Below are 112,020 nucleotides of genomic sequence, written 5' to 3' on the forward strand. Positions count from 1 at the left end.
GCCTCGGTCAGGTCGAAGCCCTGGGCCTCGCCCAGGTGGACGCGCAGCGCGATCGGGCCCTTGCCGGGTTTCAGTGGGGTCGGTGCCAGCTTGTCCGACCAGCGCAGCCAACCGGCCCGGGACAGATGCGTGATCAGGTAGAGCTCGCCGACCTGCAGACCGAGGTACTTACCCCACCGGGCCGCGCCGGTGACCTCGTTGCCGTGCAGCGCGCTGACCGGCGGATCGAAGGTCTTGAGCACCGACAGCGCAGAGATGTCGACCCTGCTGACGACCTTGCCGAGGGCGTGCCGACGCAGATGATCGGCGAGCGCCTCCACTTCGGGCAGTTCGGGCATGTCACCAGTGTGACTCGAGTGGCTCCGGCGCGAGCACCTATATCGTCTCCCGTGTGTTCACCGCGATCCGCCGCTTCCTGGTGATCAACCCCGCACCGGGACGGTGGAAGTTCGCGCTGCGGGCCGGGCTCTGTATGGCGGTGCCGGTCCTGGTGGGCTGGATGCTCGGGGACACCACCGCCGGGCTGATCGCCATCATCGGCGGTTTCACCTCGCTCTACGGCAGCGGCCGGCCGTACCGGAATCGGGCCGGCTATCTGGCGGGGATCGCGCTGTCCTTCAGCGCGGCTGTGGCCCTTGGCGATTGGGCGGCCGCGATTCCGTGGCTGGGCCTGCTGACCATCACCTTCATCGCCATGGCGGCGGTGCTGGTCTGCCACGCCCTCACCATCGGCCCGCCCGGGGCGTTCATGTTCGTGCTCGGCTGCGCGGCGGGGACGGCGACGGTCGCCACCCATCTGCCGCCGTGGCATATCGGTCTGCTGGTGCTGGCCGGTGGCGCGTTCTCCTGGTTGGTGCACATGGTCGGGGTGCTGTGGGAGCCGCGCGGACCGGAGACCCGGGCCGTCGCTGCCGCCCGCACTGCGGTCAGTCGCTACCTGGAATCCCACGACGACACCGACCGCCACCAGGCCGCCAGAGCCCTGCACCAGGCGTGGAACACGCTGGTCAACTTTCAGCCCGCCCGGTTGCGGCCCGATGCCACCCTGGACCGGTTGCGGGCGGAGACCCTGCACCTGCACCGGGTATTCGGCGCCGCGGTCGCGGACAGCGAGATTCCTGATCTCGATGCCGGCCGGCACGCCGAGTTGGCGCAGGGGGTTCGGCTGCCGCTGGGCCGGCCGAGCAACACCGCCCTGCTGCGCCGGGCCCTGACGCCGGGTTCGGATTCGATGCGGCTGGCGGTGCGGGTGGGTGTCGCGGTGGCACTGTCCGGACTGGCCGCACTGGCGTTCGTCGCCGATCATTCCTACTGGGCGATGGCCGCCGCGGTGCTGGTGCTCTACCAGGGTTTCGACTGGACCCGGACGGTGCAGCGTGGCTTCGAGCGCATGGTCGGCACCTTGATCGGGCTGGGTCTGGCGGCGGCGATCCTCACCTGGCAACCACACGGCTGGTGGCTGGTCGGCGTGATTGCCGCGCTGCAGTTCGTCATCGAGATGTTCGTGGTGCGCAACTACACGATCGCGGTCATCTTCATCACGCCACTGGCACTGACCATCGCCGCCGGCGGGCGTCCGGTCCCCGATCTGCAGCATTTCCTGCTGACCCGCGGCCTGGACACCGTGATCGGTTGCCTCGTCGCGCTTTTGGTCTACCGGGTGGCGCTACACCGGCACGGTCCGGCACCGCTGACCGCGGCGGTCCGGGCGACGGACGCGGCGATCGCGCTCACCGACGTGCATCTGCGCGCGGGTGCGGTGACCAGTGCGCCGGCCCGTGCCGCGCGCCGCGATCTGCAGCTGAGCGCGATGAACCTGCTCGAGGTCTACCAGGGTGCGATCGGGGGTTCGGCCGAGCAGCGCGCGGAGGCCGAGAGGTTGTGGCCGACGATCGCGGCCACCGAACAACTCGCCTACCGGACACTCGCGGCCTGCTGGGAGTTCGAGCACCGCTGAACCCTTAGTGCACAGCCCTTTTCGCGTCACCGGTGACAATCGACAGCAACCAGCTGACGATGGACAGCACGATCGCGGCCCAGATCGCGGTCCACCAGAAGTCCTCGATGAACAAGCCCCAGTGGGTGGTGTGTTCGGTGATCCACGAGGTGATCCAGAGCATCAGCGCATTGATGACGATGTGGATCAGGCCGAGGGTCAGAATGTAGAGCGGTATCGAAATGAACTGCACGATGGGCTTGATCACCGCGTTGACGAGTCCGAAGATCACCGCGACGACGAAGATGATGCCCGCCCGCTCGAGGGTGGAGTCGCCGCCGAGGATGCTGACGCCGGGCACCAGGAGCGTCACCACCCACAACGCGACTCCGGTCAGTGCGGCGCGCAGCAGAAAATTCATGACCTCAGTCTGCCGTGCGCAGCAGGTAGATGTCCATGATCCAGCCGTGCCGTTCCCTTGCCGCGGCGCGGATTTCGGCGATGTGTTCGCCCACCTCCCCGACGGTGCCGTGCACGAGCAACTCGTCGGGCGTGCCGAGGTAGGCGCCCCACCAGATCTGGGTGTCGGGCGGGGTTCGCAGGAACGAACATTCACCGTCGAGCATCACCACGGCCGCCCCGCGGACTCCCTCGTCCCGCAGCCGGCGGCCGGTGGTGATGAGGACGGCCTCGCCAATATCGTTGAGCGGGATGCGATGCCGCGCGGTGAGCGCCTGGATGGCGGTGATCCCGGGGATCACGTCGAACTCGAATTCCACGTGTTCGGCGACCCGGTCCAGGATGCGCAGCGTGCTGTCGTACAGCGACGGGTCTCCCCAGGCCAGAAATGCCCCGACCCCGTCGGGCCCGAGTTCGGTCTCGATGGCCCGCGCCCACAGTTCGGCGCGCGCGGCATGCCAGTCGGCGACGGCCTGCTCATAGGCCGGCCCGTCCGTCGCCGGGGCTCGCTTGGGGTCGGGCAGCGCGACGAACCGGTAGCCGGGTTCGGTGATGAATCGCTCGCAGATGAGCCGCCGCAACGCGACCAGATCGTCCTTGGCGTCGCCCTTGTCCATGGCGAAGAAGACCTGCGTGTCGTTGAGCGCCGAGATGGCCTGCGCCGTCACGTAGTCCGGATCGCCCGCGCCGATACCGATGACATGAATTGTGCGCACCCGCGAAGGCTAGCCGGGCCACCAGCCCGATCGATTACCCAGTACCGCGGGTATTGACTACCGCTGGTAACGAACGTAGCTTCAAAGCTCACGCAGCATTCGAGGGAGTCGACGATGACAGCTTCGGTGAAGGCACAGACCACTCGCGCGGAATTCGCCGAGCGCCTGCTCAAGGGGTCGGTGCGCAAGTCCTATGAACCCGTGGTGGATATCGACTGGGACGCGCCGCTGGACCCGGACAAGTTCTACCTGCCGCCCAAGGTGGTGTCGCTGTACGGCACCCCCATCTGGGAGGCGATGAGCCGGGCCGAGCAGATCGAACTGTCCCGCCAGGAACTGGTGAACACCCTGTCGGCCGGTATCTGGTTCGAGAACATCCTGAACCAGGCGTTGCTGCGCAAGATGATGCACCAGGACCCGACCGCGGCCACCACCCATTACGAACTCACCGAACTCGGCGACGAGACCCGGCACATGGTGATGTTCGGGAAGGCCATCGCCAGGGTCGGCGCCGATCCGGTGCGCCCGAAGCTCTACCAGCGCATCGCCATCAACGCCCTGCCGTTCGCGTTCCGCGGCTCGGTGCTGTGGGTGGCCGCGCTGATCGGCGAGGAGATCTTCGACTCGCTGCAACGCCAGATGATGGACGATGACGAACTGCAGCCGGTGGTGCAGCGGCTGATGCGCATCCATGTCACCGAAGAGGCCCGGCACATCCAGTTCGCCCGCGACGGCCTGCGCAAGCGGATGCCGACGATGTCGCGCGCCAAGCGGATGTGGGTCGGCAATCTCAACGGGCTCGGCGGTCCGTTCTTCCGATTCCTGTTCACCAACAAGGTGCAGTACTACCGGGTCGGACTGGACGGCCGCGTGGCGCGGCGGATGGCGCGCCGGTCCCCGCACCGTCACGAGGTGCAGATCGCCGGCTTCGCCCCGCTGGCCTCCTTCCTGGAAGAGGTGGGGCTGATGGGGCCGATCGCGCGGCGGATGTGGCGACGCAGCGGCTTCCTGCCCGGCGGCGCGGTACAGCCGGCGGGACGCGCCGAGATCGAGGACAACGAAGACCTCTACGACGGGCCCGCGACCATCGAGGGCCGGGTGTCCCGGGTCCGGCTGACCGGGCACCTGGATCCGATCGACGGTCAGTACCACTGGCAGGGCACGGTTTTCGCGGCGCTGCCCGATGACGCACGCAATCCACTGTCGATCACGATCGACAAGCAGTCCGCGTCGGCCCGGTTCACCGAACGCAGCCAGCAGGGCGGCTACTCGATCGCCGGGGTCGGCGTCCCGCCCTTCCCCCGGTAGCTCGGGCGATTCCGTTCCGCATAACTAGAACGTGTTCTAGTATCGGCGTCATGCGGTTCACCTATGCGGAAGCCATGACCGATCCCAAGTACTACATCCCGTTGGCGAAAGCCGCTGACGAGGCCGGATACCACGGGATGACCATCGCGGACAGCGTCGCCTACCCCGAGGTCTCGGACTCGACGTATCCCTACACCGAGGACGGTAACCGCGAGTTCCTCGACGGGAAGTCGTTCATCGAGACCTTCGCGCTCATCGGGGCACTGTCCGCGGTGACGACCAGGTTGCAGTTCAACGTCTTCGTGCTGAAGCTGCCGATCCGGCCGCCCGCGCTGGTCGCCAAGCAGGCCGGTTCGCTGGCGGCGATGTTCGACAATCGCCTCAATCTCGGCGTCGGCACCAGCCCGTGGCCGGAGGACTACGAGATCATGGGCGTGCCGTACGCGCGGCGCGGCAAGCGGATGGACGAATGCATCGACGTCATCCGCGGGCTCACCTCCGGTGACTACTTCGAGTACCACGGTGAGTTCTACGACTTCCCGACCTTCAAGATGACCCCGGCGCCGACCAAGCCCATCCCGATCCTGATCGGTGGGCACGCGGACGCCGCGCTCAAGCGTGCCGCCCGCAACGACGGCTGGATGCACGGCGGCGGGGATCCCGCCGAGCTCGATCCGCTGCTCGCGAAGCTGAAGAAGTACCGGGAGGAAGAGGAGCGCATCGGCCTCGCCGACGAATTCCAGATCCACGTCATCTCGATCGACGGTTTCACCCTGGACGGCGTCAAGCGTCTCGAGGACAAGGGCGTCACCGATGTCATCGTCGGCTTCCGGATTCCCTACATCACGGGCCAGGACACCGAACCGCTCGATGACAAGATCCGCAACCTGGAGTGGTTCGCGGAGAACGTGATCGCCAAAACGAACGGTTAGCTCATGTGTGGGTACCCGGTACCCATGATGGACAATGTGGTCGACACCCTGCTGGAACTGGAACGCGCGGGCTGGGACTCCCTGTGCGACTCCACCGGATCGGAGTTCTACGGCGCAACCATGCTCGCGGAGGCGGTCATGGTGCTGGCCAACGGCATGGTGATGGACCGCCAGACCGTGGTGAACGCGCTGTCCGAATCACCGCCGTGGCGCACCTACGAGATCAGCGACGTCCGGTGCATCCGGATAGACGAGGACAACGCGGCGCTGGTCTACACCGGCACCGGGTACCGCGACGGCACGGAACCCGCGTTCCGGGGCGCCATGTCGAGCGTGTATCACCGCACCGGTGACAGTTGGCGGCTCGCGCTCTATCAACAGACGTCGATGGCGGCCACGCTGAGCACCTGATCGAGCACCATCCTGGCGGTGCCGACGGTGGCCGACCGGTCACCGTGGGTCGCCGGACGCACCCGCAGCGCCCCGGTGGCCTGCGCAGTCGCGTTGCCGTACAACGTCTCCCGTAGTCCGGCGACGAAGATCTCGTGCACGCCGGCCATATCGCCGGCCACCACGATCAGCGCCGGATTGAGCAGGTTCACCGCTGGGGCGATGCCCTCCCCCACGTAGCGGCCGCTGTCGCGGACCATCCGGCGGGCCTCCGGGTCACCGTCGTTGGCGAGCTCGGCGACGTCGCGCAGATGCCGCACCGGGCGCCCCTGCTGCTGCAGTGCGCGCACGATGGCCCAGCCGCCGGCGATCGCCTCCAGACAGCCGGTGTCCCCGCAGCGACACGGAACATCCTGTGCGGCAGGTATTTTGTTATGTCCGAACTCACCGGCGGCCTGACTGGCGCCACGCAGCAGCACGCCGCCGGCGATGATGCCCGCGCCCATACCGCTGGAGGCCTTGAGCACCAGCACATCGTCCTCATCGCCGCGTTCGGCGAGCGCGATGGCGTTGGCATCGTTGTCGAGAACCACCGGGACGCCCACCAATGAGGGCAGCGCCTCGAAATACGGTCGCAGTGCCACGCCGTCCCAGCCCCGCAGGATCGCCGATCCGCAGCTGCAGCCGCGCGCGGGGTCCACCGTGCCGGGCAGGCTCAGGCCCACCCCGTACACCGGGTCCCCCGGGAACTGTTCGAGCAGCACGTCGAGACCCTTGACCACATCGGGCATCAGGTCGTCGGGGCCGAGCGCGACCTCCTGGTCGATATCGGCCAGCGCCAGCACGGTGCCGGCGAGGTTGCACACCGCGAGCCGGGTGCGGCTGATGCCGACCGCCACCGACAGCACCACACCGGCGTCGGCGTTGAAACTCAGTTGGGTCGCCGGGCGGCCGCCGGTCGAGGCCGCCGGTTGGCATTCGACCACCAGCCCGGTGTCGAGCAGCACCGCCAACCGGGCGCCGACGGCGGTGCGGGACAGTCCGGTGCGGGCGGCGATTTCCGCGCGGGTGATCTCCCCCTGCCCCCTGATCAGGGCAAATGTCTCACCGACGCTGGCCATGCCTTCGATTTCACCATGAAGACGTAAGTTTCGCCACTTTCGCCTGAAAAAAACAAAACTAAGTTGATGTCACGACGTAAGTCGCCTTAGTCTTGACCCGTGACACCCAGCCTCGAACGTCCCACCCGCCCGCAGTCCGTCATCGCCACCGATCCCACGGTCCGATGGCTGGCCGTGTTCGCGCTGGCGTTGGGCGGTTTCGGTATCGGCACCACCGAGTTCGTCGCGATGGGCCTGTTGCCCGACATCGCGGCCGGTTTCGGCATCACCGAACCGACCGCGGGCCACGTCATCTCCGCCTACGCGCTGGGCGTGGTGGTGGGTGCACCGACGATCGCCGCGCTGACGGCCCGGGTCCCGCGCCGCGCCCTGCTGCTCGGACTGATGGTGGTGTTCACCCTCGGCAACCTGGCCAGCATGGTCGCCCCGACCTACGCCACGCTGGTGATCGCGCGGTTCGTCGCCGGCCTGCCGCACGGCGCGTTCTTCGGGATCGCCGCACTGGCGGCGGCGCATCTGATGGGGCCGCAGAACCGGGCCAAGGCCGTCGCGCACGTGCTGTCCGGTCTGACGATCGCCACCGTGCTCGGGGTGCCGATCGCCTCCTGGCTGGGCCAGGCCCTCGGCTGGCGCAGCGCCTTCGGGCTCGTCGTGCTCATCGGCGTGCTCACCATCGTTGCCCTCTGGTTCTGGCTGCCCGAGCAGCTGCGCACCATGCACGTCACCAGCCCGCTGACCGAACTCGGTGCGCTACGCCGGCCGCAGGTGCTGCTGGCCGTGCTGGTCGGCATGATCGGCTTCGGCGGCATGTTCGCGGTGTACACCTACATCAGCACCACCATGACCGATGTGTCCGGGCTGTCCCGGACACTGGTTCCGGTGGCGCTCATGGTCTTCGGCCTCGGCATGGTCGTCGGCAACCTGGTCGGCGGACGGCTGGCGGACGTCTCGGTGATCCGCGCCCTCTACCTGTCGCTGGGCCTGCTCGGCGTGCTGCTCGCGGTCTTCGTGGCCGCGGCGCACAACCCGTGGACCGCACTGCTGGTGCTGTTCGGCATCGGCGCCGCCGGTTCGGCCGTCGGCCCTGCCCTGCAGACCCGGCTGATGGATGTCGCCCAGGACGCGCAGACGCTGGCCGCCGCACTGAATCATTCCGCGCTCAACATCGGCAACGCGACCGGTGCGTGGGTCGGCGGTCTGGTGATCGCCGCCGGATTCGGCTACACCGCCCCGGCCGCTGCCGGCGCCGTGCTGGCCGTGGCGGGCCTGCTGGTGCTCACCGTCTCGGTGCTGCTGGGCAAGCGGGGAGCCGCTACTCCTCGATGACGTGGACGGCGGCCTCCTCTGCCGAGGCCGCGCCACCATCGATACCGACCTCGCTGCCCAACAGCTCGGACTCGCGGTCCTCGCCGAAACCGGCGTCCGGCGCGACCAGCCGGCCCGAACGGCGAGCGCCGACCTCGTCATCGCCGGACTGCTCGTCGGGATTGTCGTCACTGTCCAGCAGCGCCGGGTCCGGTTGCTCGTCTGCCAGACGCTCGTCGAGCGATTCGTGCTCGCGCGGCTCCTGCCAGCGGTCGGGCGGTGAGTAGCCCTCGTCCAGCAGATCGTCGACACCGCGGTCGACGAGCGTGTCTTCCTGGGTCAGCTGGTCCTCGTCGTCATTGCTGTAGCCCTCGGACTCTTCCGGCGTCTCTGCACTCATGCCACCACGATGTCACTGCATCGCGCTGACGGCCACCCGTTACGGTGAGCAGATGAGCGACTGGGCCGACGAACATCTGGCGATGTACCTCGAATCCGGTGGGGCCAAGGGCCACATCCTGGACCTGAGCGAAGGGGGCGGGCGCGCCTTCACCACCAACTGCCTGATCCGGTACCGGGGCCGCACCTCGGGCAAGACCTACGTGAAACCACTCATCTATGGGAACTTCGGCGGTGAACTCGTCGTGGTGGCCTCCAAGGGTGGCGCCGATGTTCATCCACAGTGGTACAACAACATTCGCGCGAGTTCGACGCTGGACGTGCAGGTCGGCACCCAGGCTTTCGAAGCGAGCTGGCGGGAGCTCGAAGACGAGGAACGCCACGAAGCCTGGGCGTACATGACCCATCTGTACCCGCCGTACATCACCTACCAGCAGTCGACGAGCCGCCGAATCCCCCTACTGGCGCTGGCCGTCGGCCGCCCGATCGAGGTCTTCACGCAGCACAGCGCTTGAGCGCGTTGGCGATGGCATCGACAGGGGTCGTCGCCTCGATCGCCCGCTGGATCCGCAGTCCCGCCGCCCGGTACCGGTCATCGCGCAGCACGCGGTCCACGGCCTCGCCGATCGCGGCGGCCGTCGGCGTTGAGGTGCCCAGATCCACACCGACGCCGGTGTGGTCGACGCGGGCGGCCACTTCCGCCTTGTCGGACGTCTCCCCGGCGACCACCAACGGCACACCGTGACTCAGTGCGTAGTGCACACCGCCGTAACCGCCGTTGGTGACCATCACGTCGACGTGGGGCATGAGTGCCGAGTAGGGTAACCAGTCCGTCACCCGCGTGTTCGCCGGTATCGGGCCGGCCAGGGGTGCGTCGGCGCGCGCGGTGGTGACCACCACCAGCAGATCGTCCCGGTCGCCCAGTGCCGCCAGGGTAGGTGAGATCAGCTGGTCCAGGTCGGTGTTGTCGAAGGTGCCCTGAGTGACGTGCACGACCGCGGGGGCCTGCTGCACATCCGGCCACCAGCCCGGCAATCCCCTGTCTCCCTTGTCCTTCGACGCCAGCACCGGGCCGACGAACTCCACCGTCGGTGGCAGATCTGAGCGCCGGTACTCGAACTCCTCGACCGACAACTGCACCACCGCGTCGGCCAGACGCGGCCAGTCGCTGATGAACACCGGGGACCGACGGGAACCGGCTGCGCGCAGAGCGCGGTCGAACCGGCGCTGACTACCACGCATGATGACGCGATGCGCGACGGCGGTCATCGGCCGGTAATCGACTCCGTCCTCGGGTTGCCACGCCATGCCGAAGGGCGGGATATCGGCGCTGGACAGCGTCAGCGGTCCCACATTGCACACCACCACCGGAGGTCGCGGGCCGTCCTGCAGTAGCAGCGGCGCCGCTCCGGTGAAGGTGACGTCGACCAGGACGGCATCGAACGGGGTGCCCTGCAACGCGGCACGCAGGGAACGATCCTCGGCGACAAGCGGTCTGGCGAACACGGTGTCCAGTTCGGCGCGGCCCAGCCAGAACCGCCGCAGTTGAACCGGAAGTCGGCGCAGCACGGCGGGCGCCTTCGACGGCGGATCGATCTGGACGTCCTCGGGCAGGACGATGACCGGGAGCCCGGCTTTGCGCGCCAGGTCGGCGAAACCCGAGCCGGTCAGCAGGGTGACATCGTGCCCGAGCTCTCCCAGCCCCACCCCGATCTCGATCATCGGCAACACATGACCCCGAATCGGGCTGACGGCAAGCAGGTATCGGGCCAATCCTCTTCCTTCGCTCGGTGTACCCCCTGTGCCCGGGTTAACCCTCGCTCAAACCGCCGATGACCATGGCGACCGCCACCGCCGCCTGAACCGCGGCATGCACCGCCAGCACACCGGTCAGAGTCAGCACCAGGTACAGCAGCCCACCCCACACCAGATAACCGCGGGCCCCGCCGACGCTGCGCGACATCCACCAGCCGGCGGCACCGAGCAGCACATGCACCGCGCCACCCAGCCACAGCGCCGCCACCGCCGACGCGATCCCGACCACCGCGAACACCACGCTCAGGGCGACGACCACCCACTGAATAGCGTTGTCCCGGAGTCCCACTGCACGCCCCTCACCGTCCGGCCATGGCGCGTTGTGCGGATGGTGGGTGGGCATGCGCAGCCGACTACCCGGCCACTGTCCCAACAAACGCCCTCCCGCGTGCTTAGAAACGCAAAAAGCGGGTACCTACTGCCTCGATGGCAGCACGCACCGAGGCCGCGACCCAGCCACCCATCGTCGCCGGCTCGACGGACTCTCCGTGGCTCACTCCGTTGCGCGAACGCGTGCTCGCCGCCGTCACCGGGTTTCTGGACACCTGCTGCAGCGAGTCGCTGCACGGTGCCCACGTCGACATCGCCGAGGACGTGCTGCGCGGGATGCTCGCCGAGGGCAAGTGCGTGCGCTCCAGCTATCTCTACCTCGGCTGGCAGTGCGGCGCGCAGCCTTCGGAGGCGACCGTCCGGGCCGCCGCCAGCCTGGAACTGCTGCACGCCTTTGCGCTCGTCCAGGACGATGTGATGGACGAGTCCGATATGCGGCGCGGCCGCCCGAGTGCCCACCGCGCATTCGAACGCTGGCACCGCGAGCGTGGCCTGCCCGGATCGTCGACCAGATTCGGCGAGTCCGCCGCCGTCCTGCTCGGCGATCTGTGCCTGGTGTGGGCCGAGCAGATGCTGCGCGAGAGCGGCGCGGGTGCGACCGCGCTGTCGCGCGCCTGGCCGCGCTACGACGCGATGCGCACCGAGCTCGCCGTCGGGCAGTTCGCCGACCTGGTCAACGACAGCGCCGGATTCCCCAGCCTGCATGATGTGCTCGACGTCGCGCGCCGGAAGTCCGGCAACTACACGGTGCGCCGCCCGCTGGAGATCGGCGCGGCTCTCGCCGGCTGCGATGACACGGTGCTCGGCGTGCTCGGCCGCTACGGCGAGGCGATCGGCGAGGCCTTCCAGCTCCGCGACGACCTGCTGGGTGTCTTCGGCGCCCCGGCGACGACCGGTAAGCCGACGGGCACCGACCTCATCGCGCGGAAGGCCACCACCGTGGTGGTCGCCGGGTACGAACTGGCCTCTGGCGCCCAGCAGCGTCAGTTCAAGGAATTCATGACGGCGGACCAACTCGGCTCCGTGGACGTGACCCGTTGGCAGGCCCTGATCTCAGAAGTGGGAACCGTGGAGTGGATAGAGGACATGATCAGTAAGAGGTTCACCACGGCGGTCGAGGCGTTGAGCAGCCTCGGCACGACTCAACTCGATGCGGACGCGCGGTCGGCTCTCATCGCCATGGCCTCGGCCTGCACCGAGCGGGCCGCCTGATGCGTACCGTTCCCGGGCGCACCGAGAATGTGGTCGTGGTCGGTGCCGGTCTGTCCGGCTTGTCGGCTGCCCTGCATCTGGCCGGGCGGGGACGACGGGTCACCGTCGTCGAGCGCGGATCCCACCCCGGTGGGCGGGTCGGGCGCGCCGACGTGTCCGGCTACCGCATCGACACCGGGCCGACCGTCCTGACGATGCCCGACATCATCGACGAAACCTTCGCCGCTGTGGGGGAATCCACCGCTGACCGGCTCGAGCTGCTGACCGTCGATCCCGCCTACCGCGCGTCCTTCGCCGACGGCAGCCATCTGGACGTGCACAGCGATGCCACCGCGATGGCCGCCGAGATCGAGCGGTTCGCCGGTCGCGCCGAGGCCGAGGGCTACCTGCGGTTGCGGGAATGGCTGACCCGGCTCTATCAGCTCGAGTTCGACGGGTTCATCGGTTCGAACTTCGATTCGCCGCTGTCCCTGCTGACCCCGCAGTTGGCGAAGCTGGCGGCCATCGGCGGGTTCCGGCGCTGGGAGCCGATGGTGCGCCGCTTCATCACCGACGAACGACTGCTGCGGGTGTTCACCTTCCAGGCCCTCTACGTCGGTGTGCCGCCCAAGCGTGCGCTGGCCGCCTACGCCGTCATCGCCTACATGGACACCGTCTCGGGGGTGTACTTCCCGCGGGGCGGCATGCGGGCCCTGCCCGACGCGCTGGCTGCCGCCGCAAGCGACGCCGGCGTCGAGTTCCGTTACGATGCCAAGGTTTCCGAGCTGGAGCGGTCCGGATCGCGGGTGACCGCGGTGCGCACCGACACCGGCGAGCGCTTCCCCGCCGATGCGGTCATCCTGACCACCGAACTGCCCGACACCTACCGGCTGCTCGGGCGTACCCCGCGCAGGCCGGCCCGGCTGCGCCCGGCGCCGTCCGCGGTGGTGGCCCATATCGGTTGCCGCGCTGCGTCTGCCGCGGATGCCGCGTCGCATCACACCATCCTGTTCGGCAACGAATGGGACCGGACGTTCGACGAGATCATCGATCAGGGCCGCCCGATGGTGGACCCGTCGCTGCTCGTCACGCGCCCGACAGCCGGTGACCCGAGCCTGGCCCCGGATGGCCGGGATCTGCTCTATGTCCTCGCCCCGGCCCCCAATATCGATGTGGGCGGCAAGGATTGGGACAGCGACCGCAACGACTACACCGCGCAGATGCTCGACACGGTCACCTCGCGGTTACCTCAGCTCGGCGAGGACGCCGAGATTCTGCACGTCGTCACCCCGCAGGACTGGGCGCGGCAGGGAATGATCGCGGGCACTCCGTTCTCGTTGTCGCACACCTTCGGCCAGACCGGACCGTTCCGGCCGGGCAACACCGTGCGCGGTATCGACAACGCGGTGCTGGCGGGCTCATCCACCGTGCCCGGCGTCGGCATCCCGACCGCCATCGTGTCCGGCCGCCTGGCCGCCGACAGAATCACCGGAGTCGTATCACCGACCCGTGTTCAGACCGTGACTCGATGATGGGGGCCGTCACATGATCCACTCCGAACTGGACGCGGCAGGTGTGCAGGGCGCGCAGCTGCGGGCCGCCTACCAACGCTGCCGGGCGCTGAACGCGGCGCACGGCAAGACCTTCTTCCTGGCGACCCGGCTGCTGTCGCCGCGGCAACGCCCGGCGGTGCACGCACTGTACGGTTTCGCCCGGCGGGCCGACGATGTCCTGGACGGGTTCGACAACCGATCGACCACCGAGCGCGCCGACGAGCTGCAGGGGCTGGCCGACGCGCTGCACAGCCGGTTGGTGCTCAACCGGGTGGAGGGCGACGATCCCGTGCTGGACGCGGTGGTCGACACCGCACGCAACTACGGTCTGGAGTGGCAGCTGTTCGACGACTTCCTGGCCTCCATGCGGATGGATCTCACGGTCACCGACTATCCCGACCGGGCCGCGCTGGACAGGTACATGTACGGGTCCGCCGAAGTCATCGGGTTGCAATTGCTGCCCGTGCTGGGCACCGTGGTCCCCCGTGAAGAGGCGGCCCCGCACGCGGCGGCACTGGGAAAGGCATTCCAGCTCACCAACTTCCTGCGCGACATCGACGAGGATCTGACTCGCGGACGGGTGTACCTGCCCGCCGATGAGCTCGCCCACCACGGTGTGGACCGCGAGGTGCTGACCTGGTGCCAGCAGAACCGCCGCACCGATCCGCGACTGCGGGCCGCGCTGATCGAGCAGCACGCGCTGACCCGGGGCATCTACGATCACGCCGAACGTGGGATCGCGTTGCTGGCTCCGCAATCCCGGCCGTGTATCCGAGCTGCGCTGACGCTGTACTCGGAGATCCTGGACTGCATCGAGGAGATGAACTTCGAGGTGTTCAGCCGGCGCGCGACGGTGTCGAACGGCCGCCGCCTGCAGGTGGCGGGTCGCGGACTGTTCGACGCGTGGCGCGCCCGCGCACGCCACCGGGGGGTGGGCTCGGAAGGGACGGCCGAAGCCGCATGAGCACCGCGTCCTACAACGTTCCCGAGGCCTTCGACGCCGGCGCCGGCGCCTATGACGCGCTGGTCGGCGCCAACCCCGGCTACCACCAGCACCTGCGGCTGTCTGCCGAGCGCATGCAGCTGCCCGACGGCGGTCGGGGGTTGCGGCTGCTCGATATCGGTTGCGGCACCGGAGCTTCCACCGCGGCACTGCTGCGTGCGGCACCGCACGCCACCATCGTCGGTGTCGACGGTTCGGCCGGGATGCTCGCCCGCGCCCGCACCAAGACCTGGCCCGCCACGGTGTCCTTCGTGCAGAGCCGGGCCGAAGACCTGGCGCAAGCCGGGGTGAGCGGGCCGTTCGACGGCATCCTGTCGGCGTACCTCGTCCGCAACCTGCCCGACCCCGACCCGGTGCTCCGCTCACTGCTGGCCCTGCTGAAGCCCGGAGGCGTGTTCGCCGCGCACGAATACTCGGTACGGGACTCCCGCCGCGCCACCGCGATGTGGAATCTGGTGTCCTGCGCGGTCATCATCCCGGCCGGCAAGATCCGTACCGGGGACGCGGAGCTCTACACGTACCTGCGCCGCAGTGTCAACCAGTTCGACGGCGCGGCACAGTTCCGGAAGCGGCTGCAAGACAACGGTTTCGTCGATGTACGCAGTGAGACCGTGCCCGGATGGCAGAACGGTATCGTGCACACCTTCCTCGGCAGGGCGCCGTCATGACCGACAACCGCCGGGTCCTGCACCCCGCGGCGACGGGCCTGCCGCACGCCGCATATCTACCCGACCGGCCCACCGTGGCCGTGGTGGGCGGTGGCATCGCCGGCCTCAGTGCTGCGACGGCGCTGGCCGAACGTGGTGTCGCGGTGCACCTTTTCGAGCGCGAGTCCTATCTCGGCGGACGGGTGGGCGGCTGGAGCGAGAGCCTGCCGGACGGCTCGGCGGTGTCGATGAACCGTGGCTTCCACGCCTTCTTCCGCCAGTACTACAACCTGCGTAACCTCTTGCGGCGCATCGACGCCGACCTGTCCATGTTCAGCCCGCTGGACGACTACCCGTTGGTCGACGCCGACGGGCGACGCGACACCTTCCGGGGGCTTCCCCGGACTCCGCCGTTCAACGCCATGGCCTTCGCGCTGCGCAGCCCGACGTTCCGGCTGCGCGATCTGGTGCGCATCGACGCCAAGGCGGCGGCTCCGCTGGCCGCAGTGTCGGTGCCCGAAACCTATTGGCAACTCGATGACACCGACGCCGAGTCCTTCCTGCGCGACATCAACTTTCCCGTGGCGGCCCGGCATCTGGCTTTCGAGGTCTTCTCCCGCAGCTTCTTCACCCGGCCCGAGGCCCTGTCGGCCGCCGAGTTGGCGACGATGTTCCACATCTACTTCCTCGGTTCCAGCGAAGGACTCGTTTTCGATGTCGCCGCAGAGAATTTCGATGTCGCACTGTGGCAGCCGTTGGCGCGGTACCTGCGTAGCCACGACGCCCACATCCAGCTGGGCACCGCGGTCCGCAGCGTGACGGCGACCGGCGACGGGTCATTCGCGGTCACCGACGCTTCGGGCGCCACCCTCACCGCCGACGGCGTGGTGCTGGCGACCGAGGTGCGGGCCCTGCAGCACCTCGTCGCCGGCTCACCGGGTCTGGGCGACAGCGACTGGCGTGGTCAGATCGGCGATCTCGGTTCGGCGGCTCCGTTCGTCGTGCGCCGGCTCTGGCTGGACCGTCCGGTGAACGATGACCGACCGGCCTTCCTGGGGACCGGTGGGCTGCCACCACTGGACAACATCAGCGTGCTGAACCGCTATGAACAGGAAGCGACGTCCTGGGCGCAGCACACCGGCGGCTCCGTCGTGGAACTGCACGCGTACTCCGTCACCGAGGACACACCTGCGCTGCGCGCGGAACTCGATGCACGGTTGCACGAGTTGTATCCAGAGACCGCGGCTGCGGGCGTGGTGCACGAGAGCACGTTGTGCCGCAGTGATTGTCCGCGGCTGGGGCCGGGAGATTTCGCGAACCGTCCGACGGTGGCGACGACGCTGGAGGGGCTCGTGCTGGCCGGTGACGGGATCAGGATCGATCTTCCGGTCGCACTGATGGAACGCGCGGCGACGACGGGTCTCGCCGCGGCGAACACCCTGCTGGAGCGCTTCGGCGTGCGCGGCCACGATGTGTACACGGTGCCGGTACGCGGGCGCTCTGCTGTGCTGCGCCGCCTTGCCGACCGGGTGGAGGGACGGGTGCGGACATGAAAGCCTGGCCTTTTCAACTGCTTCCACGCCTCGATTGGAGCCGGCAGCGACCGACGTTCGGTCAGGCCGCGCCGTCGCTGATCGCCGCCGCGCTGGAGCGGTCCCAGCGCCGGCCCAGCGGGAACTGGTACGTGGTGGGAGCCAGCACCGATGTCGCCGGGAAGCCGTTCGGCGCGACGGTCGCCGGGGCCGAGGTGGTGTGCTGGCGTGATGACGAGGGCGGACTGCATGCCGGCCCGGCGCGTTGTCCGCACCTGGGTGCCGACCTGTGCGGCGCGCCGATCGACCGCGGACATCTGGTCTGCCCGTGGCACGGGCTGAGGCTCACCGGTCGGGGCCGGCCCGACTGGCCGGTGCTGCCGGTGTTCGATGACGGTGTGCTGGTGTGGGTTCGGCTGGATCGCATCGGGGGTGAGCAGCCCACGGATGCGCCGGTGCTGCCGGCGCGCCCCGACGGTCCGCGTATCTCGGCGGTCGCCAGCCTGTCCGGTGCGTGCGAACCGGCCGACATCATCGCCAACCGGATGGATCCGTGGCACGGCGCCTGGTTTCATCCGTACTCGTTCGCGCGGTTGGAGGTGTTGAGCGCACCGGCCGAAGATCCTGACCTCCCCGAGGAGGAGGACCGGTTCCTGGTGGCGGTCACATTCCGGATCGGCCGGCTCGGTGTGCCGGTGATCGCCGAGTTCACCAGCCCGGAGCCCCGCACCCTGACCATGCGCATCATCGATGGAGAGGGCAGCGGTAGCGTCGTCGAAACCCATGCCACCCCAAATGGTGCCGGGCCCGACGGACGACCGCGCAGCACGGTGATCGAGGCGGTCATCGCCCATTCCGACCGTCCCGGTTTCGCGCGGGCGTTGCGGGCGCAGTCGGTGATCGTGCCGTTCATGCGGCAGGCGGCGAATCGGCTGTGGCGTGACGATATGGAGTATGCGGAGCGCCTGCAGGAGGTGAGCCGGCAGGACGCCGATGGCACCGCGGAGTTGCTCAGGCCGCCCGACGCGCCCATACCGGTAGATCCGCAGCCTCCAGCAGCGGTACCTGATCCTGCGCCCAGGGGCTGATCGCCCAGGGCAGTGCGGCGGCGGAGCGCACCTCGCTCCAGTCGGCCCACACCAGGTCCATCACCTCATGAGGTGCGGCGGCGAGTTGGCCGTCGATGAGCGCGCAGAACACGGGGCATATCTCGTTCTCCACGGTGCCGTCGGCCGCGCGGGCGCGGTAGCGGAATTGCGGTAGGACGCAGTGCACATCGCGGATCGCCACGCCGAGTTCCTGGTATCCGCGCCGGTGCACGGCGTCCACGATGGCCTCACCGGGGGCCGGGTGGCCGCAGAACGAATTGGTCCACACACCGGGCCAGGTCTGTTTACCGAGCGCGCGGCGGGTGAGCAGGACGCGGCCGGTCTCGTCGAACAGGTAGCAGGAGAACCCCAGGTGCAGCGGGGTGTCGGCGTGGTGCACGGCGGACTTCGGGGTGCACCCGACGGCGTTACCTGCATCGTCGAGCAGGACGACCTGCTCCTCCGGGGCGACATTCACAGGGATGGAGATAGCCGGTGGCGCCGAAGCCGAAACGTGTGGCATGTCAACGCAGGCGCTCGTGTCGGTCAACCTGGCGATCAGAACGGTGCGACCAGCTCCCGGCGATACTGTTCCACCCATCCGATGTTGGATTGCCGTTCGTCGTCGATGCGTTTGGCACGGTCCTCGGCCCGGGTGCGCTCGCGGCGCGGCATCGTCACCGCCGCGGTGTGTTTGGGCGGTGGGTGCCCCTTGACCTGAACGTCTGCCGTCGGCGCGCAGAGTTCGGGAAACAGCGTCCGGCTCCCCGGCCTGGTGGTGTGCGTACCGCCGTCGGGATCGGTCCATTCCAGGGTGCCGTCGGCGAACTGGCGGCTGCGCCAACCTGCCCAGAACGTCTTGCACAGGTGGTGCTCTCGGCACAACAGGACGAGATTCGAGGCGGCGGTCGGCCCGAACGGGTACGGAATCGTGTGGTCGATATCGGTGACCGTGCGGGTGCAGCCAGGAAACCGGCAGGTGCGGTCGCGGCAGCGCACGAAGCGCGCCAGCGCCGCCGAAGGCCGGTACCGGGGTTCCGGTGGCGACGTCCCAGGATGGATGAGGGGACACAGCGTGGCGTGCCGCGCAATCTGCGCGATCACCGGAGCGGGCACCACCGGCCCGCCCAGGATGGCCCCGGGGGCGACGGGACAGAACTCGCCGCGGTCCCCGCGCAGGCCCGAGATCAGCTCCGGCCAGGTGTGCAGATACCACGGCTTGGAGAACAGTGGCCTGCGCCTGGCGACCAGCGCACGGCGCTGAGCCGTCAGGTCACCCACCGGCGGCGCGTCTGAATCCGCGTCCGACTCACGCTCGGGATCGGGATCGGGATCATTCTCGGCGGGCGCACCACCGGGTGGGTGACCGTCACCGTCAGCCGGTGGCGGGCCATCGGTAGGCGGCAAGGGCGCCGCGTCGACAGCGTCGTGGCGGGCGACCACGTAGATCACCACCCCACCGGCCGGCGGTGCGGTTGCGGCCTCGCAGTCCACACGTTCGCACAGGCACGGCAGCCGATCCCACCCGAAGCCCATCGCCCCGAGGGCCGCCGCACGACGGATATCCAACGAGCGGGGATCGTGATCGCACACCGTGCGGGCCAGTGCATCAGCCCGCTTGTCGACGGCCATCCCGTCCGCGACCGACAGCGAGGCGTTCAGTTGCGCGGTGCCCGTGGCGTCGTCGACGAAGATATCTGCCCGATGCCCATGCGCGGTGGCCTCGGAACGGCGCACCGCGAGCGGATCGTGGGTCAACACCACAGTGTCGACCGCCTTTTCGGTCTGATCCACCGACATCGCAGCGCCGGAGGCGAACTCGGCGGCCAACGCGGTGTCGATGGCGCGCCGCGCGGCGGGATCTTTGACCATCATCGTGCGGGTGCAGATGATGTGCACTGTCTTGTAGGAGAGCGCGCCGGCGGCGAACACCTGCCGCAGCTTCGGTAACCGTTCGGCCAGCGCCACGGCGTCCATCAACAGCCCGGAGGCCACCCCGCTGGTGATCCCGTGCGTCGCGCCGATCTGCGCACAGACCGCTGACCAGTTGTCGAACCGCCACTGCTCCCGCTCGGCCGACCCGGCCGCAGCATAGGCGGCCGCGAGCATGTCGGCCATGGACGACAGCCGCGCGGCGCAGGCCGCGTTCTCCAGCCGCGAGTAGGCGCGGACTCGGGCAGCGGGGGTTTTTGCCGCTGCTATCTCGGTCAGCTGATCATCGAACATATTTTCGATTCTCGCCTCATTCGAGACCGGCCGCCACACCCAAAACCGCTGGCTGTGGATGAAATCGCGATTGTGGATAACTCGGCGGCGAGGCCGGAAATAAACCGCACCCCCATCCGGTTACAACCAGCATCGCTTATAGAACATCGTTCTATAAGGTGGTCACACGAGATAGGAACGCACATGACAAACGTCGTCTTCATCCACGGACTGTGGGTCGCGCACACCGCATGGCAACCGTGGATCGAACACTTCGAAACCCAGGGATATCAGGCCTTCGCCCCGGCGTGGCCCGGCGAGCACGCCACCCCCGAACAGACCCGGCTCCATGCCGCCGACCAGGCGGGCAACGGTATCGACGAGTTGACCGAGTACTTCGCGCGCTACCTCGAGCAGTTCGACGCCCCGCCGGTGGTGATCGGGCATTCGTTCGGCGGTCTCATCGCCCAGAAACTGTTGGGACAGAACAAGGCAGCGGCGGCCGTCGCGATCGATCCCGCCCCAATCAAGGGCGTCAAACCGCTACCGCTCGCCCAGTTACGTTCCGCCTTCCCCGTTCTCGGCAACCCGCTCAACAAGGGTCGGGCCAAGGGGCTGACCGAGGCGCAGTGGCGTTACGGATTCGGAAATGTCCTGCCGCAGGAGGAATCCGATGAGTTGTGGGCGAAGTGGGCCATCCCGTCGCCGGGCAAGCCGCTCTTCGAGGCCGCCTCGGCGAACTTCGCCAAGAACTCGCCGGCCGCGATCGACACCGGCAACAGCACCCGCGGCCCGCTGCTGATCACCGGTGGCACCGCGGACCACACGGTTCCGCTGGTGAGCACCAAGGCCACCCACCGGTTGTACGAGAAGTCCGGTGCCATCACCGATTTCCACGAGTTCGAGGGACGCGGACACTCGCTGACCATCGATCACGGCTGGCGCGAGGTCGCCGATGTCTCGCTGCAGTGGTTGGCGCACAGGAAAGTAGCCTCGCAGGCATGACGCCACGCCGGCGCACCGCCAGCCACGAAGTCTCGGCCGCGTTGCTGAACGCGGCCGAGGCCGTGCTGGATCGCGACGGCATCGACGCCGTGACCGTGCGCGCCGTCGCGCACGAAGCGGCGGTCGCCCCCATGAGCGTCTACAACCGGTTCGAAAACAAGGACGGCCTCGTGGTCGCGCTGGCGACCCGGGCACTCGGTGAGCTGGCCGCGGCCATTGACGTACCCGCGGCGGTTGAGCCCGTCGAGCGATTCCTCACGGCGTGCCGCAACTACCGGGACTTCGCCCTGCGCCACCCGGCGCGCTACTCGCTGATCTTCGGGGCGGGCAGCCCGCTGGAGGATCAGTCGTCGGCGGTGGCGGCGACCGGCCGGGCGGTGTTCGACACCCTGACAGCGTTGATCGAGGCCATGAGAACCCCTTCTGCTCAGCCGGATTCGCCCGAGGCTGCGCAGATCGTGTGGGGCGCGATTCACGGTGCGGTCACCATCGATCAGGTCGGTATCGGGCAGACCCCGGACAGTGACGCCACCTTCGAGAACCTGCTGGCGCTGATGGTCGGAAGCCTGTCGGACTACAGGTAGGTGGGTAGCTCCGGGTCACCGGCGGAAAGGTTGATGGGCAGCTTGCCGGCCGCCGACGCCGCCGAGGACAGGGCTCTGCCGATCGGGCCGGCGACCACGCCGGCGGCCGCGTGGAGCACCCGGATACCGCTTCGGGTGCGCGGGTTCATCAGCTGCAGCATCCTGGGCCGGATGAGGGGCGCGGCGTCGATGAAGGGCTTCATCAGCCGCTCATAGCGAGCCAGGGCCCCGAGCACATCGTCGCCGGAGCCGAGTTCGCCGGCCAGGACGTACGCACCGATGAGAGCCAGACTGGTCCCGGCCCCACCGAAGGTCGCGTTGCAGTGCGCAGCATCCCCGAGCAGAGCGACGCGGCCGGTGCTCCACGCCGGGCTGCTCATCTGCCCCACCGACGAAAAGTACATCGGCGCACCGGCATCGAGTTCATCCAGAATCCGGGGAGTGGCGCCGCCGAGATCGTCGAAGGTTCGCCGCAGGATGGTGTTCAGGTCCTCGCGGCCCAATTCGTCCAGACCGCGCACATCGGAGACGAAGCTCAGCATGGCGCGGGTGGTTCCGAGGTTGTCCGGCCGCAGGTGCACCGAGCGGGACTCGGTCGCGTGCTGCCAGCTCCACCAGTTGTCGTCGTCATCGCGCCGGGGGATGGTCGCGTAGGCGATGTACATACCGAGATCGTTGACCTCGGTCGCGGCGACGAAGCGCCGCGAACGTGAGTGCAGGCCCTCGGCGATGACCACCAGATCGGCGTCGAGAGCGTCACCGTCGTCCAGCGTGACGGCGACGTGCTCGCCGTGGTCGACCACATCGGCAATCTGGGTGCCGAACCGGAAGTCGGTCGAATCGGCGTGTTCGATCAGGATGCGCGACAATTCGCCGCGCAGGATCTCCAGTTCCGCCGTGGGCCCGTCGGTTCCGGGCGAGACGGGAAATGAGGCCGCCGTCGAACCGTCGGCCCGCAGGAAACGCATCCCGACCTCGGTGGTGTTGGCCGCCCGCACGTCGGCATCGATGCCCATCCGCCGCACCACCTCGCGGGCGGCGCCGCGGATATCGACGTTCTGCCCCTCGTCGCGACGGTCGGGATAGCGCTCGATGACGGTGGTGTCCCAGCCGTTCGCCGCGAGTTGACGAGCCAGGGCGGGTCCGCCGATACCGGCACCGGAGATGACAGCGTGTTGAGCCATGATTCGACGCTACGCGGCTACAGAGTCCGCACCTCCTCGGTCGGGAAGTCCGGAACCGGCGTGAAGACCTCGATCATGGTGGTGTGTTCGAGTGCCACCGCAGAGTGCGGCACTCCGCCCGGGATGCCCAGCGCCTCGCCGGGACCCACGATCAGCTCATTGCCGTCCACCACGTACTTCATCCGACCTGCGAGGATGACATCGATCTGCTCCATCGGGTGCACTTCCTGCTCCTCGGGATCGGTGGGGTTGGGTATCCCGGTGCCCGCCGCGATCTCGACCCGCAGCACCTGCGCGATATCGGCGGTGAGCGCCTTGATGGTGATGCGGTCACCGAACTCGCCCAGCGGTGTGGGCGGTATCTCATCCCAGACGCGGTGCTGTGCACGGCCGGTCCTCGGTGGGGTGGGCACCTGCCAGCCGAGCGATCCGGCGAGGTCGGCGTACTCGTCGAGTTGCGTGAGCGTGTCACGTTCGCTGAGCGTCTCAAGATCGAAGACGACGCGCTCGGCCCCGCTGGACTCGTAACCACGTAAGGCGTCTCTGGTCAGCGGGCCGACGTGAGCGGCGGTCACCGGAGTGTCGACGCCGGTGACCGAGCGTAGTGCCGCCACGGCCAGGGCGAGTTCTGCGCTGTCCGGGCTGACGACATACCACCCCGCGCCGAATCGGGCGATGCGTCCGAAGGCCGCGGGTCCGCCCCCGAAATACAGCGGCGGGTACGGCCGCTGAACGGGCTTCGGCCAGGCATACGCCGGCTCCAGGGTGACGAATTCACCTCTGTACTCAGCGATCTCACGGGTCCACAGTGCTTGCATCACCTCGATGCGTTCGTCGACGAGCCTGCCGCGTGTCGTCGGATCGGTGCCATGGCTCTCCATCTCCTCGCGATTCCATCCGATACCGACGCCGAAGAGAAAGCGCCCGCCGGAGATGAGGTCAAGAGTGGCGACCTCCTTGGCGGTGATGACCGGATCGCGCTGCGCCACCAATGCCACACCGGTACCGATCAGCAAGGTGGAGGTGACGGTCGCGGCGGCGGTCAGCGCCAGGAAGGGATCCAGCATCCGGTAGTACTTGTCGGGGAGTTCACCTCCGCCGGGGAATGCGGTGCGGCGCGAGGCGGGGACATGGGTGTGCTCGGTGACGAACAGCGATTCGAATCCCCGCTCCTCGAGTGCCCTGGCGAGTGCGGCGGGTCCGATGCCCTGGTCGGTCAGGAATACGCTGACGCCGAACTTCATGTGGCTGCCTGTCCGCCGTCGAGGACCAGATCTGAGCCGGTGAGGAAGGACGACTCGCTGGAAGCCAGGAACAAGGCGCCGGCCGCGATCTCGTCGGCCTCGCCCAGTCTTCCGAGCGGCACGGCGACAATTGACCCGTCTTCGTCGTCAGGCAGCTGACCCAGCAGATCAGCCATACCTGGAGTGTCGATCGGTCCCGGGCACAGCGCAGAGACGCGAATACCTCGGGGCGCCAGTTCGATTGCCCAGGAACGCGCCAGGTTGCGAATGGCAGCCTTGGTGGCGGCGTACAAACTCATCCCCGGCAGCCCCTTGATTCCGGCGACCGAGGACACCAGAACCACCGATGCACCGTGGGACAACAGCGGCAGCGCCTTGTGCACGGTGAACACCAGGCCCTTCACGTTGATGTCGAAGGTGGTGTCGTAGTGCTCCTCGGTGATGTCGGCCAGACCGGTCACCGTTCCACCGCCGGCATTGGCGACCAATACGTCCAGCCTGCCGCTGCGTTCGCGGATCGTGGTAAACAGCGCATCGATTTGGTCGAGATCGGCGACATCGCTGACGATTCCGGTCACATCACCATCCAGCTCGGCGACGGCTGCGTCGACCACGTCTTTGCGTCGCCCGGTCAGATAGAGCTGCGCACCCTCCGCGGCGAAACGACGCGCGGTCGCCAATCCGATTCCCGCGCTCCCACCGGTGACCAGTGCGACCTTGCCATCGAGTTGTCCCATCATTGTTCTCCATTTCCATTGAATCGGTGTGCGATACGAACGACAGACCGGAGGGTCTCCTCCGGAAGGACAGGCAGCAGGGTCCTGTCCACGCCGATATCTGAGAGCTGTTGCAGGACAGCAACGGTCTCCCCCGCTGCCGCGATAAGGTCACCCGGGTAGGGCACCGTCACCTCGACCTCTGCCGGATCGCGGTCAAGACGGCGGGCTTCGGCGCGGAGTATGTCCATCAAGGGCGGAAGTTGATCCAGTGCGGTGATACTCGGGAAGTAACCGTCGCCGATCTGTGCTGCGCGGCGAGCCGATCGGGCCGAACGGCCACCGATGACGATGGGCACCGCTTCCTGGACCGGGCGCGGGAGGCTGATTGCATTGTCGAAACCCGTGTAGGTGTTGTGCACCGTGGCCCTGGTGTTGTTCCACAACGCGCGCATCGCCTCGACATAATCATCGTGTCGACGGCCGCGATCGGCGAACGGTACGCCGACCGCGGCGAATTCCTCTGCGAGCCAGCCGACCCCGACACCGAGCACCACCCGGCCGCCGCTGAGCACGTCCAACGACGCCACTTGCTTGGCCAGCACCAGCGGATTGCGTTGCGGTAAGACGATGATCCCGGTCGCGAGTTTGACTCGATCGGTAACCGCCGCGGCGAACGTCAGCCAGGTCAGTGGATCGGCGATGGGGACCTCTTCAGCACCGCCCATCATCTTGCCGGACTCGTCATAGGGATACTCGGTCTGATATCCGGACGGAACCACCACGTGGTCGAGCGCCCACAGGGAATCGAGGCCGATCTCCTCGGCCAACAAAGCCGCGGAGCGTGCTCCACCGGCGGTGGCCCCAGCACCGGCGTTCATACCGAAGAGTCCAAATTTCATTGCGAGGTGCTGCCTTTCATTGATCGATGAGGGCAAGTCAACTCACAACTCGGGACCGACAGAAGGGCGTACCTACCTAGGTGCGCCACACCCTGGATCACCTCGACATGACTTCTGTAACCAAGTTGGTTACAGTTCGTGAGTGAGTGCGAACAGCAAGATGAGCCTGGCCGTCCACGTGCTGACCTGGATCGCATTCGACCGTCGCGGCACCGAGGACGAGGTAGGTACCTCGCAACGGATCGCGGCAAGCGTCAACACCAACCCCGTCGTGATTCGCCGGTGCCTCGGCGAGCTCAAAGAAGCCGGGCTGGTCGAGTCCACCCGCAGCCGGGGGTGGGCACTGACTCGCGACGCAGAGCAGACCACCCTGCTCGATGTCCATCGCGCGGTCGGCGGGGATGTGTTCGCCATGCACGCCTCACCGCCGCACCACGAATGCCATGTGGGCGCGGGGATTCAGCCGGTGCTGTTGCGCGTGTACGGACGAGCCACCACCGCGCTGGGCGATTCGTTGGCGCAGACGACGATCGCCGACATCCTGCGGGACACCCTGGCCGAAGTGAACGGGATCGAGCTCCAGAATGCCCAGTGACGTCAACGGTTTGGGTCACTTCCTGCGGGCTCAGCGGGCACGCGTGACGCCCGAGGAAGCTGGCCTGCCGGCGGCATCGGGCCGGCGCGTCGCGGGATTGCGACGCGAGGAGGTCGCCGTGCTGTCCGGGGTGAGCGCGGACTACTACGCCCGCTTGGAGCAGGGCCGGGAGCGCACTCCGTCCGCGGCGGTCGTCGATGCGATCTGCCAGGCGCTTCGACTCACGCCCGACGGTCGCGCACACGCCTTTCGCCTCGCCAAGCTGTCGCCCAGCGCGACGCGCGCCGGTGAGACCGTCAGCCCGGAACTGCTGCAGACGATGGACGCCTTCCCGCGGGCCATCGCGTATGTCACCAACCCCGCACTGCGGGTTCTTGTCGCCAATTCCGCGGCAACGGCGTTCATGGCGCCACTGCTCCGCCAAGAGGAGAGTGTGATGGCCGCGATCTTCCTCGATCCGGTGGCGCGCGAGTTCTACGTCAACTGGACAGAGGTGTCCAAGGCGACGGTCAGTGCGCTGCGTCTGGCCGAGGGCTTCGTCCCACCCCATCCAGAGATCACCGAACTCGTCGGGCGCCTGTACCGGGACAGCCCCGAGTTCCGCCGGCTGTGGGATGACCAGACCGTCGAAGGACTCACGGCCACCCGGACGACGATCCGACATCCCGATGTCGGACTGATGCAGCTGACTCACCAGGTGTTCGATGTGCGGAGCGCTCCCGGTCAGCAGCTCACGGTGGCGACCGCGGCGGCCGGCTCATCGAGCGCAGACGCCTTGGCAATGCTGGGGTCGCTGAATGCCACACCCGTCCAAGACTGGGTGCAGCACACCTAGGAAGGCTCGCCCTTCTGCGGGCGCGCATCTGCGCGTTGACTCGCAGATGTGAAGGCAGGCATCAACGGCACGTTCACCGACCGCTCCACCATTACGCCGGCCGACTTCGGTCGCGCAGTCGAGGAACGCGGGTTCGACTCGATCTTCCTGGCCGAGCACACCCACATCCCGGTCGACGAGGTGTCACCGTATCCCTTCGGCGACCGCCCGGAGTCGCCGTACCACACCATCGATCCCTTCGTCGCGCTCAGCGTCATCGCCGGCTCCACCGATCATCTGCTGCTGGGCACAGGAATATCACTTGTTGCGCAACGTGTTCCGATCACGACCGCCAAGATGATCGCCTCGCTGGATCTGGTGTCCAACGGGCGGGTCATCTACGGGATCGGCACGGGCTGGAATCTCGAGGAGATGGCAACCCACGGCGGCGACCCCGCCAAACGCGGCGCCATCGCCACCGAACACATCCTGGCGATGAAGGAGATCTGGAACCACGACAAGGCCGAGTTCCACGGCCGGTACGTCGACTTCGATCCCATCTACTCCTGGCCGAAACCCGTTCAGCGCCCGCATCCGCCGGTCTACGTCGGCGGTGGGGAGAAGGCCTTCCGCAGGGTCATCGACGCCGGTGACGCCTGGTTCCCCAATCCCGCATCACCCGCAGGCCTGGGGCCGAAGATCCAGCGGTTGCGCGCGCTCGCAGGCCGCGATCTGCCTGTGACGGTGCTACACGTGGGGCCCGCCGAGGCCGAACTGGTCGCCGGCTACGCACAGCTCGACGTGGAACGCATCGTCTTTCCCGTAGACACCGAGGACCCCGACCCGCTGGCGGTTCTCGACCACCTGGCAACACTGACAGCCTGAAAGGCAGAGCACCATGAGCATCGTCCTCATCACCGGAGGTAGCCGCGGCATCGGCGCCGCGACCGCCCAGGCATGCGCCGAACGGGGCATGGGCGTCATCCTCACCTACAACAGCAATCCCGACTCGGCCAACGACGTGGTCGAGGCCATCACCCGCGGCGGTGGCCGGGCTGTCGCGTTGAAGCTCGATGTCGCGGACAGCTCGTCCTTCGTGGCGTTCGCCGACGAGGTTCGTGGCACGCTGCAGTCCGAGTGGCAGCGCAGCGACTTCGACCATCTGATCAACAACGCCGGCTACGGCCTGTTCAAGCCCATCACCGAGGTGACCGAGGCCGAGTTCGACGGCCTGTTCGCGGTGCACCTCAAGGGGCCGTTCTTCCTGACCCAGGCGCTGCTGCCGCTGATGGCCGACGGCGGCCAGATCGTCAATCTGACCAGCGCCACGACCCGGGTCACCACCGCGGGTGTCGCGCCCTACGCCAGTTTCAAGGGTGGACTGGACGTGCTGACCCGCTATATGGCACAAGAGTTCGGGGAACGGCGGATTCGGGTGAATGCCGTCTCCCCCGGCCCGATCCGCACCGAACTCGGTGGCGGGCTGAACGATGAGTTCGAGGCACTGCTGGCCGGTCAGACCGCGTTGGGCCGGGTCGGCGAGCCCGCTGACGTCGCGGATGCCATCGTGAGCCTCCTCTCGGCGGACAATCGCTGGATCAACGCCCAAACACTGGAAGTCGCAGGCGGCTTCGTCATCTAGATGCCGCGTCATCTAGACCCTCGGACCACAGGAGAACACCGTGCTCGATCATGTCTTCATCTCGGTAAGCGACCCGAGCCGTTCGATCGATTTCTACACCGCTGCGCTGGCGCCGCTCGGCATTACGACGCGCGTCGACTACGACGGAAACGACGGTCCGCCAGGCCATCCCGACCTGAAGGGTTTCGGGGCGGACGGGCGGATCTTCTTCTGGCTGCGCACAGGTGTCGTCGACAGCCGCGCCGCACACATCGGCTTTGTCGCCGACAGTGTTGCCGAGGTGGATACCGCCTATGCCGCGGCGATCGCGGCGGGTGCCGCGGACAACGGGGCGCCGTCCTACCGCGACTATTACGATCCCCGCTACTACGCGGCGAGCGTCTTCGACCCGGATGGCTACAGCCTCGAATTCACCTACAAGAATTGGCAACACTGATATGTCCACCCTGATGATCTATGGCGCGTCCGGATATACCGGACGGCTGGCTTCCCAGCACGCGGCCGCATGGGGACTCGACCTTGTTCTGGCGGGGCGCAATGAGTCGGCGTTGAGCTGCCTGGCCGACGAACTCGCTGTCGAGTACCGGGTTTTCGGGCTCGACGAGGTACCCGCCATCTCCGATGTCAGCGTGTTGCTCAACTGCGCGGGACCCTTCGCGCGGACTGCGAAACCGCTGATGACTGCCGCGATCGCGGCGGGGGTCCATTACCTCGACGTCGCCGCCGAGCTGGACAGCTATCGGTTGGCCGAGGTGCTCGACGAGGACGCCAAGGCAGCCGGCGTGATGCTGCTGCCCGGCAGCGGTGGCAGCGTGGCGATGCTCGGGTGCCTGGCCGGTCATGTCGCAGAACGGGTCCCGGATGCCCGACGGGTCCGGATCGCGTTGCAGATCGCCGGTTCGATGTCGCTGGGCTCGGCGGTCAGTGCCGCCGAAGGGCTGACGACGGACTGCCTGATGCGGGCAGAGGGCAGCCTCATCAGCCGGGACCCCGGCGACACCCGAGAATTCAACTTCGGCACGGGTCCCACCATCTGCCCGGCGGTGACGCTGCCCGACCTGGTGACGATCTGGCGGTCCACGGGCATCCCGGATATCGAGACCTACGTCCACATGGCCGGTGGAGGCTTCCCGCAAGGCGACCTCGCCGCACTGCCCGACGGCCCGACCCTCGAGCACAGGGAGGCCAACCGCTACCACGCCGCGGTGGAGGTGACCGGCGCGGACGGTGACGTCGCCTGCGCCGTGCTGGACACCGTGAACGGTTACACCTTCACCCCACTGGCCGCGGCCGAGGCTGCCCGGCGGGTCCTGGCCGGTGAGTTTCAGCCCGGTTTCGCCACACCGGCGACGCTGTTCGGTAGCGACTTCGTCGAGACCATTGCCGATTCCCGCATCCTGGACATGTCGTGCCAAGCTGGGTCCGGCCACTGAAGCTGGAACGAGGAGCCCATGACCATCACCGTCGACGAGATCCTGGTCGCCGACCCACCCGAGGCCTGGACCGCCGCCGGGTTCACCGTCTCCGAGGGCATCTGCCGGGTGGGCGACGTCGGTATCCGGTTGGTCGGGCGGGACTGCGGCACCGGCATCGTCGGGTGGTCGCTGGGTGGAGTCGACACCTCTGAGCTCGACGGCATCCCGACGAGCACGTCCGACGCGGGCCCCGCGGCACCCGCCGAGCACGCCAACGGTGTCACCGGGATCGACCACATCGTGCTGTTCTCACCGGACCTGGATCGCACCGTCTCGGCGCTTGCCACCGTGGGTGTGGAGCCGCGCCGGGAACGGCTGGGCGAACTCGGCGGCCGGCCGATCCGGCAGATCTTCTTCCGATTCGGTGCGGTGATCATCGAGGCCGTCGGCTCGCCCGACACCGCAGGCGAGGGGCCCTCGACGCTGTGGGGGATCACCTACAACGTCGCCGATATCGATGAGACCGCCGCCTACTTCACCGGCCGCACCACGCGGATCAAGGATGCCGTGCAGCCGGGCCGCCGGATCACCACGGTGCATCATCAGGAGTTCGGTATGTCGGTGCGCACCGCAATGCTCTCGGCACCTATTCTCAGCACATGACCGACGACCCGGTGGTGATCCACACCGACGGCGGGTGCCGTCCGAATCCCGGTCCCGGCGGGTGGGGTGCGGTGCTGCGCCAGCGTCAGCACGTCCGCGAGATGTGCGGGGGCGAGCCCGGCGAGACCAGCAACAACCGGATGGAACTCACTGCGCCGATCATGGCGCTGGAGGCACTGACCCGGCCGGTGGTGGTGCATCTCTACACCGACAGCACCTACGTGCGCAACGGCATCACCAAGTGGGTTCTGGGCTGGGAGCGCAACGGATGGCTCACCGCGGCAAAGCAACCGGTGAAGAACGTCGATCTGTGGCAGCGCCTACAGGCCGCGTGCGCGCGGCATCGGGTCGAATGGTTCTGGGTGAAGGGGCATTCCGGTGTCGCCGACAATGAGCTCGCCGACGTGCTGGCGACCCGCGGGCTGCAGGAGGCAATTGCCAACGCGTGAGGAGGAGGCGCCGACAGCGCCCCCTCCTCAACCCGAGCGCTAACTCACCGCTTCGGCAACCCGATTCGCCGCCAGCATCGACGAATAACCGGACTCCTCCACCTCCCGGCAGTGATGCTGATAGACCTGGCCACCACCCATGTAGACCAGGAACGCTTCCGGCTTGCCGGGCACGTTCTCGCCGAGGAACCACGCCTTGGCCTTCTTGCCCTCGGTGTACATCACGGTGGCCTTGCCGGTGCGCTCGGTTTCCTGGGCCCACCACTCCTCGGACTCGGGCGTGGCTTCGAAGACGTCGACGCCGTTGTCCCGCGCCCAGCTCAGCGCCCGCTGCAACCATTGCGCGCCGAGCTGGATCGGCACCACCAGGTTGGAGTACGGCGTCTGCGGGCCCAGTGACATGAAGAAGTTCGGGAAGCCGTGCACGCCGATACCCAGGTTCGAGCGCAGCCCGTCGCGGGCCCACCTGTCTCGCAGCGTGATTCCCTCCCGGCCGATGATGTCGATATTGGTCAGGGTGCCGGTCATGGCGTCGAAGCCGGTGGCGAAGATCAGCACGTCGAGTTCGTACTCGGTATCCCCGACGCGCACCCCGTTCGGGGTGATCGCGGTGATCGGTTCCGAGGCGGTGTCGACCAGGCGGACGTGGTCGAGGTTGAACGCGTCGTAGTAGCCGTGGCCGGTGGGCACCCGTTTCCCGTTGAACGAGTATGTCTTCGGGCACAGCAGGTCGGCAGTTGCCGGATCCTTGACGATCTCGCGGATCTTGGACCGGATGAACTCGGCGGCCAGTTCACTGGCCTCGTGATTCACCGCCAGATCGTTGAAGCACTCGTTGGCGAAGTGGAATCCGCCCTCGTTCCACTTCCCCTCGAAGATGGCGCGGCGCTGCTCGTCGGAGACCTCCAGCGCGCTGAACTCTGCCGGCTCCATGGCCACCCCGAACGGGTGATTCGCGGCCTTCTCATAGATCGCGTCGTAGTTGTCGCGCAGCCAGGTCATGTCCTCGGCGGTGACGGCGTCGTTGCTCGTTTCCACCACGAAGTTGGGGGTGCGCTGGAACACCACGAATTCGTCTACCTGCGGCGCGATCTCGGGAACGATCTGGATTCCCGAGGCGCCCAGTCCGATCAGGCCCACGCGTTTTCCGGCCAGGTCCACGCCCTCGCGTGGCCAGTGCGCGGTGTGGTACTTCTGCCCGGCGAAGGTGTCGATGCCCGGGATGTCGGGGTAGATCGCCTGGGACAGCACACCCATGCCGCTGATGAGGTACTTGGCGGTCACGGGTGCGCCGCCTTCGATCTGCACGGTCCAGGTGTTGGTGTCCTCGTCGTAGCGCGCGGACTGCACCCGGGTGTTGAGCCGGATGTCGCGGCGCAGGTCGAGGCGGTCTGCGACAAAGTTGAGATAGGCCAGCACCTCTCGTCCCGCGGGGTAGCGCTGCGTCCAGGACCACTCCTCGCGCACCTCCTTGGAGAAGGAGAAGGAGTAGTAGCTGTATTCACTGTCGGTGCGGACCCCGGGATAGCGGTTGGCCAGCCAGGTGCCCCCGACGCCGTCCTGGGCGTCGAGAACCACAGTGTCCAAGCCGATCTCGCGCAGATGGTGCAGGATCGCCAGGCCGGAGAAGCCGGCCCCGATCACGATGGCGTCATGCGTTTCGATAATCATGCTGAACTCCTAGACGGATTCGGTGGTGCGCTGATGGGCGTTGGCGGTGCGGCGGGCGTGGTACCAGCCGGCCATCGTCGCGATGGCCGCGTCGGCGGCGTCGTGCTGTCCGGCTTGCAACGGGAAGACGTGCTGCTGACCGGTCGCCACGTCGAAGGTGACGTCGACGCCGGCATCCCGCACCAGCGTGTGCAGCCGGGTGGCGTCGGCGTACAGCGATTCGATATCGGCCGCGGTGATGTAGAGCGACGGGAATCCGGTGAAATCGGCGTGCAGCGGGTTCACCAGCGGATCGGTCGGGTCGGCACCGCCGCAGAGATAGCGGTCGATGTTGCCCTGCAACCCTTCTCGGGTGATCAGGAAATCGGTGGCATCGTTGGTCACCAGCGTCTTGCCGGTGTTCTCCATGTCCAGCCACGGCGAGATCGTCATCACCAGCCCGGGTGTGCGCTGCCCGTCGCGCAGCATGCGCAGGGTGGTGGCGATGGCGATGTTGGCACCCGCACTGTCCCCGACGAAGGTGATGTCGGTCGGGTCGGTGCCGTCCTGGACGAGCGCCTGGAACACCGCGGTGGCATCGTCGAGCTGGGCGGGGTACGGGTGCTCCGGGGCGCGCCGGAAATCGGCGACGAACGCGGTGGCGCCGAAGGCACTCGCCACGTGGCCGGCGAACTTGCGGTGGCTGGCCGACGAGCCCAGAGCGAATCCGCCGCCGTGTAGGAACACCAGCACCTGTGCCGGATCGGCTGTCAGTGGCCGGACGAGAATGCCGGGCACACCACCGATCTCGGTGGTCTTGTAGGTGACATCCTCGGGTTCGGTGGTCACCCGCTGCCAGTCCTCGAACAGCCACCGCATCAACCGCAGCGACATCTCGGGATTGGCAATGAACTCCTCGGTCCACTCGGCGTAGATGCGGCCCAGTGGGTCCGTCGGTTGGGGCGTCATGGGTTCTCCTGATCTGGTCAGCAGCGGCTGTGACCTGCCGCACTGCAGCCAGTCTGTGGTCGGTCGAGACACTCCTTTCCGGGTGTCGCAAATTGACGCACTGCTGTCTCACCGTGACGCAGGTCACTGCGACACCGGGGGCGCGCGACAGGCTTCAGACACCTACTCACAGGAGAAGCTCATGAACCGTCTGCACGACAAGGTCGCCCTGGTCACCGGCTCCTGCCGGGGTATCGGGCACGCCATCGCGGAGGCCTTCGCCCGGGAGGGCGCCACCACCATCGCGACCGGGCGGTCCAAGACCGACGAGGCGTTCGGCCCGCGTTCGGCGGGTATCGATTACCGCCAGCTCGATGTGGCCTCCGAAGAGGACTGGACGACCGTGATCGACGACGTACTCGACCGCTACGGCCGTATCGACGTGCTGGCCAACAACGCCGGCATCATCGCCTACCAGTCACTGCACGAACTGAGCGTGGCCGAATGGGAACGGGTCATCGCCACCAACCAGACGGGCACCTTCCTGGGGATGCGCTCGGTGATCCCGCACATGGTGAGCCGGCGAAGCGGATCGATCATCAATGTGTCCTCGATCTGGGGCAACGCCGCTGTGGCCGGCGCGCATGCCTACCACGCCACCAAGGGCGCGGTGCGCAACATGTCCAAGAGCGCGGCGATCAGCTACGCCAAGGACAACGTCCGGGTCAACTCGGTGCACCCGGGGTTCATCAAGACCCCGCTGACCGACTCGCAGGAAGCCGAGATCAACGAGTTCGTGGTGGCGCAGACGCCGATGGGGCGTGCCGGTCTGCCGGAGGAGATCGCCCACGGTGTGGTGTTCCTGGCCTCGGACGAATCGAGTTTCGTCACCGGCTCCGAGCTGGTGATCGACGGCGGTTACCTGGCGCAGTAATGTTATCCAGATAAATTGTAGGTCTTGAGCTTTCGGTGGATCGTGGCCCGCGAGACACCGAGCAGCTCGGCCGCCCTGGACCGGTTTCCGCCGGCCTCCTGTAGTGCGCGGCGGATGGTCTCCATCTCGGTGCGTTCGATCATCGACCAGGAGCGGTGCGCCCGCAGCGAATCGGGCAGCTGGTCGAGTTGCACCACGCCGCGGCTGCCCTCCCCCACCAGCTGTCCCACCAGCGTGCGGAGTTCGGCGAGATTGCCCGACCAGCCCGCGGCCTCCAGTGCCCGGCGGGCATCATCGCTGACCGTCAGGCGCAGACCCGGTGATCGTTGTGCGACAAAGGCATTCCACAGCGACGCGATGTCCGCGGTGCGCTCCCGCAGTGGTGGCACCCACACCATCGCCACACCGAGCCGGGTGGCGGCCGCCTCGGCATCGGCCTGGGTGGGCGCCGTCGCCGTCATCAGGATGGACCCGTGGCCGCTGTCGGTGTCGATCAGGCCGCGCAGCGCGGCCAGCGCCTGCGCGTCGAGGTTCTCCACCCCGCGCACCACGACCCGGGACGACCCGGTGACGGCATCGGAGAGTTCCTGCAACCAGACCTGATCGCCGACGATCTGTCGCTGCGCGGTGTGCACCACCGTCACATCGTCGTGCACCGCACCAGGCCGGTACGGACGGCCCAGTGCCAGCGAGGTTTTCCCGGTACCGGGCTCCCCGGCGATCAGCAGCGCGGTGCGGGCGGCGATGTGCCTGCTGACATGATGCGCCGCCGTCAGCCACGACTTCGTCTGCCCCACAAGACCGCCGGGCGACGGACGGCCGTGCGCGAGGCTCACCCGCGGCGCCGGCCGCAGCGCGGCAACCACCCCGGCGCCGCCGTCGAGCACGCTGGCGTCGATGGCGGTGGTACCCACCGACAGTTCGGCGGTCAGGCGGGCATCGTGGCGCAGTCCCGCGGTCAGGTGCCCGATCAGGTCGACGTCGGTCTGGGTCAGCTCCCCCGCCCGGCGGCTGCGCATCGTCAACCCGTCGGGGCCGAACGCCACCACCGGTCCATCATGTCGCGCGGAGCCGTCGAGGAACGCCGCCAGGATGGCCCGCGATCCGGGCTGGGCGACGTCGAGCACGTGCTGTTGAAGTTGCGCGGCAAGTGAATTCGTCAGCGGCAGCAGCAGGCCGCTGCGCTCGTCGATCTTCGTCGACATGGTGACCGCGGCCAGCAGCTTCCCGGTGATGGGATGCCACACCGGCGCGCCCGTGCACAGGGCGTTGGAATAGACGTCGGCGAAATGCTCGGCACCCTCGATCAGCACGCTCTTCCCCGAGGCCAGGGCGGTACCCACCCCGTTGGTGCCGACGGCATCCTCGGCCAGCACCGCACCGCGGACGGTGCCCAGCCGGTCCAGCTGGTTCATCGCCGATGAGTCCAGCGACCACCGCTGCACGATGCGGCCCTGCGCGTCGGCGAGCAACAGACCCATGCCCGACCCGGCGAGGTCCTCGGCGGCGCGGGCCATCGGCGCCTGGAACATCTCCAGCAGATGGTTGTCGATCAGTTCCTCGTCGACGCGGGGCACATCGCGGACATTGGCCGGGGCGCCCAGCGCGCTCTTGGACCGGCGCCACGATTCGAGCAGGTCCGGTGGCACCGCGAGATCCGGGTCGGACGCGGTCAGGAACTGCGCACGAAGCTCCTCGAGCCTCGATCCGGTGGGCCGTGCCGACACGAACAACTCCTTGCGTCACGCATTCGGGGCGTCGCCGGCGAATGCGATCTGGATCACAAAATCTTAGCCCTGATCCTGCGGCCGATCGGCGCCATGCCCGCGGACTGTCTCAAAAAGATGCAGTCGTATCCGGGGTCACATGTGCGCCCTAGCGTGATGCAGCATGACAACGACGCTGGCAAAACCCTCTGCGACACCCTCCGGGACGGCGCTGGTGCACGGCCACCGCGTCCCCACCGGACTGTTCATCGGTGGCCGCTGGCACAGCACCGACGACACCTTCGCCGTGCTCGACCCGGCCACCGGGGAGCAGATCGCGACCATGTCCGACGGCGGCGCCCTGGACGCGGAGGCCGCGCTGGACGCGGCGGCGGACGCGCAGCAGCAGTGGCGCCGTGTCGCCCCGCGGATGCGGGCAGAGTTGTTCGGTCACGCCCACCGGCTGCTGCTGACGCGCGCCGAGGAGTTCGCCGACGTGATGACCGCCGAGAGTGGCAAGCCGCTGGCCGAGTCGCACGCCGAGTTCGCGCTGTCCGCGGAGTTCTTCCTCTGGTACACCGAGCAGATCGCGCACCTGCACGGCAGCTACGCGCCGTCGTCGCACGGCGGCTACCGGGTGATCACCACCCACCAGCCGGTCGGGCCCGCGCTGCTGATCACCCCGTGGAACTTCCCGATGCTGATGATCGCCCGCAAGGCCGGTGCGGCGCTGGCCGCCGGCTGCCCGGTGATCGTCAAGTCCGCCAAGGAGACTCCGCTGACGTGCGCGCTGTTCGTCGAAACCCTGCGCGAGGCCGGCTTTCCCGACGGTGTGGTCAACCTGATCCACACTACGGAATCGGCCGCGGTCTCGGCGGCGCTGATGGCCGATGACCGGTTGCGCAAGGTGAGTTTCACCGGGTCCACCGGGGTGGGTGCCACCCTGCTGGAACAGGCCGCCCCGGGCATCATCAACACCTCGATGGAACTCGGCGGGGACGGCCCGTTCATCGTCCTGGACGACGCCGATATCGAACTCGCGGCGCAGCAGGCCGTAGTGAGCAAGTTCCGCAACGCCGGGCAGGCCTGCGTGGCAGCCAACCGGATCATCGTGCACAGTGCGGTGGCCGAGGAGTTCACCGCGCGGTTCGTCGAACTCACCAGGGAGCTCACGGTCGGCAACGGTTTCGAACCCGGTGTGGACGTCGGGCCGATCATCTCCGAGCGGCAACGCGACACCGTCGTCGATTTGGTCGAGACGCTGCAGGCCACCGGCGCCGAACTGCTCGTCGGCGGAGGTGCCCGTCCGGGCGCCGGGTACTTCTTCGAACCCACCGTGTTCCGGGTGCACAACCGCCCCGAGGAGCTCTGCAGCAGAGAACTTTTCGCGCCCGTTGCGACCATCTACCAGGTGGACTCGACCGCCGAGGCGATCGCCTTCGCCAACGACACCAAGTACGGGTTAGCCGCCTACGTGTTCACCAGGGATCTGTCGCGGGCCGTCGCGGTCGGCGAGCGGCTGGACTTCGGCATGGTCGGCGTGAACCGCGGCATCATGGCCGACCCGGCGGCGGCGTTCGGCGGCGTGAAGGCTTCCGGGCTCGGCCGCGAGGGCGGGCACGACGCCATCTACGACTACCTGGAGCCCAAGTACCTGGCCGTCACCGTCAACGAGGAAGAGGGCCTGTCATGACCGCCACCTTCGCTTCACCGGTGCACACCGCCAATGAACTGGGCGTCGGGCTGCTGCGTCAGCCGTCGATGGTGCTGTTCGGTCCGGGACAGCGCCGGCAGATCGCCCGGGTGGTGCGGGGTCTCGCCGAGCGTGTCCTGATGGTCACCGACGCCCGGATGGCGGCCAGCGCGGAGTTCGTGCGGATTGTGGAAGAGATTCAGCAACAGGGTGTTTCGGTGTTGGTGTACGACGGGACCGAGCCGGATCTACCGCGCCGCAACGTGGTGGACGTGGTCGAGCGTTTCGGCGGCAGTGCCATCGAAGCCATCGTCGGTATCGGCGGCGGATCGTGCATGGATCTGGCCAAGGTCGCCTCGGTGGTGCTCCGGCATGGCGGTGACGTGCGCGACTATTACGGGCAGTTCCTGGTGCCGGGGCCCGGCATACCGGTCATCACCGTCCCCACCACCGGGGGCACCGGAGCCGAAGTCACCTGTATCTCGGTGGTTTTCGACGAGGAGCAGGGCATGAAGGTCGGTGTCGCCAGCCCGCACCTGGAAGCCCACGCCGCGATCATCGACCCCGAACTGACGCTGACCTGCCCGGCCGGGCTGACCGCGGCGTCCGGCGCGGACGCGCTGTCGCACCTGATCGAATCCTTCACCGGCAGGGCGAAGAACCCGGATGCCGACCAGCTGGCCGGCACCTTGTACGCCGGCAAGAATGTGCTGGCCGATGTGTACGCCCGCACCGGTCTTGCGCTGCTGAACAACTCGCTGCCCGCGGTGGCCGCCGATCCGTCCGATCTGGCGGCGCGCTCGGACACCCTGTTCGGTGCGTACTGCGCCGGGATGGCCATCAACACCGCGGGCACCGCCGGGGCGCACGCGATCCAGTCCCCGATCGGCGGCCTCACCCACACCCCGCACGGTTTCGGTATCAGCGCGCTGCTGCCCTATGTGATGCGCTACAACCTGCCGACCCGCATCCCGGAGTTCGCCGAGATCGGCCGCATCCTGGGCGCGTCGGATGCATCGGATCCCCTGGAAATCCAGGCCCGGTCGGCGATCCTGCGGATCGAGACGATCTTGGAGACCCTGGGTGCCCCGCTCGATCTGCGCTCCCTGGGGCTGGAGCCCAAGGATTTCGGGTTCGTCGCCAAGCAGGCCATGCTGGCCACCCGGTTGACCGCCAACAATCCCCGCGACCTGTCTGCCGAGTCGGTGGTGTCGATCCTGGAACGCGGCTATGACGGCGACCGGAGCTGGTGGCAGCTGTGAGGGTGGCCGTACTCGGTGCGGGCTCCATCGGGGTGTCGTTCGCGATCCTGTTCGCCTGCCGCGGTGTTGACGTCGCGGTATTTGACCCGTTCGAGGACGCGCTGCCGCGGGCGGCCGCCGATCTTCGCGAACGCCTCAAGCAACTGGACCTGGCCGACCCCGCCGCCATCGAAGCGCGGGTGCGGTTGACCACCGATCTGGAGGATGCACTCGCGGGCGCGACATTCGTGCAGGAGTGCGCCCCCGAACGCGTCGACCTCAAACAGGACCTGTTGGTGCAGGCCGCCGTTGGGACGCCTGCGGAGGTGCCGCTGGCCAGTTCCAGTTCGGCGATCGTGCCGAGCCGACTGGCCGAGGGGCTCGACGTCTCGGTGGCAGCACGGATTCTGGTCGGCCATCCCGGCAACCCGCCGTACCTGTTGCCGGTCATCGAGGTGGTGCCGTCCGCGGTCACCGCCGAGGCGATCATCGGGCGCGCCACCGAGATCTACCGGTCGGCCGGTCTGCGACCGGTGCTGGTGCGCCGCGAGGTGGAGGGGTTCCTGTTCAACCGCCTGCAGGGTGCGCTGTTGCGCGAGGCGTACTGCCTGGTGCGCGACGGGGTGGCGACCGTCGACGACATCGACGAGGTGGTGCGCAGTGGGCTGGGTTTGCGCTGGAGCTTCATCGGGCCGTTCGAGACGGCCGATCTGAACACCCGCGGTGGTATCGAATCGCATGCCGCGAAGATGGGCCCCGCCTACGCGCGCATGGGGGCCGAACGCGGGCAGCATGACCCGTGGACACCGGACCTGATTGCCGAGGTCACGGCACAGCGCCGGGCGTTGCTCGACCTCGAGGATTGGGATGAACGGGTGCGCTGGCGGGACCGACAGTTGATCCGGATGCGCGCACAGAACGCGGTGTGATATCCATCGCCTCGCACCCGTCTGGCTTTGCAGACCGTCACCGCCGGTGTCACGCTGGATGCAATGTATGCACGGTTAGCTGGACGACTTCGCTGGTACCTGCGTGCGCTCGGATTCCACCCGCTGGTCCGCATGGTCGACCGGCTGGAAGCGCTCGCAGTGCTCGGCGTGGTCGTCGTCGCACTCTTCGCCATCCCCGCCGCGGTGTCCGCGGGCACGGTGGTGCGCGACGCGGGCGTGCGCACGGCCGAGCAGCAGGCTCAGACCCGGCATTCAGTGCAGGCGGTCGTGGTGGCCGGTGTGGGTGCTCCCACCGAACTGGACACCCCCGCCTATGTGCGCGCCCAGTGGCGCGAGGGAACCCAGGTGCGCACCGAGTCGGTCGTCAGCCCCGCGACCATCCGCCCGGGCGATCACATGAAGGTCTGGCTGGACGAGAGCGGAAAGGTGGTCGCGGCGCCGCTGCGGGCCGACGATGCCGCGGTGACCGCCACGGCCGCCGCGGTGTCCTTCTGGATCAGCATCGTGATGTGCGGCGCACTCGTGGCCTATCTCATCCGCCGCGGACTGGACCGCTCTCGCCACCGCGCGTGGGACCGCGAACTACTCCTGTTGGCGCACAACGACGACGGCTGGGCCAACCGGCGCAACTGAGCCGAATCAGCGTGGCGACATCGCCGCAGCGATGACCAGTTCGGCCGCCGCGTCGACGCGACCCTTGTCGCCGGTGACGAGACCGTCCTGACACAGACCCCGTAATCCGGACACGACCAACGAGGCACGCACCTCAGCGTCGCGCTTCGGGTATCCCAGGCCGGCCAGTGCCCGGGCGATCGGATCGAGCATGATCGTCACCGCTTGGTCGGCGTAAGGCTGATAGGTGTCGGGATCCGTGACGGCCAGACTCAGCACCTGCAGCATCAAGCCGACGGTCCGGCGTTGCGCGCCACGGGTGATGGCCCGCCACAATGACCGCGCCGCCGCCACGAACTCGGCCTCGGTGCTGATGCCGTCGAACATCCCGCCGACATCGGGCCTGCTGGCGTTCAACGCCTGGGCCAGCAGTTCGCCGCGGTCGCCGAAGTAATACAGCAGCATTCGCTTGCTGGTACCCAGCGCCTCGGCCATCGGGGCCAGCGACATGTCCGCCACGCCATGTTCCTGCAGGTAGCCGATGACGCCGTCGAGCAGCTCGGCACGTTTGGCGGGATCGGCGGTGCGCGGCATCACTTGAATGTACCGAGCGGTACGCGTACGGTCAATTATGTGCCGATCGGTACATAATTGAGTTCAGGGAGGTCAGGTCATGAACGACAAGCGAGCGCTTCGGGTGGCGATCGTCGGAGCCGGTATCGGCGGGTTGACCGCCGCCATCGCACTGCGTGCCCACGGGGTCGACGCGCACGTGTATGAGAAAGCCTCCGAACTCAAAGCCTTGGGCGCCGGAGTGTCCATCGCCCCCAACGGATCCCGCGTGCTCACCCGCCTCGGGCTCGGCGAACAGCTGAGGGCGATCGCCGGCCCGCTCTCGCACTACGTGTTCCGTACCTGGCAGGGCGAGCCGATCGCCGGAGAACCGTCGACCTTGTCGTTCGGCGACCCTGCGCACACCTGGTTTCTGCACCGCGCCGAATTCCAGCGCGTGCTCTGCGACGCTCTGCCCACCGGAGCGATCACCTTCGGGCACCCTGTGGTCAGCGCCACCGAGGATCCCGACGGCGTCACCGTCCGGTTCGCCGACGGCAGCACCGTCGAGACCGACCTGCTGGTTGCCGCCGACGGTATCCACTCCGCGCTCCAAGGCGTGGTCAGCGCGCCGGCGAAGCCGGTGAGCGAGGGAATCATGGCTTACCGCGGGCTCATTCCCGCCGATCGACTCTCCGGGATAGCCCCCGTGGGCGATCTCGACGTCAGCGGGATGTGGATGGGTCCCGAGCGCAGCTTCCTGGTTTATCCGGTGTCGGCGGGCCGTCTGCTCAACGTGGTGGCCTTCGTGCCCACCGACCTGGAGGTGCTGGAGTCGTGGACTGCGCCAGGTGATGTGCGCGAGCTGGCGGCCGCCTACCGGGGGTGGGATCAACCCGTCCTGGACATCATCGGCGCGATGGATGAGACGTTCCGCTGGGGGATCTATGACCGCGCCCCGCTTTCGCAGTGGTCGAGCGAACGCGTCACCCTGCTGGGCGATTCCGCTCACGCAGTCGTGCCCCATCTCGGTCAGGGCGCCAACCAGGCCATCGAGGACGCCATGACCCTTGCGGTCCTACTGGACGACTGCGGCCCCGCCGACGTGCCGTCCCGGTTGCGGATCTACCAGGAGCTCCGGATGATCCGCACCCGGCAGGTCCGCGACGGTGCGCGGGAGGCCGGACGCACCTACCGGTCGAATGATCTGGCCGCATCAGCGCGGGCCGCGAAGATCGACGCCATCTTCGCCGGTATCGCGGTGAACACCTACGACGCCGAGCAGGTCGCCCGGCAGGCGCTGGCCGCGGTGTAGCGGACGGTCAGCCGCGATACTGCGCGACGGCAGCCGCGTACTCGTCGAGCAGCCGCAGCGATTCATCGCGCGGCACGCTGGGCAGGATCAGCGCCACCTGCCCGAACCCGAGTTTCTCGACAGCGCTCCAGTACTGGGCGTCCACCGGCGTCCCGAACATCGCCAACGGAACGTCGTGTCCCGCGCCCTCTTTCAGCTGCCCGATGCGCCGGGCCAGTTGATCCTCCGGGAACGGGTTGGAGATCCATCCCGCGCCGTGTCGGATGATCCGTTTCACCGTGGCATCGGAGTTGCCGCCGATGTAGATGGGCGGGTGCGGCTTCTGCACCGGCTTCGGCCGCAGATGAGTCGGATCGAAATCGACGTATTTGCCGTGATATTCGGCCGGCTCACCGGTCCAGAGCGCCTTGATGGCCTCGATGCGCTCGTCCAGCAGCGCGCCGCGAGTTTTCGGATCGGTGCCGTGGTTGCGCAATTCTTCGAGGTTCCAGCCGGCGCCGACACCGAAGACGAACCGGCCACCGGAGATGAGGTCGATGCTGGCCGCCTCTTTCGCGGTGATGATCGGGTCACGCTGAATGAGCAGGGCGATCCCGGTGAACAGTTCGATCTTGGATGTGACGGCGGCCGCGGCGGCCAGCGTGACGAAGGGGTCGAGCGTCTTGTAGTACTGATCGGGCAGCTCGCCACCACCCGGATACGCGGACTCCCGGCTGGCCGGGATGTTGGTGTGTTCGGCGATGACCAGCGAGTGGAAATCCCGCTCTTCGATGGCAGTTGCCAGCGATACCGGGTCGATGCCGTCGTCGGTCACAAAGGTGGAGATGCCGAACTTCATGGTGTGCCTCTCGTAGCCAGTCTTCCCCGGGACAACCCTGGCCGGGATCGCGCTATTCCACTGCGTCGATGACCGGGGCACCGGTCCGCGCGACCACCTCGTCGAGATCGACCTCGTCGGCGAGTTCGACCACCGCGAACCCGGTGCCGGTCACGTCGAAGACCCCCAACTCGGTGATGACCCGGCTGACCACCGCTTTACCGGTCAACGGCAGGTCGCAGTGCAGAACCAGTTTGGCGGCACCGGATTTGGCGGTGTGGTCCATCAGCACGATGACGCGTTCGGCGCCGCTGACCAGATCCATTGCGCCACCCATGCCCTTGACCATGGATCCCGGCACCATCCAGTTGGCCAGGTCGCCGTTGGCGGCGACCTGCATGCCACCGAGCACCGCGACGTCGACGTGTCCGCCGCGGATCATCGCGAAGCTGGTGGCCGAGTCGAAGTAGGACGCGCCGTCCACCACCGAGACGGTCTGCTTGCCGGCGTTGACCAGATCCGGGTCCACCTCGTCGTCATAGGGGAACGGGCCGACGCCCAGGATGCCATTCTCGGCGTGCAGCGTGACATCGGAGCCCTCGGGCAGGTGGTCGGGGATCAGTGTGGGCAGACCGATCCCGAGGTTGACGTAGTCACCGTCGCGCAGTTCCAGCGCCGCGCGGGCGGCCATCTGGTCACGGGTCCAGCTCATGATGAAACCTCCTGCTGATCGGTCGGCCGTGGGCGGGTGGTGCGTTTCTCGATCTCCTTGCGGGAGGCCTGCTCCGGGGTGAGTTCGACGACGCGCTGGACGAAGATTCCTGCCAGGTGGATCTCGTCGGGATGCAGCTCGCCGACCTCGACCACCCGTTCGGCCTCGACCACGGTGAGGCGCCCCGCCATGGCGGCGGGAGGATTGAAATTCCTTGCCGCCGCGTGGAACACGCAGTTTCCGGCCTTGTCGGCGACCGCCGCGCGGATCAGCGCGTAGTCGGTGACGATCGACTCTTCGAGCAGCATCTGCCGCCCGCCGAAGGTGCGCACCTCCTTCGGGGGCGAGGCCAGTGCCACGCTTCCGTCCGGGTGATAGCGCCAGGGCAGGCCGCCGTCGGCCACCAGGGTGCCGACCCCGGTCGGGGTGAAGAATGCGCCGATTCCGCTGCCGCCGGCGCGCATCCGCTCGGCGAGGGTGCCCTGCGGGGTCAGCTCGACGGTCAGTTCACCGGACAGGTACTGCCGCGCGAACTCCTTGTTCTCCCCGACGTAGGAGGCGATCACGCGGGTGATGCGGTGCGCCTCCAACAGCAGGCCCAGGCCGGCACCGTCGACGCCGCAGTTGTTGCTGACGATCGTCAGGTCACCGGCCCCCTGGGAGAGCAGCGCGTCGATCAGGAACCAGGGGATGCCGGCCAACCCGAATCCGCCGACCGCCAGGCTGGCGCCGTGTGGGATGTCGGCCACCGCTTCTGCGGGGGATGCCACGAGCTTGTTCAATGTCATTGCTGCTCCAGGTGTTCGATGAGCGCGGGGGTGATGGTGGCGGGCTGCTCGGCGTTGGCCAGATGGGCGGCCTGCGGCACGGTCAGCAGGCGCGACCCGGGGATCCGGGCGACGATCTCCTCCAGCTTGGCCGGCGGCGTCGCGGGATCGTCCGCGCCGGCGATGGCGAGGGTGGGCGCGGTGATGGTGGAAAGCTGTTCGCGCAGATCGAGTGCGGCGATGGCTTCACAGCACGCCGCGTAGCCTTCGGCCGACGTGTCCGCGACCATCTGCTCGTGTGCGCTGCGCACGTCGGGGCGCGCGTCCAGGTAGGCCGGGGTGAACCAGCGCTGCACGACGGCGGCGGCCACCGCCGCGCTGCCCTGCGCGCGGACGATCGCGGCGCGGTCGGTCCACGCCGACGCCGGGGGCAGCTGCGCCCCGGTGCACAGCAGCGCAAGCCGTTGCACCCGTTCCGGATTGCGGATCGCCACCCGCATGACGGTCATCCCGCCGAGCGACAAGCCGACCAGATGGGCCTTGGCGATGCCGAGCCGATCGAGCAGCGCCACGAGATCATCGGCCAGATCGTCGATCAGGTACGGGCCCGCGGGCACCGGCGATCCGCCGTGGCCGCGGGTGTCATAGCGCACCACCCGGAAGCGCTGCTCCAGTTCGGCGAGCTGGGCGTCCCACATGTGGTGGGTGGAGCCCAGCGAGTTGGACAACACGACCGCCGGGGCCTCGGCGCGTCCCGAGACGACGGCGTGTACGTCGATGGCGCTCATCGGAGGGCCTCGAAAACCGCTGCCAGGCCCTGTCCGCCACCGATGCACATGGTTTCGAGCACCGTTCGTGCGCCGCGGCGGCGTGCCTCGTGCGCGACGGTGGCCAGGATGCGCGCACCGGTCGCGCCGACCGGATGGCCCAACGAGATCCCGGATCCGTTCGGGTTCAGGCGATCATCGAGCGGATCGACCTTCCATTCGGCCAGCACCGCCAGCACCTGCGCGGCGAACGCCTCGTTGAGTTCGATCAAGTCGATCTCGTCGAGGGTGAGGCCCGCGCGCTGCAGCGCGGCGGCGGTCGCGGCCACCGGCCCGATGCCCATGGTTTCCGGCCGGCAGCCCGTTACCGCCCATGACCGCAGCGCCAGCATCGGGGTGAGCCCGAGGCGCTCGGCTTCGGCGGCGGTGGTGACGACACACAATGCCGCACCGTCATTCTGGCCGGACGCATTGCCGGCGGTGACGGTCGAGTCGGCGTCGATCTTGGTACGCACGGCGCGTAGTGCCGCCAGCTTCTCGACGCTGACGTCGGTGCGCGGGTGTTCGTCGCGGTCGACGATGACGTCGGGGCGGCCGCGCGTGCCGGTGATCGTCACCGGTACCAGTTCCTCGGCGAAACGCCCCTGCTCATGGGCGGCGATCGCCCGCTGATGCGAACGCACTGCCAGTTCGTCCTGCTCGGCGCGGCCGATGCCGTAGTGGCGGCGCAGGTTCTCCGCGGTCTCGATCATCCCGCCCGCGATCGGATGGTCGGCGCCACCGGCGGTTTCGCGGGCCCGGTCCAGCCGGTCCAGCAGCGCCACCCCGCCCTGGCGGACACCGGTGCGCAGACCCAGCGCGTAGTGCTCGACATTGGACATCGATTCCGCGCCACCGGCGACCACCACGCGCGCCGCGCCGGTGGCGACCTGACCGGCGGCGTAGAGCACGGCCTGCAGACCGGAGCCGCAGCGGCGGTCGATCTGCAGCCCCGGAACCCCGGTGCCGAGGCCGGCATCCAGTGCGGCGATGCGGCCGATGGCCGGGGCCTCCCCGCTCGGGTAGCCGTGCCCGAGGACGACATCGTCGACATCGCCTTCACCGAGGCCGGTCCGTTCGACGAGCGCGCGCAGGGTGAGGGTGGCCAGGTCGGCGGCCGTCAACGCCGACAGGGCACCGCCCATGCGTCCCACCGGGGTGCGCAGTGGATTGCAGATCACGATGTCGGTCATTCCTCGACCGTAGGCCGCGCAAGAGATATTCTGAAATACCTAAATCGGCGTCAGTAATATGCAGGAGGTCTCAATCGTGGAGTTGCGACACCTGCGGTATTTCCAGGCGGTCGCCGAGGAGCTGCACTTCGGCAGGGCCGCGGAACGGCTGCACATCGCCCAGCCACCGCTGTCCCAGCAGATCCGGCAGTTGGAGCGTGAACTCGGGGTCGACCTGCTGACCAGGAGTACCCGCAGGGTGGACCTGACGGCGGCGGGCGCGGCGTATCTGAAGCGGGTGGCCGCGATCCTGGATGCGGTGGACGACGCCGGGCAGCAGGCGCGCCGGGTGGCCGACGGCGTGGAGGGCCACCTCACCATCGGCTGCGTGGGATCGGCGACGTACTCGGTGCTGCCACGACTGGTGCGCGCCATGCGCGATGCGCTGCCGCATCTGGAGATCAGCATCCGCGGTGAGATGCTGGCCCCCGCGCAGCTGGACGCCCTGCGCTCCGGCGATATCGACATCGGGCTGATGCGGCCACCGGTGGCGGATGCCGGCATCCGGTGCGTCACGCTACGGCGCGACCGCCTCATCGCGGCGCTGCCTGCCGGGCACCCGCTGGCCCGCCACGATGCACTCGACGTCGCCGATCTGCGCGACCAGGACTTCATCGCCCATGCCGGCCAGGGACGTTCGGTGATGGGCGGGGTGCTCGCCGCGGTGTGCGCGGACGCCGGGTTCGCACCCCGGATCCGCCATGAGGTCTCCGAGACGTCGACGTTGGTCACCCTGGTGGCGGCGGGGCTCGGGGTGGCGGTGGTGCCCGCACCCACGGCCGATCTGGACGTCGCCGGGGTCAGCTATCGCCCGCTGCGGCCGGCAACGCTGGGAGTCGACCTGGTGGCGGCGCATCTGGACGGCGGCGCCTCACCCGCGATCGGGCGGGCGCTCGACGTCCTGCGCGAAATCACCCGGTGACCGGATCAGCTGGCGTGCCGAAATCTGTTGCCGCCGGCCCGCTTCGCGTTGTACATCGCCTCATCAGCAGCCACCACCAGACCGTCGATCCGCGCGCGCAGCGTCACCTCGTCATCGTCCAAGGTGTGGATCTCGGCCGATGACGTCCCGACACTGGCCGTGACCGGCACCGGCAGATCGGCGATGGCCCGGCAGATCCGGCGGGACAGCAGCGTGGGGTCCGCGGTCCCGCACGCGGCCGCGACGACGAACTCCTCACCGCCGATCCGCCCGATCACCGCCGTGGTGTCGAAGACGGCGTGGCCCAGCGCGCGCCCGACCGCCACCAGGGCGTCATCACCGGCCTGATGCCCGTACGTGTCATTGATGTGCTTGAAATCGTCGAGGTCCACGACGGCCACCACCAGATGGGCACGGTCGGTGGCGGCCAGCATCTTGGCGATGTGCTGCTGAAACGCCCGGCGGTTGAGCAGACCGGTCAGCGGATCCCGGTCGGCCTGTTCGAGGTCGACGCCGAGCGCACGGACGAGGACGTGAATGGCGACCGGCATGACGATGTTGACCTGCAGCACCAGGAAGATGTCGACCAGGGCGAGCGCGACGTGACCGGAGGCGACCACGCGGACCGCCACCACCAGGGCCACCGCCGTTGCCAGCACGAAGTTGTACAGCACCAGCGCCGTCCCGTGGAAGAACGCGATGTACGCGGCGGTGGTCGCGAAGGCGATACAGCCGGTGAGACCGCCCTGCGGGTTGGGATAGGACAGACAGGCCAGCGCCACCGAGGTGTTCGACACCAGCGCGAAGGCCAGCGACTGACCGCGCGTCGGCCACGTCAGCACCCACAGCACCGCACCGGCGACGCCGCCGGCGAACGCGGTCCACATCATCACCTGCGCGACGGTGTCGCGGGGGCCGTCGACGCTGTTCACCAGCACCAGCAGGCACAGGGCCAACGACCCGGCAACCGAGGCCATGGCCACCCGCACGGCACCGGTCATGCGCCGCGCGACGAGGTAGTCGGTGATCCATTCGTAGTGGTTGGCGCGTAGCAACCACCTACCCGGTCCCGTCGCGGTCATCGTCGTAACCCCTGATCGTGGTGCTGGTCAGCAAATCATCCACGACAGTACAGTGACGCCGACGTAAGCGTCGGTGAAGTGCACTGACTGGGTCGCTTGCGGCAGCGCGGGCAGCGGCTTCCAGCAATGGCTTTGGCCGGCATCGCACGCCGATACGTAGACCACCACCGCGGCAACGACGCGGATACCATGATGCCGCCACGAGCCTTCCCGGGCGTCGTCACGCCTGCGGAAAGGACGTCATGCCCCACCCGACTCGTACCGTTGCGCTGGTCTCCACCATTGTCGCGTTGGCGGGTTGCGCCGCGGCGCAGCCGGCGGGCTCCTACGCCGGCGAGCTGAAGGACCGGATCACCACCGACGCCATCTTCGGCCACCTCGAGCAGTTCCAGCAGATCGCCGAGAATCACGGCGGCAACCGCCAGACCGGCACGCCCGGCTATCAGGCGAGCGTCGACTACGTTTCCGACCTCCTCACGGAGAAGGGATTCGACGTCTACATCGACGAGTTCGAGGCCGGGGTGTTCGATGTCCAGGCCGAATCGCTGCGCGTCGACGACATCCCCTTCCCGGCGCGTGCGGTCGAGCACAGCGCGGTCAGCCCCGAAGGCGGGGTCTCCGGACCGTTGCTCGTCGCGCCCGATGAGCAGGCCCAGGGCTGCACCGCTGCCGACTACGGCACCGCCGCGGCCGACGGTGCGGTCGCCGTCGCGTGGCGCGGTGGCTGTTCTCTCGCCGACAAGGCCGCCGCCGCCACCGAGCGGGGTGCCGTGGGCCTGGTCATCGTCAACAACGTCGACGAGGCGGTGTTCGGCGGTCGACTGCTCGACGAGGACGAGGTGCAACTCCCGGTGCTCTCGGTCGGCCGCGTCGACGGGATGGATCTGGTGCGACGACGTGGGACCGCGACGGCGGAGGTTGTGGCCCGGGTCGAGCAACGCCCGGTGCGCAGCGTGATCGCCCAGACCACCACCGGTTCGGCGGTCGACGTCGTCATGGTCGGCGCCCACCTGGACAGCAACGCGCTCGGTCCGGGTATCGACGACAACGCCTCCGGTGTGGCCGCCGTGTTGGAAACCGCGCTGCAGATGGGCCCCAAGCCGCCGATCGAGAACGGGGTGCGCTTCGCCTTCTGGGCCGGCGAGAAGGAATGGATGCTCGGATCCCAGCATTACGTCGGCTCGCTCGATGAGACGGCGTTGTCGCGGATCGCGCTGTACCTGAACGTCGACATGGTCGCCTCGCCCGACCCGGATTATCTGGTCCTCGACGCCGATGGCACGCTGCCGCCGCACCCACAGACCGATGTGACGGCACCGGAGGGTTCTGCCGCCATCGAGCATGCGCTGACCGACTACCTCGCCGGCCAGGGGATCACCCCCGGCCTTCTGCTTTTCGACGGTCGAGGCGATGGGAATCCGTTTGCCCACACCGGCATTCCGATCGGCGCGCTCAGCACCGGCCGGCCCTCGGAGGACGGCAACGATGCCGCGGGCGACACGATCGCCAATGTCAGCCGCGACGCCCTCGCGGTCACCGGACCCGCGATCGCCCATACCGTCGGGCTGTACGCGCAGGACCAGGCCGGCCAGTACGGCGTGCCGTCCTACGACGATCGAGACCGGCAGCCGCTGGAGCCCTGAGTCGGAGCCTCAGGCCGGGGTGAGCACCACCAGCGGGATGGGCCGCGTGGTCGCCGCCTGATACTCGGTGTAGTTCTTGTTCTTCGCGGTGACGATCCCCCACAGCCGCGCGTAGTCGGCCTCGTCCGGGGTGATCGGGCGTGCGGTCACCGGAAAGCGGCGACGACCGAGGTTGACTTCGGCACCGGGATTGGCGCGCAGGTTGTGGTACCAGGCGGGATGCCGGTCGGCGCCGCCGTTGCTCGCCGCGATCAGGTACTCCTCGCCGTCTCGCCAGTACCCGAGCGCGCTGGAACGCAGCGTGCCGGTCTTCGCCCCTTTCGCATGGAGCAGCAAGGTCGGCGTACCCATCAGCCGGTGGCCGAGCCATCCGCCGGTGCGGCGGTAGATCGCGTTGTGCAGACGCAGCAGCGCCAGCACCGGCGCCGGGATGCTTCTTTCATCGGACATGTCGGTAACTCCCTGTGGGTTGGTTTAACTTGTATGCATGCATGCAGAAAAGTTACCGGCGCCCACCGACAAGTCCATGGGCCCGACCCGACGGACCCAGGAGCAGCGCCGCGCCGAGGCCGAGCGGCGCGTGCTGGATGCCGCGATGACCCTCATCGCACAGAACGGCTCCCGGGCCGTCACTCTCGCCCAGGTCGGCGAGGCCGCCGGGTACAGCCGCGGCATCGTGCATCAATACTTCGGGAACCGGGCCGGCCTGCTCGAGGCGGTCATGGGCGACGCGGGGACCTTCGACGTGCCCGACTACGACGGGCACGCACTCGACCAGATCGCCGACCTGGTCGCATCCTATTTCCGCAACGTCGTCAACCGCACCCCGTCGTCACGGGCCTTTCTCCAGCTGTGGGGCGAGGCCATCGCCGCGGACCCCGTGCTCACTCCCTTGTTCGCCGAACGCGACGCGTCCTTCCGCACGTTCCTGGCGAACCGGATCAAGGCCGGCATCATCGACGGCTCCATCAGAGCGGACATCGACCCGAAAAGCGCAGCGGTGCTGCTCTTGTCGATTCTGCGGGGTACCGGACTCCAGCTCATCGCCAACCCGCCGGTGCGGAACCTAACCACCCTCATCGCCGAGGCGAAGCGCTCGGTCGCTGCGGCGTTGAAGGCGTGACTACACCCGGATAACGCTCCCGGTGAGTTCGAAGGCGCGCCATGGGCTTGTCGGCGTACCGCGGTGGTCGGGGTCGACGCCGATGAGCCGGCCGCCGGCAAGATGCACGGCTTCGTGTTTGGCGTCGACATCGACGGTGACGAGAGCTTCGACGCCGGCCGGCGGTACGGCCGAACCGTCTCCCCGCCATGGGGTGATGCTGTTGTGGCCGTGGATCTGACTGAACGGCAGTTGCCGGTCCGCCCATCCGGGCAGCAGTTCGGTCATGGTATCGGCCCACAGGGGCCCGGCATCCTGGGCATTGGTCCCATGCAACATCGCTCCGGCACGGAACACTCTGTCGGCGTCGGACTTCGAGAGTTCGTTGATCCGGCGGGCGGCCTCCGCGGCGGTAAGCGGGCCGCCGAGGACCCCGGCCCAGAATTCGGCGGTGATGCCCGCATGCGTGATGAGGAAGGACTCGTCCGCGGTGTCGGCCGCGGCGGCCACCACGGCGGAACCGTTCTTCCACCAGCGCTTGATGGTGCGAATGTGTTTGCGGCTTAGAGTCTCCGGCCACGCGAACACCGGCGGCTGCAGATAGTGCGCCTCGTGATTGCCGATGAGCTGAATCCACTGCGCGGGCTGGGTGCGTAGGTAGCCGTCGATCATGTCAACGACCTGGGCGGAGTCGGGGCCCCGATGAATCAGATCCCCGACCTGGACGACGATCAGATCCTCGGGTAGGGAGCCGTCGGGGTGGGCGCCGAGCCGGGCGAGCTCGTGGCGCAGTGGGTTGGCGTGTCCACCGACGTCACCGATGACGGCGATCCGCATCCCGTCAGGTGGCCTTTCGCCGAGCCGGCCGGGGAAGAAGTGCGGGGCGCAGAGCGACGCGGTCCATGCGGCGGGCGATGGTGTTGATCTCTCGGACAGCTTGGCCGATCATGCTTCTCTCTATCGGTGACAGTTCGTCACGGTCGATCAGGTCATTGGGCGCCTGCCCCTCGTGCAGCCGATTGAGGTGGTGGCGTAGCCGCATTCGCTGCAGGATCTCGAACACCTCGATCAGGCGGGCGGCTTCTGCACTGGGCAGGATGGCGGACCCGGCGGCGTCGCGGAGTCGTTTCACGGTCTGCAGTTCGGTGGAACCGACGCCCAGGGCGGCCCAACGGGCGATGCTCACCACCGGTAACAGCCCGTGGGTCTTGACGTCGAAGCTGTCCCCCTTGCCGGTGAACACGTCGCGGAGCGTGCGCTCCCGCTCTTTGGCGCGGTGCGAAAGCGACTCCGAAAGAAGCAGATCCATTGCGGCCGGGTGCTGCCGGAAGTCGGTGAAGACTCGTGCCACCTCCGGCAGTCCCGGTGTGCCGTGGATGGGCCGAGCGTCCACCAGCAGCGATGCGATGACGGCCAGACCGGTGCGGTGGACCGCCATGGCGGCGCGGGAATGCTCCCCGGGCGCGGTCAGCCAGCGCGTGGCCGCGGCTCGCCACTCACTGTTCGTCCGGGAGAATGCCTTGTTGGTGGCGTTGGCGCCGTTGACGTCGACGCCGAGCCCGGCAGCCGTGAGCAGTTCGTTGACTTCTTCGAACGCGCGACGGAACAGCACCATCGTCTCCGGCGACACGTCGTCGTCGAAGGCGATGGCGACGTCGAGGTCCGAGCCGGGCATCGCTTCGCGCCGGCCGTGGCTGCCCAGGAAGAGCCAGGTGAACTGATCGAGGGAGAGTTCGGCATGGCCGGCGAACACCAACTGGATCGACCGCCGGACGATCGCGTCGACGATCGCGGAGTAGACCCGGATGACGCGATCGACGGCCAGCCCGCGGTCGAGGATGTCGCTCAGGACTGACGGTGCCCGCCGGGCCCGCTCGATCAACTCGTCGCGGTGGCGGGCGCGGCGGATCTGTTCGAGCATCCCGAATCCGGCCGTGGTCGGTGCCAGCACGAAGTCACGCGCCCCGAGTACGCCGCGCAGCTTATCGGTTCGATCGACAACCGGCAGGTACTCGGCTCGGGTGTCGAGCAGGGTGATCAGCGCCTCGACCGACGAGCCGGTGAGTTCGACCGTTGTGGCCGGGTGCACCATCACCTCGCGCGCGGGGGTGTCCCCAGAGATTCCGTCGCCGACAACTCGGCGACCTAGCACCGCATCGGTGACTATGCCGTAGGTGCCGTCACCCGAATCAACGACGGCGCAGTGCATCTCACGCTCCGCCAGCTGCCGCGCGACGACGGCGACCGGGGTGTCCGGGGCGACGACCAACGGCGTGGTCGCGATGAGGTCTTCGACCGTGCTGAACATCGGCGCCGAGGTTGAGCGGCGTCGGGTGCGGGAGATGTAGTCGGCCAGGAACCGGGCGCCGTTGCGCGAGTAGAAGGCCGGTTCGACCAGATTTCCGGGCAGGACCGCGATGGTGGCCGGCGTGGTGGCGACCACCCGGGGCCCGATCGGGCGTTCGGTGAGCATCGCGGAGAATCCGAACACGTCGCCGGCGACAAATCGGTCGTCACCGGCTTTGGTCACCTGGTCCTGGTCGTGCCAGAGGTCGACTTCGCCGCTGAGCACGACGTAGATCTCGGTGGGTGGCGCGGTGAACGCGTCGACCACCAGATCGCCTGCGGCGAAATGCCGGACGGTCGCCGCCGCCGCAATCGCCGCCAGCTCCGACGGGCCGAGCGCACCGAAGAGTTCGACTCGGCCGAGAAATCGGCCCAACTCCTCCTGCTCAGCGCAGGCCGACATAGATCTGCCCGGTCGACACATCCTCTTCGAGCGCCTCCAGCGAGCGGCCGCGGGTCTCGGGCACCTGGGTGTAGACGAACAGCAATGCGACCACCCCGATGCCGGCGAACAGGAAGAACGACCCGGTGATGCCGATACTCGCGACCAGGGTCGGAAAATAGAGCCCGAGGAAGCCGTTGGTGACCCAGCAGAAGAAGACGGCTGTGCCGATGCCGAGACCACGCATGTGCAGCGGGAAAACCTCCGCCAGCCATACCCATACGGCGATGTTGAGGAAGGTCTGCATCGACAGCACGAATCCGACGACGAGGACGAGGATCACGTACGGCCGCGCCGGGTTCCCCGCCGGCAGCAACATCGACGCAATGCCCACGAGGCAGTGGAACGTCGTGGTGAGCGTGAGACCGATCATGAAGGTCTTACGGCGGTCGATCCGGTCCATGTTACGCAGCGCGATGATGCCGCCTATCACGGCGACCACTCCGAATGCGATGTTGGCGAGCACGGCCTCCTCCTCGCCCATGCCCGATTCCTCCAGCACCCGGGTGCCGTAATACATGATCGAGTTGATACCGGTGAGCTGCTGGGTGATGCAGACACCGATGCCGACGAAGATGATGCGCCGCAACCACTTACTGCCCATGACGGCGCGAATTCCGATCTGGTGAGCCTGGCGCTCCTGCCGGGCTATCAGCTCCACCTGGGCGAACTCCGCCATGGCCCGATCTTCGGAACGCACGGATTTCAGCACCGCGAGCGCCGCCTCGTTCTTCCCCTTCTCCACCAGCCAGCGCGGCGATTCCGGCATCCGCAGCATGCCGACGAACAGTGCCACCGCGGGCAGCGCACACACCGCGAACATGATCCGCCAGACGCCGTCCACGTGGCCGAGGGTCACACCGAGGATCGCGTTCACCACGAACGCCGACAGCTGGCCGACGACGATGGCCAGCTCGTTGCGCCCGGTGATCGAGCCACGAATCTCATATGGCGACAGTTCGGCAAGGAAGACCGGGACCACCGTCGATGCGCCACCGACGGCGAGCCCGAGCACGATGCGGCCGGCCACCAGGGTGGCGAAGCCCGTGGCGGAGAACGTACCCGTCTCGGGTCCGGCCGGCGAGAACACGACGAGCAGGACACCGACGAAGAACAGCACCGCCAGGATCAGGATCGTCTTGCGGCGCCCGATCGCATCGGAGATGATCCCACCGACCAAGGCGCCGATCGCGGCGGCGAACAGCAGCGCGCTGATGACCACGCCCAGCTGGAGCAGGGAGAGCCCGAGTTCCTGTGCCATCGGCCCTTCGGCGCCGTTGGCCACGCCGGTGTCGTAGCCGAACAACAGGCCGCCCAGGCAGGCGACGATCGAGATCACGCCGATCCTTCTCTGGTGGGGTCCGGTCGTCAGTGGTGGTAGGTCGGCTTCTGCCGCCGACTCCGCGTGGGTGGTCATGTGGGACTCCTTCACTGTGTGGCCTGCGGGGTACAGCGACGCCGGCCGGCGACGGTGACGCCCGTCACATCAAAAGAGAATACCGTTCGATGGGCATTTGTAAAGTCATACTGACATTACAAGATCAGATACAGCAAGGACGATAGGCCCACGGGGGCCTAGTTCATCAGGTGACATTCGCTGCTACAGAACAGCTTTGGCACATGTGCAGAGCTTGGCGGCCGACGTCTGGGGTCTTCGCCACACTTCCTTAGACCGTTCTAATAAACCGCTCTAGGCCTGGCTTTGCGGAACGGTCCGGCGTCGATCCGTCCTCAATGCCGGGTGCGGGGATACCGTCATCGGGTGACGGTGTCAGGATCGCGCGTCGCCCGGCTGCCCGCCGTGGCGGCCGCACTGCTGACCCTCGCCGCGGTGCCATCGTGCGGACAGCCGGCGCAGCCGCCGCCGGTCAACGCGCCGTCGGCAGAGACCACGTCATCGGACACCACACCGTCAACGGCGCGCACGACTCCCGGCGCCGTGTCGTCGATCGAGTTCGCGCCGGTCTCTCAGCTCATGAACGACGCGATCGCCCAGCATCGGCTGCCCGGTGCGGTGGTCCAGATCGGGCACGCCGGGAAGGTCGCTTTCCGCACAGCTTTCGGCGAGCGCAAGCTCGCCGGCGAACCCGGCCTGGACGGGTCACCGTCGCCCGCCGAGCCGATGACCGTGGACACGATCTTCGACCTGGCCTCCCTGACGAAAAGCCTCGCCACCGCGACGGCCTTCATGCAGCTGCACGAACAGGGACGCGTTCATCTCGATGATCCCGTTCAGGCCTACCTGCCCGATTTCCGGCCGGCCAACGACCCACGCCGTGCGGGGCAGGTCACGCTGCGCATGTTGCTCACACACACGTCGGGCATCGCGGGAGATCTGAGCCTGGACGGACCGTGGGGACTGGACCGGGCCGACAAGGCCGACGGCCTGCGCCGGGCGCTCGGCGCCTGGGTGGTGTTCGAGCCCGGAGACCTCTTCCACTACTCGGACATCAATTTCATCCTGGTGGGCGCCATCATCGAGAAACTCACCGGGCAATCCATCGACACGTATGTGCAGAACAACGTGTTCACTCCACTGGGGATGACCGACACCCACTACTTCCCCGCGACCAAAGCCTGTGGACCGCATGAGATCCTGGGCAACGCGCTCGTCGTCGATCCGCAGGCGCCCGAAGTGGCCGCCTGCCCGGCAGGGTCGTGGAGCACCGACCTCCTCGGCCGCGTCGCGCCCACCGCACACGATGAGGACACGCCAGGACTCAACCCTGACCACGGCCGCCTTCTCCGCGGCACGGTGCACGATCCGACGGCCCGCCGGATGGGAGGAGCGACCGGCGCCGCCGGGGTGTTCTCCACCGCCCACGACGTCGGACTGTTTGCGCAGGCCCTGCTCGATCGGCTCGCGGGCCGGCCCAGCACGTTTCCGCTGGCGCAGTCGACCGTCCGGCTGATGACCAGTCCCCAGCAGCCCGGCCCGGGGCCGGACCTGCGCGGCTTGGGCTGGGACATCGACACACCGCATTCCAGGCCGCGCGGCACGATCTTTCCCATCGGCAGCTTCGGGCATACCGGCTTCACCGGCACCACGCTGTGGATCGACCCGGGGTCGGACACCTATGTGGTCGTGCTCGCCAACGTGATCCATCAGTGCGGCGGCCCGCCGATCGTGGGGCTCAGCGGTGACGTGGCCACCGCGGCGGCCCGGACACTGCATCTGTACGGCAATTGACGGGGTTCACGTCGCGTTCGGCCTGACTGCGATCTTGAAGATGAGGGTGTCCAGCGCACCGAAGGCGCCGTGTGCGCTGATGTACAGCCGTTTCGCGTCGTAACCCGCGACGTCCTTCATGGTCTCGGCACCGAAGCGAGCCTGCGTCTGGCCATCGATGACGGTGACATCGGCACCGAGCAGAGCGTGTCGGATGTGGCTGCGTTCGGCACCGGTTGCGGTCGCCACGAGGGCCCCGATGGTGCGGTGCCCACCGGTGGTCGGGACCGCAGCGCACGCGATGCCGTGCTCGTCGAGGAAGCGGTTCGCTGAGTCGATGGTGACGTCGGCACCCATGACGAGGCTGAGGTTGCCGAGATTGACGTCGATGTCCGTGTTGTCACCGGTGGTGAGTAGCGCGTCCGGGTTCGAGGAGATGCCGCCTGCGAGGGCTTTCCGGACCGCGGCACCGAATGCGCTGGTGTCGGGCTCCTCGGGGGATGGATCGGGCAGCATGATCCCGGGGTTGAGCAGCCCGGCAGCATCGAATGCCTTCTTGATCGACCGTTGCGCCGAGATCTCCACCGGGGTGAAGCGCTTCGTCATGAACTGGATCTTCTCGGTGCCCACCCCGTGCTCGCCGGTGATGGTGCCGCCTAATTGCAGTGCGGCATCGATGATTTCATTGTTCGCTGCTTCCAGCGCGGAAGCGGCCAGCGGATTGTCCCTGTCGAAGAACGTGGTGGGGTGCAGATCGCCGTCACCGGCATGGCCACACACCGCGATGAACAGCAGCCCGTCGGAATGGCGCGCGGCAGTGGCCTGGATGGCTTCCTGCATTTCGGGAATCCGATCGCGGGGCACAGTGACATCCCCGATGAAGAAACCCTTGCCGCTCTGCACCACCGAGTTGGGGGCGTTGAGTCGGCCGTACCACAGAGCGGCGCGGGCCTTTTCGTCCTCGGCGACCCGCACCTCGGTGGCCCGCTCGCGCAATACGCTCTCCACGATCGCCTGATCGTGGAGCACCTCGGCGGCTGTACCGTCGACGTCGATGAGCACGATGGAATCGGCGTCCAGTGGGTAGCCGGTGTCGTAGAACTGTTGCAGCCCGGCAATGCCCGCCCGGTCGAGCCATTCCACGGCGGCGGGTACCACACCGCTGGCGATGACGGCGGCAATGGTGTCGGCGGCTTCCCGTGCGGACGCGAAGGCGCCCATCAAGCTGTGGGTCACCTCAGCGATCGGCCGCAACGCAACGGTTGCTTCGGTGACGATGCCAAGCGTGCCTTCGGACCCGATGATGACGCCGAGCAGGTCTGGCCCTTCGTCGTCGGCGCTGAAGGTGGTCTCGGACCCGTCGGGTAGAACGACGTCGACAGACAGGATGTGGTTGTAGGTGACGCCGTACTTCAAAGCGTGCGGACCGCCCGCATTTTCGATGATGTTGCCGCCCACCGTAGCCAGGTGTGCCGAGACCGGGTCAGGCGAGAAGCACAATCCATGTGGGGCGAGCGCCGCCTGAAGATCCGAGTTGATCACGCCGGGTTCCACTCGGGCGGAACGACTCTCGGTGTCGATGTCAAGGATGTGATTCAGGCGGGACAGATCCAGCAGAACGCGGCCCGCCGTGGGCATCATTCCTCCCGAGCAGTTCGATGCGCCTCCGCGCGGCACGATAGCAATACCGTGGTCTTTGGCAATCCGGACGATCGAGGCGATCTCGTCGCGATTATGCGGGCGAAGCATCAGTTCAGCGGTGGCACCGACTCCCCAGAAATCGTGTCCACTGTCAGTCAGGACGGTGGAGTCGGTGACGACCTCGGCAAGGCCCGCGACGGCCCCGGCGAACCCGTCCATGCTCGTGCTCTTCACGGCGGCGGCAACGGGTGCGTCGTGTGCGGTCATGTCATCCACTCCTTGGGGATAGCGGGTGTTCGTTGTGTGAATTACTTTGCTGCGGAACGGGCTCGATGTCTCCCAGGCTGTCCCCCGCCGAGAGGTCACGCTAGCTGGGGGTTGGCGTAGGGGCGAGCTGCAACCTGCACGTCAGCTCAGTCGTGTCCGACGGCGCCCTGTGCACGTAACCACGCATCTTCTTCGCCCGGGGCGGGCAGTACACGTCCACCTTCGATGGCGAAATGCGCTGGGCTGTTCTGGATCACGACAAGGATGCGCTCCGCGGGGATGCCGGTGACTCGAGAGGCTGCCGCCGCTATCGCAGCCACCAGTTGGCTACTTTGGGCTTCGGGATGGCCGGTGCGGACCCAACCGTTGATCAACAGCGGTTGGGCGGGTTGGCCATTGGTGTACACGTCGTCGGGTGCCAGCTCATGGAACACGACATTGACGTAGGTGCCGGGAACGTGATTGATCATGGAATGGATCCTGGTCACTTCACCGGCCAGGCCGGCCTTGGTTTCGGCGCTCAGCGTCGCCTCGACCGTCGTGCACGTGTAGACCGGCATCGGTCAGCCCAGGAACGGGAGTTGCGGCTGCGTGGGCACCACGAGGACGGTCGGCCCGTCCGCCTCCAGGGCCGCCTTGAACTCGCGCGCCAGGCTCTCGGTGCCGTCCACGTTGACCGTTCGACAACCGAAACCGGTTGCCAGCGCCGCAATATCGAGCCCGGGTAAGTCCAGTCCGGGGACATTTGGTGTCTCTTCGAGAAGCGCAAAGGACTTCAGGACGCAGTATTCGCCGTTGCGCTGCACCACGAACACAATCGGAAGTTTGTGCTGCGCAGCCGTCCAGATGGCCTGGATCGAGTACTGGAACGAGCCATCACCGATCGAGGCGACGATGGTTCGCTGCACGCCGCGGGCGCGGTCGCCGAGCGCGATACCCACCGCTGCCGGCACTCCCCAGCCGATCCCTCCACTGCCCGTGGCGAAGAAGCTACCGGTGCGCCTGGTGGGCCACCACTGGATGAGGTCCGCCAGCGTCGAGGTGGACTCCATGACGACCGCTGCGTCCTCGGGTTTGATCGAGCTGAGCACCGCGTAGACATCGTTGGGCAGCAGAGGCGCGGACGCCACGGGGAGCTCGCCGCTGAAATCCCGGCTCAGCCCGGGAGGTGCCTTCCGGTCCGCCGGCACCTCGACGAGGTCCAACAGCTCGTCGAGGGCGATGCCCACATCGCCGACCAGGCTGTCGCCGACCGGCGCCACCGCGGCAAGGTGCGGATCAACGGTGATCTGCAGTACCGCGGTTCCCTCCGGCACCCATTCGCCGGCGACGTAGGGGTAGTACCGGAACACCTGCGCACCGATGGCGATGACCAGGTCGAAACCCTGCAATGCCTCGTTGACACCCGCGATCGTCAGGGGCAATGGCCCGGCGTACAGCGGGTGATCCTCGGGGAACGAACACCGGTCCGAGAGCCCACTGCCGCGCACCGACGCACGCAGTTTCTCGGCGAAGGCGATGCCGGCATCCCAGGCGCCGGCACGGTCCACCTCGGGTCCCAGAAGCAACAGCGGCCGCTCCGCGCGGCTGATCCGTGCACCGAACTCGCGCAGGCGCTCCCTGTCTGGCTGAACACGGTGGCTGACCGTTCTGACCACCGCCGGCCCCAGTGCCGGCTTGTTCCAGTCGTCGAGCGGAATGGACAGAAACACCGGACCCGCGGGCGGTTGCGTCGCCACCGCGTAAGCGCGCATGAATGCCGCAGGGACATCCTCGGCGCGTGCCGGTTCGTAGGCCCACTTGACCCATGGCTGCGGCATCACCGTCGGGTCGGGGTTGTTCAGATACGGATCACACAAGGACATTTCGCGGGTCTGCTGACCTGCGGTCACGATCAGCGGCGTGTTGGCACGGTAGGCCGCGACCAGGCTGCCCATCGCATTGCCGGTGCCCGCGGCGGTGTGCAGGTTGACGAGCGCCGGCTTGCCGGTGGACTGGGCGAAGCCATCGGCCATCGCCAGCACGGATGCTTCCTGCAACCCCAGGATGTAGGTGAAGTCGTCGGGGAAGTTCTGCAAGAAGGTCTGTTCCGTGGACCCTGGATTGCCGAAAACCGTGGTCAGGCCGAGTGTGCGGAGCAGGTCATAGGTGACGTGGTGGACGGACTTTGCTTCGGTCATCGCTGGAAACCCTTCGTCAAATGAGTGCACTTCCGCTACGCCCATCACACACGGCGGCCAGGCGCGACGACCCCGTGGAAACCACGGGTCGGCGGCAACCGGGGTTCGGGCCGGACCGGGAAGCTGCGGCACTTCAGGCCACCGCCGACCAGCTCTCGTGTCAAGATCACCGGATGGGCGGCGATGCGGGCGGCAACGCGCTGGTGGGACGCCGCGACGAGCAACAGACGCTGGCCGAATTGCTGGCACGCGTCCGCGGCGGCGGCAGCGGCGTGCTCGTCCTTCGCGGCGAGGCCGGTATCGGCAAAACCGCATTGCTACGCGATGCCCGTGATCGCGCCTCCGATCTCCGGGTCATTGCGCTGAGCGGGGCGGAGTCGGAAATGGAGCTTGCGTACGCCGGCGTTCAGCAACTGTCAGCCCCATTGCTCGGCCATATCGATCGGTTACCCGGCCCGCAGAAGAACGCGCTCCGGGTGGCCCTCGGTTTGCGTGACGGCGCCGCGCCGGATCGCCTCCTGGTGGGGTTGGCCGTGCTGTCCCTGCTCGCCGACGCCGGGGCGGAGAAGCCCACCGTCTGCATCGTCGACGACGCGCAGTGGATTGACCGCGCTTCGCTGCAGGCGTTGGCGTTTGCCGGGCGCCGGCTCGTCGCCGACCCCGTGGCGATGATCTTCGCGACCCGCGGATCGCAGGCCGATCCGGCGCTGGCGGCGCTGCCCGACCTACCCGTCGGCGGCCTCTCCGATGCCGATGCCCGTGCACTGCTCTCGACGATGATGCCGGCCCGGCTCGACGAAACCGTCCGCGACAATATCCTCGCCGAGGCCGGCGGAAATCCGCTGGCGTTGCTCGAATTGAACCGTGCATTGCCACCGGCTCAGCTCGCCGGCGGCTACGGACTGGTGGCGGCGAAGCCGCTGGCCACCCGCATCGAGCAGACGTACGGCCAACGGTTGCGCGAACTGCCGCCGCAGACGCGCATGCTCCTGCTGCTCGCGGCCGCCGAACCGACCGGCGAGCCGGCGTGGTTGTGGGCGGCCGCCGCGCGTCTCGGAATCGGTGCGGACGCTGGTGTTCCGGCCGAGCGCAGCGGGCTGGTGACCGTGAATACCAGATTGCGATTCCGGCACCCGCTGGTTCGATCGGCGATCTATCGCCACGCCACCCAGCCTGAGCGCAGGCAGGCTCACGCCGCATTGGCCGAGGTGATCTCCGGGCCGGTCGCGGACGAGCACCGCGCCTGGCACCGTGCCCACGCCACGGACGCACCCGATGAAGCGATCGCGGTGGAACTGGTGGAGTCGGCCGAGCGCGCCCGCAAACGCGGTGGATCCGCCGCGGCCGCGGCGTTCCTCGCGTACGCCGTCGAACTGACGCCCGAACCGTTCACGCGGGGCGAACGCGCACTCATGGCCGCCCGCGCCAAGGTCGACGCGGCGGACCCTGCGGCGGCCACCACGCTGCTGGCATCCGTTGCGCGCGCCGACAGCGAATTACTCGATGCCCAGGCGGATCTGCTGCGCGCCAAGATCACCTTCGCCACCAACCGCGGCCGCGACGCACCTCCGCTGCTCTTGGCGGCAGCGGAACGGCTACGGCCGTTCGATGTCGCGCTCGCACGCGAGACCTACCTCGAGGCACTGATGGCCGCCATGATCGTCGGCAGACTGTTCCTCGGTGAGCACGGCTCGGCGGCGGCGATCGCCGCGTCCGCGATGCAGGCGCCGCCTGCCTCGGATCCCCCCACGGCAGTCGACCTGTTTCTGGACGGTCTGGTTGTCCGGCTCACGCAGGGGTACACCGCGGCTGTTCCGTTGCTGCAGAGGGCCGTTCGGCAGTATCTGGCGGAAGAGGCGGCAGGCACGGCAGATCCGCGTTGGCACGACATCACCAACCGGGTTCTGCTCGATCTCTTCGATCAGGACACCTACGATGGGCTCAACGAACGGCAATCCGAGATGTTGCGCGCCACGGGCGAGTTGACCGTACTTCCGGCAGCCCTGACCACGTACGCAGGAGCATGCGTCACGTCAGGTGACTTCACTCGCGCAGCTGAACTACTTGCCCAGTCCGACGCGATCTCCGTGGCGACGGGGGCTCCGCCGCACCGGTCGATCCAGACGTATCTCGCGGCGTGTCGTGGGCAGGAGCAACAAGGCAGGCAACTGGCACGAGAGACCATTCAGGAAGCCACGGCGCGCGGTGAAGGCAGCGAGGTCACCGTCGTACTTTTCTCGGTGGCCGTTCTCCACAACGGACTCGCCCAGTACCCGGAGGCATTCGCGGCGTGCCTGTCCGCCCTCGAATACGACGACGTGGGGATGTACGGCCACCTGCTCAACGAGATGGTCGAAGCTGCTGCCCGCTCCGGCAATACGAGCGCCGCCGAGGCAGCGGCTGCACAACTGTGGGACCGTGCCGACGCATCAGGTACGGCAACCGCACTGGGCTACGCAGCCCGCGCCAGGGCGCTACTGGGCTCAGGCATTGAAGCTGAGCGCGAGTATCGAACGGCAATAGCGGAATTAAAGCGAACTCCACTGAAGGTCCTCACCGCGCGCACTCGCCTGATCTTCGGCGAATGGCTGCGACGCGCGAACCGCCGGGCTGACGCCGTCACCGAATTGCGGGGCGCCTACCAAATGTTCGTCGAGATGGGGGCCGACGGCTTGGCCGAGAGGGCCCGCCGTGAGCTCCAGGCGGCCGGCGAATATCAACGAAACGATCTGGGCCACGGGTCCGTAGCGGCACTGACGACACAAGAGAGCTACATCGCCCGGCTCGCAGGTGACGGTTACACCAATTCCGAGATCGCCAGCCACCTGTTCATCAGCCCACGGACAGTGGAATGGCACCTGAGCAAGATCTTCGCCAAGCTCGGGGTGTCGTCACGCCGCGAGTTGAGACAGCGCGACTAGAGGCATCCGCCCGCGGGCCTGCCTCGGGTGCCGAAGCCTTGCCGTCCGAAACGATCGCTTGGCCCGTTCCCGCACGCCACAGGGTCCTCATGCCTCACAATCGGCGAGCGGTCATCGCAGCGATGCCCCGCCTCTATTGATGGGATTTCCATGGGCCATAGCTGGCACCGCTCGGCCCGCATCCCGGCATCCACGTGCTGACCTGGCTCGCGGGTCTCGTGCTCGTGGTCGTGGTGACCACGGCCGTCGTCGCAAAACTGTTGGCACGTACCCGCGCACCCGATCCCGGCTGGTTCATCGACAGCACCCGCGCCGCAGGTGCGCTGACCGTGATCGGCACCATGTTCGCGGTGCTGATGGCCTTCACCATCTTCTACGCGCTGCAGAACTACCAGCGTGCCCGCGACGGCGGCAGCATGGAGGCGATCGCGGTCACCGAGTTGCACAACGTCGCCGATGTACTCGAAGGCCACGACGGCGAAAGCCTGCACGGTGACCTCATCTGCTATTCACGCGCCGTCGTCGCCGACGAGTGGCCGGCGATGGGACGCGGCGAACGATCGGACACCGTGCAGCACTGGGTCGACGGGATGGTCGTCGATTTCGCCGCCACGGATCCGACGAACCCCAAACAGGAAGCGGCCTACTCGCAGTGGTTCGACCAGCAGGCGCAGCGCAGGGACGGTCGCCGTGCCCGCGCCGCCGAAATCGATCCCTCGGTGCCGCCCCCGCTGTGGATCGTGTTGGGGATCGGCGCGTCGGCCATCTTCATCTACATGTGCGTCCAGGCCGACCGCCGGGAAAGCGCTGTCGTCCAAGCGATACCCATCGCGTTCGTGTCCGCTCTCGTCACGTCGGCGCTGCTGGTGGTCGCCTTCCTCGATCACCCGTATGCCGATTGGGCGGGCAGCATCCAGCCTGACGAGATGCGCGTGACGCTGAACCTCATCGACGACGGCCACGAAACGCCCTGTGACGGGAACGGCAACCCCACGTAAGCGCTTTGCTCGCCGTCGATCATCCGCCTTCAGGATTGAGCATCGGTAGCAGCACATTGCGCACGAGCGCCACGATCGTCTCATCGTCGTCCAACGTGATCGTCCCCGCACGCGTGAGAAGCAGCGAGATCGCAAGCCGCGCAAGCACCTCGGCCGCTTGGTCGATGTCGGCCGGTGCAGCGCGGCCTGCTCGCACTTCGGCATGTAGCTGCTGACCGATCAACTCTCGGTACAGGGCCAGTGCCGGCGCGCCGTCGACGGTGAGCAACGGCAGGATCACCTCAGGCTCGGTGCGTAGAAGCCGGTCGAACAGCGGGTGGCCGCGAACGAAGTCGATCGCGAATGAGAAGCCGAGCACAACCCGTTGCTCCAGCGTCTGCTCCCGCTCCCAGACGCGCTCGAGCTCCGCCATTCCGCGGCGGATTTCCCGCGCCACGACGACTCCAACAAGACCCTGCTTGTTCTGAAAGCGCCTGAATACAGTCATCTTCGAGACACCCGCGCGGCGCGCGACATCATCGACACTCGCCCGTCGAATCCCGTACTCGGCGAACACCTCAAATGCCGCCGACGCGACGCGGTCCACTGTCGAGTCTTCGCCGGGCAGCGGGCCCTCATCAAGTTGCGCCATTGACAGCGCCGAGAAATACATGTTGTCATGTTATCAAATGACTAACTTAGTAACATCACCTATAGGCCACCTCCCACGACTCCGCACTCCGGCACTGTTCAATGCCGCTGAGTACTGGCTGGCGCCCGAGCGCTTCGTCCGGCGATGCGAGCCACTCGGCGATCGGTTTCTGGTACCGATGCCTGCATCGCAGCCATGGCTCTGCCTCACCGATCCTGACGACATCCGGAGTGTCTTCGCCGCCGACACCGGTGTCCTACGCCTCGGCGCCGCGTTGGCCAAGAACGCACCGCACCCGCTGGTCCTCGGTCCGACCGGGTTGACGAACGTCGACGGTGGCGAGCACACGCACAGACGCAAGATGCAGTTGCCGCCGTTCCGCGGCCGGGCAGTCGCCAATTACGAGGACGTCATGCAGCGCAAAACCGAGGAGGCGCTGTCGCACTGGCCCTACGGACGGCCTACCCGGGCCGACTTGCACATGCAGGTGATCTCACTGGAAGTGATCATCGCCGTCATCTTCGGTGTCACCGATTCCGACCGTGCGCAACGCCTGCGCGCGGCCACCCTGGCGCTCATCCGCGAGGGCAACTCGCGGCGATTCTTCCTGCAGACGATGCTCGTCACTGCCCGGAACACGGGCTGGGATGGCCCCTTCCCACGCATGCGCGCCGCAATGGCCGCCGTCGACGCGATCGTGCTCGAAGAAGCCGCCGAGCGACGGCGACATGACGACCTCGACCGAGAAGATGTCCTCGGGATTTTCTTGCGCGCCCGCGACGACAACGGCATTCCCATGCCCGACGGCGAGATCTGCGACGCCATGCGGACCCTGCTGCTCGGCGGACACGAGACCACCGCCTCCACCCTCGCTTGGATCCTGGAACGTGTCACCCGCCACCCCGACGTCCTCGCGCGGCTCGAGACAGCAGCACTGCAGGGCGATGACGACTACATCGACGCCGTCATCAAGGAGGCCATGCGATTGCGGCCGGTGTTCCCGGTCACCGCGCGACTTGCGTCCGAGGACTTCACGCTGGGTGATCTGACAATTCCTGCCGACACACTCATCGTCCCGCACATCACGCTGGTGCACCGACGTCCCGACCTCTATCCCGACCCGCTCGAGTTCCGCCCGCAGCGATTCCTCGACGCACGCGCTGGGACCTACGAGTGGATACCGTTCGGCGGCGGACCGCGACGCTGCATCGGGGCGGGATTCTCGCTCGTCGAAATCCGGATTGTGTTGCGCACAATGCTTCGCCACGCTCGACTCCTTCCGACGAATCGGCGTGCCGAACGCATCGCGAGACACACCGTGACGATCGCCCCCGGCCGTGGAGCGACCGTCACGCTCGAACGTCGTGTTGGCAACGCAGCCACCTGAATCCACTGCGCGCTCGGCGGCCGTGCTCCAAAGCTATTCCCACACCACCTCATCGGGTGTTTTGTCCGGCCGCAGGCCCCGCCAACTGGGTTGCCGCAACCGGCCATCGGAGGTGCGCTCGCTGTAGCGCACCTCCCCCACCAATTCCGGGCGCACGAACGTGACCCCCTTGGCATCGGGTCCGGTCAGCCGCTTCACAAACGGTGATTCGTCGGTCTCCAGCGGCTTCAACGTCGCCCGCAGATCCTTGAGCATCTTCTCGGTGAACCCGGTCCCCACCCGGCCGGCGAACTGCAGGCCGTCGTCACCGGGAACCCCGACGACCAGCGCGCCGATCCCGCTGGTGCGTCCGCCCTCTCCGGCGCGCCAGCCGCCGATCACGACTTCCTGTGTCCGCCAGAGCTTGTCCTTGATCCACGACTGCGAACGCCGCCCCGGCTGATAGGTGGAGTCCCGCTTCTTGGCCACCACTCCTTCGAACCCGTGCTCTCGCGCGTACACGAGAGCCTCAGCTCCGCTGCCTAGCAGCTGTTCGGGGACGATCAGTCCCCCGCCCTTGGCGAGCGCTTCCAGCAGTTTGCGCCGGTCGGAGTACTTGGCCCGCAACAGGGATCGCCCGTCGAGCTGCAAGATGTCGAACGCCCAGAACTCGACACGGGTGGACCGGGCGCGGTTCTGCATCTCACCAAAGCTCGGCACCCCCGAGGAGTCCAGTGCGACCACCTCGCCGTCGAGGATCACGTGATGGTCGGCCAGGTCGGCGGCGAGCGCCCGCAGTTGCGGATACTCTCCGGTCACGTCGCGGCCGCTGCGGGTGCGCAGCAGCAGATCCCCGTGATCGGCGTCGACCAGTAGCCGGTAGCCGTCCCACTTGCCCTCGAACGCCCAGACGATCGGCGTCAGCTTCTCCACCGATCCGTGGGTGGCCAGCATCGGCGCCAGATCCTGGGCATTCGCAACCGGCTGCTCCTTCATCCGGTGCGCCAGCCAGTTCTTACCACCGGTCTGGATCAACGCGTAGCGGCCCTTGATCTTCGAGCCGTGCAAGGTGACGATCACCTCGCCCTTTTTGCCGTCGACGCTCTCACCGTCCACGCCGGGATCGCGGAACTTCTCGGTCTCGTAGGTGCCGGAATCCCACACGATGACCTCACCACCGCCGTACTCGCCCTTGGGGATCGAGCCCTCGAAGGTGGCGTACTCCAGCGGGTGATCCTCGGTGTGCACGGCAAGGTGATTCACCGATGTCTTCTCGGGCAGGTTCTTCGGGACCGCCCAGGAGACCAGCACCCCGTTGCGTTCCAGCCGGAAGTCGTAGTGCAGGCGGCGCGCGTGGTGCTCCTGGATGACGAAGGTGTCGTCGTTCCCGGTGGCCGGGGCCTTGCGCGGCACCGGTTCGGGCGTCTTACCCGCGTCCCGCATGCTGCGGTAAGTGGTGAGTTTGTCTGGCAGCGGCGCGCTTTCGTCAAGTCCTGCGAGCAGGTCACCGTCCCGCTCCACCCGCGCCAGCACCTCGTCGAAGCGCAGATGCCGAAGATCGGGGTCTCCGATCTCCTCCCAGGTCCGCGGCGCGGCGACGGTCGGCTCTGCCCGGCCGCGCATCGAATACGGCGCGATGGTGGTCTTGGCGGCGCTGTTCTGGCTCCAGTCCAGGAACACCTTCCCGGTGCGCAGACTCTTGGTCATTGTCGCGGTGACCTGCTTGGGCATGGCCTTCTCCAGCTGCACAGCGATCCGCTTGGCGAGCACGGACGCGCCCTGCGAGCTCACCGGGTCGGCCAGCGGCACGTAGAGGTGCAGGCCCTTGCTGCCGCTGGTCAGCGGGTAGGCCGTCAGACCGATGTCCTCGACGTAGCCGCGGACCTCGTGAGCGACCTCGCACAGCTGCCGGAAGGTCACGTCCTCGCCGGGGTCGAGATCGAACACGATGCGCGTCGCCGGGCCGGGATGCCCCGCCGCTGCGTCATCACCCGCCCCGCTTCGCCCGCCCGTGAACCGCCACTGCGGGACGTGCACCTCCAGCGACGCCTGCTGGGCGATCCAGGCCAGCCCCTCGCGCGTATCGATGATCGGATAGGTCGTCGTCCCCGACCGATGCGTCACCGAGCCCCGCTGCAGCCAGTCCGGGGCGGACGACGCCAGCTGCTTTTCGAAGAACTCCGGCTGCTCGACCCCGTTGGGCCAGCGTTTGCGGGTCACCGGACGCCCGGCGATATGCGGGACCATCGCGTCGGCGATCGCCACGTAGTAGTCGAACACCTCGGCCTTGGTGGTGCCGGTGGCGGGATAGAGCACCTTGTCGGGATTGGTCAATTTGACCCGGCCGTCGCGCTCCACCACTCAAACGTAATACCCGCTGTTACCGTTGCCTATGCGATCAATCTGGAAGGGCTCGGTCTCCTTCGGTCTGGTCAACGTGCCGGTCAAGGTCTACAGCGCGACCGAGGACCACGACATCAAGTTCCATCAGGTGCACGCCAAGGACAACGGGCGCATCCGCTACAAGCGCACCTGCGAGGTCTGCGGCGAAGTGGTCGAGTACCGCGACATCGCCCGCGCCTACGACTCCGACGACGGCCAGACGGTGATCATCACCGATGAGGACATCGCCACGCTGCCCGAGGAACGCAGCCGCGAGATCGAGGTCGTCGAGTTCGTGCCGGCCGATCAGCTCGATCCGATGATGTATGACAAGAGCTATTTCCTGGAGCCGGACTCGAAGTCCACCAAATCCTATGTGCTGCTGGCCAAGACACTGGCCGAGACCGACCGGGTGGCGATCGTGCACTTCGCGCTGCGCAACAAGACGCGGCTGGCGGCGCTACGGGTCAAGGACTTCAGCAAGCGCGACGTCATGGTGATCCACACGCTGCTGTGGCCCGACGAGATTCGTGACCCGGACTTCCCGTCGCTGGACAAGGACGTCGACATCAAGCCCGCCGAGCTGAAGATGGCCGGGCAGGTGGTCGAATCGATGACCGACGATTTCAAGCCCGACCAGTTCCGCGACGACTACCAGGAACAGCTGCATGAGCTGGTGCAGGCGAAACTGGAAGGCGGCGAGGCGTTCACCGTCGAGGAGCAGCCCACCGATCTGGACGAGTCCACCGAGGATGTGTCGGACCTGCTGGCCAAACTGGAGGCCAGCGTGAAGGCCCGCGGGTCCGGTTCGGCCGCCAAGGACGAACCCAAGAAGTCCGAGCCCAAGAAAGCTGCGGCCAAGAAGGCGCCGGCCAAAAAGGCCGCTGCCGAGAAAGCCCCGGCGAAAAAGGCGCCCGCGAAGAAGGCCGCCGCCAAGAAGTAGCGGTGGCCTTCAACCCGTCACGGGCGACAGGTCCCGCCAGATCCGCCGCTGCGTGGCCGCGGACGGCGTCGGCACCCGCGGCTGCCACCGCAGCGCAATCCCGGCCTCTTCCGGCGTCGCGTCCGCCTTGAGCTGGTTGCAGGTCAGGCAGGCGGCGATCAGGTTGGCCCACGAGTTCGGCCCACCCCGCGACCGCGGCAGCACGTGGTCGACGGTGGTCGCGAAGTCACCGCAGTACCCGCAGGTGTTCTTGTCCCTGCGCAGCACGGCGGTCATCGACGCCACCGCGTGCTCGTCGAGGTCGCGGTGCGGCACCAGCACATAGTGGTTCAGCACGATCACCGTCGGCAGCGGCACGACCAGGTGCGCCGAGTGGATGGCCGCGCCCGATGCGTGCGCCTGGTGGATACGCGCCTTGCCCTTGACCACCAGCACGACCGCGTTCTCCCAGGACACCAGGTCGAGAGCTTCATACGATGCGTTCAGCACCAGCACCGCCGGGTACACGTTCATGGGCGACCCCTCCCTCCTGGTGCTGAACCGTTGAGCTACAGCGGCATTCGTGAAACAGGTACTCCGAGAGGGAATTGAACCCTCGCCCTGGACCTTATAAGGGTCCTGCTCTCACCAACTGAGCTATCGGAGCGAAAGGCGCTCTCCGTCAGGAACATTGGTGAACGACAACTGAATCAAAGACTGCCGGGCACTGGCATGTCAACACCAATAAATACGGACTGAACTGCGAAAACACCTTTTTCCGGGCACGCCGAAAACTGGGCGCGTCAGGCGACGCGCTCAGCAGCCAGGATGAGTTCTGCAGATATTCGTGACGATTTCTCGGCCGCCGCCCGCCGCACACGCAGATCGCACGCCACATAGACCGAGCCGGTGGTACTCGGCTCGGCCTGGGCGCGGCGCTCGGCGGCGGAGAGGAACATGCAACAACGGTAACGCCGGGCGCCACCGATTTAGGTGATAAATGTCAGCCGCGGCCAAATTAGAACGTGTTACAGAAATCCGCCCGATCGGCCGCGCACTCTTGTTACGGTGACGCCGAGAACAGAAATGAGGCCTGCATGATCCTGGACAAATTCCGACTCGATGATCAGGTGGCCGTGGTCACCGGGGCCGGTCGCGGACTCGGCGCCGCGATCGCCGTGGCATTTGCCGAAGCCGGTGCAGATGTGGTGATCGCGGCCCGTACCCGGTCGCAATTGGACGAGGTCGCCGCACAGGTCGCGGCGGTCGGCAGACGCGCACACGTGGTAGTCGCCGACCTCGCCCATCCGGAGTCCACCGCGGCACTGGCAGCCGAGGCCATCGAGGCGTTCGGGAAACTAGACATCGTCGTCAACAACGTCGGCGGCACCATGCCGGCCCCCCTGCTGGACACCTCCACCAAGGACCTCAAGGACGCGTTCACCTTCAACGTCGGGACCGCCCACGCCCTGACCGTCGCCGCCGTGCCGCTGATGCTGGAGCACTCCGGCGGCGGATCGATCATCAACATCACCTCGACGATGGGCCGTCTCTCCGGACGCGCGTTCGCCGCATACGGCACCGCCAAAGGCGCCCTCGCGCACTACACCAGGCTGTCCGCGCTGGATCTCTGCCCACGCATCCGGGTCAACGCCATCGCCCCGGGCTCCATCCTCACCTCGGCGCTGGACATCGTGGCTTCCAATGACGCACTGCGCGACCCGATGGAGAAGGCCACCCCGATGCGCCGCCTCGGCGATCCCAGCGATATCGCCGCCGCCGCCGTGTATTTGGCGTCGCCCGCCGGCAGCTACCTGACCGGTAAGACCCTCGAGGTCGACGGCGGCCTGACCTTCCCCAACCTCGATCTGCCCATCCCCGACCTGTAAAGGAACGCCATGAGCATCAAAGTCGCCGCGATCGGCACCGGAAACGTGGGCCGGCACGCCCTCACCCAGCTGATCAACGATGCGCAGTACGAACTCACCGGAGTCTGGGTGTCCTCGGACGCCAAGGCCGGTAAGGACGCCGGGGAGCTTGCCGGGCTTGATGTTTCGACCGGCATCAAGGCCACCAACGACCTGGACGCCATCCTCGCCGACAAGCCGGACTGCGTCGTGTACACCGCGATGGCCGACAACCGGCTGCCCGACGCCCTGGAGGATTACCGCCGCATCCTGGCCGCCGGCGTGAACGTGGTGGCCAGTGCGGCGGTCTTCCTGCAGTACCCGTGGCAGGTGCTGCCCGCTGAACTGCTGGCACCGATCGAGAAGGCCGCCGAAGAAGGCGGCGCCAGCATCTTCGTCAACGGCATCGATCCCGGTTTCGCCAATGACCTTCTGCCCCTTGCCCTCGCGGGCACCTGCCAGACCGTCGAGCAGATCCGGTGCATGGAGATCGTCGACTACGCGACCTACGACAGCCCCACGGTGATGTTCGACGTGATGGGCTTCGGCAAGTCCCTCGACGATCTGCCCATGCTGCTGCAACCGGGCGTGCTCAGCCTGGCCTGGGGCTCGGTGGTGCGCCAGTTGGCCGCCGGGCTCGGCATCGAGCTCGAGGAGGTCACCGAGACCCACGTCCGGATTCCGGCGCCGGAGGATTTCGAGATCGCGTCCGGCCACATCGCCGAGGGCACCACCGCGGCGATGCGTTTCGAGGTCCGCGGCATGGTCGGCGGCCATCCCGCCGTGGTGCTGGAACACATCACCCGCTTGCGCGACGACCTGTGCCCGGAATGGCCGCAGCCCGCCCAGGAGGGCGGCTCGTACCGCATCGAGGTCACCGGCGAACCGTCCTATGCCTTGGACCTGTGCCTGAGCAGCCGCAAGGGTGATCACAACCATGCCGGCCTGGTCGCCACCGCGGCGCGCGTGGTCAACGCGATACCGGCCGTCGTCGCAGCGGCTCCGGGCATCCGCACCACCCTGGACCTGCCGCTCATCACCGGAAAGGGGTTGTATTCTGGACAGTGAGCGCACAACTCACCAAGAGGCCTCGCCTATGAAGAACACACCGTTGTTGCTCCACATCTGGCTGCACTGACAGCCACCACTCGTACACGGCCGCCTATCCATTCGGCGGTAGCTGACGGGCTCAAGCGCATGCCTGTGCGCACTCCCGTCGATATTCATGCCTGCCCCTGGCCGCGCCGACGTGTCGCGCCGATCAGCGGCGGCCGCGGCGGCTTTCCCGGGGGCCTCCGTCAGGAGAGCATCATGCGAACAAGCCTTTTCGCACCCGTCATTCTCGTCGCCGCGGTGTCGTTTGCGCCCGCCGCAGGGGCCGTCCCGGACTGCGCACAGGTCGGTGTCACCACGACGCTGTGCACGCGACCCGGCCACGCCCAGCTGTCTACCTACCCGGCACCGATGAACTACGGCCCCTGGCAGTGGTGGCAATGGGGCGGCGGCGGGTTCTACTTCGGTTAATGACGCCCCGGCGCACTGAAATCGGAGTTTTTCGGCTACCCTAACTTTTCTATTCGCTAGTCCGGATGGAGGAGAAGGGGAAGCGTGCTGCACGACACGACGCCCACGCGGGCCCGACCGGGTTGGTTCCTGCTCGGGCCGGCATTCGTGGCGGCCATCGCCTATGTCGACCCCGGCAACGTCGCCGCCAATGTCAGCGCCGGCGCCCAGTACGGCTTCCTGCTGGTCTGGGTGATCCTGGTCGCCAACATCATGGCGGGGCTGGTGCAGTTCCTGTCGGCCAAACTCGGCCTGGTCACCGGGCGTTCGCTGCCCGAGGCCGTCGCCGATCATTCCCGCACCCGGACCCGGGTCGCCTACTGGCTGCAGGCCGAGTTGGTCGCCATGGCCACCGATCTGGCCGAGATCGTCGGTGGGGCGATCGCGCTGTACCTTTTGTTCGACCTGCCCTTGCTGGTCGGCGGGGCCATCACCGGCGCGGTGTCGCTGGGGCTGCTGGCGATTCAGAACCGACGCGGCCAGCGGGTATTCGAGCGGGTGATCACCGGCCTGCTGCTGATCATCGCGATCGGCTTTCTCACCAGCCTGTTCGTCGCCCCACCATCGGCCGCCGATGTCGCATCCGGTCTGGTCCCCCGTTTCGACGGTGCCGAGAGCGTGCTGCTGGCCACCGCCATGCTCGGCGCCACCGTGATGCCGCACGCGGTGTACCTGCACTCCGGGCTGGCCCGCGACCGACACGGACACCCTGACGCCGGTCCGGCCCGAAAGCGGCTGCTGCGCATCACCAAATACGACGTCGGCCTGGCCATGCTGGTCGCCGGAGCGGTGAACCTGGCCATGCTGCTGGTCGCCGCGACCAACCTGCAGGGCATGGACAACACCGACTCCATCGAGGGCGCCCACGCTGCCGTCAGCAGTCAGCTCGGCCCGACCGTGGCGCTGTTCTTCGCGATCGGCCTGCTGGCGTCCGGGCTGGCCTCGACCTCGGTCGGCGCGTACGCCGGCGCCATGATCATGTCGGGGCTGCTCAAACGCAATTACCCACTGCTGTTGCGCCGCCTGGTCACCCTCATCCCCGCGCTGGTGATCCTCGCCATCGGCGTGGACCCCAGCCGCGCGCTGGTGCTCTCGCAGGTGGTGCTGTCCTTCGGTATCCCGTTCGCGCTCATCCCGCTGATCCGGCTGACCAGCAACCGGACGCTGATGGGCGCCGATATCAACCACCGGGCGACCACGGCCCTAGGCTGGCTGGTGGCCGGTGTCATCACCGTGCTGAACGTCGTGTTGATCTACCTGACCATCCGAGGCTGACCCCTGAATGCAGTCCGACCACCTGTACTTCGCATACGGATCGAATCTGTGCGTGCAACAGATGGCCCGGCGCTGCCCGGACGCCACCGACCCCCGGCCGGCCACCCTCGCCGACCATGACTGGCTGATCAACGAGCGCGGGGTAGCGACCGTCGAGCCGTTCGACGGTGCCGTCGTGCACGGGGTGCTCTGGCGGCTCAGCGATCACGATCTGAGCGTGCTGGACAGCGCCGAAGGCGTTCCGGTGCGCTACCGCCGCGACGAGCTCGTCGTGCACACCGCCGAGGGCCCCGGCCCGGCCTGGGTCTATATCGACCCGCGGGTCGAACCCGGACCGCCCCGGCCCGGCTATCTGGAACGCATCATCGACGGCGCCCGCCACCACGGGCTGCCGCAGCGCTGGGTCGATTTCCTGCACCGGTGGGATCCTGCGAGCTGGCCCCACCGCGACATCACCGATACCCCTGCACCGCAATCTCTTTCGGAACTACTGACCGACCCGGACATCGTCGAGAGCAGCACCCTGGCCTCCCGGTTCGGGTTTCTGGCCATCCACGGCGGTGGGCTGGAACAGATGACCGATGTCATCGCCGACCGGGCCGCCCGGGCGTCCGGTGCCTCGCTGTACATGGTGCGCCACCCCGACCGCTACCCCCACCACCTGTCGTCGCGGCTCTACCGGCCCGCCGAGTCCGAGCAGCTCGCCGCCTTCCTCGACCACGTCGACACGGTGATCTCGCTGCACGGCTACGGCCGCATCGGCCGCAGCACCCAACTGCTGGCCGGCGGCGGCAACCGGGACCTCGCCGCGCATCTGGCGCGACACCTGCAGGTGCCCGGCCACCATGTGGTCACCGACCTCGAGGCGATGCCGCGGGAGCTGCGCGGGCTGCACCCGGACAACCCGGTGAACCTGCCCCGTGGCGGTGGCGTGCAGCTCGAACTGCCGTCGCGCGTGCGCGGCACCAGCCCGCGCAGCGGGTTGCCCGACGCCGACGGCATCACCCCGGCGACCGCGGCGCTGATCGACGGACTGTCCGCCGCCGCGAGAGCCTGGTCACTCCCGTCGTCACGGTGAGCTCCGCGTCGCACCGACCCATCCATTTTCCGCACCGCTCCGAATACAAATCGTGGAACGAAACGACCTCACCGGCCGCTCGGTCGCCGTCATCGGCAGCGGTGTCGCCGGGCTGACCGCCGCGTACGTCCTGTCCGCACACAACCGGGTCACCCTGTTCGAGGCCGATGTCCGCCTCGGCGGCCACGCCCACACCCACCTGGTCGACGACGGGCGGGGCAACCCGGTCGCCGTCGACACCGCGTTCCTGGTGCACAACGACCGCACCTACCCCACGTTGTGCAGGCTGTTCGACGAGCTCGGCGTGCAGACCCATGACACCGACATGTCGATGTCGGTGCGCGACGACAGCATCGGGTTGGAGTACGCCGGCGCCCGCGGGGTGGGTGGACTGTTCCCGTCCCTGTCGAACCTGACCCGGCCGCGGTATCTGCGCATGCTGGCCGAGGTCACCCGGTTTCACCGGGCGGCCAGCGACCTGCTCGGCTTCGGCGATCCACACGACACCGTGACCTTGGGGGCGTTCCTGGAGCGCAACAGGTTCTCGGACTACTTCATCGAGCACTTCATGACACCGCTGGTGGCGGCGGTCTGGTCGTGCGCCCCCGGCGAAGCCCTGCGCTACCCCGCGCGCTACCTGTTCATGTTCCTCGACCACCACGGCATGCTGACGGTGTTCGGTTCGCCGACCTGGAAGACCGTGGTCGGCGGCTCGGCCAGCTATGTGTCCGCCGTCGCCGAACGCGTGCACGAGGTGGTGCTCGGGTCACCGGCCGGGTCGGTGCGCCGCAACGAACACGGCGTGCAGGTCACCACCGGAGCAGGCGGCCCCCGGCAGTTCGATGCCGCGGTGATCGCCACCCACCCCGATCAGGCCCTGCTGGCGCTGGCCGAACCCACCCCCCGGGAACGCGACATCCTCGGCGTGATCGGCTACTCCGCCAACCACGCTCAGCTGCATACCGACACCTCCCTGCTGCCGACCCGGGCCCGCGCACGGGCGTCCTGGAATTACCTCGCCACCGGAGGGGACGGGCCGGTTCTGGTGACCTACGACATCAGCCGGCTGATGGGGCTGACCGGAGAGCGACGATTCATGGTCACCCTGGGCGGGCGCGAACGGGTGGATCCGGCCACCGTGATCGCCGAGATGATCTACGACCACCCGCTGTACACACCGGAATCGGTTGCCGCCCAACGTCTGCTGCCGACCCTGAACGACGACCGGGTGGTGTTCGCCGGCGCATACCACGGCTGGGGCTTCCACGAGGATGGTGCGGCCGCCGGTCTGCGCGCCGCCGAACGTCTGGGCGCCCGCTGGCCTTCCACGCCGGAGCAGGAGTCGGTGTCATGCTGACTCCGTCGCTGTACCGCACCCGGATCAGCCATATCCGGCACGCCCCGGTGCGGAAGGGATTCGAGCATCGCAGCTACACCTGGTACGTCGATATAGACGAACTGCCCCAGCTGCCGATCTGGTTGCGGCCCTTCGCCGTTTTCCGTGCGCAGGACCACTTTTCGGCACCCGCGGATCAGCAGCCGACGCTGCGTGAACGGGTCGACGACTTCCTGGCCGCCAACGACATCGACCCGGTCGACGGCCAGATCACCGCGCTGTTGCACGCCCGGGTGCTCGGCTACGTCTTCAACCCGATCAGTGTCTTCTGGTGCCATGACGCCGCCGGGGTGTTGCAGCACGTCATCGTCGAGGTGCACAACACCTACGGCGGTCGCCACGCATATCTGTTGCCGCCCACCGAAACCGGACCGACGGCCGTCACCAAGAGCTTCTACGTCTCCCCCTTCAACGAGGTCGAGGGCTACTACCTGGTCGATGCGCCGCGGCCCGACGCCACCGCGGATCTCGCGATCTCCTGGCACCGCAGCAACAAGCTGGTGTTCGCCGCGTCGCTGCACGGGAAGCGCATGCCGGCATCGGCGCTGGATGTCGCGCGGATGCAGCTGGTGGCGCCGGTCGCGCCCCTGATGGGCGCACTGCAGATCCGGCTGCACGGTATCGCGCTCTGGCTGCGCGGCCTGCCCGTCATACCCCGCACCATCACCATGTCCGAGACCAGGAAGGCCACGCACTGATGACGCTGGAGACCACCGGCAGCACCGAGGCTCAGGCGAATTCCACTCGGTGGGCACAGATCGCGAGAGCACCCCGCGGCCCGGTCAGCGCCGTGCAGGGACACATCGCCGGGGCCCTGCTGCGGCGAGCGGTGCGCCAACTCCCGATACGGTTGGAACACCCGGACGGATCCGTCCTGGGCGCCGCCGATCCCACCCTGCCCACCATGACATTGCACCGGCCCGAGGCGTTGTTCCGCCGGGTCGGCCGCTACGGACTCATCGGATTCGGCGAGTCCTACATGGCCGGCGACTGGACCTCCAACGACCTGCCTGCATTGCTCACCGAGTTCGCCTCCTCCGTCGATGTACTGATACCGCCTGTGCTACAACGACTTCGCCCCCTTGCCGTGGTACGGCACCCGCGGTCCATGCACAACAGCCCGGCCCAGTCGCGGCGCAACATCGCCGAGCATTACGACCTGTCCAACGCACTGTTCGCCGAGTTCCTCGACGAGACGATGACGTACTCCAGCGCGCTGTTCGGAGTCACCCACCCGCAATGGCGCGATCTGGCCGTCGGCCAGCGCGCGAAGATCGACCGCCTGCTCGACGCCGCCCAGGTGCGCGCCGGCAGCAGGGTGCTCGAAATCGGCACCGGGTGGGGCGAATTGGCGATCCGGGCGGCAGCACGCGGTGCCCACGTGCACAGCATCACGCTGTCCTCCGAGCAACTCGAACTCGCCAGTCGGCGCGCCGACGAGGCCGGCGTCGGCGACCGTGTGCACATCGAATTGCGGGACTACCGCAGCGTCGAGGGCCGCTATGACGCCGTCGTCTCGGTGGAGATGATCGAAGCCGTCGGATATCGCTTCTGGCCGACGTTCTTCCAGACCCTGGAGAAGCTGGTGCTGCCGGGCGGGCGCGTCGCGCTGCAGGCCATCACCATGCCGCACGACCGAATGCTGGCCTCCCGCAACACCCACACCTGGATCCAGAAATACATCTTCCCCGGCGGGCTGCTGCCCTCGGTGGAGGCGGTCGTCGGGATCACCGAACGCTGCACCGGACTGCGCACCATCGACATGTACTCGCTGCAGCACGATTACGCCGAAACCCTGCGGTTGTGGCGCGAACGCTTCCTGCAGCGCTCGGCGGCCCTGGCGGCGCTGGGCTTCGACGACACCTTCCAGCGCATGTGGGAGCTCTATCTCGCTTACTCGGAGGCAGGATTCCGCTCCGGGTACCTCGACGTCTACCAGTGGACGTTCGCCCCGACCGGAGGCCGTCGATGAGCAATGCGAAATACCGGTGTTGCAGACCGTGACCGCGTCCGTGCCCGCTAGGCTACGGAACGTGACGGCAGACCTCGACGCGTTGCTGCGCCGGGTGGCGCAACGCGATGTCGATGCCTTCGCCGAGTTCTACGACCACACCCGGTCCCGGGTGTACGGGCTGGTCACCCGGGTTCTGCGGGACCCCGGCTACAGCGAGGAAACCACCCAGGACATCTATCTCCAGGTGTGGCGCAACGCCTCGGACTACAACCCGTCGGCCGGTTCGCCCATGTCCTGGCTGATGACCGTCGCCCACCGGCGGGCCGTGGACCGGGTGCGCTCCGAACAGGCCGCCACCGACCGGGAGGCCCGCTACGGCGCGGCCACCGTCGAACTGCCCGTCGACCAGGTCTCCGAGGGCGTCCTCCAACGCGAGGAATACCAGCAGGTCGCGGCATGTCTGGGAGCGCTGACCGACCGGCAGCGCGAGTGCATCCAGTTGGCCTACTACGAGGGCCTCACCTACGTCCAGGTCTCCAGTCGGTTGTCGGCGAACCTGGCCACCATCAAGTCACGGATGCGCGATGCCATCCGCGGACTGCGCAACTGCCTGGGTACCGCATGACCACGCCGCACGAGGATCTCCTGGCCCTGGCGACGGCGTACGCGCTCAACGCCGTCGACGACGCCGAGCGCGCCGACATCGAGCGCCGGGTCCGGGCGGCTCCCGACGATGTCTCCGCGGCATTCGCCGTCGAGGTGCGCCAGGTGCGCGAGGCGATGGCCGTGGTGTCCGCGACGACCGCCGCCGAACCTCCCGCGCACCTGCGCGAGCGCCTGCTCGAATCGATCACCGCCGATCAGGCACCGCAGACAGCCCAGGTGCGGCAACTGCGACCGGCGCGGCGGCGCTGGACCACGGCGGTCGCCGCCGCGGCCGCAGCCATCGTCATCGGCGTGGGCACGTTCGGCGTCGGGTGGTGGCTGCGACCGGTGCCCACCGAGACCACCGCCGAACAGATCTTCGCCGCACCCGACGTCCGCACCGTCTCTGGCCAGATCCCGACCGGCGGCACCGCGACCGTGGTGTTCTCCCGTGAACGCAACGCCGGTGTGCTGGTGATGAACAACGTCGAACCGCCCACGACCGGCACGGTCTATCAGATGTGGCTGATCGACACCGAGGGAGCGCACTCGGCCGGTGTGATGGACGCCGGCGCGATCGCCCCGTCGACCACCGCGGTGCTGCCCGATCTCGGCTCCTCGACCACCCTGGCGTTCACCGTGGAACCCGGTTCGGGCTCCGACCGACCCACCAGCACGCCGTTCGCCTCACTGCCGCTGAGCTGAGCGCGCTAACGTCGGATCATGCCCCGCGACTTCCGGTTCGGTCTCAGCCTGCGCGACACCTCCTCGGCGGCCAAGGTCCGCGACGCCGCCCGGCTGGCCGAGGATCTCGGCTACGACGTGCTGCTGGTGCCCGACCACCTCGGTGCACCCGCCCCGATCCCGGTACTGGCCACCGCCGCCGCGGCCAGCGAGACACTGCGACTGGGGACGTTCGTGTTGAATGCCTGCTTCTACAAACCGGCCCTGCTGGCCCGCGATGTCGGTGCGCTGCACGACCTGTCCGGGGGCCGGTTCGAGGTTGGCCTGGGCGCCGGGTACGTCCGCGAGGAGTTCGAGGCCGCCGAACTGCCCTTTCCGTCGGCACGTCAGCGCATCGAATACCTGGAGCATGTCGTCGAGTACCTCGCCGAGCATGTGCCCGGCGCACCCATCATGATCGCCGGTGGCGGTGACCGGCTGCTCACGGTGGCCGGTAGGTGGGCGTCCATCGTCGGTGTCACCGGGAATCCGGTCGCCGAACGCATCGCGTTCCTGCGGGAGGTGGCCGGCGCCCGGTTCGACGACATCGAGTTGAACCTGGCGATCACCGCCGTGCCCGCGGACGGCTCCGGGCTGCCGAACCTGGCGATGACCCGCCGCTACGCCCCGGACCTGAGCGATGAGCAGCTGCTGGCACTTCCCGGCGTGCTGTCCGGTTCGGTGACCGAGATGGCCGACAAGGTGCGCGGGCTGCGCGATACCTACGGGGCCAACTATCTGGTGGTGCAGGCCGGTCACGCCGAAGTGTTCGGGAAGGTCATCGCCGAACTTCGGTAGCGGCGTCCTCGATGCGCTGACGAAGCCGCGGCCAGTCTTCGTCCGGAAGCCCGGTGCCACCTGGGTGCGTTCCGGCTGCATCGTCGATCAGTTCGCGCACGATATCAGCGTGCCCGGCGTGCCGGGTGGTCTCGGCGACCATGTGCACCAGCACATGGTGCAGGGTCACCGGGCGGCCATCGGGCATGGTCCCCCGGTGGCCGAGGCCCAACGTGTCGATGGTGGCATCGGCATGCGCACACGCGCGACGGTAGAGGTCCACGATCTCGGCGCGGCTTTCCTCGGGCCTGACCCACATGTCGATGGTGGCATCGTCCTCGACGGCGAGCCACGCCGGAGGGTCCGTAAAGGGGCGATCGAAAACCCAACCAAAATAACCGATTTCACAACCGGAAAGATGCTTGACCAGACCGAGCAGATTGGTGCCGTGGAAGGTCAGCGGGCGCCGCATATCGTAATCCGACAGACCATCGAGTTTCCACAACAGCGCCTCGCGCGCCTCGCGCAGACACCGATGCAGGTCCGCCTTGAAGTCCACCCCCGTCACGCCCCGAACTTACCTGCCTGCGGGTTTCAGGAATTGACAGTGGGGTAAACCCCATCAGGTTCCGGCGGCTGACAGGGGTGCACATGGACGACTCCGCAGCCGATGACGGGCACAACGACATGGTGGCCCAGCCGCACACCCGGGATGAAGGCCCGGTCGCCGAGGCGGAAATCCAAGCGGCAGAGATGACTTCGCCCGAACAACCGCTTGGGGAGCCGGGCAAGAAGTTCGACCGGCGCTCCCCGTTTTTCATCGGCCTGGCCGGCTCGGCGGGGGTGGCCGTCACGTACGGCGCAGTTCAGCTCGCCTCATCACTGTCTTCGATCCTCGTCCTGATCGGCGTCGCGTTCTTTCTCGCGCTGGGGCTGGAACCCGTCGTGTCCTGGTGCGTGAACCGCGGCATGCAGCGCTGGCTGTCGACAACCCTGGTCTTCATCCTCTTCCTGGCCGGGATCGTCGCCTTCGTGGCTGCAGCCATTCCGCCGTTGTCCCAACAGGTGACCGATCTGGTACATCTGGCACCGCAGTATCTGCAGCAAGCGCAGGACAATTCGTCATTCATCGGGCGACTCAACGCGCGTTTCCACCTGCAGGAACGAATCAGCGATGCGGTCGACGATATCGACGGATCGGCCGTCAACCAGGTCGTCAGCGCCGGTACCGCAGTCCTGGGGGCGATCGTCGACACCCTCATCACCGTCGTCCTGACGTTGTACTTCCTCGCCGATATGCCGCGGATCCGCAGCACCATCTACCGGCTGGTGCCGCACACCCGGCGCCCGCGCGCCATCCTGATCGGCGACGAGGTGTTCGCCAAGGTGGGTGCCTACGTGCTTGGCAACGTGCTCATCTCGTTGCTTGCCGGCGCAGTCACCCTGATCTGGCTCATGGCCTTCGACGTGCCCTACCCGTTGCTGCTGGCGATCATGGTCGCCATCTTCGATCTGATTCCGGTCGTGGGATCAACGATTGCGGGCGTGATCGTCGCTGCGGTCGCACTCACCGTCTCCCTACCGGTCTGCATCGCGACGATCGTCTTCTACGTGGTGTTCCGGCTCATCGAGGACTATGCCCTCATCCCCAGGATCATCGGCCGCGCCGTGCATGTGCCGGCCTTGACCACCATCGTCGCCGTGCTGATCGGCGCCGCCCTGTTGGGCGTGGTCGGCGCACTCGTCGCCATCCCCATTGCCGCAGCGGTGCAGTTGATCGTCGAGGAAGTGCTCTACCCACGATTGGACAGTGTCTGATCGGTCTCACGTTTCACAGAGCGTGGCGGAGCCCACTGGCGTGATCGGGTTTGGCGGTTCAGGACCAGGGAACCCCATGAGAGGAAACGAAGTGACTGCCGACAGGCGGGTTCACGGTGCGGCTGAGTCAGTAGCGCACCACATACGAAGCGAAGAAGGAGTCCGATATGGCTGAGAACAATGGTGCCGCCGAAGGTATCTCGGGTGTCGTCGAAGGTGTCAAGGGCAAGGTCAAGGAGGCGGCGGGCGCCGTCACCGGCAATGACAACCTGCGCCGTGAGGGCGAGGCCCAGCAGGACAAGGCCGACGCGCAGCGCGACGTAGCCAAGAAGGAAGCGGAGGCAGAAGCCGCTCGCGGGTCCGCTGAGGCCAATGAGGCCCGTCAGAAGGCCGAGCAGGACTAGCAACACACTTTTGACACTTGGGGGACAGTCCATAAGGGCTGTCCCCCAAGTCGTGTCTGGGTAGGTTGACAGCGTGTCGATCCCCGTCACCGAGCCGCGCCGGCTCGGCCAGGCCGGCCAGCCGGTGTTCGCCGCCGCGCTGGCGCTGGTTCTGCTGCCCGCCGGAGTGTCCGCGGTCCGCGATGACGGTGCGGCCCCGGCCTGGCGGGTGGCGCTGGCCGCAGCGCTGATCGCTCTGCATGTCGGAGTGGCGACCGCGCGGCGCTGGCCGCTGCCCTCGTTCGCCGTGGGTGGGCTGGCCTGCCTGGTCCTGGCTGTGGCGCCCGATCTCGCCGCCGCCACGGCCGTCATCGACACCACCGACTACAGCCCGATCCTGTTGCCCAGCAGTCTGTGTTTCTTCCCGCTGCTGTACGCCGTCAGCGCGCACGCCAAGGCGCCGTGGCCCGATATCGCCCTCGGTGTCGGGCTGGCGGGCTGTGTGCTGGCGGTGGTCCGGCTGTGGGGTTTCAGCGGCACGCCGATCAACGAGTGGGCGTGGTGGCTGCTGCTGAGCACCACCGCGGTCGGCGGGACGCTCGCCGCGTGGGCGCTGGGCCGCTACCGCGCCACCCGGGTCGCCTGGTCGGTGCAGCTCGCCGAGCGGGTGGCCGCCGACGAACGACGGCGTATCGCCCGCGAAATGCACGATGTGGTGGCACATTCCGTCGCGGTGATGGTCAGCCATGCCGAGGCGGGCCGCCTCGTCGTGCCGAACTCGCCGGAACGGGCCCCGGAGATCCTGACGACCATCGCCGAGGTGGGCCGCGAGGCGCTCGTCGAGATGCGCGGTCTGCTCGGCGTGCTGCGCGATGAGGGAAGCTCGACCGCTCCGCAGCCCGGGTTGGGCGATCTCCCCGCACTCGTCGAACGGATACGGGCCGCCGGCGTGCCGACCCAACTCGCCGTCGCCGACGACGTCCGCCTCAGTCCCGCAGTCGGCCTCACGGTGTACCGGGTGGTCCAGGAGGCGCTGACGAACGTGGCCAGGCACGCCGGGCCCGGGGCCGACGCCCGTGTTCAGATCGGTTCTGCATCAAGAGAACTCGTCATCACGGTGACCAATACCGGTGCAGTGCCTGCGACCGCACACCCCGGACGCGGGCTCACCGGCATGCGGGAGCGGGTCGAAGCGATCGGCGGGACGTTGCAGGCGGGGCCGGTCGACGGTGGCTGGCAGGTCAGTGCGAAGGTGGCGCCATGACGGTCATCCGGGTAGCGATCGTCGACGATCAGGAACTCATGCGGTCGGCGCTGCGGATGATGGTGGACAGTCAACCCGATCTCGACTGGGTCGGCGACGCCGCCGATGGCCACGAGGCGCTCGCCCTGGTGCGGTCACGCCAGGTGGACGTGGTGCTGATGGACCTGCGGATGCCCCGACTCGACGGCATCCAGGCGACCGCGGCCATCACCGCCGAACAGCCCGGGTGCCGGGTGATCGCCCTGACCACTTTCGATCTCGACGAGTACGCCTTCCCGGCCCTGCGGGCCGGCGCGAGCGGATTCCTGCTCAAGGACGCCCGCAGCGAGGATGTCGTCGAAGCGATCCGCACCGTGCACGCCGGGCACAGCGTGGTCGCGCCGTCCACCACGCGCAGGCTCATCGAGCATGTCGCCAGAACGCCCGGCGTCGACGGCGGCAAGGGCGAAGCGGTGCGCCGCGCACTGACTCCGCGGGAACTGGACATTCTGCTCGAAATTGCCACGGGGGCAAGCAATCGCGAGATCGCGGACAGGCTCATCCTCTCCGAGGCGACCATCAAGACCCACGTCGGGCATGTGCTGGCGAAGCTGGGCCTGCGCGACAGGGTGCAGGCGGTGGTGCTCGCCTACGAATCGGGGCTGACTCATCCTTCAGGATGAGCGGTCCGAGACCTACGGGCGATGCGCCCGACCGGCGCCGCCCCAATAGTTGAACCATGACTGATCTCATAGGGTTTCGGGCCGGCACCCAACATCGACAGGAGGCGCTGCGGTGAGGCTTCCGGTCGGCGCGCACACCCAGCGGCCGTGGCGAATCCACCGGATCGCACCGGACTTCGCGGTTCTGGATGTGTGGGCCTACCGCACGCCGGGCGCCGGACCCGACGATCTCGCGACCGTGCTCGCGGCCATCCAGGCGTCGGCGTCGCACGATGACGGCCCCAGTCTGACCCGGGTGCTGTTCGCGGTGCGCTGGAAGCTCGGGGAACTCTTCGGCTGGGACGCCGAAGAATCGACCGCGCCGTCCCTGACCGAGCGTCTCCCCGACGACCTCCGGCGGCCGGACGCCGGTGACCCGATGCCGGGGCTGCCGTTCACCTTGCTCTATCAGACCCGCGACGAGGTGGCGATGGAGGTGGTCAACCGGACGGTGCACGCGGTGGCCCACCTGGGGTGGGTGCGCACCCGTGACGGCGACTACCAGCTGCGCATGGCGGTGCTGGTGAAGCCGAACGGCCTGCTGGGGCGGGCCTACCTGGCCGCGATCGCCCCCTTCCGGCATCTGATCGTCTACCCCGCGATGACGCGGCAGTGGGAACGCGCCTGGCGTGAGCGGGCCGGGTCACCCGTGAACTAGACTTCTGCACGCCTGCCCCGGCAGGTCCCCGCCCCCGTAGCTCAGGGGATAGAGCACGGCTCTCCTAAAGCCGGTGTCGCATGTTCGAATCATGCCGGGGGCACCAGCTGTTTTTTTGCCGCAGGTCACCGCTTCGCCACAGCGGCCGACACAACGGTCTCCGCGATCTGCCGTCCCACCCCCGCCCGATCGGCCAGACCTCCGCGCAGCCGCATCGCGAGCTCCCCGGTGACGACCGTGAGCAGCGCCTCAGCCAGGCCGCGCGGGTCCGCGCACGGCAGCGGCTCCGCAAGTCGCCGCAGCGTGTGGCGCAGGTGATCGGTATCGCGATCGACCGCGGCGGCGATCTCCGCGGAGGGGTTCGCATACTCGGCGGCGGCACCCAGGAAGGCACACCACCGCGATCCGTGCGGTGTGCCGGCGAAGGCGTCCAACGCGTCGAAGACTGCCAGCAGACGCTGCTCGTCGGTGCGCGCGGCGTCGATGGCGTCGTCCCACACCTGTTGCCATCGCTGTTGGCGGCGCTCCAGTGCGGCGGCAACCAGCGCTTCTTTGCTTCGAAAGCCCCGGTACAGGGTGGCCGCCGACACCCCGGCTCGCGCAAGCACCGCGTCCACCGAGGTGGCTTCGATTCCCGAGGTGAACATCAGGTCATCGACCGCATCGAGCAGCTTGTCCTCCGAGCCCTTGCGCATCGGCATGCCCGACACTCTAAACTCGAAGAAGTGAAACGGTCGTTTTCGTTTGGGTCCGGACGAGGAATGTTCGTCGTGGTGTTCGGGACGTGCTTCATCGCCGCTACCTACGGGTTGGTGCGACTGGCGTACGGGTTGTTTCTTCCCGACATTCAGCGTGAGCTCGATTTGAGCGCGGCGGGGGCGGGCTACATCTCGTCGGGTTCATCGCTCGTCTACTGCCTGGCTGCGGTCGCCGGCTTCGGCCTCGGCCACCGATCACCACGCGCCCTGATCGTGGCCGCCGCCATCACCGCCTGTGCCGGCGTGTGGGGCATGGCGGCCGCCGGTAACGTCACCGCATTCGGTCTCGGCGCCGTATTGAGTTCTGCCGGTGCGGGTTTCGCCTCGCCGGCGCTGGTGACGATCGTGCACCGCAATGTCGATGCCCGGCACGCCGACGGCGCACAGTCGGTGGTCAACGCCGGCACCGGGCCGGGCCTGGTCGGCGCCGCCGTGTTGGCGGTGCTGGTCGCCTCGCAATGGAGGATCGCCTGGATGGTGACCGGAGTCGTGACCGCCGGCGTCGCCATGGCCGTACTGGCCGCCGACCGGCGACCTCCCGTCCAAACATCCACGCGCTCAAAGACTTCGCTCACCCCGTCGCCATCGTGGTGGGCCGACCACCGGAACGCCATCGTCGCGGCAACGCTCATGGGAGCCGGCTCTGCCGCGGTATGGACATACGGACGCAGCATTCTCGTCGACGCCGGCACCACCTCCGAGCGCGGCACCGTGAGCGCCTGGCTGGCACTCGGCATCGGTGCGACCGCCGTGATCGTCACCGCTGCACTGATGGTGAAGCTGTCCGCCACGGCGGCCTGGATGCTCAGTTGCACCGTGATGACGGTTGCCTTGCTACTGCTGGCCTTCGCGCCACAGTTCAGGCTGGTGGCACTGCTGGCCTACCTCGTGTTCGGGTGGGGTTTCATTGCCGCAACGTCGTCCCTCATCGCGTGGACGTCGGCCATCGATCCCGCCAACTCCGCGGCGGGCACCGCAATACTGTTCGTGGCCCTGGTCTTTGGGCAGGCCATCGGTGCCACCGCACTCGGGTCCATCATCACCGCCACGGGTTTCGGCGCCGCCTTCGTCGTGGCAGCAGTGGTGTCCGCCACGGCGATCGGGATTGCCGCGCGGGACCGGGCCGCGGTGTCTCAGGGCCCTACGGGGTAGTGGCTCGCGATGGCGATGCGGTTCCAGCCGTTCATCTCCACGGCCAACCAGCTGATGGCGGCGATCTGCTGCTTGGACAGCGCCGCCTCGACGTCGACGGCGGGAGCCGCAGAGGTGTGCTCGTCGGCGATCCGGGTGATCCGTTCGGCCAGGGTGAGCGCGGCCTGCTCCTGCTGGTCGAAGTATTGCGATTCCCACCAGGCCGGCAGCACAGCGAGGCGATCGGCCGTCTCGCCGGCCGCGATGGCGTCGCGGGTATGCATCCGCAGGCAGAACGCGCAGCCATTGATCTGCGACACCCGAATCTTGACCAGCTCGACCAGCAGCGCCGTCAGGCCGGCAGCTTCGGTCGCGTCCTTGACCTTGGCGTCGAACGCCGCGAAGGCCTCGTACGGGGCGGAGAACTGCTTACTGATATTGACCTTCGGGAGCATGGTGTCTTCCTAATCCTCGGCGGAACGTTCACCTATATGACTCGGGTGCCCGCCGGATTGTGACACCCATCGGCCGTTGCGCGACGTAACCGTCAATACCTTGGGGTCCAAGATCAGGTATCTGGGTAAGGTCTTAGGCGTTGATATCGACATCGCGTTACCGCGCGACCGGGGTGAACACCCCAGGTGGAGGATTTGATCGTTCCATGCGCGCGCCGCAAAATCCGTTGCCCTCGCCCGGCCCGAACGTTGCCGCGGCGGTAGGTGGGCCGCGGCTCTCGCTGCTCCTGGTCGAGGACGATCGCGCCGATGCGTTGCTGGTCGAGGAACTCATCGCCGACGCCGCAGGTGAGTTCGACTTCGTCTGGTCCCAGACGATCTCCGATGCCGCCCGCACCCTCACCGAACATCGCCCGGACTGCATTCTGCTCGACCTGAACCTGCCCGATTCCACCGGCATGGAGGCCGTGCACCGGCTCGGCGGGCTGGACAACACCGTCCCGATCATCGTGCTGACCGGTCTCACCGATGAGCACTTCGGGGTGTCCGCGGTGTCCTCGGGCGCCCAGGACTACCTGGTCAAGGGCCGGGTCGAGCCCGATACCCTGCGCCGCGCGGTGCTCTACGCCATCGAGCGCAAGCGCGCCGAGCTTGCCACCGTCGACCTGCACTCCAGCCGGCTGCGCGCCCTGGAGAACGCCCGGTTGGAACGCGGGCTGTTGCCGTCACCGGTGCTGCTGGACTCCCCCGGCGTCGACATCGTCACCCGGTCCCGCCCCAGCAGACAGGACGCCCTGGTCGGCGGCGACTTCTTCGATGTCGTGCAGACCGACAACCGCACGGTGCACGTGATGATCGGCGACGTCGCGGGGCACGGCCCCGACGAGGCGGCGCTGGGAGTCGCGCTACGCATCGGGTGGCGCGCGCTGACCTTCGCGGGTCTGCGCGGCAACGAGCGGATGCGCGAGCTCGACCGGATTCTGACCACCGAGCGCCCGAGCAACGGCGTCTTCGCGACGCTGCTCAGCGTGGCTCTCGAACCCGACAGCGGTCAGTTCACCGCGGTACGTGCCGGCCATCCCGGACTGCTGCTCCAAGGCGGCGGCACGGTGGACTGGCTGGAACCCCGCGCGGGTGCCGCGCTGGGCCTCGGTGCCCGCGAGTGGCCGGTCGAACACTACGAGTTGCCGCGGGGGCACGGGCTGTTACTGCTCACCGACGGGCTGTTCGAGGGGCATTCGGGACGCGGTGATGAGCGGCTCGGCGAAGAGGGACTGCTGACCATGGCCCGCTCGCTGGCCCGGTTACCCGGTGCCGACTTCGTGGAGGCGCTCATCGAGCATGCCGAGGCACGTGCGCACCAGCACGGCGGGCTCACCGATGACATCGCGGTGATCAGAGTGGAGCGGTCCTGAACATGAGACTTACCGTGCAAGGGTGGCAGAACCTGGTGCTCGCGGTCATCGGAACGGCCGTGCTGGCCTGCTCGATCGCGGCGACCATCCTGGTGAGCCAGGCAGACAAGGTGTCCAATCAGCTGCGCGACGGCGTGCAGCCGGCCCGGATCGCCGCCTACCAACTCCAGGCGGCGCTGCGTGATCAGGAAACCGCCGTCCGCGGCTACCTGATCACCAACGACCCGAGGTTCCTGGAGCCGTACAACGACGGCCGCGGCGCGGAAACCGATGCCGCCGAACAGATCCGGCAGTACCTGGCGGGCAAGGACGACCTCCTTGCCGACCTTGCGAACATCGAGGAAGCCGCCGAGGTCTGGCGCAGCGAATACGCGGATCCGCTGCTCGCAAGCGTCACCCCCTCGCAGCCGGTGGCCGACGCGAGCATCGATGAGGGCAAGGTGCTCTTCGATCGGCTGCGTGCGCTCTTCACCGTTCAGAACGATCACCTCAGCGAAGCCCGGGCGGCCGGCCTGGCGCACCTCGACGAGATCCGCGGCTGGCGCGACGCGGTGATGATCGCGATGATCCTCACGTTCGTCACCACCGCCGTGCTGCTGGCGGTCGTGATGCGCAACGCCGTCACCCGCCCCTTGTCGGGGCTGGCCGCGGCCTGCCGACGCATCACCGAGGGCAACTTCGGCGAACGCATCATCCCGCGCGGGCCCAGCGATATCCGGGCCATCAGCGCCGACGTCGAGGACATGCGCCAGCGCATCGTCGACGAACTCGAGATCTCCCGCTCGGCGCGAGCCGCCCTCGATGAACAGGCCGATGAGTTGCGCCGCTCCAACGCCGAACTCGAACAGTTCGCCTACGTCGCGTCGCATGATCTGCAGGAACCGCTGCGCAAGGTCGCGTCCTTCTGCCAGCTGCTGGAGAAGCGTTACGGTGACAAACTCGACGAGCGCGGCATCGAATACATCGGCTATGCCGTGGACGGCGCCAAGCGGATGCAGGTGCTCATCAACGACCTGCTCACCTTCTCCCGCGTCGGCCGGCTCAACGCGACCAACGCCGAGGTCGATCTCAACGCCGTGGTCGACGCCGCGCTGAGCAATTTGACCACCACGGTCGAGGAGACCGGGGCCGAGATCGTGCTGCCCGCTGCGCCGCTGCCCAACGTCGACGGCGATCCCACGTTGCTGGCGATGGTGTGGCAGAACCTGATCGGCAACGCGGTCAAGTTCCACCGCGACGGACTCGCCCCGCGCATCGCGATCGAATGCGAGGAGGGCACCGGCGAGCACGCCGAGAAGTATCTGTTCACCGTGACCGACAACGGGATCGGCATCGCCGAGGAATTCGTCGACAAGGTCTTCGTCATCTTCCAGCGGCTGCACGGCCGCGATTCCTACACCGGCACCGGCATCGGGCTGGCGTTGTGCAAGAAGATCATCGAGCACCACGGTGGGACGATCTGGATCGACACCTCCTACACCGACGGGACGCGGTTCAACTTCACGCTGCCCGTCATACCGACCACCGCGCCCGATATGGTGCCGCAACCGCAGTTGGAAGGAACGTCATGAGCTACCCCGAAGAGACCCGAGCGATCGACATCCTGCTCGTCGAGGACGATCCCGGGGACGAGTTGATCACCCGGGAAGCCTTCGAGCACAACAAGATCAAGAACAATCTGCACGTCGCCCACGACGGCGAGGAGGGCCTGGACTTCCTCTACCGGCGCGGCAAGTTCGCCGACGCGCCGCGACCGGACCTGATCCTGCTGGACCTCAACCTGCCCAAGTACGACGGCAGGCAGCTGCTGGAACAGATCAAATCCGACGAGAGCCTGAGCCTCATCCCGATCGTGGTGCTCACCACCTCGTCGGCCGAAGAGGACATCCTGCGCAGCTACAAGCTGCACGCGAACGCCTACGTAACCAAGCCGGTGGACCTCGACCAGTTCATGAGCGCAGTGCGCCAGATCGACGAGTTCTTCGTTCAGGTGGTGCGGCTGCCGCAGTTCTGAGCGATGTGGTCCCACTGCAGGCGCACCTCGGTGCCCGCCGCGGTGGAATCGATATCGGCGCGGTCGGCGAGCGCATGCATCAACGGGATACCGCGGCCACGGGCCACGTTGTGCGAGCCGTTGTCGTTGACCCGCCAGCGCCCCTCGTCGGTCACCGTCACGGTCAGCACGGCTGCGGCGTCGTCATAGGCCGCACGCACATGCATCAGACCGGGTTGCGGAGCACTGACATAGGCGAACTCGGCGGCGTTCGCCAATGCCTCGTAGACGGCCAGCAGCACATCGCTGGATTTTTCCGGGTCCAGTGAAAAATTCTCTCGCAACCACTCGGCCAGCTCTCGCCGGATCTCGCCTGCGAGTTCAGGGCCGGCCACCACGCCGATCTTCGCGAAGGTTGCGGAATCGCCTAGCTCTGTCATGTCGACCCGTGGCTACCCGTTTGTGCCTTTTTCTAACTCTGCAGGGCGGCGAGGGCCTCATCGAGTGTCGCGTAGAGATCGACGACCTCGGCGATGCCTACCAATTTCAGCGGCCGGCTGGTGGCCGGACCGTCCGCGACGACAACGAGTTTCACCGCGGGGGTGAGGTCACCGTGCGCGGCCACGAGCACACCCATGCCTGCTGACGCCAGGAACTCGACGGCGGTGAAATCGACCACCACTGCTGACGGTGAGCCCTCGGCCGCCGATCCGATCGCCGCTTCCAGCTTGGGAGCGGTGATCATGTCCACGGTTCCGGTGACCGACACCACGCTGATATTGCCGACACGGCTCTGCTTGATGTCTCCGTTGGCCGCTGTTGGCTGGCTGCTCATCGTTCCTCCGTCTTCACGCACCCGGAATTAGCTGTGCGTCGAGGACGCACAGACCAGGTCCTGGTCCCGGGCTACCCCATCGTAGCCACGCCGTCTGGCGTGGCTGACCTCCGACGCGACTACCGCAACCAGGATGGACACCGCCGCGGCGGTCAGCAGCACCGGCGGGCCGTACGGAAGCGCTGCCGCACCGATCAGCGGCGCGATCGAGATGCCGACGTACATCGCCGTCGAGTACCAGGCGAGCGCGACATTTGCGAAGCGCGAATCGATGAGCGCCAGCCGGTACTGGATGGCCACCGATGCGGCGAACCCGGCGATTCCGGACAGGGCGAACACCAGGGCGGTCGCGACCAGCGATCCGTGCGCGAAGATGAGCGAGACGAAGGCGACGGCCTGAGCCGCCAGCACGATCTGCAGCGTGCGACGGCTCCCGATGCGATCGGCCAAGCGTCCACCCAGGATGTTCCCGATGACGCCGGCCACGCCGTAGGCGAGCAGCAGGATCGCCAGCCGCTTGTGGTCGCCGCCGGTGGCGTCGTGGGTGATCACCGCGCTGAAGATGTAGACCATGTTGAACGCCAGCGTCATCAGCAGCGAGGCGGCGATGGCGAACACGATGCGGGGATCGCGCAGCACCACGGCCCGCGCGCGCAGGTCCACCGCGGCACTTCGCGGAACGTCGCGCACCACCAGCAGCAGCGCCGGCACGAGCACCGCAGCCAGACCAGCCAGCACCGACAGCGGCAGCCGCCAGCCGCCGACATCGGCCAGCGCGGTGCCGATCGGGGATCCGATGGCCATGGCCAGGGTGAAGCCCATGCCGACCAGGGCGATGGCCCGGCCGCGCTGGGCGAGTTCCACCATCACCGGTGCCGCGCCGATCGCCGAGGGCACCAACGCCGCGCCACCGAGAGCCGCGATGACCCGTCCCGCGGTGAAGACGGTGAAGGTGTCCGCCGCCGCGGCCAGGAACGTGCCGGCCGCGATGAGCACCAGACCGGCGGCCATCACGCGTTCCGGCCGAACCCGGCCGCAGGTGACCGACACCAGTGGGGATGCGACGGCGACCACGATGGCGTAGATGGAGATGGAGTAGCCGATGGTGCCGGGCCCGACGCCGAGCGTCTGGGCGATCTGGGGCAACACCCCGGCGATGACGAACGCGTTGGTGGCCACCACGAACAGCCCGAGTGCGAGCAGACAGAGGCGCAGCGTGCTTGCTCTGCTCACCCATCACCTCACGAAGAATTGGTACCTCAGCGTACCCGGTGTTCGGCCGCTCGCAGAATTGCCGACTGTGCATCCAGCGCGAGAAAACCCGCGAAATCGCGATCTGTACGCACGCTCGTCGAACAGGGCCACACTCATGCCGCCTCCAACTCCAGCAGTGTTGTCTTGGCGGCCGCTCCGCCGGCGTACTGCCCGATCGACCCGTCGGTGCGCACCACCCGGTGGCATGGGATCACCAGCGGCAGCGGGTTCCGTGCACACGCGGTGCCCACCGCCCGGACGGCCTTGGGGTTGCCGACTGCCGCCGCGACGGTCGCGTAGCTCTCACGGCGCCCGTAGCCGATGTCGCGCAGATGCTCGATCACCTGGCGGCGGAAGCCGTCGGCCAGCCGCAGATCCAGCGGCAGGTCGAACTCCGTGCGCCGGCCGGCGAGGTACTCCTCGATCTCGGTGGCGGCGTCGTCGAGGCGGGCCGGGGCGTGCAGGATGCGCGGGCTGATCCGCTGGGCCAAGGACTCCAGCGCGTCGCCGTCGACATCGAGGAACGCCACCCGCACCAGTCCGAGCGGTGTCGTCGCCAGCAGCAGCCGGCCGACGGCGGTGTCCAGGGTTCGGTAGGCCACGTCGAGCAGGTCTGCGCCCTGAGCCGAACGCTCGAGGCGCCGGTGCAGCCGGGCCAGGGTGTCGGCGTCGGCGTCGATGCCGTCGAAGATCTCGGTCATGCTTCCTCCTTGAGGTAGGTCGTGCGCAGCGTCTTGATGCCGTCGGCCGCGGCGCGGCGGGCGGCGTCGGTGGATCCGCCGAGCAGATCCGCGATCTCGGCATAGGGCAGGCCGGCCAGGTAGCGGTAGGCCAGCGTGCGGCGTTGTTTGTCCGGCAACGCCTCCAGCGCCGCCCACAGGTCCGGGTCATGGTGGTCGGTGTGCCCGGTCTCAGGAACGGCGTCGACAGGATCGGGCGCCCGGGTGGCCGCGCGCCCGATGTCGATGGCCTTGCGGTGCGCGATGGTCACCAGCCAGGCCTCCACGTTGGCGCCCGCGTCGAGCTGCGGGTAGGCCCGCATGGCGGACAGGAACGTCTCCGACCACGCGTCCTCGGCGTCGGTCGGGCCGACGACCGCCCGGCACACGCGGAGCACCATCGGCCCGTACTCCGTCACGATGTCCTCGAATGGTCGTCGCACAGTCACATTGTGTAGACGCCACCCCGGACCGGAACGTGAGATGCCGAGTTCAGCCCGACTCACTCTCTTAGTTGTAGTAGCGTCGGGGGCATGGGCGCCAACGTGTGGATCCTGGGCGGCTATCAAAGCGACTACGCCCGCAACCTGCACCGCGAGGGCCACGACCTCGCCGACCTGACGGTGGAGGTCGTCCGCGAGACGCTGGACGCCGCGCGGACGCCGGCCACCGACATCGGCGTCGTGCACGTCGCCAACGCCTTCGGCGAGATGTTCGCCGCGCAAGGTCACCTCGGCGCCATGCCGGCCACCGTCGAACCGGCCTTGTGGGACATCCCGTCCTCCCGGCACGAGGCGGCCTGCGCTTCGGGCAGTGTCGCGGTACTGGCCGCCGTCGCCGATCTGCGGTCGGGGGCCTATGACAGCGCCCTGGTCATCGGCGTGGAACTGGAGAAGACGGTGCCCGGCGACACCGCGGCCGCCTACCTCGGCGCGGCCGCCTGGACCGGACACGAGGGCGACGACGCCACCTTCATGTGGCCGTACATGTTCAGCCGGGTCGCCGACGAGTACGACCGCCGATATGGCCTCGACGACACCCACCTCGATGCCATCTCCATGCTCAACTACGCCAACGCCCGCGCCAACCCGAACGCCCAGACCCGCTCATGGGTTGTCGACACGGCATCCAATCCCGTTGTGGAAGGCCGGATCCGGCGACTGGACTGCAGCCAGATGACCGACGGCGGTGCCGGACTGGTGCTGGTGAGTGACAACTTCCTGCGCGATCACCCAGACGCCCGGCCGATCGGGCGCATCGACGGCTGGGGCCACCGCACCGTGGGTCTGGGTCTGCAGCAGAAACTGGACCGCGCCGCCGACGATCCGTACGTGCTGCCGCATGTGCGTGCCGCCGCGCTCGACGCGTTCGGCCGCGCCCAGGTGGGCCTCGATGATCTCGATGGCTTTGAGGTGCACGACTGTTTCACGCCCAGTGAGTATCTCGCGATCGACCACATCGGGCTGACCGGGCCGGGCGAGTCCTGGAAGGCCATCGAGAACGGCGAGATCGAGATCGGTGGGCGGCTGCCCATCAACCCGAGCGGCGGGCTGATCGGCGGCGGGCACCCTGTCGGCGCCAGCGGTATCCGGATGCTGCTCGACGCCGCCAAACAGGTCAGCGGTACCGCGGGCGCGTACCAGGTGGAGGGCGCAAAGACGTTCGGCACCTTGAACTTCGGTGGCAGCACCGCCACCACCGTCAGCTTTGTCGTCGGTTCGACCCTGGAGGTTCAGTGAACACCGATCTCGTCGCCAAGTTCGCGTCCACCCTGCCCCCGGACGACGACCATCCCTACCGCACCGGCGCCTGGCGCCCGCAGACCAGCGAATGGGACGCCGACGACCTGCTGGCCGTGGAAGGCGAGATCCCGGCCGACCTGGACGGGGTATACCTGCGCAACACCGAGAACCCGCTGCACCCGGCGTTAAAGGCCTACCACCCATTCGACGGTGACGGCATGCTGCACATCGTCAGCTTCCGGGACGGAAAGGCAAGCTATCGCAACAGGTTCATCCGCACCGACGGTTTCCTGGCCGAGAACGAGGCCGCCGGTCCGCTGTGGCCCGGGATCGCCGAGCCGGTGGAGTTCGCCAAACGCGACTACGGCTGGGGCGCGCGCACCCTGATGAAGGACGCGTCGAGCACGGATGTCGCCGTGCACCGCGGTGTCGCGCTCAGTAGCTTTTACCAGTGCGGCGACCTGTACCGCCTCGACCCGTACACCGGTGAGACCCTGGGCAAACAGGATTGGGCCCCGGCCGGATTGGGGGTCTCGGCGCACCCCAAGGTCGACGACGCCACCGGTGAATTGCTGTTCTTCAACTACGGCAAGGACGCCCCCTACCTGCACTACGGGGTGGTCGACGAGAACAACGCGATCGTGCACTACGTAGACGTCGAACTGCCCGGGCCCCGACTGCCGCACGATATGGCGTTCACCGAGAACTACGTGATTCTCAACGACTTTCCGTTGTTCTGGGATGCCGAGTTCCTCAAGCACAACGCGCACATCCCGCGCCTGCACCGCGACATGCCGTCCCGGTTCGCGGTGTTGCCGCGGCGCGGCGGGTCCGGTGATGTCCGATGGTTCGAGGCCGACACCACTTACGTCCTGCATTTCACCAATGCCTACGAGGACGGCGACGAGATCGTGCTGGACGGCTTCTTCCAGGGCGAACCCGAGCCCACCGAGGGTTTCGACAATGGGATGAACCCCAAGTGGCAGCGCATCTTCCGAGGGCTGTCGCTGGACGGGATGCAGACCAGGCTGCACCGCTGGCGGTTCAACCTCGTCACCGGCCAGACCCGGGAAGAGCAGTTGTCGGACAGCATCACCGAATTCGGGATGATCAACTCCGGCTTCGCCGGCCGCCCCTACCGCTACACCTACGCCGCCACCGGCAAGCCGGGGTGGTTCCTGTTCGACGGTCTGGTCCGCCACGATCTGCACACCGGCGCCGAGCAGCGGTACGCCTTCGCCGACGGCGTCTACGGCAGCGAGACCGCCATGGCGCCCCGCGTCGGCAGTAGCGGCGAGGACGACGGCTACCTGATCACCCTCACCACAGACATGAACGCTGACGCCTCTTACTGCCTGGTGTTCGACGCCGCCCGGGTGTCGGACGGTCCGGTGTGCAAACTAGCGCTGCCCGAACGGATCTCCAGTGGCACGCACTCCACCTGGGCACCCGGCTCGGAGCTGAGGCGCTGGCGCGAGTGACGCAACCCAACGCCGTCGCCCGGATGCTCGGGCTGCTCGGCGACGAATGGACCCTGCTGATCGTTCAGCAGGGTCTGCTGGGCGCCTCCCGGTACGGGGAGTTCATGGAACGGCTGCCCATCTCACATTCGGTGCTGACACGGCGTCTGGTCGCCATGGTCCAACACGACCTGATGACCCGGCGCCAGTACCAGTCCGGGCCGACCCGCTATGAGTATCTGCTCACCGCGCGCGGTCAGGCCCTGTGGCCGGTGCTGGTGGCGATCTGGGCATGGGAGCGCCGATGGGTGCCCGAGCATGCGCTGCCCGCCATGCGGCACAACGACTGCACCCGCGACTTCTCCCCGCAGCTGACCTGCCGCGCCTGCGGCCTGGAGACCGACGAGAAACACCTTGTCGCGCAATGGGGTCCGAGCGGCTCCTGGCCGCGCTCGATGCCGGTGGGATCCACCCGGCGCCGTTCGCACAACGACCGGGCCACCCAGGCCGACCTGTTCCCGCAGACCATGAGCATCCTGGGCAACCGCTGGGCGTTCGCGATCATGGTGGCCGCCTTCGTCGGTACGACCCGGTTCACCGATTTCGCCGGCCAACTCGGGGCGCCGCCCGGATCGCTGACCGACCGGCTGCAGATCCTGGTCACCAACGGGGTGCTCGACGGCGGCTACCGGCTCACCGAGAAGGGGCGCGCGGTGCTGCCCATCATCCTCACCGCACTGGACTGGGCCCAGCACTGGTACGTCACCGACGAAGGGCCGGCGGTGCACGTCACCCACACTGCCTGCGGCAGTGAGTTCACCGCGCAGCTGGCGTGTGATCAGTGCGGSGAGCCGCTACACGGGTCCGGGGTCGTGGCGGTCTGAGCGGGACCGCAGATTGTTGCGCACCGCCGGCCATTCGATGTCCAGGATCGAATAGACCACGGTGTCGCGGCGCGACCCGTCGGCCAGCAACTGGTGGCTGCGCAGGATGCCGTCGAGCTTGGCGCCCAGGCGCTCGATCGCGGCCCGGCTGGTCGAGTTGAAGAAGTGGGTGCGGAACTCGACGGCCACACAGCCGAGCACCTCGAAAGCGTGCGTCAGCAACAGCAGTTTGGCTTCGGTGTTCACCCCGGTCCGCCGGGCCGTGGCGGCATACCAGGTGGCGCCGATCTCGAGACGCCGGTTGGGTCCGTCGATGTTCAGGTAGCTCGTCGACCCGATCACGGTGCCGTCCAGGGTGCGCACCACGAAGGTGAAGACGCTCGGGTCGGCCAGCCTGGTCTGCACCCATTCGGCGGCGGTGTCCGGTGTCGGCACCTTGGTGAACCACAGGTCCCCGGTGTCCGCGGCGGCCGCCGCGATCTCGGCGGCGTGCCCGGCCTGCAGTGGTTCCAGCGTGACCCAGCGCTGCCCGGTCAGCACCACCGGCTCCACGAAGCTCATCGCTGCGCCCCGGTCTGCGCCCAGGCGACCACCATCGCCAGCACGGACAGCACGATGGCCAGTATCGTCATCGCCGCGGCCAGGTACATGCCGTACCCGGCGGCCACCGGCGCCTGCACGTACAGCCGGAAGTACCAGCCGATCAGTGCGGCCACGATCATCGAAACCGCCAGTGCCGCAGACGATGCCAGCCGCGCCGACAGCTGCCGGGCGGCCATCGCGGCGGCCACGATCAGCGTCGCCGCCAGCAGCACAATCAGCTGGCCGACCCCGAAGCCCGGCGGCGGCACCCCGATGGCGCCGACCTTGCCGCCGATCGCGTTGGCCCGACCGCCGCCGTCGGCGGAGGTGGTCAGCCACGGCAACCAGGCACTCACCGCCAGGACCAGCGCGCACAACGCAACCAGCCAGCCGGGACGCAATCGAGCCATGCGCCTCAGGTTATCGGGTCGCGCTGCGTACCCTGGGTCCCCATGACGGAACTACCCGAATGGGCCCGCCAGCTCGACCTGTCCCCGCACCCCGAAGGGGGCTGGTACCGCGAAACCTGGCGCAGTGAGCTGACGTTCCCGCAGTCGGCGCTCCCGTCGGATTACACCGGACCGCGGCGCGCCGGAACGGCCATCCTGTTCCTGCTGATGCCCGGCCAGCAATCGGCCTGGCACACCGTGCGCAGCGCCGAGCTGTGGCTGCACCACCGGGGCAGCCCGCTGCTTCTGGAGGTCGGCCGCGAACAGGACTCGGCGCACACCGTGGTGCTGGGACCCGATATCGCCGCCGGCGAGCAGCCGCAGTCGGTGGTGCCGCCCGGGCACTGGCAGCGGGCCCGCCCCCGTGACGACGAGCCGGCGCTGGTCAGTTGTGTGGTGGTGCCGGGTTTCGACTTCGCCGACTTCGCGCTGAGCGCCGGTTAGTACCGCAGTGCCGTAACGGAATTCACCGCAGCCTAGGAGAAGACCTTCTTGAACTGGTCCAGCGACTGCCGGATGTCACTCTTGAGCGCCCCGGCGACCACCATCCCGATCGGGCCGAACAACGCGGGCCCGCCCAGGTGGATGTCCAGCTGCACGGAGGCACCGTCGGCGACGGGCTTGACCCGGGCGATCAGCTTGATCTTGACCCCGCCGACGCCGTTTCCGTTGAGCGTCATCGACTCCGGCGGCTTGTAGTTGACGATGGTCCAGTGCACGCGGTTGAGCATGCCCTTGACCTCGACGATCGACTCGATCTCGGTGCCCTTGTCCAGCGTCTCGGGCAGCGCCGAGCGCCACATCTTGTGGATGCTCAGCCACTCCTTGAACCGGGACAGGTCCGAGGCCGCTTCCCACGCCTGCTCCGGCGACAACGGGACGTCGACGGAGACGGAAAGCTTCGCCACCCTTAGGAGGCCGGCGGGGCCGTCGGCGGCTCGTTGGCCGGCGGTACCTGGCCCGACTGCTGGGTCGGAGGCACCTGCGGGCCACCGGCCTGGTCGCGGGCGGCCTTCTTGGCGGCGTCCTGCACCTTGTCCACGTGCTGGGCGTATTTGCCCTGTGTCTTCTTGTCGACCAGGTCACCGGCCTTGTCGATCACGGTGTCGACCTTGTCGGCGTTCTTCGCCACCAGACCTTTGATCTTGTTCAAGAAACTCATGACCCAACCCTAGCGCCAGAGCCGGCGGGGTTCACCGGACAATCGGCCCTCCACCCACCAGGCCACCTCGATGATCACCGCCGCCACCGCACCGATGACCAGCCCCATCGAGGTCAGCCCGAGATTGGACGGGTCGAGCAGGAACGTCTCCTGGGCCAGCGGAATGGAGAAGATCACCACATAGGCCAGCGCGGACACCGCGACCAGCGCGATCCGCCACCACTCGTAGGGGCGGGCCACCACCGCCAGCACCCACACCGAGGCCACCAGCAGGGTGATCAGCGCCGTGGTGGAGGCCTGCGTCTGCTCGACATCGGTGGCGCCGCGGCCCTGATAGGCCAGCAGGTAGGAGATGAACGTGCTCAGCCCGACGACGACGCCTGCGGGCAGCGCGGAGGTCATCACCCGTCGCACGAAACCGGGGCGGGCCCGTTCGGAGTTCGGCGCCAGCGACAGGATGAACGCCGGGATGCCGATGGTGAACCAGGCCGCGATGGTGACGTGGATCGGCTGGAACGGATACAGCAGCGGATCGGACCCGAACAGCTTGGCCGACAACCCGCCGATGCCGACCAGCGCGGCCAGCAGCACCGAGTACACCGTCTTGGTGAGGAACAGGTTGGAGACCCGCTCGATATTGCCGATCACCCGGCGGCCCTCGCCCACCACATGCGGCAGCGTCGCGAACTTGTTGTCCAGCAACACGATCTGGGCCACCGCGCGGGATGCGGAGCTGCCCGATCCCATCGCCACGCCGATATCGGCGTCCTTGAGGGCCAGCACATCGTTGACGCCGTCACCGGTCATCGCCACCGTATGCCCACGGGACTGCAGGGCGTGCACCATGGCCCGTTTCTGGTCCGGGCGCACCCGGCCGAAGGTGGTGTACTGGTCGACGGCACTGGCGAGCTCGTCAGCAGTCTCGGGGAGTTGGCGGGCATCGAGCGTCTCACCGTGCAGGCCGAGCGTCCCGGCCACCGCACCCACCGATTTGGCGTTGTCCCCGGAGATCACCTTGACCGTGACCTGCTGGGAGGCAAAATAATCCAGCGTGTCGCGGGCATCCGGGCGTACCCGCTGTTCCAGCACGACGAGCGCGGCCGGGGTGACGGTGCCGGGTGCGTCCGGTGCATCGACCGAGTGCTCGCACGATCCCAGCAGCAGCACCCGCAGGCCCTGCGCGCCGATCCGCTCGGCCTCCTCGGCCTCCGGCGAGGCCGGGTCGAGCAGCACATCGGGGGCGCCGATCACCCAGTTGCCGTGCTCGCCGTAGGACGCGCCGCTCCACTTGGTGGCCGACTTGAACGGCGCCGACGCGGTGGCCGTCCAGCCCGGTGCGGTGTCATAGGCCTCGGCGATGGCCGCCATGCTGGCGTTGGGCCGGGCGTCGTCGGCGGCCAGCTGGGCCAGCACCGTGGAGCAGTCGATGTCATGCAGCGCCTTGAGTTCGGACAGCCGCATACCGTTCTCGGTCAGCGTGCCGGTCTTGTCCGCGCACACCACATCGACACGGGCCAGGCCCTCGATGGCGGGCAGTTCCTGCACCAGGCACTGGCGCTGCCCGAGTCGCACCACGCCGACGGCGAACGCGATGGACGTCATCAGCACCAGGCCCTCGGGCACCATCGGCACCAGCGCACCGACCATCCGCAGCACAGACTCCCGCCAGCCGGCGTCGGTGGTGAACAGCTGGGTGTAGATGATCAGGGCGCCGGCCGGCCACAGCAGGTAGGTGATGAACTGCAGGATCTTGTTGATGCCGCTGCGCAGTTCGGATTTCACCAGGGTGAACTTGCTGGCCTCCTCGGCGAGCTGGGCGGCGTAGGCCTCCCGCCCGACCTTGGTGGCCCGGTAGGCACCTGAGCCGGCGACGACGAAGCTGCCCGACATCACCGTGTCACCGGGATCCTTGGCCATCGCGTCGGCCTCGCCGGTCAGCAGCGACTCGTCGACCTCAAGGTTGTTCTCCTCCAGCACTTCCCCGTCGACGGTGATCTGGTCGCCGGGGCCCACTTCGATGACATCGCCGAGCACCACCTCACTGGGTGCGAGCGCTCGCGTCCCGGACTGCCTGCGCACCACGGGTTTGGCCTGCCCGACGATGGCCAGCTTGTCCAGGGTCTGCTTGGCGCGTAGTTCCTGGATGATGCCGATCGCGCTGTTGGCGACGATCAGAAGGCCGAACAGCCCGTTGATCAGTGAGCCGGTGGCCACCACGATGGCGAACAGCACACCGAGGATCGCGTTGATGCGGGTGAACACGTTGGCGCGCACGATCTCCGAGACGCTGCGCGCTGCCCGGGTCGGCACGTCATTGGTCTGGCCGTCGGCCACCCGCTGGGCGACCTCGGCATCGGACAGCCCGGTGATCGTCGTCGTCACTTGAAGAACACCCCGTTGTGGTTGTCGTCGAAGTACTCCAGCGTCAACTTCACGCCGTCGAAGGTGGCCTTGGAAATCGTTCCCGGGGGCGCGTTCTCGGTGACGAACTCGAAGGTGAAGACGTCGCCGTCCCAGTGCGTCAGCTCCACGTCCAGCTTGGGCCCGAGCACCAGGCGCAGCCGGCCGTCGCGTTCGGTGATCCGCGCGGGTCCCCAGAATTCGTTGTCGTAGGTGCCAGTGTAGGTCGACAATGCCGCTGCCGGTACCGGTTTGGCCGGGGGCTGCTGCCCGACCAGCGAACCGACCGGGTCACTCATCGGCAGCAGCCGGGAGCTGTACAGCTCGTACCACGGTTCCCGGACCTGGCCGAACTGCACCAGATCGGCGAAGGATGCGGTCAGCGCCTCGGGCACCCCCGACGGCGTGGCGTTGGTCAGTGCGACGATCGCGACATCGGCCGACGGCAGCAGCAGGATGTTGGTCCCGGCCCCCAATTCGAAGGCGCCGGAGTGGCTGATCTCGGTGCGCGCCCCCGATGTGGAGCCGACGTTGAAGCCGAACCCGTAGAAGCCGGACCGCATCGCCGGTTCGGTCCCCCGACTGGACACGACCTGCGGGGTCAGCGCGGGCAGCAGAGCGTCGGCCTCGACGATCTGCTTGCCGTCGTGGTTTCCGTTGGCCAGCACCATGGAAAGCCACCGGGTCATATCGTTGACCGACGAACTCGCCCCGCCCGCCGGGCCTTCGGCGTCCGCGTTGCGCACGTAGGCCGGGTCGAAACCCTGCGCCGTCCGGATGTGCCCGACGGCGCGGTTCGGCCGGCGTTCGTAATCGGCGAACCGGTAGCTGGTGGCGGCCATCCCGAGCGGACCGAACAGCACGTCATCGGCGAGCGCCTCCCAGGGCTTACCCGCGCCGACGGCGACCGCCTCGGCACCGGCGGTGAAGCCGAAGTTGGTGTACGCATAGGAGATTCGGAACGGATCGAGCGGCAGCTGGCGAAGCTTCTCCAGCACGGCGCGCCGGTCGTAGCCGATGTCCTCCAGGATGTCCCCGGCGTGGTCGGGTAAACCGGAGCGGTGCGACATCAGATCACCGACGCTGACCATCGGGGTGACGGCGGGGTCCGACAGCGCGAACCACGGCAGTTTGGACACCACCGGGGTGTCCCATTCGATGGCGTCCGCACCGACCTGCTGGGCGACCACCGTCGAGGCCAGCGACTTCGACACCGACGCCAGCTGGAACACCGTGTCGGGGTCCACCGGTTCACCGGTCTTGACATTCTTGACGCCGAAGCCTTTGGCGTACACGGTCTTTCCGCCGTGCACGACGGCGACCGCCATCCCGGGGACGCCGGACTTCGACATCAGGTCCGCAGCGATACCGTCGAGCTGCGCGACGGCATTGTCCACCGCGTTCTCCGGCAGCGGCCCTGACGGCACCAGCGGCGGCGGTACCGGATCGGCCGGCGCCGCAGCAGGAGGCGGGGGCGGGTCAGCCGGTTGCGCTGTGTTCGAAGCCCCGCAACCAGCCAACAGCACAACCGCCGCGGCGACGCTCAAGATCAGTCTCACGGCGTCAACGCTATCGGGTCAGTCCCGCCACCATGGGTTGATCGTGGATGCACTGACCAGCTCACCCGGTTTCGGCGTCGCCACCGGTACCCCTTCGGCGGCGGCGGCCTTCAGCATCCGCTCCACCGGCTCCGACCACGGGTGCGGGGCCAGCCGGAACGTCGCCCAGTGGATCGGCACCAGCAGCCCGGTGTCGGTGACGTCGCGGTGCGCGCGCACCGCCTCCTCCGGGTTCATGTGGATGTCCGGCCAGCCCGGGTGGTACGCGCCGATCGGCATGAGGGTCAGGTCGAACGGCCCGTAGGCGTCCCCGATCCCGGCGAACCCGGCGGTGTACCCGGTGTCACCACCGAAGAACACGCGGTGTTGCGGGCCGATCACCGCCCAGGACGACCACAGCGTCACATTGCGGGTCAGGAAGCGGCCGGAGAAATGCCGGGCCGGGGTGCACACCAGGCGGATCGATCCGAGTTCGGCGCCCTCATCCCAGTCCAGTTCGACGATCCGCTCCGCCGGCAGACCCCAGGTACGCAGGTGCGCACCGATGCCGAGGGGCACGTAGAACTTGGCGCGCTGCGTGCGGGCCAGCGCCTTGATGGTGTCGATGTCGAGATGGTCGTAATGGTCGTGGCTGATGATCACCGCATCGATGGCGGGCAGCTCGTCGAGTTCGGCGGGCACCGGGTGCAGGCGCTGCGGCCCGATGACCCGGGACGGCGAGCACCGCTGGCTCCACACCGGGTCGGCCAGCACCCGGTAGCCGTCGACCTCGATGAGCGCCGAAGAGTGGCCGTACCAGGTGACGGCCAGATCCGCGGGCGCGGTGTCGAGGGCCGGGCGGACCAGCGGGATCTCCCGGGGCGGGCGCTGCTGCTGACCGCCGGTCAGGATGTCGCGCACCAGCGCGAACTGATCGGCTCGGGTGAGCTGCGCCGGCGAGGCCGGTTCCCGGTTGACGAAGACGCCGCCGTCATAGTTCGGCGACTTCTTGGCCTCCGGGCCGATGTCGACGGCGCCGAGCGCGGACGGCGCGCCCTGCACCGCCCGCAGCACCCAGCCGCCGGCGACCACTGCCGCGGTACCGCCCAGCAACCGGGCCGCCTGCGCGAACATCAGGCGCCGAAGAAGTTCGGTGCGCGCTTCTCGATCCGGGCGACCTGGGCTTCGATCACGTCCGGGCTGGCCCAGGCCTTCTCGAAGCCCTCCTTGTGGGCCGGCCACGGTTCCTCGTAGGCGCCGTCATCGTTGAGAACCCGCTTGGAGTGCGCGACCGAGAGCGGTGCGAAACCGGCGATCTCGGCGGCCCATGCCTGCGCTGCGGCGAGGTCGCCGACCCGGTTGACCATTCCGGTCTGCGCCGCGGTGTCGAGGTCGAGGCGCTCGGCAGCGATCAGCATGGCGCGGGCCCGGCCGTGCCCGACCAGGGACACCAGCCGGCGGATCGACCAGTTGTCGAGCGCCAAACCGTACTTGGCGATCGGGAACTGGAAGTAGGTGCCCGCGGCGGCGACCCGCAAGTCGCAGATCATCGACAGGATGACCCCGGCCCCGATCGCCGGGCCGTTCAGCGCCGCGACGACGGGCACCGGGCTGGCATCGATGGCCAGGTTCAACGCGGTGATCTTGTCCGGCAGTTCCTGCGCCACGCCCTCGGCGTCGGACAGATCGGCGCCGGCGCTGAACACCGAACCCTGCCCGGTCAGCACGATGGCGCGGGCATCGGAGACGGCGGCTTTCTCGATCTCTTCGCGCAGGCCGTCGACGAGTGCGGCGTTGAGCGCGTTGCGGCGCTCAGGGCGCTGCATTTCCAGGGTGACGACGTTGCCGTCGCGGGTCACTCCAATCATGGACCCCAGCCTATTAGCCTTCTCGTGTGAGCAGCGCGCTGGCACTACGTGATGCCGTCCTGGACGAGGGGTCCTTCCGCAGTTGGGACAGCGCACCCCTGCAGGTTGCCCAGTCCGATTCCTACCGCGCGGAACTGGCCGCGGCCGCCGAGAAATCGGGTCTGGACGAATCGGTACTGACCGGCGAGGGCACCGTCCATGGGCGGCGGGTGGCCGTGCTGGCCTGCGAGTTCGACTTCCTGGCCGGCTCGATCGGGGTGGCCGCCGCCGAGCGGATCACCGCCGCGATCACCCGGGCCACCGCCGAGCGGTTGCCGTTGCTGGCCTCCCCCGCATCCGGGGGCACCCGCATGCAGGAGGGCACCGTCGCCTTCCTGCAGATGGTGAAGATTGCGGCCGCCGTCGAACTGCACAAGCGCGAACATCTGCCCTACATCGTGTATCTGCGCCACCCCACCACCGGCGGGGTGTTCGCGTCCTGGGGTTCGCTCGGGCACGTCACCGCCGCCGAGCCCGGTGCGCTGATCGGCTTCCTCGGCCCCCGGGTGTACGAGCACCTCTACGGCGAGAAGTTCCCGCCCGGGGTGCAGACCGCGGAGAACCTGTACCGGCACGGCGTCATCGACGGGGTGGTGCCGCTGGAGGCGCTGCGCTCGGTGCTCAACCGCACACTGGCGGTGATCCTCGATCCGCCCGGCCCGCCGCCGCCGGCACCTGAACTCACCGAGATCGCCGACATCCCGGCCTGGGATTCGGTGCTGGCCTCCCGGCGGCCCGACCGTCCCGGCGCCGAGTACGTGCTGCGGCACGGCACGACGGACCCGGTGGTGCTCTCCGCGACCAACACCAGTTCCGGTCAGACGCTGCTGGCGCTTGCCCGGTTCGGCGGCCAGCCCGCGGTGGTGCTGGGTCAGCGCCGGCTCGGCATGCTGGGCCCCGAGGCGTTGCGCGAGGCACGCCGCGGGATGGCGCTGGCCGGCGGTCTGCGGTTGCCGCTGGTGTCGTTCATCGACACCGCCGGCCCGGCGCTGTCCGTGGACGCCGAGCAGGACGGCCTGGCCGGTGAGATCGCGCGCTGCCTGGCCGAATTGGTGACACTCGAGGTCCCGACGGTGTCGGTGCTGCTCGGTCAGGGCAGCGGCGGCCCGGCGCTGGCGATGGTGCCCGCCGACCGGGTGCTGGCCGCCCAGCACGGCTGGCTGGCGCCGCTGCCGCCGGAAGGGGCCAGCGCGATCGTGTTCCGTGATACCGATCATGCGCCGGAATTGTCTGCCGCCCAAGGGATCCGGTCAGCGGATCTGCTGCGCAACGGGATCGTCGACGCCATCGTCCCCGAACTCGACGACGCCGCCGACGAACCGATGGCCTTCACCGCACGGCTGTCGGCGTCCATCGCCGACGAGCTCTACCGGCTGCGCGCCATGTCCGACATCGAGCGGGTCGGCACCCGGCTACACCGTTACCGGCGCATCGGGCTGTAGGCGGGCGCCTCGACGGTGGGGATGCGGATGCTGAAAGTTGTTCGGCCCGAACCTGACTGAGCATCGATGGTGCCGCCGTGCGCCTCCACGATGGACGACACGATGGACAGGCCGAGACCGAAACTGCCCGCCTCCCGGGACCGCGACTTGTCGGCGCGCACGAACCGTTCGAACAGGTGCGGCAGCAGCTCGGCCTCGATACCGGGTCCGTCATCGGCAACGCTGAGCTGCACATGCGCCGGACCGGTGACGATCGCGGTCCGCACGGTGGTGCCCTCCGGGGTGTGCACCCGGGCGTTGGACAGCAGGTTCGCAACCGTCTGATGCAGCCGGGCCCGGTCGCCGAGCACCCACACCGGATGGTCGGGCACGTCGACCAGCCAGCGGTGCGACGGTGCGGACACCGCGGCGTCGTTGACGGCGTCGACCACGAGTTCGGAGAGGTCGACCTCCGTCCGTTCCAGGTCCTGACCTTCGTCGAGGCGGGCCAGCAACAGCAGGTCGGCGACCAGTGTGGTCATCCGGCTCGCCTCCCCCTCGATCCGGGCCAGCGCGTACTCGGTCATCGTCGGCAGCGCTGCGCTGTCCTGCCTGGTCAGCTCCGCGTACCCGTGGATGGCCGCCAGCGGGGTGCGCAGCTCGTGGCTGGCGTCGGTGATGAACTGCCGCATCCGTCGGTCGGACGCGGCGACATCGGACAGTGCGTGTTCGACGTGATCGAGCAGGGAGTTCAGGGTGGCGCCGACCAGGCCGACCTCGGTGCGCGGATCGGTGTCACCGGCGGGTACCCGCGGGGTGATGGCGTGGTTGTCGCGGTCCAGCGGCAGCGCCGCCACCTCCGCGGCGGTCGCCGACACCCGGTTCAGCGGGCGCAGCGCGAACCGCACGACGGCCAGCGTGCTCAGCGCGGTGACCACCAGCGCCAGCAGTGTCATCGCCGAGACCACCGCCGTCTCGCGGATCATCGCGTCCCAGGCCGGGGTCCGTGACACCCCGGTGACCAGGACCTCGTTCCCGTCACCGGGTCGACCGACCATGCGGTACCAGCCCAGACCGGGTAGCTCGACGCTGCGGGGCTGCGGGTCGACCCACGACATCTCGGCGATCGTGCGCACCGCATCCGGCGGCGCCTGCTCGGCATCGCCGTCGCCGAAGTGTGCCGAATCGACGGCCTGCCCACCCTGGATCAGGACGACGACGTTGCCCGGCGCCTGCCCGATCAAATTGATCAGGGGCTTCATGGCACCCGGTGCGGGCAGCTGACCGTTGGGGCCCGGGGTGCTGCGGTACTTGATCACCGAACTGACACAGCCCTGCGCCGCGCCGGCCAGTTGGGCGTCGATGATGCCCAGCACCGAGGACCGCAGCGTCACCACCGATGCCGCCCCAATGGTCGCCATCGCGAGCATCACCACGACCGAGACGCCGACCACCAGCTGCTTGAGCAGGGTCCAGCTGCGCCAGCTGCGCATCACGGCGCGGCGCGCAGCAGGTAGCCCACACCGCGCACGGTGTGGATCATCGGTTCGCGGTCGGTATCGAGCTTCTTGCGCAGGTAGGACACGTACAGATCGACGATGCTGGTCTTCCCCCCGAAGTCGTAGTCCCACACGTGTTGCAGTATCTCGTTGCGGCCCAATGCCCGTCGCGGATTGCGCATCATGAACCGCAGCAGGTCGAACTCGGTGGAGGTCAGGGCCACCGGCTCGCCACCGCGGGTCACCGCACGGCTGGCCACATCGAGGGAAAGGTCACCGACGGTCAGCGATTCGTCCTCGGCCGGTGTCAGATAGGCGGTGCGCCGCAGCAATCCGCGTAGCCGTGCGACCAGTTCTTCGAGCGAGAACGGTTTGGTCATGTAATCGTCGCCGCCGGCGGTCAGCCCGTTGACCCGGTCGGCCACCGAGTCGCGGGCGGTGAGGAACAGCGTCGGGGTGTAGGTGTCGGATTCGCGGATCTGGGCGAGCACGCCGAGGCCGTCGGTATCGGGCAGCATGATGTCCAGAACCAGCAGATCAGGGGTGGCGGCGCGGTACTTGGCCACCGCTTCGGCGGCGTCGTGGGCGACGTCGATCTCCCAGCCCTCGTACTGCAGGGCCATCCTGATCAGATTGGTCAGCGCGCGTTCGTCATCGACGAGCAACACCCTGATCGGTGAGCCGTCGGCGCGGTACATCCGGGGCAGCTGCCCGAGGATGGCGCGGCGCGGCCCCTGGCCATCGGTCGGTGCGGACGTCACCGGACCATTGTCGCCGCTGCCTGTCGCGCGGTCACCCACTCCGACATTTGAATCGTCTATGAGAGTCGCGTCCGGTGCCCGTCCGGCCAGAAGACTTGGCCCTATCCGACATCCCACGAAAGGGTCGAACATCATGTCCACCTCCACCGCCCGCTCGACATCGACGGTCGACACCCGCCTGTCGTCGAACTCCGGTGTCGCGCTCGGCATCTTCCGCATCCTCGTCGGGCTGATGTTCGCGATGCACGGGACAGCGAAACTGTTCGCGTTCCCCAGCGGCTCCCCGGTGACGTTCGGCGCCTGGCCGGCCTGGTGGGCCGGCGTGCTCGAGATCGTCCTCGGCCTGCTCATCACGGTGGGCCTGGCGACCAGGGTGGCAGCGTTCATCGCTTCCGGCATGATGGCGGTCGCCTACTTCTGG

Annotated in this window: 113 protein-coding genes, 2 tRNA genes and 2 pseudogenes (1 of these 117 only partly in view); 63 read left to right on the forward strand and 54 right to left on the reverse strand. The window is 67.8% G+C overall.

Annotated features, from left to right (window positions below):
• Positions 1–92: 92 nt before the first annotated feature.
• A pseudogene (locus ASE48_RS33465) lies at positions 93–338 on the reverse strand (DNA-formamidopyrimidine glycosylase family protein); the annotation flags it as partial.
• Between the two features lie 53 nt (positions 339–391).
• Here ASE48_RS33465 and ASE48_RS17355 point away from each other — a divergent pair.
• Positions 392–1,957 carry an FUSC family protein gene (locus tag ASE48_RS17355; RefSeq protein ID WP_057168340.1) on the forward strand — a complete coding sequence of 522 codons (1,566 nt, stop codon included), beginning with the start codon at positions 392–394 and terminating at the stop codon, positions 1,955–1,957.
• Between the two features lie 4 nt (positions 1,958–1,961).
• Here the strand turns inward: ASE48_RS17355 and ASE48_RS17360 are convergent, their stop codons facing one another.
• Together ASE48_RS17360 and cobF are read right to left on the reverse strand one after the other, a co-directional pair.
• A complete protein-coding gene (locus ASE48_RS17360; protein ID WP_057168341.1) occupies positions 1,962–2,357 on the reverse strand; it encodes a phage holin family protein in 396 nt (131 codons plus the stop codon).
• 4 nt (positions 2,358–2,361) lie between these two features.
• Positions 2,362–3,111: a precorrin-6A synthase (deacetylating) gene (gene cobF / locus ASE48_RS17365; protein ID WP_057168342.1), complete on the reverse strand. Its 750-nt coding sequence runs from the start codon at positions 3,109–3,111 to the stop codon at positions 2,362–2,364.
• Positions 3,112–3,225: 114 nt separating this feature from the next.
• Here cobF and ASE48_RS17370 point away from each other — a divergent pair, with 114 nt between their 5' ends.
• From ASE48_RS17370 to ASE48_RS17380, 3 genes are read left to right on the forward strand one after another with little or no spacing between them, the layout of a single operon-like run.
• On the forward strand, positions 3,226–4,419 hold the full coding sequence (locus ASE48_RS17370) for a diiron oxygenase (protein ID WP_057168343.1): 1,194 nt from the start codon (positions 3,226–3,228) through the stop codon (positions 4,417–4,419).
• A 50-nt stretch (positions 4,420–4,469) separates the two neighbouring features.
• The gene (locus tag ASE48_RS17375) at positions 4,470–5,351 is read left to right on the forward strand and encodes an LLM class flavin-dependent oxidoreductase (RefSeq protein WP_057168344.1); all 882 of its coding nucleotides are present in this window, start codon (positions 4,470–4,472) and stop codon (positions 5,349–5,351) included.
• Positions 5,352–5,375: 24 nt separating this feature from the next.
• Complete coding sequence (locus ASE48_RS17380) at positions 5,376–5,762, forward strand: nuclear transport factor 2 family protein (protein ID WP_057168345.1); 387 nt, start codon at positions 5,376–5,378, stop codon at positions 5,760–5,762.
• Here the strand turns inward: ASE48_RS17380 and ASE48_RS17385 are convergent.
• Positions 5,726–6,862, reverse strand: coding sequence for an ROK family transcriptional regulator (locus ASE48_RS17385; RefSeq protein ID WP_057168346.1), 1,137 nt, complete (start codon positions 6,860–6,862; stop codon positions 5,726–5,728). The genes ASE48_RS17380 and ASE48_RS17385 overlap by 37 nt on opposite strands.
• Positions 6,863–6,961: 99 nt before the next feature.
• On the opposite strand from ASE48_RS17385, the gene ASE48_RS17390 reads away from it, so the two are divergent.
• Complete coding sequence (locus tag ASE48_RS17390; RefSeq protein WP_057168347.1) at positions 6,962–8,188, forward strand: MFS transporter; 1,227 nt, start codon at positions 6,962–6,964, stop codon at positions 8,186–8,188.
• Here ASE48_RS17390 and ASE48_RS17395 read toward each other — a convergent pair.
• Positions 8,175–8,567, reverse strand: a complete 393-nt coding sequence (locus tag ASE48_RS17395; RefSeq protein WP_057168348.1) for a DUF5709 domain-containing protein — start codon at positions 8,565–8,567, stop codon at positions 8,175–8,177. The two genes, ASE48_RS17390 and ASE48_RS17395, sit on opposite strands and share 14 nt — an antisense overlap.
• A 52-nt stretch (positions 8,568–8,619) precedes the next feature.
• Here ASE48_RS17395 and ASE48_RS17400 point away from each other — a divergent pair, with 52 nt between their 5' ends.
• Positions 8,620–9,081, forward strand: coding sequence for a nitroreductase/quinone reductase family protein (locus tag ASE48_RS17400; RefSeq protein WP_057168605.1), 462 nt, complete (start codon positions 8,620–8,622; stop codon positions 9,079–9,081).
• Here ASE48_RS17400 and ASE48_RS17405 read toward each other — a convergent pair.
• Positions 9,062–10,339: a glycosyltransferase gene (locus tag ASE48_RS17405; protein WP_200962193.1), complete on the reverse strand. Its 1,278-nt coding sequence runs from the start codon at positions 10,337–10,339 to the stop codon at positions 9,062–9,064. The two genes, ASE48_RS17400 and ASE48_RS17405, sit on opposite strands and share 20 nt — an antisense overlap.
• A gap of 37 nt (positions 10,340–10,376) precedes the next feature.
• On the reverse strand, positions 10,377–10,724 hold the full coding sequence (locus ASE48_RS17410) for a DUF4383 domain-containing protein (protein ID WP_057168349.1): 348 nt from the start codon (positions 10,722–10,724) through the stop codon (positions 10,377–10,379).
• Positions 10,725–10,807: 83 nt separating this feature from the next.
• On the opposite strand from ASE48_RS17410, the gene ASE48_RS17415 reads away from it, so the two are divergent.
• From ASE48_RS17415 to ASE48_RS17440, 6 genes are read left to right on the forward strand one after another with little or no spacing between them, the layout of a single operon-like run.
• Positions 10,808–11,923, forward strand: a complete 1,116-nt coding sequence (locus ASE48_RS17415) for a polyprenyl synthetase family protein (protein WP_057168350.1) — start codon at positions 10,808–10,810, stop codon at positions 11,921–11,923.
• Positions 11,923–13,434 (forward strand): phytoene desaturase family protein, encoded by a 1,512-nt coding sequence (crtI, locus tag ASE48_RS17420; protein WP_057168351.1) that lies wholly within the window; start codon positions 11,923–11,925, stop codon positions 13,432–13,434. The genes ASE48_RS17415 and crtI overlap by 1 nt, the downstream gene beginning before the upstream one ends.
• A gap of 13 nt (positions 13,435–13,447) precedes the next feature.
• A complete protein-coding gene (locus ASE48_RS17425) occupies positions 13,448–14,419 on the forward strand; it encodes a phytoene/squalene synthase family protein (RefSeq protein ID WP_057168352.1) in 972 nt (323 codons plus the stop codon).
• Positions 14,416–15,126, forward strand: coding sequence for a class I SAM-dependent methyltransferase (locus ASE48_RS17430; RefSeq protein WP_057168353.1), 711 nt, complete (start codon positions 14,416–14,418; stop codon positions 15,124–15,126). The genes ASE48_RS17425 and ASE48_RS17430 overlap by 4 nt, the downstream gene beginning before the upstream one ends.
• The gene (locus ASE48_RS17435; RefSeq protein ID WP_057168354.1) at positions 15,123–16,658 is read left to right on the forward strand and encodes an FAD-dependent oxidoreductase; all 1,536 of its coding nucleotides are present in this window, start codon (positions 15,123–15,125) and stop codon (positions 16,656–16,658) included. Before ASE48_RS17430 ends, ASE48_RS17435 begins: the two co-directional genes overlap by 4 nt.
• Entirely contained in the window at positions 16,655–17,725 is a 1,071-nt protein-coding gene (locus ASE48_RS17440) for a DUF5914 domain-containing protein (RefSeq protein ID WP_057168355.1), read from the forward strand. The genes ASE48_RS17435 and ASE48_RS17440 overlap by 4 nt, the downstream gene beginning before the upstream one ends.
• On the opposite strand, the gene idi is transcribed toward ASE48_RS17440, so the two are convergent.
• Both idi and ASE48_RS17450 read right to left on the reverse strand, forming a co-directional pair.
• Positions 17,649–18,203 carry an isopentenyl-diphosphate Delta-isomerase gene (gene idi / locus ASE48_RS17445; RefSeq protein WP_235571292.1) on the reverse strand — a complete coding sequence of 185 codons (555 nt, stop codon included), beginning with the start codon at positions 18,201–18,203 and terminating at the stop codon, positions 17,649–17,651. The genes ASE48_RS17440 and idi overlap by 77 nt on opposite strands.
• 80 nt (positions 18,204–18,283) lie before the next feature.
• A complete protein-coding gene (locus ASE48_RS17450; RefSeq protein ID WP_057168357.1) occupies positions 18,284–19,951 on the reverse strand; it encodes an HNH endonuclease signature motif containing protein in 1,668 nt (555 codons plus the stop codon).
• Between the two features lie 183 nt (positions 19,952–20,134).
• On the opposite strand from ASE48_RS17450, the gene ASE48_RS17455 reads away from it, so the two are divergent.
• Both ASE48_RS17455 and ASE48_RS17460 read left to right on the forward strand, forming a co-directional pair.
• Positions 20,135–20,935, forward strand: a complete 801-nt coding sequence (locus tag ASE48_RS17455; protein ID WP_057168358.1) for an alpha/beta hydrolase — start codon at positions 20,135–20,137, stop codon at positions 20,933–20,935.
• Entirely contained in the window at positions 20,932–21,519 is a 588-nt protein-coding gene (locus ASE48_RS17460) for a TetR/AcrR family transcriptional regulator (RefSeq protein WP_057168359.1), read from the forward strand. The genes ASE48_RS17455 and ASE48_RS17460 overlap by 4 nt, the downstream gene beginning before the upstream one ends.
• Here the strand turns inward: ASE48_RS17460 and ASE48_RS17465 are convergent.
• From ASE48_RS17465 to ASE48_RS17480, 5 genes and pseudogenes are all read right to left on the reverse strand, one after another.
• Positions 21,510–22,703, reverse strand: a complete 1,194-nt coding sequence (locus ASE48_RS17465) for an FAD-dependent monooxygenase (RefSeq protein ID WP_057168360.1) — start codon at positions 22,701–22,703, stop codon at positions 21,510–21,512. The two genes, ASE48_RS17460 and ASE48_RS17465, sit on opposite strands and share 10 nt — an antisense overlap.
• A gap of 17 nt (positions 22,704–22,720) precedes the next feature.
• Positions 22,721–23,116, reverse strand: coding sequence for a cupin domain-containing protein (locus tag ASE48_RS33690; protein ID WP_268766312.1), 396 nt, complete (start codon positions 23,114–23,116; stop codon positions 22,721–22,723).
• Positions 23,117–23,134: 18 nt separating this feature from the next.
• Positions 23,135–23,947, reverse strand: a pseudogene (locus ASE48_RS17470) (LLM class F420-dependent oxidoreductase); the annotation flags it as partial.
• Complete coding sequence (locus ASE48_RS17475) at positions 23,944–24,684, reverse strand: SDR family NAD(P)-dependent oxidoreductase (RefSeq protein WP_057168361.1); 741 nt, start codon at positions 24,682–24,684, stop codon at positions 23,944–23,946. The pseudogene ASE48_RS17470 and the gene ASE48_RS17475, both read right to left, overlap by 4 nt.
• Positions 24,684–25,565, reverse strand: coding sequence for a TIGR03619 family F420-dependent LLM class oxidoreductase (locus tag ASE48_RS17480; RefSeq protein ID WP_057168362.1), 882 nt, complete (start codon positions 25,563–25,565; stop codon positions 24,684–24,686). Before ASE48_RS17480 ends, ASE48_RS17475 begins: the two co-directional genes overlap by 1 nt.
• Positions 25,566–25,707: 142 nt before the next feature.
• Here ASE48_RS17480 and ASE48_RS17485 point away from each other — a divergent pair, with 142 nt between their 5' ends.
• The 8 genes from ASE48_RS17485 to rnhA are packed head-to-tail and all read left to right on the forward strand — an operon-like array spanning position 25,708 to position 31,143.
• On the forward strand, positions 25,708–26,160 hold the full coding sequence (locus ASE48_RS17485; RefSeq protein WP_057168363.1) for an Rrf2 family transcriptional regulator: 453 nt from the start codon (positions 25,708–25,710) through the stop codon (positions 26,158–26,160).
• Positions 26,150–26,995, forward strand: coding sequence for a helix-turn-helix transcriptional regulator (locus tag ASE48_RS17490; RefSeq protein ID WP_057168364.1), 846 nt, complete (start codon positions 26,150–26,152; stop codon positions 26,993–26,995). The genes ASE48_RS17485 and ASE48_RS17490 overlap by 11 nt, the downstream gene beginning before the upstream one ends.
• Before the next feature lie 48 nt (positions 26,996–27,043).
• The gene (locus ASE48_RS17495; RefSeq protein WP_057168365.1) at positions 27,044–27,859 is read left to right on the forward strand and encodes an LLM class F420-dependent oxidoreductase; all 816 of its coding nucleotides are present in this window, start codon (positions 27,044–27,046) and stop codon (positions 27,857–27,859) included.
• A 13-nt stretch (positions 27,860–27,872) separates the two neighbouring features.
• Positions 27,873–28,616, forward strand: coding sequence for an SDR family NAD(P)-dependent oxidoreductase (locus ASE48_RS17500; protein WP_057168366.1), 744 nt, complete (start codon positions 27,873–27,875; stop codon positions 28,614–28,616).
• 40 nt (positions 28,617–28,656) lie between these two features.
• Positions 28,657–29,052, forward strand: a complete 396-nt coding sequence (locus ASE48_RS17505) for a VOC family protein (RefSeq protein WP_057168367.1) — start codon at positions 28,657–28,659, stop codon at positions 29,050–29,052.
• 1 nt (position 29,053) lies between these two features.
• Complete coding sequence (locus ASE48_RS17510) at positions 29,054–30,049, forward strand: saccharopine dehydrogenase family protein (protein ID WP_057168368.1); 996 nt, start codon at positions 29,054–29,056, stop codon at positions 30,047–30,049.
• Positions 30,050–30,067: 18 nt separating this feature from the next.
• Complete coding sequence (locus ASE48_RS17515; RefSeq protein WP_057168369.1) at positions 30,068–30,694, forward strand: hypothetical protein; 627 nt, start codon at positions 30,068–30,070, stop codon at positions 30,692–30,694.
• On the forward strand, positions 30,691–31,143 hold the full coding sequence (rnhA, locus tag ASE48_RS17520; protein ID WP_057168370.1) for a ribonuclease HI: 453 nt from the start codon (positions 30,691–30,693) through the stop codon (positions 31,141–31,143). The genes ASE48_RS17515 and rnhA overlap by 4 nt, the downstream gene beginning before the upstream one ends.
• A 39-nt stretch (positions 31,144–31,182) precedes the next feature.
• On the opposite strand, the gene ASE48_RS17525 is transcribed toward rnhA, so the two are convergent.
• Both ASE48_RS17525 and ASE48_RS17530 read right to left on the reverse strand, forming a co-directional pair.
• Positions 31,183–32,814 carry a flavin-containing monooxygenase gene (locus tag ASE48_RS17525; RefSeq protein ID WP_057168371.1) on the reverse strand — a complete coding sequence of 544 codons (1,632 nt, stop codon included), beginning with the start codon at positions 32,812–32,814 and terminating at the stop codon, positions 31,183–31,185.
• 9 nt (positions 32,815–32,823) lie between these two features.
• Positions 32,824–33,762, reverse strand: a complete 939-nt coding sequence (locus ASE48_RS17530; RefSeq protein WP_082614256.1) for an alpha/beta hydrolase — start codon at positions 33,760–33,762, stop codon at positions 32,824–32,826.
• 181 nt (positions 33,763–33,943) lie between these two features.
• On the opposite strand from ASE48_RS17530, the gene ASE48_RS17535 reads away from it, so the two are divergent.
• Positions 33,944–34,675, forward strand: coding sequence for an SDR family NAD(P)-dependent oxidoreductase (locus ASE48_RS17535; RefSeq protein ID WP_057168372.1), 732 nt, complete (start codon positions 33,944–33,946; stop codon positions 34,673–34,675).
• Positions 34,676–34,677: 2 nt separating this feature from the next.
• Here ASE48_RS17535 and ASE48_RS17540 read toward each other — a convergent pair whose 3' ends face one another.
• Positions 34,678–36,402 (reverse strand): sigma-54-dependent Fis family transcriptional regulator, encoded by a 1,725-nt coding sequence (locus ASE48_RS17540; RefSeq protein WP_057168608.1) that lies wholly within the window; start codon positions 36,400–36,402, stop codon positions 34,678–34,680.
• 163 nt (positions 36,403–36,565) lie between these two features.
• On the opposite strand from ASE48_RS17540, the gene ASE48_RS17545 reads away from it, so the two are divergent.
• The 4 genes from ASE48_RS17545 (at position 36,566) to ASE48_RS17560 (ending at position 40,898) form a co-directional block, all read left to right on the forward strand.
• Positions 36,566–38,074, forward strand: coding sequence for an NAD-dependent succinate-semialdehyde dehydrogenase (locus tag ASE48_RS17545; RefSeq protein WP_057168373.1), 1,509 nt, complete (start codon positions 36,566–36,568; stop codon positions 38,072–38,074).
• The gene (locus tag ASE48_RS17550; RefSeq protein ID WP_057168374.1) at positions 38,071–39,336 is read left to right on the forward strand and encodes an iron-containing alcohol dehydrogenase; all 1,266 of its coding nucleotides are present in this window, start codon (positions 38,071–38,073) and stop codon (positions 39,334–39,336) included. The genes ASE48_RS17545 and ASE48_RS17550 overlap by 4 nt, the downstream gene beginning before the upstream one ends.
• A complete protein-coding gene (locus ASE48_RS17555) occupies positions 39,333–40,244 on the forward strand; it encodes a 3-hydroxyacyl-CoA dehydrogenase (RefSeq protein WP_235571294.1) in 912 nt (303 codons plus the stop codon). The genes ASE48_RS17550 and ASE48_RS17555 overlap by 4 nt, the downstream gene beginning before the upstream one ends.
• 63 nt (positions 40,245–40,307) lie before the next feature.
• Positions 40,308–40,898, forward strand: coding sequence for an Rv1733c family protein (locus ASE48_RS17560; RefSeq protein WP_156409253.1), 591 nt, complete (start codon positions 40,308–40,310; stop codon positions 40,896–40,898).
• Positions 40,899–40,904: 6 nt separating this feature from the next.
• On the opposite strand, the gene ASE48_RS17565 is transcribed toward ASE48_RS17560, so the two are convergent.
• A complete protein-coding gene (locus tag ASE48_RS17565) occupies positions 40,905–41,471 on the reverse strand; it encodes a TetR/AcrR family transcriptional regulator (protein WP_057168377.1) in 567 nt (188 codons plus the stop codon).
• A gap of 79 nt (positions 41,472–41,550) precedes the next feature.
• Here ASE48_RS17565 and ASE48_RS17570 point away from each other — a divergent pair, with 79 nt between their 5' ends.
• Positions 41,551–42,744, forward strand: a complete 1,194-nt coding sequence (locus tag ASE48_RS17570) for an FAD-dependent monooxygenase (RefSeq protein WP_057168378.1) — start codon at positions 41,551–41,553, stop codon at positions 42,742–42,744.
• A gap of 7 nt (positions 42,745–42,751) precedes the next feature.
• On the opposite strand, the gene ASE48_RS17575 is transcribed toward ASE48_RS17570, so the two are convergent.
• Genes ASE48_RS17575 through ASE48_RS17595 form a run of 5 tightly spaced genes read right to left on the reverse strand, consistent with a single transcriptional unit; the run spans position 42,752 to position 47,039 of the window.
• Positions 42,752–43,582, reverse strand: coding sequence for an LLM class F420-dependent oxidoreductase (locus tag ASE48_RS17575; RefSeq protein ID WP_057168379.1), 831 nt, complete (start codon positions 43,580–43,582; stop codon positions 42,752–42,754).
• Positions 43,583–43,634: 52 nt separating this feature from the next.
• Positions 43,635–44,273, reverse strand: coding sequence for a 3-oxoacid CoA-transferase subunit B (locus tag ASE48_RS17580; protein WP_057168380.1), 639 nt, complete (start codon positions 44,271–44,273; stop codon positions 43,635–43,637).
• Positions 44,270–45,061 (reverse strand): CoA transferase subunit A, encoded by a 792-nt coding sequence (locus ASE48_RS17585; RefSeq protein ID WP_057168381.1) that lies wholly within the window; start codon positions 45,059–45,061, stop codon positions 44,270–44,272. Before ASE48_RS17585 ends, ASE48_RS17580 begins: the two co-directional genes overlap by 4 nt.
• Complete coding sequence (gene pcaD, locus ASE48_RS17590) at positions 45,058–45,828, reverse strand: 3-oxoadipate enol-lactonase (RefSeq protein ID WP_057168382.1); 771 nt, start codon at positions 45,826–45,828, stop codon at positions 45,058–45,060. Before pcaD ends, ASE48_RS17585 begins: the two co-directional genes overlap by 4 nt.
• Entirely contained in the window at positions 45,825–47,039 is a 1,215-nt protein-coding gene (locus tag ASE48_RS17595; protein ID WP_057168383.1) for an acetyl-CoA C-acetyltransferase, read from the reverse strand. Before ASE48_RS17595 ends, pcaD begins: the two co-directional genes overlap by 4 nt.
• Positions 47,040–47,115: 76 nt before the next feature.
• Here ASE48_RS17595 and ASE48_RS17600 point away from each other — a divergent pair, with 76 nt between their 5' ends.
• On the forward strand, positions 47,116–48,000 hold the full coding sequence (locus ASE48_RS17600) for a LysR substrate-binding domain-containing protein (protein WP_057168609.1): 885 nt from the start codon (positions 47,116–47,118) through the stop codon (positions 47,998–48,000).
• A gap of 5 nt (positions 48,001–48,005) precedes the next feature.
• On the opposite strand, the gene ASE48_RS17605 is transcribed toward ASE48_RS17600, so the two are convergent.
• A complete protein-coding gene (locus ASE48_RS17605) occupies positions 48,006–49,082 on the reverse strand; it encodes a GGDEF domain-containing protein (protein WP_057168384.1) in 1,077 nt (358 codons plus the stop codon).
• A gap of 242 nt (positions 49,083–49,324) precedes the next feature.
• Between ASE48_RS17605 and ASE48_RS17610 the strand changes: the two genes are divergently transcribed.
• The gene (locus ASE48_RS17610; protein ID WP_057168385.1) at positions 49,325–50,725 is read left to right on the forward strand and encodes a M28 family peptidase; all 1,401 of its coding nucleotides are present in this window, start codon (positions 49,325–49,327) and stop codon (positions 50,723–50,725) included.
• A 9-nt stretch (positions 50,726–50,734) separates the two neighbouring features.
• Here ASE48_RS17610 and ASE48_RS17615 read toward each other — a convergent pair whose 3' ends face one another.
• On the reverse strand, positions 50,735–51,175 hold the full coding sequence (locus ASE48_RS17615) for a nitroreductase family deazaflavin-dependent oxidoreductase (RefSeq protein WP_057168386.1): 441 nt from the start codon (positions 51,173–51,175) through the stop codon (positions 50,735–50,737).
• A gap of 37 nt (positions 51,176–51,212) precedes the next feature.
• On the opposite strand from ASE48_RS17615, the gene ASE48_RS17620 reads away from it, so the two are divergent.
• The gene (locus ASE48_RS17620) at positions 51,213–51,848 is read left to right on the forward strand and encodes a TetR/AcrR family transcriptional regulator (RefSeq protein WP_057168387.1); all 636 of its coding nucleotides are present in this window, start codon (positions 51,213–51,215) and stop codon (positions 51,846–51,848) included.
• Here ASE48_RS17620 and ASE48_RS17625 read toward each other — a convergent pair whose 3' ends face one another.
• Genes ASE48_RS17625 through ASE48_RS17635 form a run of 3 tightly spaced genes read right to left on the reverse strand, consistent with a single transcriptional unit; the run spans position 51,849 to position 56,032 of the window.
• On the reverse strand, positions 51,849–52,664 hold the full coding sequence (locus tag ASE48_RS17625) for a metallophosphoesterase (protein ID WP_057168388.1): 816 nt from the start codon (positions 52,662–52,664) through the stop codon (positions 51,849–51,851).
• 4 nt (positions 52,665–52,668) lie between these two features.
• Positions 52,669–54,576, reverse strand: a complete 1,908-nt coding sequence (locus ASE48_RS17630) for a putative nucleotidyltransferase substrate binding domain-containing protein (RefSeq protein WP_057168389.1) — start codon at positions 54,574–54,576, stop codon at positions 52,669–52,671.
• A complete protein-coding gene (locus tag ASE48_RS17635) occupies positions 54,560–56,032 on the reverse strand; it encodes a sugar porter family MFS transporter (RefSeq protein ID WP_057168390.1) in 1,473 nt (490 codons plus the stop codon). Before ASE48_RS17635 ends, ASE48_RS17630 begins: the two co-directional genes overlap by 17 nt.
• Positions 56,033–56,377: 345 nt before the next feature.
• On the opposite strand from ASE48_RS17635, the gene ASE48_RS17640 reads away from it, so the two are divergent.
• Positions 56,378–57,805 carry a serine hydrolase domain-containing protein gene (locus ASE48_RS17640; RefSeq protein WP_057168391.1) on the forward strand — a complete coding sequence of 476 codons (1,428 nt, stop codon included), beginning with the start codon at positions 56,378–56,380 and terminating at the stop codon, positions 57,803–57,805.
• 6 nt (positions 57,806–57,811) lie between these two features.
• Here the strand turns inward: ASE48_RS17640 and ASE48_RS17645 are convergent, their stop codons facing one another.
• The 3 genes from ASE48_RS17645 to mdlC all read right to left on the reverse strand — a co-directional run bounded on the left by ASE48_RS17645 (position 57,812) and on the right by mdlC (position 61,872).
• Positions 57,812–59,692, reverse strand: a complete 1,881-nt coding sequence (locus ASE48_RS17645) for an FAD-binding oxidoreductase (protein ID WP_057168610.1) — start codon at positions 59,690–59,692, stop codon at positions 57,812–57,814.
• Between the two features lie 146 nt (positions 59,693–59,838).
• Complete coding sequence (locus ASE48_RS17650; protein ID WP_057168392.1) at positions 59,839–60,252, reverse strand: tautomerase family protein; 414 nt, start codon at positions 60,250–60,252, stop codon at positions 59,839–59,841.
• A 3-nt stretch (positions 60,253–60,255) separates the two neighbouring features.
• Positions 60,256–61,872 carry a benzoylformate decarboxylase gene (gene mdlC / locus ASE48_RS17655; RefSeq protein WP_057168393.1) on the reverse strand — a complete coding sequence of 539 codons (1,617 nt, stop codon included), beginning with the start codon at positions 61,870–61,872 and terminating at the stop codon, positions 60,256–60,258.
• Positions 61,873–62,045: 173 nt separating this feature from the next.
• Between mdlC and ASE48_RS17660 the strand changes: the two genes are divergently transcribed.
• Positions 62,046–64,793, forward strand: coding sequence for a helix-turn-helix transcriptional regulator (locus tag ASE48_RS17660; protein WP_057168394.1), 2,748 nt, complete (start codon positions 62,046–62,048; stop codon positions 64,791–64,793).
• Positions 64,794–64,987: 194 nt separating this feature from the next.
• A complete protein-coding gene (locus ASE48_RS17665; RefSeq protein WP_057168395.1) occupies positions 64,988–65,791 on the forward strand; it encodes a bestrophin-like domain in 804 nt (267 codons plus the stop codon).
• Positions 65,792–65,810: 19 nt separating this feature from the next.
• On the opposite strand, the gene ASE48_RS17670 is transcribed toward ASE48_RS17665, so the two are convergent.
• The gene (locus ASE48_RS17670) at positions 65,811–66,443 is read right to left on the reverse strand and encodes a TetR/AcrR family transcriptional regulator (protein WP_057168396.1); all 633 of its coding nucleotides are present in this window, start codon (positions 66,441–66,443) and stop codon (positions 65,811–65,813) included.
• Positions 66,444–66,600: 157 nt separating this feature from the next.
• Here ASE48_RS17670 and ASE48_RS17675 point away from each other — a divergent pair, with 157 nt between their 5' ends.
• Positions 66,601–67,809, forward strand: a complete 1,209-nt coding sequence (locus ASE48_RS17675; RefSeq protein ID WP_057168397.1) for a cytochrome P450 — start codon at positions 66,601–66,603, stop codon at positions 67,807–67,809.
• A gap of 33 nt (positions 67,810–67,842) precedes the next feature.
• On the opposite strand, the gene ASE48_RS17680 is transcribed toward ASE48_RS17675, so the two are convergent.
• Positions 67,843–70,149, reverse strand: a complete 2,307-nt coding sequence (locus ASE48_RS17680; RefSeq protein WP_057168398.1) for an ATP-dependent DNA ligase — start codon at positions 70,147–70,149, stop codon at positions 67,843–67,845.
• 31 nt (positions 70,150–70,180) lie between these two features.
• On the opposite strand from ASE48_RS17680, the gene ku reads away from it, so the two are divergent.
• Complete coding sequence (ku, locus tag ASE48_RS17685) at positions 70,181–71,113, forward strand: non-homologous end joining protein Ku (protein ID WP_057168399.1); 933 nt, start codon at positions 70,181–70,183, stop codon at positions 71,111–71,113.
• A gap of 9 nt (positions 71,114–71,122) precedes the next feature.
• Here the strand turns inward: ku and ASE48_RS17690 are convergent, their stop codons facing one another.
• The 3 genes from ASE48_RS17690 to ASE48_RS32735 all read right to left on the reverse strand — a co-directional run bounded on the left by ASE48_RS17690 (position 71,123) and on the right by ASE48_RS32735 (position 72,051).
• A complete protein-coding gene (locus ASE48_RS17690; RefSeq protein ID WP_057168400.1) occupies positions 71,123–71,626 on the reverse strand; it encodes an HNH endonuclease in 504 nt (167 codons plus the stop codon).
• A 59-nt stretch (positions 71,627–71,685) separates the two neighbouring features.
• Positions 71,686–71,759: transfer RNA gene (locus ASE48_RS17695), tRNA-Ile, on the reverse strand.
• Positions 71,760–71,895: 136 nt separating this feature from the next.
• Positions 71,896–72,051: a hypothetical protein gene (locus ASE48_RS32735; protein WP_156409255.1), complete on the reverse strand. Its 156-nt coding sequence runs from the start codon at positions 72,049–72,051 to the stop codon at positions 71,896–71,898.
• 138 nt (positions 72,052–72,189) lie between these two features.
• On the opposite strand from ASE48_RS32735, the gene ASE48_RS17700 reads away from it, so the two are divergent.
• The 11 genes from ASE48_RS17700 to ASE48_RS17750 all read left to right on the forward strand — a co-directional run bounded on the left by ASE48_RS17700 (position 72,190) and on the right by ASE48_RS17750 (position 82,431).
• Positions 72,190–72,981: an SDR family oxidoreductase gene (locus ASE48_RS17700; protein WP_057168401.1), complete on the forward strand. Its 792-nt coding sequence runs from the start codon at positions 72,190–72,192 to the stop codon at positions 72,979–72,981.
• 9 nt (positions 72,982–72,990) lie between these two features.
• Positions 72,991–74,067 (forward strand): NAD(P)H-dependent amine dehydrogenase family protein, encoded by a 1,077-nt coding sequence (locus ASE48_RS17705; protein ID WP_057168402.1) that lies wholly within the window; start codon positions 72,991–72,993, stop codon positions 74,065–74,067.
• A gap of 243 nt (positions 74,068–74,310) precedes the next feature.
• On the forward strand, positions 74,311–74,523 hold the full coding sequence (locus tag ASE48_RS17710) for a hypothetical protein (protein WP_057168611.1): 213 nt from the start codon (positions 74,311–74,313) through the stop codon (positions 74,521–74,523).
• An 84-nt stretch (positions 74,524–74,607) separates the two neighbouring features.
• The gene (locus tag ASE48_RS17715) at positions 74,608–75,837 is read left to right on the forward strand and encodes an Nramp family divalent metal transporter (RefSeq protein WP_057168403.1); all 1,230 of its coding nucleotides are present in this window, start codon (positions 74,608–74,610) and stop codon (positions 75,835–75,837) included.
• Between the two features lie 7 nt (positions 75,838–75,844).
• Entirely contained in the window at positions 75,845–76,915 is a 1,071-nt protein-coding gene (locus ASE48_RS17720) for a poly-gamma-glutamate hydrolase family protein (protein ID WP_057168404.1), read from the forward strand.
• Positions 76,916–76,967: 52 nt separating this feature from the next.
• Positions 76,968–78,272 (forward strand): NAD(P)/FAD-dependent oxidoreductase, encoded by a 1,305-nt coding sequence (locus ASE48_RS17725; RefSeq protein ID WP_057168405.1) that lies wholly within the window; start codon positions 76,968–76,970, stop codon positions 78,270–78,272.
• Positions 78,266–79,009, forward strand: coding sequence for a DUF1365 domain-containing protein (locus tag ASE48_RS17730; protein ID WP_057168406.1), 744 nt, complete (start codon positions 78,266–78,268; stop codon positions 79,007–79,009). The genes ASE48_RS17725 and ASE48_RS17730 overlap by 7 nt, the downstream gene beginning before the upstream one ends.
• Complete coding sequence (locus ASE48_RS17735) at positions 79,009–80,283, forward strand: class I SAM-dependent methyltransferase (protein ID WP_057168407.1); 1,275 nt, start codon at positions 79,009–79,011, stop codon at positions 80,281–80,283. The genes ASE48_RS17730 and ASE48_RS17735 overlap by 1 nt, the downstream gene beginning before the upstream one ends.
• A 28-nt stretch (positions 80,284–80,311) precedes the next feature.
• Entirely contained in the window at positions 80,312–80,890 is a 579-nt protein-coding gene (locus ASE48_RS17740; protein ID WP_057168612.1) for a sigma-70 family RNA polymerase sigma factor, read from the forward strand.
• The gene (locus ASE48_RS17745; RefSeq protein WP_057168408.1) at positions 80,887–81,615 is read left to right on the forward strand and encodes an anti-sigma factor; all 729 of its coding nucleotides are present in this window, start codon (positions 80,887–80,889) and stop codon (positions 81,613–81,615) included. Before ASE48_RS17740 ends, ASE48_RS17745 begins: the two co-directional genes overlap by 4 nt.
• 18 nt (positions 81,616–81,633) lie before the next feature.
• Entirely contained in the window at positions 81,634–82,431 is a 798-nt protein-coding gene (locus ASE48_RS17750; protein ID WP_057168409.1) for a TIGR03621 family F420-dependent LLM class oxidoreductase, read from the forward strand.
• Here ASE48_RS17750 and ASE48_RS17755 read toward each other — a convergent pair.
• The gene (locus tag ASE48_RS17755) at positions 82,412–82,978 is read right to left on the reverse strand and encodes a DinB family protein (RefSeq protein WP_057168410.1); all 567 of its coding nucleotides are present in this window, start codon (positions 82,976–82,978) and stop codon (positions 82,412–82,414) included. The genes ASE48_RS17750 and ASE48_RS17755 overlap by 20 nt on opposite strands.
• An 83-nt stretch (positions 82,979–83,061) precedes the next feature.
• Between ASE48_RS17755 and ASE48_RS17760 the strand changes: the two genes are divergently transcribed.
• The 6 genes from ASE48_RS17760 to ASE48_RS17785 all read left to right on the forward strand — a co-directional run bounded on the left by ASE48_RS17760 (position 83,062) and on the right by ASE48_RS17785 (position 87,340).
• Positions 83,062–84,228 carry an AI-2E family transporter gene (locus ASE48_RS17760; RefSeq protein WP_057168411.1) on the forward strand — a complete coding sequence of 389 codons (1,167 nt, stop codon included), beginning with the start codon at positions 83,062–83,064 and terminating at the stop codon, positions 84,226–84,228.
• Positions 84,229–84,395: 167 nt separating this feature from the next.
• Positions 84,396–84,632 carry a microaggregate-binding protein 1 gene (mbp1, locus tag ASE48_RS17765; RefSeq protein ID WP_057168412.1) on the forward strand — a complete coding sequence of 79 codons (237 nt, stop codon included), beginning with the start codon at positions 84,396–84,398 and terminating at the stop codon, positions 84,630–84,632.
• Between the two features lie 73 nt (positions 84,633–84,705).
• Entirely contained in the window at positions 84,706–85,875 is a 1,170-nt protein-coding gene (locus ASE48_RS17770; RefSeq protein WP_200962195.1) for a sensor histidine kinase, read from the forward strand.
• The gene (locus ASE48_RS17775) at positions 85,872–86,537 is read left to right on the forward strand and encodes a response regulator transcription factor (protein ID WP_057168413.1); all 666 of its coding nucleotides are present in this window, start codon (positions 85,872–85,874) and stop codon (positions 86,535–86,537) included. Before ASE48_RS17770 ends, ASE48_RS17775 begins: the two co-directional genes overlap by 4 nt.
• Before the next feature lie 112 nt (positions 86,538–86,649).
• A complete protein-coding gene (locus tag ASE48_RS17780; RefSeq protein WP_057168414.1) occupies positions 86,650–87,234 on the forward strand; it encodes a DUF2867 domain-containing protein in 585 nt (194 codons plus the stop codon).
• Positions 87,235–87,264: 30 nt separating this feature from the next.
• A tRNA-Arg gene (locus ASE48_RS17785) sits at positions 87,265–87,340 on the forward strand.
• 19 nt (positions 87,341–87,359) lie between these two features.
• On the opposite strand, the gene ASE48_RS17790 is transcribed toward ASE48_RS17785, so the two are convergent.
• On the reverse strand, positions 87,360–87,935 hold the full coding sequence (locus ASE48_RS17790; RefSeq protein ID WP_057168415.1) for a TetR/AcrR family transcriptional regulator: 576 nt from the start codon (positions 87,933–87,935) through the stop codon (positions 87,360–87,362).
• A gap of 24 nt (positions 87,936–87,959) precedes the next feature.
• On the opposite strand from ASE48_RS17790, the gene ASE48_RS17795 reads away from it, so the two are divergent.
• Entirely contained in the window at positions 87,960–89,144 is a 1,185-nt protein-coding gene (locus ASE48_RS17795; RefSeq protein WP_057168416.1) for an MFS transporter, read from the forward strand.
• Here ASE48_RS17795 and ASE48_RS17800 read toward each other — a convergent pair.
• Positions 89,126–89,578, reverse strand: a complete 453-nt coding sequence (locus ASE48_RS17800) for a carboxymuconolactone decarboxylase family protein (protein ID WP_057168417.1) — start codon at positions 89,576–89,578, stop codon at positions 89,126–89,128. The genes ASE48_RS17795 and ASE48_RS17800 overlap by 19 nt on opposite strands.
• Positions 89,579–89,784: 206 nt before the next feature.
• On the opposite strand from ASE48_RS17800, the gene ASE48_RS17805 reads away from it, so the two are divergent.
• The 3 genes from ASE48_RS17805 to ASE48_RS17815 are packed head-to-tail and all read left to right on the forward strand — an operon-like array spanning position 89,785 to position 93,007.
• Positions 89,785–90,993 (forward strand): PP2C family protein-serine/threonine phosphatase, encoded by a 1,209-nt coding sequence (locus ASE48_RS17805; protein WP_057168418.1) that lies wholly within the window; start codon positions 89,785–89,787, stop codon positions 90,991–90,993.
• A 2-nt stretch (positions 90,994–90,995) separates the two neighbouring features.
• Positions 90,996–92,564 carry a sensor histidine kinase gene (locus ASE48_RS17810; RefSeq protein ID WP_057168419.1) on the forward strand — a complete coding sequence of 523 codons (1,569 nt, stop codon included), beginning with the start codon at positions 90,996–90,998 and terminating at the stop codon, positions 92,562–92,564.
• Positions 92,561–93,007 carry a response regulator gene (locus ASE48_RS17815; protein WP_057168420.1) on the forward strand — a complete coding sequence of 149 codons (447 nt, stop codon included), beginning with the start codon at positions 92,561–92,563 and terminating at the stop codon, positions 93,005–93,007. Before ASE48_RS17810 ends, ASE48_RS17815 begins: the two co-directional genes overlap by 4 nt.
• Here ASE48_RS17815 and ASE48_RS17820 read toward each other — a convergent pair.
• The 5 genes from ASE48_RS17820 to ASE48_RS17840 all read right to left on the reverse strand — a co-directional run bounded on the left by ASE48_RS17820 (position 92,980) and on the right by ASE48_RS17840 (position 96,195).
• Entirely contained in the window at positions 92,980–93,426 is a 447-nt protein-coding gene (locus tag ASE48_RS17820; RefSeq protein WP_057168421.1) for an ATP-binding protein, read from the reverse strand. The genes ASE48_RS17815 and ASE48_RS17820 overlap by 28 nt on opposite strands.
• Positions 93,427–93,458: 32 nt before the next feature.
• Positions 93,459–93,821 (reverse strand): STAS domain-containing protein, encoded by a 363-nt coding sequence (locus ASE48_RS17825; protein WP_057168422.1) that lies wholly within the window; start codon positions 93,819–93,821, stop codon positions 93,459–93,461.
• Between the two features lie 27 nt (positions 93,822–93,848).
• A complete protein-coding gene (locus tag ASE48_RS17830; protein WP_057168423.1) occupies positions 93,849–95,054 on the reverse strand; it encodes an MFS transporter in 1,206 nt (401 codons plus the stop codon).
• Positions 95,055–95,188: 134 nt separating this feature from the next.
• A complete protein-coding gene (locus tag ASE48_RS17835; protein WP_057168424.1) occupies positions 95,189–95,776 on the reverse strand; it encodes a methylated-DNA--[protein]-cysteine S-methyltransferase in 588 nt (195 codons plus the stop codon).
• Positions 95,773–96,195 (reverse strand): RNA polymerase sigma factor, encoded by a 423-nt coding sequence (locus tag ASE48_RS17840; RefSeq protein WP_057168614.1) that lies wholly within the window; start codon positions 96,193–96,195, stop codon positions 95,773–95,775. Before ASE48_RS17840 ends, ASE48_RS17835 begins: the two co-directional genes overlap by 4 nt.
• A 132-nt stretch (positions 96,196–96,327) precedes the next feature.
• On the opposite strand from ASE48_RS17840, the gene ASE48_RS17845 reads away from it, so the two are divergent.
• From ASE48_RS17845 to ASE48_RS17855, 3 genes are read left to right on the forward strand one after another with little or no spacing between them, the layout of a single operon-like run.
• Complete coding sequence (locus ASE48_RS17845) at positions 96,328–97,533, forward strand: acetyl-CoA acetyltransferase (protein ID WP_057168425.1); 1,206 nt, start codon at positions 96,328–96,330, stop codon at positions 97,531–97,533.
• Complete coding sequence (locus ASE48_RS17850) at positions 97,530–99,017, forward strand: carotenoid oxygenase family protein (protein ID WP_057168426.1); 1,488 nt, start codon at positions 97,530–97,532, stop codon at positions 99,015–99,017. The genes ASE48_RS17845 and ASE48_RS17850 overlap by 4 nt, the downstream gene beginning before the upstream one ends.
• Positions 99,018–99,040: 23 nt before the next feature.
• A complete protein-coding gene (locus tag ASE48_RS17855; RefSeq protein ID WP_057168615.1) occupies positions 99,041–99,880 on the forward strand; it encodes a winged helix-turn-helix transcriptional regulator in 840 nt (279 codons plus the stop codon).
• Here the strand turns inward: ASE48_RS17855 and ASE48_RS17860 are convergent.
• Positions 99,851–100,441: a GNAT family N-acetyltransferase gene (locus ASE48_RS17860; protein WP_057168427.1), complete on the reverse strand. Its 591-nt coding sequence runs from the start codon at positions 100,439–100,441 to the stop codon at positions 99,851–99,853. The genes ASE48_RS17855 and ASE48_RS17860 overlap by 30 nt on opposite strands.
• Positions 100,438–100,872 (reverse strand): hypothetical protein, encoded by a 435-nt coding sequence (locus tag ASE48_RS17865; RefSeq protein WP_057168428.1) that lies wholly within the window; start codon positions 100,870–100,872, stop codon positions 100,438–100,440. Before ASE48_RS17865 ends, ASE48_RS17860 begins: the two co-directional genes overlap by 4 nt.
• A 42-nt stretch (positions 100,873–100,914) precedes the next feature.
• Between ASE48_RS17865 and ASE48_RS17870 the strand changes: the two genes are divergently transcribed.
• A complete protein-coding gene (locus ASE48_RS17870) occupies positions 100,915–101,355 on the forward strand; it encodes a cupin domain-containing protein (protein WP_057168429.1) in 441 nt (146 codons plus the stop codon).
• Positions 101,356–101,387: 32 nt separating this feature from the next.
• Here the strand turns inward: ASE48_RS17870 and ASE48_RS17875 are convergent, their stop codons facing one another.
• Genes ASE48_RS17875 through ASE48_RS17900 form a run of 6 tightly spaced genes read right to left on the reverse strand, consistent with a single transcriptional unit; the run spans position 101,388 to position 107,879 of the window.
• Positions 101,388–101,819, reverse strand: coding sequence for a type II toxin-antitoxin system Rv0910 family toxin (locus tag ASE48_RS17875; protein ID WP_057168430.1), 432 nt, complete (start codon positions 101,817–101,819; stop codon positions 101,388–101,390).
• Positions 101,820–101,821: 2 nt separating this feature from the next.
• On the reverse strand, positions 101,822–102,073 hold the full coding sequence (locus ASE48_RS17880; protein WP_057168431.1) for an antitoxin: 252 nt from the start codon (positions 102,071–102,073) through the stop codon (positions 101,822–101,824).
• Positions 102,074–102,082: 9 nt separating this feature from the next.
• Positions 102,083–104,455 (reverse strand): cation-translocating P-type ATPase, encoded by a 2,373-nt coding sequence (locus ASE48_RS17885; protein WP_057168432.1) that lies wholly within the window; start codon positions 104,453–104,455, stop codon positions 102,083–102,085.
• Positions 104,452–106,032 (reverse strand): serine hydrolase, encoded by a 1,581-nt coding sequence (locus ASE48_RS17890; protein WP_057168433.1) that lies wholly within the window; start codon positions 106,030–106,032, stop codon positions 104,452–104,454. The genes ASE48_RS17885 and ASE48_RS17890 overlap by 4 nt, the downstream gene beginning before the upstream one ends.
• A gap of 18 nt (positions 106,033–106,050) precedes the next feature.
• A complete protein-coding gene (locus ASE48_RS17895) occupies positions 106,051–107,145 on the reverse strand; it encodes an MBL fold metallo-hydrolase (RefSeq protein WP_057168434.1) in 1,095 nt (364 codons plus the stop codon).
• Entirely contained in the window at positions 107,145–107,879 is a 735-nt protein-coding gene (locus ASE48_RS17900; protein ID WP_057168435.1) for an enoyl-CoA hydratase, read from the reverse strand. The genes ASE48_RS17895 and ASE48_RS17900 overlap by 1 nt, the downstream gene beginning before the upstream one ends.
• A gap of 26 nt (positions 107,880–107,905) precedes the next feature.
• Here ASE48_RS17900 and ASE48_RS17905 point away from each other — a divergent pair, with 26 nt between their 5' ends.
• Complete coding sequence (locus ASE48_RS17905; RefSeq protein WP_057168436.1) at positions 107,906–109,360, forward strand: acetyl-coenzyme A carboxylase carboxyl transferase subunits beta/alpha; 1,455 nt, start codon at positions 107,906–107,908, stop codon at positions 109,358–109,360.
• Here ASE48_RS17905 and ASE48_RS17910 read toward each other — a convergent pair.
• A complete protein-coding gene (locus tag ASE48_RS17910) occupies positions 109,339–110,832 on the reverse strand; it encodes a sensor histidine kinase (protein WP_057168616.1) in 1,494 nt (497 codons plus the stop codon). The two genes, ASE48_RS17905 and ASE48_RS17910, sit on opposite strands and share 22 nt — an antisense overlap.
• Positions 110,832–111,536, reverse strand: coding sequence for a response regulator transcription factor (locus ASE48_RS17915; protein WP_057168617.1), 705 nt, complete (start codon positions 111,534–111,536; stop codon positions 110,832–110,834). The genes ASE48_RS17910 and ASE48_RS17915 overlap by 1 nt, the downstream gene beginning before the upstream one ends.
• A gap of 196 nt (positions 111,537–111,732) precedes the next feature.
• Here ASE48_RS17915 and ASE48_RS17920 point away from each other — a divergent pair, with 196 nt between their 5' ends.
• Positions 111,733–112,020, forward strand: partial view of a DoxX family protein gene (locus tag ASE48_RS17920; RefSeq protein ID WP_057168437.1) — the 5' portion only. 123 nt of this gene lie beyond the right edge of the window; 288 of the gene's 411 nt are visible here — the first part of the coding sequence; its start codon is at positions 111,733–111,735; its stop codon lies beyond the right edge, outside the window.

Source organism: Mycobacterium sp. Root265 (assembly GCF_001428895.1).
Taxonomy (GTDB): domain Bacteria; phylum Actinomycetota; class Actinomycetes; order Mycobacteriales; family Mycobacteriaceae; genus Mycobacterium.

What these genes read in the sequence shown, in the direction of transcription:
- ASE48_RS17705 (WP_057168402.1), top strand. Translation starts at nt 72,991, where the DNA reads ATGAGCATCAAAGTCGCCGCGATCGGCACCGGAAACGTGGGCCGGCAC.
- ASE48_RS17815 (WP_057168420.1), top strand. Translation starts at nt 92,561, where the DNA reads ATGAGCTACCCCGAAGAGACCCGAGCGATCGACATCCTGCTCGTCGAG.
- ASE48_RS17575 (WP_057168379.1), bottom strand. Translation starts at nt 43,582, where the DNA reads ATGAAGTTCGGCATCTCCACCTTTGTGACCGACGACGGCATCGACCCG.
- ASE48_RS17380 (WP_057168345.1), top strand. Translation starts at nt 5,376, where the DNA reads ATGATGGACAATGTGGTCGACACCCTGCTGGAACTGGAACGCGCGGGC.
- ASE48_RS17700 (WP_057168401.1), top strand. Translation starts at nt 72,190, where the DNA reads ATGATCCTGGACAAATTCCGACTCGATGATCAGGTGGCCGTGGTCACC.
- ASE48_RS17535 (WP_057168372.1), top strand. Translation starts at nt 33,944, where the DNA reads ATGAACCGTCTGCACGACAAGGTCGCCCTGGTCACCGGCTCCTGCCGG.
- ASE48_RS17385 (WP_057168346.1), bottom strand. Translation starts at nt 6,862, where the DNA reads ATGGCCAGCGTCGGTGAGACATTTGCCCTGATCAGGGGGCAGGGGGAG.
- ASE48_RS17530 (WP_082614256.1), bottom strand. Translation starts at nt 33,762, where the DNA reads ATGACGCCCCAACCGACGGACCCACTGGGCCGCATCTACGCCGAGTGG.
- ASE48_RS17450 (WP_057168357.1), bottom strand. Translation starts at nt 19,951, where the DNA reads ATGTTCGATGATCAGCTGACCGAGATAGCAGCGGCAAAAACCCCCGCT.
- ASE48_RS17410 (WP_057168349.1), bottom strand. Translation starts at nt 10,724, where the DNA reads ATGCCCACCCACCATCCGCACAACGCGCCATGGCCGGACGGTGAGGGG.
- ASE48_RS17820 (WP_057168421.1), bottom strand. Translation starts at nt 93,426, where the DNA reads ATGACAGAGCTAGGCGATTCCGCAACCTTCGCGAAGATCGGCGTGGTG.
- ASE48_RS17870 (WP_057168429.1), top strand. Translation starts at nt 100,915, where the DNA reads ATGACGGAACTACCCGAATGGGCCCGCCAGCTCGACCTGTCCCCGCAC.
- rnhA (WP_057168370.1), top strand. Translation starts at nt 30,691, where the DNA reads ATGACCGACGACCCGGTGGTGATCCACACCGACGGCGGGTGCCGTCCG.
- ASE48_RS17735 (WP_057168407.1), top strand. Translation starts at nt 79,009, where the DNA reads ATGACGCTGGAGACCACCGGCAGCACCGAGGCTCAGGCGAATTCCACT.
- ASE48_RS17790 (WP_057168415.1), bottom strand. Translation starts at nt 87,935, where the DNA reads ATGCCGATGCGCAAGGGCTCGGAGGACAAGCTGCTCGATGCGGTCGAT.
- ASE48_RS17490 (WP_057168364.1), top strand. Translation starts at nt 26,150, where the DNA reads ATGCCCAGTGACGTCAACGGTTTGGGTCACTTCCTGCGGGCTCAGCGG.
- ASE48_RS17360 (WP_057168341.1), bottom strand. Translation starts at nt 2,357, where the DNA reads ATGAATTTTCTGCTGCGCGCCGCACTGACCGGAGTCGCGTTGTGGGTG.
- ASE48_RS17730 (WP_057168406.1), top strand. Translation starts at nt 78,266, where the DNA reads ATGCTGACTCCGTCGCTGTACCGCACCCGGATCAGCCATATCCGGCAC.
- ASE48_RS17585 (WP_057168381.1), bottom strand. Translation starts at nt 45,061, where the DNA reads ATGACATTGAACAAGCTCGTGGCATCCCCCGCAGAAGCGGTGGCCGAC.
- ASE48_RS17560 (WP_156409253.1), top strand. Translation starts at nt 40,308, where the DNA reads ATGTATGCACGGTTAGCTGGACGACTTCGCTGGTACCTGCGTGCGCTC.
- ASE48_RS17510 (WP_057168368.1), top strand. Translation starts at nt 29,054, where the DNA reads ATGTCCACCCTGATGATCTATGGCGCGTCCGGATATACCGGACGGCTG.
- ASE48_RS17615 (WP_057168386.1), bottom strand. Translation starts at nt 51,175, where the DNA reads ATGTCCGATGAAAGAAGCATCCCGGCGCCGGTGCTGGCGCTGCTGCGT.
- ASE48_RS17455 (WP_057168358.1), top strand. Translation starts at nt 20,135, where the DNA reads ATGACAAACGTCGTCTTCATCCACGGACTGTGGGTCGCGCACACCGCA.
- ASE48_RS17570 (WP_057168378.1), top strand. Translation starts at nt 41,551, where the DNA reads ATGAACGACAAGCGAGCGCTTCGGGTGGCGATCGTCGGAGCCGGTATC.
- ASE48_RS17910 (WP_057168616.1), bottom strand. Translation starts at nt 110,832, where the DNA reads ATGCGCAGCTGGCGCAGCTGGACCCTGCTCAAGCAGCTGGTGGTCGGC.
- ASE48_RS17760 (WP_057168411.1), top strand. Translation starts at nt 83,062, where the DNA reads ATGGACGACTCCGCAGCCGATGACGGGCACAACGACATGGTGGCCCAG.
- ASE48_RS17800 (WP_057168417.1), bottom strand. Translation starts at nt 89,578, where the DNA reads ATGCTCCCGAAGGTCAATATCAGTAAGCAGTTCTCCGCCCCGTACGAG.
- ASE48_RS17460 (WP_057168359.1), top strand. Translation starts at nt 20,932, where the DNA reads ATGACGCCACGCCGGCGCACCGCCAGCCACGAAGTCTCGGCCGCGTTG.
- ASE48_RS17880 (WP_057168431.1), bottom strand. Translation starts at nt 102,073, where the DNA reads ATGAGTTTCTTGAACAAGATCAAAGGTCTGGTGGCGAAGAACGCCGAC.
- ASE48_RS17825 (WP_057168422.1), bottom strand. Translation starts at nt 93,821, where the DNA reads ATGAGCAGCCAGCCAACAGCGGCCAACGGAGACATCAAGCAGAGCCGT.
- ASE48_RS17650 (WP_057168392.1), bottom strand. Translation starts at nt 60,252, where the DNA reads ATGCCGGTCTACACGTGCACGACGGTCGAGGCGACGCTGAGCGCCGAA.
- ASE48_RS17435 (WP_057168354.1), top strand. Translation starts at nt 15,123, where the DNA reads ATGACCGACAACCGCCGGGTCCTGCACCCCGCGGCGACGGGCCTGCCG.
- ASE48_RS17670 (WP_057168396.1), bottom strand. Translation starts at nt 66,443, where the DNA reads ATGTATTTCTCGGCGCTGTCAATGGCGCAACTTGATGAGGGCCCGCTG.
- ASE48_RS17675 (WP_057168397.1), top strand. Translation starts at nt 66,601, where the DNA reads ATGCCTGCATCGCAGCCATGGCTCTGCCTCACCGATCCTGACGACATC.
- mdlC (WP_057168393.1), bottom strand. Translation starts at nt 61,872, where the DNA reads ATGACCGAAGCAAAGTCCGTCCACCACGTCACCTATGACCTGCTCCGC.
- ASE48_RS17625 (WP_057168388.1), bottom strand. Translation starts at nt 52,664, where the DNA reads ATGCGGATCGCCGTCATCGGTGACGTCGGTGGACACGCCAACCCACTG.
- ASE48_RS17375 (WP_057168344.1), top strand. Translation starts at nt 4,470, where the DNA reads ATGCGGTTCACCTATGCGGAAGCCATGACCGATCCCAAGTACTACATC.
- ASE48_RS17720 (WP_057168404.1), top strand. Translation starts at nt 75,845, where the DNA reads ATGCAGTCCGACCACCTGTACTTCGCATACGGATCGAATCTGTGCGTG.
- ASE48_RS17835 (WP_057168424.1), bottom strand. Translation starts at nt 95,776, where the DNA reads ATGACCGAGATCTTCGACGGCATCGACGCCGACGCCGACACCCTGGCC.
- ASE48_RS17565 (WP_057168377.1), bottom strand. Translation starts at nt 41,471, where the DNA reads ATGCCGCGCACCGCCGATCCCGCCAAACGTGCCGAGCTGCTCGACGGC.
- ASE48_RS17895 (WP_057168434.1), bottom strand. Translation starts at nt 107,145, where the DNA reads ATGTTCGCGCAGGCGGCCCGGTTGCTGGGCGGTACCGCGGCAGTGGTC.
- ASE48_RS17525 (WP_057168371.1), bottom strand. Translation starts at nt 32,814, where the DNA reads ATGATTATCGAAACGCATGACGCCATCGTGATCGGGGCCGGCTTCTCC.
- ASE48_RS17545 (WP_057168373.1), top strand. Translation starts at nt 36,566, where the DNA reads ATGACAACGACGCTGGCAAAACCCTCTGCGACACCCTCCGGGACGGCG.
- ASE48_RS17810 (WP_057168419.1), top strand. Translation starts at nt 90,996, where the DNA reads ATGAGACTTACCGTGCAAGGGTGGCAGAACCTGGTGCTCGCGGTCATC.
- ASE48_RS17400 (WP_057168605.1), top strand. Translation starts at nt 8,620, where the DNA reads ATGAGCGACTGGGCCGACGAACATCTGGCGATGTACCTCGAATCCGGT.
- crtI (WP_057168351.1), top strand. Translation starts at nt 11,923, where the DNA reads ATGCGTACCGTTCCCGGGCGCACCGAGAATGTGGTCGTGGTCGGTGCC.
- ASE48_RS17660 (WP_057168394.1), top strand. Translation starts at nt 62,046, where the DNA reads ATGGGCGGCGATGCGGGCGGCAACGCGCTGGTGGGACGCCGCGACGAG.
- ASE48_RS17635 (WP_057168390.1), bottom strand. Translation starts at nt 56,032, where the DNA reads ATGACCACCCACGCGGAGTCGGCGGCAGAAGCCGACCTACCACCACTG.
- ASE48_RS17915 (WP_057168617.1), bottom strand. Translation starts at nt 111,536, where the DNA reads ATGTACCGCGCCGACGGCTCACCGATCAGGGTGTTGCTCGTCGATGAC.
- ASE48_RS17620 (WP_057168387.1), top strand. Translation starts at nt 51,213, where the DNA reads ATGCATGCAGAAAAGTTACCGGCGCCCACCGACAAGTCCATGGGCCCG.
- ASE48_RS17440 (WP_057168355.1), top strand. Translation starts at nt 16,655, where the DNA reads ATGAAAGCCTGGCCTTTTCAACTGCTTCCACGCCTCGATTGGAGCCGG.
- ASE48_RS17480 (WP_057168362.1), bottom strand. Translation starts at nt 25,565, where the DNA reads ATGAAATTTGGACTCTTCGGTATGAACGCCGGTGCTGGGGCCACCGCC.
- ASE48_RS17750 (WP_057168409.1), top strand. Translation starts at nt 81,634, where the DNA reads ATGCCCCGCGACTTCCGGTTCGGTCTCAGCCTGCGCGACACCTCCTCG.
- ASE48_RS17860 (WP_057168427.1), bottom strand. Translation starts at nt 100,441, where the DNA reads ATGAGCTTCGTGGAGCCGGTGGTGCTGACCGGGCAGCGCTGGGTCACG.
- ku (WP_057168399.1), top strand. Translation starts at nt 70,181, where the DNA reads ATGCGATCAATCTGGAAGGGCTCGGTCTCCTTCGGTCTGGTCAACGTG.
- mbp1 (WP_057168412.1), top strand. Translation starts at nt 84,396, where the DNA reads ATGGCTGAGAACAATGGTGCCGCCGAAGGTATCTCGGGTGTCGTCGAA.
- ASE48_RS17775 (WP_057168413.1), top strand. Translation starts at nt 85,872, where the DNA reads ATGACGGTCATCCGGGTAGCGATCGTCGACGATCAGGAACTCATGCGG.
- ASE48_RS17465 (WP_057168360.1), bottom strand. Translation starts at nt 22,703, where the DNA reads ATGGCTCAACACGCTGTCATCTCCGGTGCCGGTATCGGCGGACCCGCC.
- ASE48_RS17710 (WP_057168611.1), top strand. Translation starts at nt 74,311, where the DNA reads ATGCGAACAAGCCTTTTCGCACCCGTCATTCTCGTCGCCGCGGTGTCG.
- ASE48_RS17515 (WP_057168369.1), top strand. Translation starts at nt 30,068, where the DNA reads ATGACCATCACCGTCGACGAGATCCTGGTCGCCGACCCACCCGAGGCC.
- ASE48_RS17595 (WP_057168383.1), bottom strand. Translation starts at nt 47,039, where the DNA reads ATGACCGACATCGTGATCTGCAATCCACTGCGCACCCCGGTGGGACGC.
- ASE48_RS17415 (WP_057168350.1), top strand. Translation starts at nt 10,808, where the DNA reads ATGGCAGCACGCACCGAGGCCGCGACCCAGCCACCCATCGTCGCCGGC.
- ASE48_RS17900 (WP_057168435.1), bottom strand. Translation starts at nt 107,879, where the DNA reads ATGATTGGAGTGACCCGCGACGGCAACGTCGTCACCCTGGAAATGCAG.
- ASE48_RS17550 (WP_057168374.1), top strand. Translation starts at nt 38,071, where the DNA reads ATGACCGCCACCTTCGCTTCACCGGTGCACACCGCCAATGAACTGGGC.
- ASE48_RS17425 (WP_057168352.1), top strand. Translation starts at nt 13,448, where the DNA reads ATGATCCACTCCGAACTGGACGCGGCAGGTGTGCAGGGCGCGCAGCTG.
- ASE48_RS17580 (WP_057168380.1), bottom strand. Translation starts at nt 44,273, where the DNA reads ATGAGCTGGACCCGTGACCAGATGGCCGCCCGCGCGGCGCTGGAACTG.
- ASE48_RS17805 (WP_057168418.1), top strand. Translation starts at nt 89,785, where the DNA reads ATGCGCGCGCCGCAAAATCCGTTGCCCTCGCCCGGCCCGAACGTTGCC.
- ASE48_RS17610 (WP_057168385.1), top strand. Translation starts at nt 49,325, where the DNA reads ATGCCCCACCCGACTCGTACCGTTGCGCTGGTCTCCACCATTGTCGCG.
- ASE48_RS17840 (WP_057168614.1), bottom strand. Translation starts at nt 96,195, where the DNA reads ATGGTGCTCCGCGTGTGCCGGGCGGTCGTCGGCCCGACCGACGCCGAG.
- ASE48_RS17645 (WP_057168610.1), bottom strand. Translation starts at nt 59,692, where the DNA reads ATGACCGCACACGACGCACCCGTTGCCGCCGCCGTGAAGAGCACGAGC.
- ASE48_RS17500 (WP_057168366.1), top strand. Translation starts at nt 27,873, where the DNA reads ATGAGCATCGTCCTCATCACCGGAGGTAGCCGCGGCATCGGCGCCGCG.
- ASE48_RS17475 (WP_057168361.1), bottom strand. Translation starts at nt 24,684, where the DNA reads ATGGGACAACTCGATGGCAAGGTCGCACTGGTCACCGGTGGGAGCGCG.
- ASE48_RS17865 (WP_057168428.1), bottom strand. Translation starts at nt 100,872, where the DNA reads ATGGCTCGATTGCGTCCCGGCTGGCTGGTTGCGTTGTGCGCGCTGGTC.
- ASE48_RS17605 (WP_057168384.1), bottom strand. Translation starts at nt 49,082, where the DNA reads ATGACCGCGACGGGACCGGGTAGGTGGTTGCTACGCGCCAACCACTAC.
- ASE48_RS17745 (WP_057168408.1), top strand. Translation starts at nt 80,887, where the DNA reads ATGACCACGCCGCACGAGGATCTCCTGGCCCTGGCGACGGCGTACGCG.
- ASE48_RS17370 (WP_057168343.1), top strand. Translation starts at nt 3,226, where the DNA reads ATGACAGCTTCGGTGAAGGCACAGACCACTCGCGCGGAATTCGCCGAG.
- pcaD (WP_057168382.1), bottom strand. Translation starts at nt 45,828, where the DNA reads ATGAGCGCCATCGACGTACACGCCGTCGTCTCGGGACGCGCCGAGGCC.
- ASE48_RS17430 (WP_057168353.1), top strand. Translation starts at nt 14,416, where the DNA reads ATGAGCACCGCGTCCTACAACGTTCCCGAGGCCTTCGACGCCGGCGCC.
- ASE48_RS17630 (WP_057168389.1), bottom strand. Translation starts at nt 54,576, where the DNA reads ATGTCGGCCTGCGCTGAGCAGGAGGAGTTGGGCCGATTTCTCGGCCGA.
- ASE48_RS17845 (WP_057168425.1), top strand. Translation starts at nt 96,328, where the DNA reads ATGGGCGCCAACGTGTGGATCCTGGGCGGCTATCAAAGCGACTACGCC.
- ASE48_RS17690 (WP_057168400.1), bottom strand. Translation starts at nt 71,626, where the DNA reads ATGAACGTGTACCCGGCGGTGCTGGTGCTGAACGCATCGTATGAAGCT.
- ASE48_RS17395 (WP_057168348.1), bottom strand. Translation starts at nt 8,567, where the DNA reads ATGAGTGCAGAGACGCCGGAAGAGTCCGAGGGCTACAGCAATGACGAC.
- ASE48_RS32735 (WP_156409255.1), bottom strand. Translation starts at nt 72,051, where the DNA reads ATGTTCCTCTCCGCCGCCGAGCGCCGCGCCCAGGCCGAGCCGAGTACC.